General features: G+C 70.6%; 94 protein-coding genes, 1 tRNA gene and 6 pseudogenes (1 of these 101 running past the window's edge). 53 read left to right on the top strand and 48 right to left on the bottom strand.

Features of this window, described 5'->3' with window-relative positions; genetic code table 11:
- Window positions 1–382: 382 nt before the first annotated feature.
- On the top strand, window positions 383–856 hold the full coding sequence (locus tag AAW14_RS21860; RefSeq protein ID WP_416223353.1) for a hypothetical protein: 474 nt from the start codon (window positions 383–385) through the stop codon (window positions 854–856).
- Window positions 857–990: 134 nt separating this feature from the next.
- Window positions 991–1,464 (top strand): large conductance mechanosensitive channel protein MscL, encoded by a 474-nt coding sequence (gene mscL, locus AAW14_RS21865; protein WP_265565612.1) that lies wholly within the window; start codon window positions 991–993, stop codon window positions 1,462–1,464.
- Between the two features lie 96 nt (window positions 1,465–1,560).
- Here the strand turns inward: mscL and AAW14_RS21870 are convergent, their stop codons facing one another.
- The gene (locus AAW14_RS21870; RefSeq protein WP_265565613.1) at window positions 1,561–1,779 is read right to left on the bottom strand and encodes a hypothetical protein; all 219 of its coding nucleotides are present in this window, start codon (window positions 1,777–1,779) and stop codon (window positions 1,561–1,563) included.
- Window positions 1,780–1,932: 153 nt separating this feature from the next.
- Here AAW14_RS21870 and AAW14_RS21875 point away from each other — a divergent pair, with 153 nt between their 5' ends.
- The 3 genes from AAW14_RS21875 (at window position 1,933) to AAW14_RS21885 (ending at window position 5,226) form a co-directional block, all read left to right on the top strand.
- A complete protein-coding gene (locus tag AAW14_RS21875; RefSeq protein ID WP_265565614.1) occupies window positions 1,933–2,961 on the top strand; it encodes a P1 family peptidase in 1,029 nt (342 codons plus the stop codon).
- 137 nt (window positions 2,962–3,098) lie between these two features.
- Complete coding sequence (locus tag AAW14_RS21880) at window positions 3,099–4,319, top strand: L,D-transpeptidase (RefSeq protein ID WP_265565615.1); 1,221 nt, start codon at window positions 3,099–3,101, stop codon at window positions 4,317–4,319.
- A gap of 157 nt (window positions 4,320–4,476) precedes the next feature.
- Window positions 4,477–5,226, top strand: coding sequence for a DUF6227 family protein (locus AAW14_RS21885; protein ID WP_265565616.1), 750 nt, complete (start codon window positions 4,477–4,479; stop codon window positions 5,224–5,226).
- 18 nt (window positions 5,227–5,244) lie between these two features.
- Here AAW14_RS21885 and AAW14_RS21890 read toward each other — a convergent pair whose 3' ends face one another.
- From AAW14_RS21890 to AAW14_RS21910, 5 genes are all read right to left on the bottom strand, one after another.
- The gene (locus tag AAW14_RS21890) at window positions 5,245–5,502 is read right to left on the bottom strand and encodes a hypothetical protein (RefSeq protein ID WP_265565617.1); all 258 of its coding nucleotides are present in this window, start codon (window positions 5,500–5,502) and stop codon (window positions 5,245–5,247) included.
- A gap of 267 nt (window positions 5,503–5,769) precedes the next feature.
- Window positions 5,770–7,881 (bottom strand): PTS fructose transporter subunit IIABC, encoded by a 2,112-nt coding sequence (locus AAW14_RS21895; protein ID WP_265565618.1) that lies wholly within the window; start codon window positions 7,879–7,881, stop codon window positions 5,770–5,772.
- Between the two features lie 379 nt (window positions 7,882–8,260).
- On the bottom strand, window positions 8,261–9,214 hold the full coding sequence (gene pfkB, locus AAW14_RS21900; protein ID WP_265565619.1) for a 1-phosphofructokinase: 954 nt from the start codon (window positions 9,212–9,214) through the stop codon (window positions 8,261–8,263).
- Window positions 9,211–9,972, bottom strand: a complete 762-nt coding sequence (locus tag AAW14_RS21905; protein WP_265565620.1) for a DeoR/GlpR family DNA-binding transcription regulator — start codon at window positions 9,970–9,972, stop codon at window positions 9,211–9,213. The genes pfkB and AAW14_RS21905 overlap by 4 nt, the downstream gene beginning before the upstream one ends.
- A 200-nt stretch (window positions 9,973–10,172) precedes the next feature.
- Window positions 10,173–11,720: an MFS transporter gene (locus AAW14_RS21910; RefSeq protein ID WP_265565621.1), complete on the bottom strand. Its 1,548-nt coding sequence runs from the start codon at window positions 11,718–11,720 to the stop codon at window positions 10,173–10,175.
- A gap of 62 nt (window positions 11,721–11,782) precedes the next feature.
- Between AAW14_RS21910 and AAW14_RS21915 the strand changes: the two genes are divergently transcribed.
- Entirely contained in the window at window positions 11,783–12,757 is a 975-nt protein-coding gene (locus tag AAW14_RS21915; RefSeq protein WP_265565622.1) for a helix-turn-helix transcriptional regulator, read from the top strand.
- Window positions 12,758–12,840: 83 nt separating this feature from the next.
- Here AAW14_RS21915 and AAW14_RS21920 read toward each other — a convergent pair whose 3' ends face one another.
- Window positions 12,841–13,176: a hypothetical protein gene (locus AAW14_RS21920; protein ID WP_416223348.1), complete on the bottom strand. Its 336-nt coding sequence runs from the start codon at window positions 13,174–13,176 to the stop codon at window positions 12,841–12,843.
- Between the two features lie 387 nt (window positions 13,177–13,563).
- On the bottom strand, window positions 13,564–14,562 hold the full coding sequence (locus tag AAW14_RS21925) for a sigma-70 family RNA polymerase sigma factor (RefSeq protein WP_265565623.1): 999 nt from the start codon (window positions 14,560–14,562) through the stop codon (window positions 13,564–13,566).
- A gap of 171 nt (window positions 14,563–14,733) precedes the next feature.
- Between AAW14_RS21925 and AAW14_RS21930 the strand changes: the two genes are divergently transcribed.
- Complete coding sequence (locus AAW14_RS21930; protein WP_265565624.1) at window positions 14,734–15,267, top strand: GNAT family N-acetyltransferase; 534 nt, start codon at window positions 14,734–14,736, stop codon at window positions 15,265–15,267.
- 11 nt (window positions 15,268–15,278) lie between these two features.
- On the opposite strand, the gene AAW14_RS21935 is transcribed toward AAW14_RS21930, so the two are convergent.
- Window positions 15,279–16,046 (bottom strand): dioxygenase, encoded by a 768-nt coding sequence (locus tag AAW14_RS21935; RefSeq protein WP_416223354.1) that lies wholly within the window; start codon window positions 16,044–16,046, stop codon window positions 15,279–15,281.
- 147 nt (window positions 16,047–16,193) lie between these two features.
- On the opposite strand from AAW14_RS21935, the gene AAW14_RS21940 reads away from it, so the two are divergent.
- Entirely contained in the window at window positions 16,194–16,697 is a 504-nt protein-coding gene (locus AAW14_RS21940) for a MarR family winged helix-turn-helix transcriptional regulator (protein WP_265565626.1), read from the top strand.
- 343 nt (window positions 16,698–17,040) lie between these two features.
- Here the strand turns inward: AAW14_RS21940 and AAW14_RS21945 are convergent, their stop codons facing one another.
- Entirely contained in the window at window positions 17,041–18,603 is a 1,563-nt protein-coding gene (locus AAW14_RS21945) for an MFS transporter (protein ID WP_265565627.1), read from the bottom strand.
- 294 nt (window positions 18,604–18,897) lie between these two features.
- Window positions 18,898–19,542: a TetR/AcrR family transcriptional regulator gene (locus tag AAW14_RS21950; protein WP_265565628.1), complete on the bottom strand. Its 645-nt coding sequence runs from the start codon at window positions 19,540–19,542 to the stop codon at window positions 18,898–18,900.
- A 536-nt stretch (window positions 19,543–20,078) separates the two neighbouring features.
- On the opposite strand from AAW14_RS21950, the gene AAW14_RS21955 reads away from it, so the two are divergent.
- The 3 genes and pseudogenes from AAW14_RS21955 to AAW14_RS39505 form a co-directional block, all read left to right on the top strand.
- Complete coding sequence (locus AAW14_RS21955; RefSeq protein ID WP_265565629.1) at window positions 20,079–21,353, top strand: M6 family metalloprotease domain-containing protein; 1,275 nt, start codon at window positions 20,079–20,081, stop codon at window positions 21,351–21,353.
- An 89-nt stretch (window positions 21,354–21,442) separates the two neighbouring features.
- Window positions 21,443–21,865, top strand: a complete 423-nt coding sequence (locus AAW14_RS39500) for a hypothetical protein (RefSeq protein ID WP_322741092.1) — start codon at window positions 21,443–21,445, stop codon at window positions 21,863–21,865.
- 131 nt (window positions 21,866–21,996) lie between these two features.
- Window positions 21,997–22,044 (top strand): annotated as a pseudogene (locus AAW14_RS39505) (hypothetical protein); the annotation flags it as partial.
- Window positions 22,045–22,117: 73 nt separating this feature from the next.
- Here the strand turns inward: AAW14_RS39505 and AAW14_RS21965 are convergent.
- The 3 genes from AAW14_RS21965 to AAW14_RS21975 form a co-directional block, all read right to left on the bottom strand.
- Complete coding sequence (locus AAW14_RS21965) at window positions 22,118–22,750, bottom strand: ScbR family autoregulator-binding transcription factor (RefSeq protein WP_265565630.1); 633 nt, start codon at window positions 22,748–22,750, stop codon at window positions 22,118–22,120.
- A gap of 182 nt (window positions 22,751–22,932) precedes the next feature.
- The gene (locus AAW14_RS21970; RefSeq protein ID WP_265565631.1) at window positions 22,933–24,201 is read right to left on the bottom strand and encodes a cytochrome P450 family protein; all 1,269 of its coding nucleotides are present in this window, start codon (window positions 24,199–24,201) and stop codon (window positions 22,933–22,935) included.
- Between the two features lie 126 nt (window positions 24,202–24,327).
- Window positions 24,328–25,014 carry a ScbR family autoregulator-binding transcription factor gene (locus tag AAW14_RS21975; protein WP_265565632.1) on the bottom strand — a complete coding sequence of 229 codons (687 nt, stop codon included), beginning with the start codon at window positions 25,012–25,014 and terminating at the stop codon, window positions 24,328–24,330.
- Between the two features lie 263 nt (window positions 25,015–25,277).
- Here AAW14_RS21975 and AAW14_RS21980 point away from each other — a divergent pair, with 263 nt between their 5' ends.
- Together AAW14_RS21980 and AAW14_RS21985 are read left to right on the top strand one after the other, a co-directional pair.
- Complete coding sequence (locus tag AAW14_RS21980) at window positions 25,278–27,230, top strand: acyl-CoA dehydrogenase (RefSeq protein WP_265565633.1); 1,953 nt, start codon at window positions 25,278–25,280, stop codon at window positions 27,228–27,230.
- Window positions 27,231–27,705: 475 nt separating this feature from the next.
- Window positions 27,706–27,781 (top strand) — tRNA-Arg (locus tag AAW14_RS21985).
- A gap of 68 nt (window positions 27,782–27,849) precedes the next feature.
- On the opposite strand, the pseudogene AAW14_RS21990 reads toward AAW14_RS21985, so the two are convergent.
- Window positions 27,850–28,616, bottom strand: a pseudogene (locus tag AAW14_RS21990) (tyrosine-type recombinase/integrase); the annotation flags it as partial.
- A gap of 99 nt (window positions 28,617–28,715) precedes the next feature.
- Here AAW14_RS21990 and AAW14_RS21995 point away from each other — a divergent pair.
- Entirely contained in the window at window positions 28,716–28,997 is a 282-nt protein-coding gene (locus AAW14_RS21995; protein ID WP_265565705.1) for a peptide deformylase, read from the top strand.
- 172 nt (window positions 28,998–29,169) lie between these two features.
- Here the strand turns inward: AAW14_RS21995 and AAW14_RS22000 are convergent, their stop codons facing one another.
- Window positions 29,170–29,763: a TetR/AcrR family transcriptional regulator gene (locus AAW14_RS22000; RefSeq protein ID WP_265565706.1), complete on the bottom strand. Its 594-nt coding sequence runs from the start codon at window positions 29,761–29,763 to the stop codon at window positions 29,170–29,172.
- 259 nt (window positions 29,764–30,022) lie between these two features.
- On the opposite strand from AAW14_RS22000, the gene AAW14_RS22005 reads away from it, so the two are divergent.
- Window positions 30,023–31,186, top strand: coding sequence for an FAD-dependent oxidoreductase (locus AAW14_RS22005; protein ID WP_265565634.1), 1,164 nt, complete (start codon window positions 30,023–30,025; stop codon window positions 31,184–31,186).
- Here AAW14_RS22005 and AAW14_RS22010 read toward each other — a convergent pair.
- Window positions 31,178–32,050, bottom strand: a complete 873-nt coding sequence (locus AAW14_RS22010) for an IS5 family transposase (protein WP_265565635.1) — start codon at window positions 32,048–32,050, stop codon at window positions 31,178–31,180. The two genes, AAW14_RS22005 and AAW14_RS22010, sit on opposite strands and share 9 nt — an antisense overlap.
- 177 nt (window positions 32,051–32,227) lie before the next feature.
- Entirely contained in the window at window positions 32,228–32,647 is a 420-nt protein-coding gene (locus tag AAW14_RS22015) for a MarR family winged helix-turn-helix transcriptional regulator (protein ID WP_265565636.1), read from the bottom strand.
- A gap of 94 nt (window positions 32,648–32,741) precedes the next feature.
- Between AAW14_RS22015 and AAW14_RS22020 the strand changes: the two genes are divergently transcribed.
- The 3 genes from AAW14_RS22020 (at window position 32,742) to AAW14_RS22030 (ending at window position 35,676) form a co-directional block, all read left to right on the top strand.
- The gene (locus tag AAW14_RS22020; protein ID WP_265565637.1) at window positions 32,742–33,662 is read left to right on the top strand and encodes an alpha/beta hydrolase; all 921 of its coding nucleotides are present in this window, start codon (window positions 32,742–32,744) and stop codon (window positions 33,660–33,662) included.
- Window positions 33,659–34,477, top strand: a complete 819-nt coding sequence (locus tag AAW14_RS22025; RefSeq protein ID WP_265565638.1) for an SDR family NAD(P)-dependent oxidoreductase — start codon at window positions 33,659–33,661, stop codon at window positions 34,475–34,477. Before AAW14_RS22020 ends, AAW14_RS22025 begins: the two co-directional genes overlap by 4 nt.
- A 455-nt stretch (window positions 34,478–34,932) precedes the next feature.
- The gene (locus tag AAW14_RS22030; RefSeq protein WP_265565639.1) at window positions 34,933–35,676 is read left to right on the top strand and encodes an alpha/beta fold hydrolase; all 744 of its coding nucleotides are present in this window, start codon (window positions 34,933–34,935) and stop codon (window positions 35,674–35,676) included.
- Window positions 35,677–35,957: 281 nt separating this feature from the next.
- On the opposite strand, the pseudogene AAW14_RS22035 reads toward AAW14_RS22030, so the two are convergent.
- A pseudogene (locus AAW14_RS22035) lies at window positions 35,958–36,335 on the bottom strand (FCD domain-containing protein); the annotation flags it as partial.
- Between AAW14_RS22035 and AAW14_RS22040 the strand changes: the two are divergent.
- Together AAW14_RS22040 and AAW14_RS22045 are read left to right on the top strand one after the other, a co-directional pair.
- Window positions 36,332–36,586: pseudogene (locus AAW14_RS22040) on the top strand (YbhB/YbcL family Raf kinase inhibitor-like protein); the annotation flags it as partial. The pseudogenes AAW14_RS22035 and AAW14_RS22040 sit on opposite strands and share 4 nt — an antisense overlap.
- 527 nt (window positions 36,587–37,113) lie before the next feature.
- Window positions 37,114–37,746, top strand: coding sequence for a DUF4360 domain-containing protein (locus AAW14_RS22045; protein ID WP_265565640.1), 633 nt, complete (start codon window positions 37,114–37,116; stop codon window positions 37,744–37,746).
- A 670-nt stretch (window positions 37,747–38,416) separates the two neighbouring features.
- Here the strand turns inward: AAW14_RS22045 and AAW14_RS22050 are convergent.
- Window positions 38,417–39,823, bottom strand: a complete 1,407-nt coding sequence (locus AAW14_RS22050; RefSeq protein WP_265565641.1) for a hypothetical protein — start codon at window positions 39,821–39,823, stop codon at window positions 38,417–38,419.
- A gap of 957 nt (window positions 39,824–40,780) precedes the next feature.
- Here AAW14_RS22050 and AAW14_RS22055 point away from each other — a divergent pair.
- Complete coding sequence (locus AAW14_RS22055; RefSeq protein WP_265565642.1) at window positions 40,781–42,028, top strand: S53 family peptidase; 1,248 nt, start codon at window positions 40,781–40,783, stop codon at window positions 42,026–42,028.
- Window positions 42,029–42,580: 552 nt separating this feature from the next.
- Here AAW14_RS22055 and AAW14_RS22060 read toward each other — a convergent pair.
- A complete protein-coding gene (locus AAW14_RS22060) occupies window positions 42,581–43,822 on the bottom strand; it encodes a serine/threonine-protein kinase (RefSeq protein ID WP_265565643.1) in 1,242 nt (413 codons plus the stop codon).
- A gap of 1,000 nt (window positions 43,823–44,822) precedes the next feature.
- On the bottom strand, window positions 44,823–45,140 hold the full coding sequence (locus AAW14_RS22070) for a hypothetical protein (protein WP_265565711.1): 318 nt from the start codon (window positions 45,138–45,140) through the stop codon (window positions 44,823–44,825).
- A gap of 182 nt (window positions 45,141–45,322) precedes the next feature.
- Between AAW14_RS22070 and AAW14_RS22075 the strand changes: the two genes are divergently transcribed.
- The 3 genes from AAW14_RS22075 (at window position 45,323) to AAW14_RS22085 (ending at window position 48,606) form a co-directional block, all read left to right on the top strand.
- Complete coding sequence (locus AAW14_RS22075; RefSeq protein ID WP_265565644.1) at window positions 45,323–46,177, top strand: SCO2400 family protein; 855 nt, start codon at window positions 45,323–45,325, stop codon at window positions 46,175–46,177.
- Window positions 46,178–47,533: 1,356 nt separating this feature from the next.
- On the top strand, window positions 47,534–48,190 hold the full coding sequence (locus AAW14_RS22080; RefSeq protein ID WP_265565645.1) for a YeeE/YedE family protein: 657 nt from the start codon (window positions 47,534–47,536) through the stop codon (window positions 48,188–48,190).
- Window positions 48,190–48,606: a YeeE/YedE thiosulfate transporter family protein gene (locus tag AAW14_RS22085; protein ID WP_265565646.1), complete on the top strand. Its 417-nt coding sequence runs from the start codon at window positions 48,190–48,192 to the stop codon at window positions 48,604–48,606. Before AAW14_RS22080 ends, AAW14_RS22085 begins: the two co-directional genes overlap by 1 nt.
- Before the next feature lie 82 nt (window positions 48,607–48,688).
- On the opposite strand, the pseudogene AAW14_RS22090 reads toward AAW14_RS22085, so the two are convergent.
- From AAW14_RS22090 to AAW14_RS22105, 5 genes and pseudogenes are all read right to left on the bottom strand, one after another.
- Window positions 48,689–48,835, bottom strand: a pseudogene (locus AAW14_RS22090) (replication initiation protein); the annotation flags it as partial.
- A 102-nt stretch (window positions 48,836–48,937) separates the two neighbouring features.
- Complete coding sequence (locus AAW14_RS39800; RefSeq protein WP_416223349.1) at window positions 48,938–49,315, bottom strand: BTAD domain-containing putative transcriptional regulator; 378 nt, start codon at window positions 49,313–49,315, stop codon at window positions 48,938–48,940.
- Complete coding sequence (locus tag AAW14_RS22095; RefSeq protein WP_265565647.1) at window positions 49,216–49,626, bottom strand: hypothetical protein; 411 nt, start codon at window positions 49,624–49,626, stop codon at window positions 49,216–49,218. Before AAW14_RS22095 ends, AAW14_RS39800 begins: the two co-directional genes overlap by 100 nt.
- A 685-nt stretch (window positions 49,627–50,311) precedes the next feature.
- Entirely contained in the window at window positions 50,312–50,731 is a 420-nt protein-coding gene (locus tag AAW14_RS22100) for a roadblock/LC7 domain-containing protein (RefSeq protein ID WP_265565648.1), read from the bottom strand.
- Window positions 50,728–52,701 (bottom strand): nitrate- and nitrite sensing domain-containing protein, encoded by a 1,974-nt coding sequence (locus AAW14_RS22105; RefSeq protein WP_265565649.1) that lies wholly within the window; start codon window positions 52,699–52,701, stop codon window positions 50,728–50,730. Before AAW14_RS22105 ends, AAW14_RS22100 begins: the two co-directional genes overlap by 4 nt.
- Before the next feature lie 756 nt (window positions 52,702–53,457).
- Between AAW14_RS22105 and AAW14_RS22110 the strand changes: the two genes are divergently transcribed.
- A complete protein-coding gene (locus tag AAW14_RS22110) occupies window positions 53,458–54,315 on the top strand; it encodes a hypothetical protein (RefSeq protein ID WP_265565650.1) in 858 nt (285 codons plus the stop codon).
- Between the two features lie 324 nt (window positions 54,316–54,639).
- Here AAW14_RS22110 and AAW14_RS22115 read toward each other — a convergent pair whose 3' ends face one another.
- Together AAW14_RS22115 and AAW14_RS22120 are read right to left on the bottom strand one after the other, a co-directional pair.
- Window positions 54,640–54,870: an LPXTG cell wall anchor domain-containing protein gene (locus AAW14_RS22115; protein ID WP_416223350.1), complete on the bottom strand. Its 231-nt coding sequence runs from the start codon at window positions 54,868–54,870 to the stop codon at window positions 54,640–54,642.
- 343 nt (window positions 54,871–55,213) lie between these two features.
- Window positions 55,214–55,873 (bottom strand): DUF1707 domain-containing protein, encoded by a 660-nt coding sequence (locus AAW14_RS22120; protein WP_322741093.1) that lies wholly within the window; start codon window positions 55,871–55,873, stop codon window positions 55,214–55,216.
- A 490-nt stretch (window positions 55,874–56,363) separates the two neighbouring features.
- Here AAW14_RS22120 and AAW14_RS22125 point away from each other — a divergent pair, with 490 nt between their 5' ends.
- The gene (locus AAW14_RS22125) at window positions 56,364–56,552 is read left to right on the top strand and encodes a hypothetical protein (RefSeq protein WP_265565652.1); all 189 of its coding nucleotides are present in this window, start codon (window positions 56,364–56,366) and stop codon (window positions 56,550–56,552) included.
- Between the two features lie 397 nt (window positions 56,553–56,949).
- On the opposite strand, the gene AAW14_RS22130 is transcribed toward AAW14_RS22125, so the two are convergent.
- The 3 genes from AAW14_RS22130 to AAW14_RS22140 are packed head-to-tail and all read right to left on the bottom strand — an operon-like array spanning window position 56,950 to window position 62,459.
- Window positions 56,950–59,253, bottom strand: coding sequence for a transglycosylase domain-containing protein (locus AAW14_RS22130; protein ID WP_265565653.1), 2,304 nt, complete (start codon window positions 59,251–59,253; stop codon window positions 56,950–56,952).
- 19 nt (window positions 59,254–59,272) lie between these two features.
- Window positions 59,273–61,621 (bottom strand): bifunctional polysaccharide deacetylase/glycosyltransferase family 2 protein, encoded by a 2,349-nt coding sequence (locus tag AAW14_RS22135; RefSeq protein ID WP_265565654.1) that lies wholly within the window; start codon window positions 61,619–61,621, stop codon window positions 59,273–59,275.
- 16 nt (window positions 61,622–61,637) lie between these two features.
- Entirely contained in the window at window positions 61,638–62,459 is an 822-nt protein-coding gene (locus AAW14_RS22140) for a hypothetical protein (protein ID WP_265565655.1), read from the bottom strand.
- Window positions 62,460–62,616: 157 nt separating this feature from the next.
- Between AAW14_RS22140 and AAW14_RS22145 the strand changes: the two genes are divergently transcribed.
- Together AAW14_RS22145 and AAW14_RS22150 are read left to right on the top strand one after the other, a co-directional pair.
- A complete protein-coding gene (locus AAW14_RS22145; protein ID WP_416223351.1) occupies window positions 62,617–63,264 on the top strand; it encodes an RNA polymerase sigma factor in 648 nt (215 codons plus the stop codon).
- Window positions 63,261–64,028, top strand: a complete 768-nt coding sequence (locus tag AAW14_RS22150) for a hypothetical protein (RefSeq protein WP_265565657.1) — start codon at window positions 63,261–63,263, stop codon at window positions 64,026–64,028. The genes AAW14_RS22145 and AAW14_RS22150 overlap by 4 nt, the downstream gene beginning before the upstream one ends.
- Before the next feature lie 50 nt (window positions 64,029–64,078).
- Here AAW14_RS22150 and AAW14_RS22155 read toward each other — a convergent pair whose 3' ends face one another.
- Window positions 64,079–64,588: a hypothetical protein gene (locus tag AAW14_RS22155; protein WP_265565658.1), complete on the bottom strand. Its 510-nt coding sequence runs from the start codon at window positions 64,586–64,588 to the stop codon at window positions 64,079–64,081.
- 489 nt (window positions 64,589–65,077) lie between these two features.
- Between AAW14_RS22155 and AAW14_RS22160 the strand changes: the two genes are divergently transcribed.
- The 7 genes from AAW14_RS22160 (at window position 65,078) to AAW14_RS22190 (ending at window position 71,913) form a co-directional block, all read left to right on the top strand.
- A complete protein-coding gene (locus AAW14_RS22160; protein WP_265565659.1) occupies window positions 65,078–65,401 on the top strand; it encodes a hypothetical protein in 324 nt (107 codons plus the stop codon).
- A gap of 455 nt (window positions 65,402–65,856) precedes the next feature.
- Window positions 65,857–66,969: a hypothetical protein gene (locus AAW14_RS22165; protein WP_265565660.1), complete on the top strand. Its 1,113-nt coding sequence runs from the start codon at window positions 65,857–65,859 to the stop codon at window positions 66,967–66,969.
- A gap of 148 nt (window positions 66,970–67,117) precedes the next feature.
- The gene (locus AAW14_RS22170) at window positions 67,118–67,936 is read left to right on the top strand and encodes a class F sortase (RefSeq protein ID WP_265565661.1); all 819 of its coding nucleotides are present in this window, start codon (window positions 67,118–67,120) and stop codon (window positions 67,934–67,936) included.
- Window positions 67,937–68,550: 614 nt separating this feature from the next.
- Window positions 68,551–69,165: a DUF1326 domain-containing protein gene (locus AAW14_RS22175; protein WP_265565662.1), complete on the top strand. Its 615-nt coding sequence runs from the start codon at window positions 68,551–68,553 to the stop codon at window positions 69,163–69,165.
- Window positions 69,162–69,920, top strand: coding sequence for a DUF2182 domain-containing protein (locus tag AAW14_RS22180; RefSeq protein ID WP_265565663.1), 759 nt, complete (start codon window positions 69,162–69,164; stop codon window positions 69,918–69,920). The genes AAW14_RS22175 and AAW14_RS22180 overlap by 4 nt, the downstream gene beginning before the upstream one ends.
- Window positions 69,921–70,228: 308 nt before the next feature.
- Window positions 70,229–70,900 carry a nucleotidyl transferase AbiEii/AbiGii toxin family protein gene (locus tag AAW14_RS22185; RefSeq protein ID WP_265565664.1) on the top strand — a complete coding sequence of 224 codons (672 nt, stop codon included), beginning with the start codon at window positions 70,229–70,231 and terminating at the stop codon, window positions 70,898–70,900.
- Between the two features lie 113 nt (window positions 70,901–71,013).
- Window positions 71,014–71,913, top strand: coding sequence for a slipin family protein (locus AAW14_RS22190; RefSeq protein ID WP_265565665.1), 900 nt, complete (start codon window positions 71,014–71,016; stop codon window positions 71,911–71,913).
- Window positions 71,914–72,023: 110 nt separating this feature from the next.
- Here the strand turns inward: AAW14_RS22190 and AAW14_RS22195 are convergent, their stop codons facing one another.
- Window positions 72,024–73,331, bottom strand: a complete 1,308-nt coding sequence (locus AAW14_RS22195; RefSeq protein ID WP_265565666.1) for an MFS transporter — start codon at window positions 73,329–73,331, stop codon at window positions 72,024–72,026.
- Between the two features lie 75 nt (window positions 73,332–73,406).
- Here AAW14_RS22195 and AAW14_RS22200 point away from each other — a divergent pair, with 75 nt between their 5' ends.
- From AAW14_RS22200 to AAW14_RS22210, 3 genes are all read left to right on the top strand, one after another.
- On the top strand, window positions 73,407–74,411 hold the full coding sequence (locus AAW14_RS22200) for an ArsR/SmtB family transcription factor (RefSeq protein ID WP_265565667.1): 1,005 nt from the start codon (window positions 73,407–73,409) through the stop codon (window positions 74,409–74,411).
- Window positions 74,412–74,446: 35 nt separating this feature from the next.
- Window positions 74,447–74,956, top strand: coding sequence for a glutathione peroxidase (locus tag AAW14_RS22205; RefSeq protein ID WP_265565668.1), 510 nt, complete (start codon window positions 74,447–74,449; stop codon window positions 74,954–74,956).
- A gap of 110 nt (window positions 74,957–75,066) precedes the next feature.
- Window positions 75,067–75,978 (top strand): MerR family transcriptional regulator, encoded by a 912-nt coding sequence (locus AAW14_RS22210; RefSeq protein WP_265565669.1) that lies wholly within the window; start codon window positions 75,067–75,069, stop codon window positions 75,976–75,978.
- A 42-nt stretch (window positions 75,979–76,020) separates the two neighbouring features.
- Here AAW14_RS22210 and AAW14_RS22215 read toward each other — a convergent pair whose 3' ends face one another.
- Complete coding sequence (locus AAW14_RS22215; RefSeq protein WP_265565670.1) at window positions 76,021–77,976, bottom strand: MFS transporter; 1,956 nt, start codon at window positions 77,974–77,976, stop codon at window positions 76,021–76,023.
- Between the two features lie 250 nt (window positions 77,977–78,226).
- Window positions 78,227–80,920, bottom strand: a complete 2,694-nt coding sequence (locus AAW14_RS22220) for a serine hydrolase (RefSeq protein WP_265565671.1) — start codon at window positions 80,918–80,920, stop codon at window positions 78,227–78,229.
- A gap of 345 nt (window positions 80,921–81,265) precedes the next feature.
- Here AAW14_RS22220 and AAW14_RS22225 point away from each other — a divergent pair, with 345 nt between their 5' ends.
- From AAW14_RS22225 to AAW14_RS22235, 3 genes are all read left to right on the top strand, one after another.
- On the top strand, window positions 81,266–82,018 hold the full coding sequence (locus AAW14_RS22225) for a GOLPH3/VPS74 family protein (protein ID WP_265565672.1): 753 nt from the start codon (window positions 81,266–81,268) through the stop codon (window positions 82,016–82,018).
- 436 nt (window positions 82,019–82,454) lie between these two features.
- Window positions 82,455–83,312: a helix-turn-helix domain-containing protein gene (locus AAW14_RS22230; RefSeq protein ID WP_265565673.1), complete on the top strand. Its 858-nt coding sequence runs from the start codon at window positions 82,455–82,457 to the stop codon at window positions 83,310–83,312.
- A gap of 228 nt (window positions 83,313–83,540) precedes the next feature.
- Window positions 83,541–83,729, top strand: a complete 189-nt coding sequence (locus AAW14_RS22235; protein ID WP_265565674.1) for a DUF397 domain-containing protein — start codon at window positions 83,541–83,543, stop codon at window positions 83,727–83,729.
- 150 nt (window positions 83,730–83,879) lie between these two features.
- On the opposite strand, the gene AAW14_RS22240 is transcribed toward AAW14_RS22235, so the two are convergent.
- Entirely contained in the window at window positions 83,880–84,719 is an 840-nt protein-coding gene (locus AAW14_RS22240) for a hypothetical protein (protein WP_265565675.1), read from the bottom strand.
- Between the two features lie 96 nt (window positions 84,720–84,815).
- Here AAW14_RS22240 and AAW14_RS22245 point away from each other — a divergent pair, with 96 nt between their 5' ends.
- A complete protein-coding gene (locus AAW14_RS22245; protein WP_265565676.1) occupies window positions 84,816–85,601 on the top strand; it encodes an SDR family oxidoreductase in 786 nt (261 codons plus the stop codon).
- A gap of 374 nt (window positions 85,602–85,975) precedes the next feature.
- Entirely contained in the window at window positions 85,976–87,538 is a 1,563-nt protein-coding gene (locus AAW14_RS22250) for a sodium:solute symporter family protein (RefSeq protein WP_265565677.1), read from the top strand.
- Window positions 87,539–87,553: 15 nt separating this feature from the next.
- On the opposite strand, the gene AAW14_RS22255 is transcribed toward AAW14_RS22250, so the two are convergent.
- Window positions 87,554–88,669, bottom strand: coding sequence for an ADP-ribosylglycohydrolase family protein (locus AAW14_RS22255; RefSeq protein WP_265565678.1), 1,116 nt, complete (start codon window positions 88,667–88,669; stop codon window positions 87,554–87,556).
- A gap of 113 nt (window positions 88,670–88,782) precedes the next feature.
- Between AAW14_RS22255 and AAW14_RS22260 the strand changes: the two are divergent.
- Window positions 88,783–88,898: pseudogene (locus AAW14_RS22260) on the top strand (DUF2165 family protein); the annotation flags it as partial.
- A 10-nt stretch (window positions 88,899–88,908) separates the two neighbouring features.
- Here AAW14_RS22260 and AAW14_RS22265 read toward each other — a convergent pair.
- On the bottom strand, window positions 88,909–91,434 hold the full coding sequence (locus AAW14_RS22265) for a tetratricopeptide repeat protein (RefSeq protein ID WP_265565707.1): 2,526 nt from the start codon (window positions 91,432–91,434) through the stop codon (window positions 88,909–88,911).
- Window positions 91,435–91,547: 113 nt separating this feature from the next.
- Here AAW14_RS22265 and AAW14_RS22270 point away from each other — a divergent pair, with 113 nt between their 5' ends.
- A complete protein-coding gene (locus AAW14_RS22270; RefSeq protein WP_265565679.1) occupies window positions 91,548–92,045 on the top strand; it encodes a DUF2165 domain-containing protein in 498 nt (165 codons plus the stop codon).
- 7 nt (window positions 92,046–92,052) lie between these two features.
- Here the strand turns inward: AAW14_RS22270 and AAW14_RS22275 are convergent, their stop codons facing one another.
- Entirely contained in the window at window positions 92,053–94,641 is a 2,589-nt protein-coding gene (locus AAW14_RS22275) for a bifunctional FO biosynthesis protein CofGH (RefSeq protein WP_265565680.1), read from the bottom strand.
- Between the two features lie 223 nt (window positions 94,642–94,864).
- On the opposite strand from AAW14_RS22275, the gene AAW14_RS22280 reads away from it, so the two are divergent.
- Both AAW14_RS22280 and AAW14_RS22285 read left to right on the top strand, forming a co-directional pair.
- Window positions 94,865–96,385 carry a CehA/McbA family metallohydrolase gene (locus AAW14_RS22280; RefSeq protein ID WP_265565681.1) on the top strand — a complete coding sequence of 507 codons (1,521 nt, stop codon included), beginning with the start codon at window positions 94,865–94,867 and terminating at the stop codon, window positions 96,383–96,385.
- Between the two features lie 83 nt (window positions 96,386–96,468).
- Window positions 96,469–96,864, top strand: a complete 396-nt coding sequence (locus tag AAW14_RS22285) for a nitroreductase family deazaflavin-dependent oxidoreductase (RefSeq protein WP_265565682.1) — start codon at window positions 96,469–96,471, stop codon at window positions 96,862–96,864.
- A gap of 21 nt (window positions 96,865–96,885) precedes the next feature.
- Here AAW14_RS22285 and AAW14_RS22290 read toward each other — a convergent pair whose 3' ends face one another.
- The 6 genes from AAW14_RS22290 to AAW14_RS22315 form a co-directional block, all read right to left on the bottom strand.
- Complete coding sequence (locus tag AAW14_RS22290; protein ID WP_265565683.1) at window positions 96,886–98,337, bottom strand: aldehyde dehydrogenase family protein; 1,452 nt, start codon at window positions 98,335–98,337, stop codon at window positions 96,886–96,888.
- Window positions 98,334–100,064, bottom strand: a complete 1,731-nt coding sequence (locus tag AAW14_RS22295; RefSeq protein ID WP_265565684.1) for an N-acyl-D-amino-acid deacylase family protein — start codon at window positions 100,062–100,064, stop codon at window positions 98,334–98,336. The genes AAW14_RS22290 and AAW14_RS22295 overlap by 4 nt, the downstream gene beginning before the upstream one ends.
- Before the next feature lie 125 nt (window positions 100,065–100,189).
- Window positions 100,190–101,308 (bottom strand): LLM class flavin-dependent oxidoreductase, encoded by a 1,119-nt coding sequence (locus AAW14_RS22300; protein ID WP_416223352.1) that lies wholly within the window; start codon window positions 101,306–101,308, stop codon window positions 100,190–100,192.
- A gap of 103 nt (window positions 101,309–101,411) precedes the next feature.
- Window positions 101,412–102,188, bottom strand: coding sequence for an SDR family NAD(P)-dependent oxidoreductase (locus tag AAW14_RS22305; protein WP_265565685.1), 777 nt, complete (start codon window positions 102,186–102,188; stop codon window positions 101,412–101,414).
- A gap of 8 nt (window positions 102,189–102,196) precedes the next feature.
- Entirely contained in the window at window positions 102,197–103,102 is a 906-nt protein-coding gene (locus tag AAW14_RS22310; protein ID WP_265565709.1) for an LLM class F420-dependent oxidoreductase, read from the bottom strand.
- A 20-nt stretch (window positions 103,103–103,122) separates the two neighbouring features.
- Window positions 103,123–104,373 carry an amidohydrolase family protein gene (locus tag AAW14_RS22315; RefSeq protein WP_265565686.1) on the bottom strand — a complete coding sequence of 417 codons (1,251 nt, stop codon included), beginning with the start codon at window positions 104,371–104,373 and terminating at the stop codon, window positions 103,123–103,125.
- 207 nt (window positions 104,374–104,580) lie between these two features.
- On the opposite strand from AAW14_RS22315, the gene AAW14_RS22320 reads away from it, so the two are divergent.
- Together AAW14_RS22320 and AAW14_RS22325 are read left to right on the top strand one after the other, a co-directional pair.
- Complete coding sequence (locus AAW14_RS22320) at window positions 104,581–107,523, top strand: AfsR/SARP family transcriptional regulator (protein WP_265565687.1); 2,943 nt, start codon at window positions 104,581–104,583, stop codon at window positions 107,521–107,523.
- A 215-nt stretch (window positions 107,524–107,738) separates the two neighbouring features.
- Window positions 107,739–107,903 carry a hypothetical protein gene (locus AAW14_RS22325; RefSeq protein WP_265565688.1) on the top strand — a complete coding sequence of 55 codons (165 nt, stop codon included), beginning with the start codon at window positions 107,739–107,741 and terminating at the stop codon, window positions 107,901–107,903.
- 250 nt (window positions 107,904–108,153) lie between these two features.
- Here the strand turns inward: AAW14_RS22325 and AAW14_RS22330 are convergent, their stop codons facing one another.
- Window positions 108,154–109,758, bottom strand: coding sequence for a FadD3 family acyl-CoA ligase (locus tag AAW14_RS22330; RefSeq protein WP_265565689.1), 1,605 nt, complete (start codon window positions 109,756–109,758; stop codon window positions 108,154–108,156).
- Window positions 109,759–109,866: 108 nt separating this feature from the next.
- On the opposite strand from AAW14_RS22330, the gene AAW14_RS22335 reads away from it, so the two are divergent.
- The 3 genes from AAW14_RS22335 to AAW14_RS22345 are packed head-to-tail and all read left to right on the top strand — an operon-like array spanning window position 109,867 to window position 112,241.
- A complete protein-coding gene (locus AAW14_RS22335) occupies window positions 109,867–111,033 on the top strand; it encodes a lipid-transfer protein (RefSeq protein ID WP_265565690.1) in 1,167 nt (388 codons plus the stop codon).
- A 3-nt stretch (window positions 111,034–111,036) separates the two neighbouring features.
- Window positions 111,037–111,465 (top strand): Zn-ribbon domain-containing OB-fold protein, encoded by a 429-nt coding sequence (locus tag AAW14_RS22340; protein WP_265565691.1) that lies wholly within the window; start codon window positions 111,037–111,039, stop codon window positions 111,463–111,465.
- Window positions 111,462–112,241, top strand: a complete 780-nt coding sequence (locus AAW14_RS22345; protein WP_265565692.1) for an enoyl-CoA hydratase/isomerase family protein — start codon at window positions 111,462–111,464, stop codon at window positions 112,239–112,241. The genes AAW14_RS22340 and AAW14_RS22345 overlap by 4 nt, the downstream gene beginning before the upstream one ends.
- A 127-nt stretch (window positions 112,242–112,368) precedes the next feature.
- Here AAW14_RS22345 and AAW14_RS22350 read toward each other — a convergent pair whose 3' ends face one another.
- Window positions 112,369–114,708, bottom strand: coding sequence for a PQQ-binding-like beta-propeller repeat protein (locus AAW14_RS22350; RefSeq protein ID WP_265565693.1), 2,340 nt, complete (start codon window positions 114,706–114,708; stop codon window positions 112,369–112,371).
- Between the two features lie 327 nt (window positions 114,709–115,035).
- Between AAW14_RS22350 and AAW14_RS22355 the strand changes: the two genes are divergently transcribed.
- Window positions 115,036–115,343, top strand: the 5' end (the start) of a protein-coding gene (locus AAW14_RS22355; protein WP_265565694.1) for a TetR family transcriptional regulator. It continues 340 nt past the right edge of the window; the window shows 308 of its 648 coding nt (coding positions 1–308); it begins with the start codon at window positions 115,036–115,038; its stop codon lies beyond the right edge, outside the window.

Raw genomic sequence — 115,343 nt, forward strand, 5'->3', positions numbered from 1 at the left:
GTGGGGGTGGGCCGGGGGGCCTGAGCGGGGGCGTGGCCTGAGCGTGGGCGTGGGCGTGGGGGTGGGTGTGGCCTGGGGAGTGGTCGTGGGCGTGGGAGTGGGCGTGGGCGTGCGCGTGGGCGTGGGCGTGGGCGTGGGCGTGCGGAACATCCCGTTCGGGTGAGCGAGTTGTCCACAACCGGTCGGTAGTCCACGGGTCTCGGCGGACTTCGCCGCGAAGCCTCATCGTGGATCGCGTCCCGATCTCGCGATGCAGGTGGTGATCAGCATGGCCCAGTTCTCCCCCTCCCCAAGTCCGGCACACCCGACCGTCGGGAACGCCTGCTCGGGCCCACCGGAGGCGGACGTCCTCGTTCGCGCCCACACGCCTCCGACATGCGCGGTGCCGCATTTCGCGCCCGTCCGGGTGCGCGGCAGCCGGCATCGGCTGCGGCGTCTCGTGCGGCACCGCAAGCGAGCCGTGGCCATGGGCCTGGCGGTCACGGCGGCCGCGCTCGTGGTGGCGGGGCCGGGCCGCTCCGAGGGAGCCCGGGGGCATCCGGACGCCGACGCGCGCCCGAGGGCCGCAGCCGAGCCGGTGCCGGAGCGGCACCGCGTCGAGATGGTGACGGCACCGGTGCGGATCGCCGACGGAGCGACGGTGGGGCTGTTACGGCCGGGCGACCGCATCGACGTGATCGCAGCCGATGAGCACGGCGCGGCGCAGGTGGTCGCGGCCGGGGCCCGGGTGACACGCGTGCCGGAGACCGACCCCACTGCGAGCGGCGCACTGGTCGTGCTCTCCGTTCCACGCACCACGGCCGCACGCCTGGCCGGTGCGGGCATGACCTCACGGCTGGTGGTGACTCTGTGCTGAGCGGGCAGGAGGAACGGGTCGGCCGGGTATGGAGCCCCCTGCCCGCGACCAGGGAGTGGACAGCCGGGGCATGCCCTGACGTAGGTTGCGGAGCTGTTCATTCCACAACCACTGCAGTCGAAGAAAGGCCCACTGTGAGCGAGAAGAAGGTGCCGAACGTCTGGCAGGGCTTCAAGGCCTTCCTGATGCGGGGAAACGTCGTCGATCTGGCGGTCGCGGTGGTCATCGGTGCCGCCTTCACCAACATCGTCAACTCCGTGGTGAAGGGGGTCATAAACCCGGTGGTGGGTGCGCTCGGCACCAAGAGCCTGGACAACTACAGCTCGTGCCTGAAGGCCCCTTGCTCGGGCACCGGCGACAACGCGACGGGCGTCCGCGTCATGTGGGGCTCGGTCCTCGGCGCCACGCTCAACTTCGCGATCTCGGCAGCCGTCGTGTACTTCCTGATGGTCCTGCCCATGGCCAAGTACCTGGCCCGGCAGGAGGCCCGCCGCAAGGCGAAGGAGGGCACGCAGGAGGTCGTGGAGATGTCCGAGCTGGAGGTGCTCAAGGAGATACGCGACGCCCTCGTCGCTCAGCGCGGCGCGGGCAGCCGCAGCGAGTCGTAGCTCCCGCAGCGAGCGACAGCTCACCGACGAACGCCGACGAACGCCGACAGCGTGGTCGTGACCCACAGACCGTCGCGGCTCACAGACCGTCGCGGCTCACAGATGATGAGGCGGCTTCTCGTCGAGGAAGCGCGCCAGGTCGGCGGCGCTGTCACCGCTCGGGACGGGCCGCTCGCCCCATCCCCGGTCCGTGTCGTCCGAGGACTGCTGGCTCAGCGGGTCGTCGAAGACGAGGGCGTCCTTCGGATCGGGCTTGGGGTCGGGCTTGAGGTCGGGCTGGGGATCGCGCGGCTCTCGGGCGGGGGTGGTGCTCATGCCACCAGCGTACGTCCGCGGCGCCCTGGCCCGGGGCCGGAGTCTCGGGCGGCCCGGGCCGAAGGTGCGCCCGGTGACCACGGGGGTGAAACCGGCGGCACGGATCCTCGCCCAAGGGGTCACGACCGACGGATGGCCAAGGATCATGGGCGCATGACGGTTGACGCTCTGACAGATGTCCTGGGACTGCGCGTGGGACATGCCACACGGATCGGGGACGGCTGGCTCACCGGCACCACGGTGGTCCTCGCCCCTGAGGGCGGCGCGGTCGCGGCGGTGGACGTACGCGGCGGCGGTCCCGGTACGAAGGAGACCGACGCGCTCGATCCGCGAAACGTGGTGCAGAAGGTCGAGGCGGTCGTCCTGACGGGGGGCAGCGCCTACGGACTCGACTCGGCGTCGGGCGTGATGGCCTGGCTGGAGGAGCGGGGGCGCGGGGTGCGGGTCGGCCCGGAGCCGACGCATGTGGTGCCGGTCGTGCCTGCCGCCTGCATCTTCGACCTGGGACGCGGCGGCGACTTCGGGGCCCGGCCGGACGCGGCCCTCGGCCGGACCGCGGTCGAGGCGGCCGCCGCGAGCGAGCCCGGGGCGCCCGTGACGGAGGGCTGCGTGGGCGCGGGCACGGGGGCGACGGTCGGGACGGTCAAGGGCGGGGTGGGGACCGCGAGCACGGTGCTCGACTCGGGGATCACCGTGGGCGCGCTGGTCGTGTGCAACGCGGCGGGCTCAGCGGTCGATCCGGCGACCGGCGCCCTGTACGGGGAAATGTTCCAGGGCCGGGTCCACTACCCGGCGCGCGGGGTGCACGAGTCGGCGCAGCGGCAACTCGCCGAGGCGGCAGCCAAGAACGCGCATCCCACGCTGAACACGACGGTCGCGGTGGTGGCCACCGACGCCGATCTCACCAAGGCACAGGCGCAGAAGCTCGCGGGAGTGGCGCACGACGGCCTCGCGCGCGCCGTGCGGCCGGTGCATCTGCTCAACGACGGGGACACGGTGTTCGCACTGGCGACCGGTGCACGTCCGCTTGCCTCCACGAGCCCCCTCGCGCTCAACGAGGTGCTGGTGGCGGGCGCGGACCTCGTGACCCGCGCGATCGTACGGGCCGTGCGCGCCGCCGAGCCGGTGGCCGGGCCGGGTGGGGCGTGGCCGGCGTACGAGGAGTTGTACGGGGGCCATTAGGCCCGGGGCGGACGATTGTCCCGGTTCTGTCACATGGGGGCGTTTCACGGTGGTGGGCGGAACCCTTTCTCGCGACCTCCGCTCTTTCTCCACGTATTTGAAAGCGCATCACCCATCACAACGACCTGGAGAAGCCCGTGACAACGCCGGACATGCGAGCGCGGCGCGTAGTGGGGGCCTGTGCCGCCCTGCTGGTCGGCGCCCTGACTCTCACCGCCTGCGGCGGCAGCGCCAACGCCGACAACAACAAGGGCGGGAAGGACTCCGGCAAGGCAAAGACCTCCACCGCCAAGATCACCATCTCCGCGAAAGACGGTTCGACCGGCGCGTCGATCAACGCGACCGGGGTGAAGGTCAGCGACGGGAAGCTGACCGAGGTGAAGATGACGGTTGCGGGGACGGGCACGGCCGTCGCCGGGGAGGTCTCCGCGGACGGAACGTCCTGGAAGCCGAAGGAGCACCTGGAGCGCGGAACGAAGTACGAGATCTCGGCCACCGCCAAGGACGCGGACAACCGCGTGGCGGCCGCCAACTCCATCTTCACCACGGTCACCACGTCCAACAGCTTCATCGGGACGTACACGCCCGACGACGGAGCGACGGTCGGCGTCGGGATGCCGGTGTCCTTCACCTTCGACAAGGAGATCACCGACAAGAAGGCCGTGCAGTCGCACATCACGGTGACCTCCAGCAGCGGGCAGCAGGTCGTGGGGCACTGGTTCGATGCCCAGCGGCTGGACTTCAGGCCCGAGGAGTACTGGAAGGCCGGCTCCAAGGTCACGATGAAGATCGACCTTGACGGGGTCCAGGGCGCGAACGGCGTCTACGGCGTGCAGAAGAAGACCGTCACCTTCACCATCGGCCGCTCGCAGGTCTCCACGGTCGACGTCAACACGCAGACCATGACGGTCGTACGGGACGGCCAGACGCTCAGGACGGTCCCGATCTCGGCGGGCAGCCCGCAGCACACCACGTACAACGGGCAGATGGTGATCTCCGAGAAGTTCGAGCAGACCCGCATGAACAGCCAGACGGTCGGTCTGGGCGGCGAGTACGACATCCCGGACGTGCCGCACGCGATGCGGCTGACGACCTCCGGGACGTTCATCCACGGCAACTACTGGTACGACAAGGGCAACCCGCCCTTCGGCCACGAGGGCACCAGCCACGGCTGCGTCGGAATGGCGGACGTGCAGGGGGCCGAAGGTGACACGACCGCCAAGTGGTTCTACGACAACTCGCTCGTCGGCGACGTCGTGATCGTCAAGAACTCCCCCGACAGCACGGTCGCGCCGGACAACGGACTCAACGGCTGGAACATGTCCTGGAGCGCATGGACCACGGGAAGTGACGCCTGACCAGCCACTTCTGACGATCGATCGGGCCGCGCGGGAACCCCCCGCGCGGCCCGTCCGTTTTCCCACCGTACGTTTTCTCGGTTCCCGGACATGATGTCCGACCAAGGGGCTACGGTATGCACCCACAAGGTGACATGCAGCAACGCCGGGAGAAAACTTGAGCGTTCCGTACGAGACGGCAGCGTACGAGCCAGCCGAGTTGCCGGAGTCTCCGGAGGAGCATCTCGCGCGACTCCTCGGCCGCGCCCTGAACTCCTTCGAGCTGCCCGACGAGACGATCGGGCGACTCGACTGCGCGCTGGCACAGGACAGTTCGCTGCACTCCGCGCACCACAGCGCGGGGCTGTACCGGGAGACGTACCGGCACACCTGGCTCCTCGCCGACGGCACGGCGGTCACCCTGTGGGAGCTCGTCCACAACACGGGACCGGGCGGTCACCTCGCGTACGAGGTGTACGTGGACGAGGAGGAGCTGCGCGCCGCGACCGCCCGGCTTCCCCTGCCGGCGGACACACCCGACTTCGAACTGCCGGTGCTGGTTCAGCTGCCCCTCGTCCCCGAGCCCCGGCACGCATATGTGCCCGACGACTCCGCGGACCACGCGCGTCGACTGCTGCGCCGCGCGGAGAACCCGGACCGGCCGGGCGCGGACCTGGCGACGTTACTGCTGCGCTCGGCGTTCGCGCACGAGATCACCCAGGCCTTCGGGCGCCCGCGCCGGGCCGGGCAGCCGGGGCTGTGCTTCTCGCTCTACGAGCACGCGTTCCTGCTGCGCGACGGCCGGGAGCTGTCCCTGTGGGAGGTCGAGCACACGGCGACACCGGACGGGCGGCACATGTGCGAGGTGTACGCGACGGAGGACGCGGCGCGCGAGGCGATGGAGCGCCGGGCGGCGGCCCTCGGCTGACCAGGCGGAGCGCTCCCGTCAGTAAGGACGATCGCCGAACTGCCGTACCAGGCCTGCGAAGGCGTCGCGTTCGGCCGGTGTGAGTTCCACGGACTCCAGGTCAGGTCCCGTCTGCCGCTGATGGGGCAGGGCTCCGAGCAAGGTGCCGCGACGCCGAACCGCGTCCTCGAAGCGGCGCCGGCGCAGAATCCGGCCCACGCAGACGATCCAGACGGCGGCCCCCAGGGCGAGGACGGGCACACCCAACAGCTGGAAGGTCGACACATGCGCGTGCATAGCCCCAGTAGACACCACGATCCGGGCCTTAAGCATCGGACCGTGAGGTATCTCATCAAGTACGACTAGTACGGTGAAGGGGTCATGGAGGCCGTAATGGGGTCACTCGGACCGTTGTTGAGGCCCCGCTCGGGGTCGGCCCCTCCCTGAGCACGTTCGCAACCGGCCGACGGGCCACCCGCCCCGGACATGCGTCGGCCGCAACCCTCAAGGGAGTTGCGGCCGGCACCTGGAGTGGTGTGCTCCGCCGGGAGCGAGCGGCCGGGGTCAGGCGACGACCGGCTGCTTGGGGTCGTTCCGGGCCGCTATCGCCGCTCCCGCGGCCTCCTTCGCGGCGCCCTCGGGGCTCTGCTTCCGCATGCCCTTCAGGACGACCACCAGGGTCGTGGTCAGACACATACCGGCGGCGATGGCGACCAGGTAGAGGAGCGGGCTGCCGATGAGCGGAACCACGAAGATGCCGCCGTGCGGGGCGCGCAGGGTCGCGCCGAACGCCATCGACAGGGCCCCGGTGAGCGCGCCGCCGACCATCGACGCGGGGATGACGCGCAGCGGGTCGGCCGCGGCGAACGGGATCGCGCCCTCGGAGATGAAGGAGGCGCCCAGTACCCAGGCTGCCTTACCGTTCTCCCGCTCGGTCCGCGTGAACAGCCTGCCGCGGACCGTCGTGGCCAGGGCCATCGCCAGCGGCGGGACCATACCGGCGGCCATCACCGCGGCCATGATCTTCATCGCCGAGTCGCTCGGGGTGGAGACCGCGATGCCGGCGGTGGCGAAGGTGTACGCGACCTTGTTGACCGGGCCGCCGAGGTCGAAGCACATCATCAGGCCGAGCAGCGCGCCGAGCAGAACGGCGTTGGTGCCGGTCAAGCCGTTCAGCCAGTCGGTCAGGCCCTTCTGCGCGGACGCGATGGGCTTTCCGACGACCACGAACATCAGAAATCCGACGACCGCCGAGGAGATCAGCGGGATCACCACCACCGGCATGATGCCGCGCAGTGCAGCGGGGATGTTGACCTTCTGGATCGTCATCACCACACCACCGGCGAGAAGACCGGCGACCAGGCCGCCCAGGAAGCCCGCGTTGATGGTGAGGGCGATCGAGCCGCCGACGAAGCCGGGCACGAGGCCGGGGCGGTCCGCCATGCCGTAGGCGATGTAACCGGCCAGGACCGGAACGAGGAAGCCGAAGGACACCACGCCGATCTGGAAGAGCAGCGCGGCCCAGCTGTCCGCCTGCATCCACACGAAGTGGTCCATGACCGACGGCGCCTTGTTGATCTTGTAGCCGCCGATCGCGAAGCCGAGGGCGATGAGCAGACCGCCCGCGGCGACGAACGGGACCATGTAGCTCACGCCGGACATCAGCCACTTGCGCAGCTTGGTGGCGTAGCCCTCGCCGGAGTCACCGGCGCGCTCGAGGGGTGCGCCCGGGGAAGCGGCCGCCGCGGTCGCCTCGCCGCGCGCCGCCTTGTCACGCACCTCGGCGATCAGCTCGCCGGGGCGGTTGATGGCCGCCTTCACCCCGACGTCGACGGTCGGCTTGCCGGCGAAGCGGTCCTTGTCCCGTACGGGGATGTCATGGGCGAAGATCACGCCGTCCGCCGCCTCGACGACGGCCGGGTCGAGCCGGGCGAAGCCTGCCGAGCCCTGCGTCTCGACGGCGACTTCGACGCCCGCCTCGCGGCCCGCGTTCTCCAGCGACTCGGCGGCCATGTAGGTGTGCGCGATGCCGGTGGGGCAGGAGGTGACGGCGACGATACGGAACGGGCGTTCGGCGGAGGCACCGGTGGCGCCCGGCACCGGGGCGGCCGCGTCCTCGACGCGCGCGCCCGGCGCCGGGGCCGTGCCGTCCGCGGTGACATCGGAGGTGGCCGCTGCGGCCGATGCCTCCGCGGAGTCCTCGGAGCCGCCCGACGCGGCCGCGGCCGCCGGGGCCTCTTCCCCGCGGATGAGCGCGGCCGCGGCCGCCGCGTCGTCCGCGGACCGCAGCGCGGACGTGAACTCGGCGTTCATCAACTGGCGGGCGAGGGACGACAGGATCGTGAGGTGCGCGTCGTCCGCACCCGCCGGGGCGGCGATCAGGAAGATCAGGTCGGCCGGGCCGTCCGGGGCGCCGAAGTCGATGCCCCGTGCGCTGCGCCCGAAGGCGAGCGTCGGCACGGTGACATGCTCGCTGCGACAGTGCGGGATGCCGATGCCGCCGTCGAGGCCGGTCGGCATCTGCGCCTCGCGGGCCGCCACGTCGGCGAGGAAGCCCTCCAGGTCGGTCACCCGGCCTCGGGCCGCCATCCGCTCGGCGAGGGCGCGGGCCGCCGCTTCCTTGGTGTCGGCGGACAGGTCGAGATCGACCAGGTCCGCGGTGATCATCTCGCTCATCGCGGGCTCCTTAGCACGCGTATCGCCCGGGAGTTGGGGTGGGCGCGGGTGGGGACGGGGGTGCTGTGGGGGGAAGCGGGAGTGGCGGGGGCAGGGCCGGGGAAACCCCGCCCCCACCAGGTGGCGGGGCGGTCCGGACGGTCCTTCCGCCCGGCTGCGGCGAGTAAGGGGGAGTGCCGAGACTTCAGCGCCGTGTCCGCGGCCGGCCCCGTGTCCGCGGCCGGCCCCGTGCCCGCGGCCGTGACCCGTGCGGTGGCAGTCACCGTCTCCCTCGCCGATGCTGTGACCGGTGCCGGTGCCGGTGCCGTCGCCATCACCGTCACCGGTGTGACCGTGACCGGTGCCCTGGCCGCGGCTGTGGCCGTGGCCGTGAGAACGTTCATGACACGGGCTCCGTCAGCGGGCGGTCCACGGGAACCGCCGATGTGACCGTCACGGCGGCGAGGTCCAGGTCCGCCGGGGTCGGCATCACGCTGCCGGGCAGCTGGACCGCCGCGGCGCCGTGCGCGACGGCCGAGACCAGGGCCTCCGGGCCGCGGCCTCCCGCGATCAGGAACCCGGCGAGGGAGGAGTCGCCGGCGCCCACATTGCTGCGTACGACGTCGACGCGCGCGCTGCCGAACCAGATGCCCGCATCGTCCACGAGCAACTGCCCGTCCGCACCGAGGCTCGCGAGCACGGCGCCCGCGCCCATCCCGCGCAGCGCCTCGGCCGCCTTGGCTGCGTCGCCCACGGTCGCCAGGGGCCGCCCGACGGCCTCCGCGAGTTCCGCGGCGTTCGGCTTCACCACGTCGGGACGCTCGCGCAGCGCCGCGAGGAGTGCGGGCCCCGAGGCGTCGAGCGCGATCCGCGCGCCCGCGGCATGGGCGCGGGCCACAAGCTCGGCGTACCAGGACGGGCCGAGCCCGCGCGGAAGGCTGCCGCAGCAGGTGATCCAGGTGATGTCAGCCGCGCGGTACTGCGCTCGTACCGTCTCCAGAAGGAGTTCGGCCTCGACGGCGGAGAGTTCGGGGCCAGGGGCGTTGATCTTGGTGAGGGTTCCGTCGGGTTCCGCGACCGCGATGTTGGAGCGGGTGGCCCCGGCGAGCGGGACCGGCGCGACCTCGATGCCCTGCGCATGGAGCAGATCGGCCACGAGTGCGCCCGGCGCACCACCCAGAGGCAGCACGGCGACCGTGCGCCGCCCGGCGGCAGCGACCGCGCGCGAAACGTTCACCCCCTTGCCGCCCGGGTCCATCCGTTCGCCGGTGGCCCGGATGACCTCGCCGCGGTCGAGGCACGGGACCTCGTACGTACGGTCGAGGGACGGGTTCGGGGTGACGGTGAGAATCATGCGCGCACTACTTCCGTGCCGCCGCGCTCGATCGCGGTGGCGTCCTCGGGGCTCAACCCGCTGTCGGTGATCAGCAGGTCCACGTCGCCGAGTTCACCGAAGCGGGCGAAGTGCTCCTGTCCGTGCTTGGAGGAGTCGGCGAGCAGCACCACGCGACGGGCGGCGCGGATCGCGGCCCGCTTGACCGCCGCCTCGGCGAGGTCGGGCGTGGTCAGTCCGTGGTCGGCCGAGAAGCCGTTGGCGGCGATGAACACGACGTCGGCGCGGATCTCGCCGTACGCGCGCAGCGCCCATGCGTCCACGGCGGCGCGCGTACGGTGCCGTACGCGCCCCCCGACCAGATGGAGCTGGATGCCGGGGTGGTCCGCGAGACGGGCCGCGATGGGCAGGCTGTGCGTGACCACGGTGAGCACGGCGTCCAGGGGGATGCCGCCCGCCAGCCGAGCGACTGTCGAACCGGCGTCGAGGATCATCGTGCCCTCGCTCGGCAGCTCCGCGAGGGCCGCCTTGGCGATCCGGTCCTTCTCGTCGGCCGCGGTCGACTCCCGCTCCGCGAGGTCCGGCTCGAAGTCCAGGCGTCCGGCGGGTATCGCGCCGCCGTGCACCCGTCGCACGAGGCCGGCGCGGTCCAGGGCCCGCAGGTCGCGGCGGATCGTCTCTGCCGTGACCTGGAACTCCTCGGCCAGCGAGACCACGTCCACCCGCCCGCCGTCACGCGCGAGCCGGAGAATCTCCTGCTGCCGCTCCGGTGCGTACATGCCCGTTCGCCTCCGACTCATGCCCGAACATGTGGTTTCACTCGGAGGCTACGTCTGTATTTCCGAAAAGTAAACAGGCTCGGCCCGTGGAGCGGACACAAACGGGCGCTGAGCCGGGACAGGGCCCTGCACGGCGGCGCCCGGCGGCCTCACGGAATGTGAGCCCGCCGGGCGCCGCCGACCACCGTTGGTTGGACGACTCAGGGAACGAGCACCCGATCCCGCTCCTCGGCAGCCGCCGGCTCCGCCTCCGTGTCCGCGCCCTCCACGTGCTGCGCGGGCCGCTTCGGCAGAGCGAACATCAGCAGGAAGATCACCGCCATCACCGCCGCGACCCAGCCCAGCGCGTGCTGGAAGGCGCGTACGAAGGCCGGACCCGTCTGCGCCGGGGTGAGCCGGTCGCCGATCTCGCCGAAGAAGACCACCGACACCAGCCCGAGGCCCAGGGCGTTGCCCATCTGCTGGACCGTGCTGATCAGGCCCGACGCCGAGCCGGAGTGCTCCCGCGGCACCTCGGAGAGCACCGCGTCCGTCAGCGGGGCGACGATCAGGCCCATGCCGGCGCCCATGACCACCAGCGGCAGCGCCATCTGCCAGGCGGCGATGGAGGAGCCGTACCGGTGGGCCTCCGCAATGTAGAGGAGCACGCCCGCCGCCATCACCAGCGCGCCCGCCTGCAGCACCTTGCGGCCGAAGCGCGGGACGAGCTTCTGCACGGACATCCCGGCCGCCGTGGAGACCGCGAGTGAGAACGGCACGCCCGTCAGCCCGGCCCGCAGCGCGCTCCAGCCAAGTCCGACCTGCATGTACAGCGTCCAGACCAGGAAGAAGACACCGAGGCCGACCCCGAACACCGTCTGCACCGCGATGCCCGCCGCGAAGCTCTTGACGCGGAACAGGGACAGTTCGACGAGCGGGGAACCGTCGAGTGCGGCCTTCCGCTTCTCGTACGCCACCAACGCCGCGAAGACCAGGAGCGCGCCCGCCATCGACGCGAATCCCCACAGCGGCCAGCCCAGCTCGCGGCCCCGCGTGAGCGGATAGAGCAGCATCAGCAGGCCGAGGGTGACCAGCGCGACGCCGACGAGATCGAGACGCAGGGCTCGCGGTGCCTTCGACTCCTTGATGTACCGACGGCCGAGGAGAAGCGCCCCGACGCCGACCGGCAGGTTGATCAGGAAGATGGGCCGCCACTCCAGCCCGAACAGGTTCCACTCGGTCAGCAGCGCACCGAGCAGCGGCCCGGAGACGGCACCCAGCCCGACGACCGCGCCGAAGAGACCGAAGACCTTGCCCCGCTCCTTCGCCGGGAAGGTGGCGTGCACGATCGACAGCACCTGCGGCACCATCATCGCGGCCATCGCGCCCTGCAGGATCCGCGAGGCGACCAGCATGTCGGGGTTCGCGGCGAAGCCGCACAGCGCCGAGGCGAGCGTGAAACCGCCCACGCCGATCAGGAAGAGGCGTTTGCGGCCGTGGATGTCCCCGAGCCGGCCGCCGGTGATGAGCCCGGCGGCGAAGGCGAGCGCGTACCCCGCGGTGATCCACTGGATCTGGCTGAACGACGCGCCCTCGTCCCGTTGGATCGACGGGATCGCAATGTTGACGATCGTGACGTCGACCAGGTCCATGAAGGCCGCCGTCATCACGATGGCGAGCGCGAACCAGCGACGGCGGTCCCCGGCCGGGGTGGCCCGCCCGTCCGCGTCAGCCGTGCTGCTGCTGAGTGTGCTCTCGGTGGAGGTCATACTGCGAAGCTAGGACCGCATTAGGTCAGATCATGTCCTAATACTGCGGCATCCTCGATTTCATGACGACCGACACACCGGCCCGGCTCCTCCAGCTGCTCTCCCTCCTCCAGACCCCGCGCGAGTGGCCCGGTGGCGAGCTCGCCGAGCGGCTAGGGGTGTCGCGGCGCACCGTGCGACGGGACATCGACCGGCTGCGTGAACTGGGCTACCCGGTCCAGGCCACCAAGGGCGCCGACGGCGGGTACCGGCTGGTCGCGGGCAAGGCCATGCCGCCGCTCGTCCTCGACGACGAGGAAGCCGTGGCGATTGCGGTCGGGCTGCGCGCCGGTGCCGGGCACGCGGTCGAGGGCCTGGAGGAGGCGTCGGTGCGGGCCCTGGCCAAGCTGGAACAGGTGCTGCCGAGCCGGCTGCGCCACCGTGTCACCACGCTCCAGGCCGCGACCACGCCCCTGACCAGCGGCGACGGGGCGAGCATCGCACCCGAGACACTGACCGTGATGGCCTCGACGATCGCCGGCCGTGAGCGGCTGCGGTTCGCCTACCGCTCCGGCGACGGAACACCGTCCAAGCGCCTGACCGAGCCGTACCGCCTGGTGTCCACGGGCCGCCGCTGGTATCTCGTCGCCTACGACCTCGAGCGCGACGACTGGCGTACGTTCCGGGTCGACCGGGTCACCGAACCCTTCGCGACTGGCGCCCGGTTCGTCCCGCGGGAGCTGCCGACGGGGGGCGCGGCGGAGTATCTGCGGCAGTCGATGTACCGGCGGCAGGAGACATACGAGTTCGAAGCGACCTTCGCGGCACCCGCGGACTTCGTCGCGGCGCGCCTGCCCCGCTGGTTCGCCCCGCCCGAACCGCTCGACGACCACAGCTGCCGGCTGCGGAGCACGGTGAGCGACTCCGTGGAGTGGCTGGCGGTACGGCTGGCGTTGGTGGACTGCGAGTTCACCGTCCGGCGGCCGTCCGAACTCGCCGCGTGCGTACGGGACATGGGGGCGCGGCTGAGCAGGGCGGCGGACGGACGGAGGGGGTGAGGGTGCCGACTCAGCCGCTCCGCCGCGTCCGGCTCAGCCGCTCTCCCAGCCGACCGGCTCAGCCGCTCGCCCAGCCGACCGACTCAGCCGCTCGCCCAGCCGACCGACTCAGCCGCTCGCCCAGCCGGCCGACTCAGCCGCTCTCCCTTCGGAAGTCCCCAGGGCTGCCAGGTTGCGTACGGCGGGTGGATGGGGCGCGGTGCGACCCCGGCGGCGCGGGCGATGCTCTCGGCCCGGGTGGCGCGGAGGCCGTTCGCCACGAAGAGTCCGGGGGCGGCCCGGGCATTCCCGATACGGGAACGGGTCGCCGCCTTGTGCCGCTCACCGAGGGACGCGTCGCGCCCGCCCGCGGACGCACTCCCGGTGGCCTGCTCCGTGCGACCGGACGACGTCCTGGTCACACACTTGGTACCGGTCACTCACGGCAGGTTATGGCCTGTGGCAAAATCTGCCATCCGGGCCGCCCCGGTGTTCAGGTCCGGGGCGCTCCGGCCAGTCTGCACTGCCCGGAACAGTCTCCGGGATGCCCGGAACCGCCTACGGAAACGGGAGGAGCCGGGCCCCGGCACCAGGGGGGAGCGGCGCCTGAGCCCGGCTCGGGAAGAGTCCCGGCGCCGGGGGGAGTGCGTCGGGACTCGGCTGTGAGGGCGCGAGGCCGTACGGCCCGGCCCGTGCCTGTGGAGGGCCCGGAGGTCTTGATGCCCCGGACCCGGGGGGTTGAAGCGACGGAACGCGCCAACTAGTGCACCAGAGGCACCGGCCGCGACGGTGACGTCGGGTCGGCGTCACCGCCGGCCCGACCCACGTCATGCCGCCGCGTCGAACCCCGTCTGCCGCGCCAGCTTCTTCAGCTCCAGCAGCGCGTGCTTCTCGATCTGCCGGATCCGCTCGCGCGTCAGGCCGTGCTCCTTGCCGACCTCCGTGAGCGTGCGCTCCCGGCCGTCCTCGATGCCGTACCGCATCTTGATGATCGAGGCCGTGCGCTGGTCGAGCCGGCCGATCAGGTCGTCCAGCTCCTCGCTGCGCAGCAGCGTGAGCACCGACTGCTCCGGCGACACCGCCGACGTGTCCTCCAGCAGGTCGCCGAACTGCGTCTCGCCCTCGTCGTCCACCGACATGTTCAGCGAGACCGGGTCACGGGCCCAGTCGAGGACGTCGCCGACGCGCTCCGCCGTCGAGTCCAGCTCGGCCGCGATCTCGGTCGGCTCCGGCTCCCGCCCGTGCTCACGGTTGAACTCCCGCTGCACCCGTCGGATCCGGCCCAGCTCCTCGACCAGATGGACGGGCAGCCGGATGGTGCGGGACTGGTCGGCGATCGACCGGGTGATGGCCTGGCGGATCCACCAGGTCGCGTATGTAGAGAACTTGAAGCCCTTGCGGTAGTCGAACTTCTCGACCGCGCGCACCAGGCCTGCGTTGCCCTCCTGGATCAGGTCGAGCAACGGGAGACCACTGCGCGGATAGCGGCGCGCCACGGCGACGACCAGCCGCAGGTTCGACCGGATGAAGATGTCCTTCGCCCGCTCGCCCTGCGCGACAAGGGCCTCCAGCTCCTCGCGGGTGGCATCCGCCTTGGCCTGCTCCTCGCCGTCGAGGATCTGCCTGGCGAACACACCCGCCTCGATGATCTCGGACAGCTCGACCTCCCTGGCGGCGTCGAGCAGCGGTGTACGCGCGATCTCATCGAGGTACATGCCGACCAGGTCGCGATCGGCGAGCTCGCCGCCATGGGCGCGAACACTGTTTGCCGCGTCGCGGGCCCCGCCTTCGGCGGCCTTACGACGGGCGACGGCACGGGTTGCCATGCGTGCTCCCTTGCGATGGTGGGCTGGCGGATGGTCCTCTGACACTTCGGACACCCTTCCGGGTGCCCGGCATCTGAAGGAAACAACGACTGGAATCAGGACAGAATTCCCAACCTGCCCCTCGTTTTTTCTGATCATGCAGTACCCTGTCCCGCCACAGGGGGAGGCCGGATGCCGTCGGAACGTACAGAGGTGCAGGTCAGGCCGGGAGTCGAGGGCGACCTCGAAGCTCTCACGGACATCTACAACCACTATGTGCGTGAGACGTCCATCACATTCGACACAGCGATCTTCACACCGGAAGAGCGACGTCCTTGGCTGCTCTCCCACCCTGAAGACGGCCCGCACCGGCTGATGGTTGCCGTGGCCCCGGACCCACAGGAGATTCTGGGGTACGCCACTTCCAGCGCCTTTCGCGCCAAGCCGGCGTACGCGACCTCGGTGGAGGTCACGATCTACCTCGCCCCGCACGCGACGGGACGCGGCGTCGGCACCCACCTCTACAGGGCCCTCTTCGAGTGCCTGGCCGACGAGGACCTGCACCGCGCCTACGCGGGGATCGCCCAGCCCAACGAAGCGTCGGTGCTGCTGCACGAACGCTTCGGATTCCGGCACGTGGGCACCTACCGGGAGGTGGGCCGAAAGTTCGGCCGCTACTGGGACGTCGCCTGGTACGAGAAGGAACTCCAGGCGGTCGGCGTCTGAGCTCGGCAAGCTCAGCCGAACTGCACCGACCTCTTCGCCAGCCCCATCCAGAACCCGTCGATCACCGACTGCTGCGCGTCCAGTTCCCCCATGGCGTCCGCCGCACCCATCGCGACGAACAGCGGGGCGAAGTGCTCCGTACGGGGGTGCGCCAGGCGTCCGGCCGGGGACTTGCGGGTGAAGTCGAGGAGGGCGTCGATGTCGCCGGCGTCCAGGGCGCGGTGACCCCAGTCGTCGAACTCCGCCGACCAGGCCGGCACCCCTGCGCCCACATGACGCAGGGCGGCCAGGTTGTGGGTGAAGAAGCCGGAGCCGACGATCAGGGCGCCCTCGTCACGCAGCGGGGCCAGCTTGCGGCCCACATCCATGAGCTTCACCGGGTCCAGGGTCGGCAGGGAGATCTGCAGGACCGGGATGTCGGCGTCGGGGAACATCTCGACCAGTGGGACGTACGCGCCGTGGTCCAGGCCGCGGTCCGGGAAGTCCTGTACGGGGATGCCGGGGGCACGCAGCAGCTTCCGTACGGCGTCGGCGAGCTGCGGGGCGCCCGGGGCCTTGTACGTCACCCGGTAGTAGTGCTCGGGGAAGCCCCAGAAGTCGTAGACCAGCGGCACCGTCTCCACCGCGCCGAGGGCCAGCGGGGCCTCCTCCCAGTGGGCGGAGACCATCAGGATCGCCTTGGGGCGCGGCAGGCCGGCGGACCAGGCGGCGAGCTGGCCGGGCCAGACCGGGTCGTCGGCCAGCGGAGGCGCCCCATGGCTCAGATAGAGGGCGGGCATGCGCTCGGGTGCGGTGCGCTCCTCGATGGCGGCGGACATGGCGGCGACTCCTTCCGAGGCAACTGTTTGAAGTCTCAAGCTCCCTCGAAGAAAAGAGTAGCGCTTACTTGTTTAATCTTCAAGAAGAGGCCTCGTAGAGTGGGGTTCATGAAGACGGCACCCGCTGAAGGCACTCGTTGGCTCACCGACGAGGAGCAGCACACCTGGCGTGCGTACATGCACGCCGTCACCCTTCTCGAGGACCACCTGGACCGTCAGCTCCAGCGCGATGCGGGCATGCCGCACGTCTACTACGGGCTGCTCGTCCAGCTCGCCGATGCGCCACGCCGGCGGCTGCGGATGACGGAGCTGGCCATGCGGGCGAAGATCACCCGCTCCCGGCTCTCGCACGCCGTCGCCCGCCTGGAGAAGAACGGCTGGGTGCGGCGCGAGGACTGTCCCTCCGACAAGCGCGGACAGCTCGCGGTCCTCACGGAGGAGGGGTACGAGGTGCTGTCGCGCACCGCACCCGGACATGTGGCGGCCGTGCGCCAGGCACTCTTCGACCGGCTCACCCCTCAGCAGCAGCAGTCCCTCGGCGAGATCATGGAGACCATCGCGGAGGGACTGCAGCCCAAGGAGGCAGGGGCGGACCTGCCCTGGCTCCGCTGACCCCGAGTGGAACGTTCCGGCGGAATGAATCCGCCCCGGCCCCGCCGGACAGCGGGGCCGGGGCGGATCCCCGGAGGCGTACGGACGGGGCGATCCCCCTTCGCTCGCCCGTACGCGAAGGCCCGTACACGAAGGCCGGTAGCGAAGGCCCCTGGGCGAAGACCCGTAGGCGAACGCCCGTGCGGGAAGGTCCGAAATCCGGCCGCCAAGGCTCAGGCCCGTGACCGAAGACCTGCCGGACAAAGACCTGCCGGACAAAGACCTGCCGGACAAAGACCTGCCGGACGAAGACCGAACGGACGAAGACCGAACGGACGAAGATCCTCGCTCTGCACGGCCGTGGTCAGTGGGCGACCACCGGCACGTGCACCTCGTCCTCGACGCCCTCGTCCTCGATGCCCTCGCCGTCGCCCGTGCCCTGGCCGGAGACCCGCCCGGCACCCGGGCGTCCGGCGTTGACGAGGGTCAGAGCGGCGGTCGCGGCGACCACAAGGATCCCGACGGCGAACCAGATCGCGTTCGCGTAGCCGTGCACCATGCCCTGCAGCTGGACCAGCTGCCGCTGCGGCTTGGAGGCGGCGGTGGCGATGTGGTCCTTGATGTAGGAGGCCGTCGCCGAGGAGGCGACCGTGTTCAGCAGCGCCGTACCGATCGCGCCGCCTACCTGCTGCGAGGTGTTGACCATCGCGGAGGCGACACCGGCGTCCCGCGGCTGCACCCCGTGCGTGGCCAGGGACATGGCCGGCATGAACGCCGTACCCATGCCGAGGCCGAGCAGCAGCATGGCCGGCAGCACCAGCGAGGCGTACGACGACCCGATCTCCAGCCGGGCCAGCAGGAACATGCCGGTGGCGGCGACCAGGAAGCCGGGGCCCATCAGCAGCCGTGCCGGGACCCGGGTCATCAACCGGGCGCCGATCTGGGTGGAGCCCGTGATCATGCCGGCGATCATCGGCAGGAAGGCGAAGCCCGTCTTGACCGGCGAGTAGCCCTTCACGACCTGCAGGTAGTAGGTCAGGAAGAGGAAGGTGCCGAACATCGCGATGACCGCGAGACCCAGGGAGAGATAGACGCCGCCGCGATTGCGGTCGGTGACCACGCGCAGCGGCAGCAGCGGGGCCTTGATCCTGGACTCGGTGACCACGAAAGCCAGGAGCAGGACCGCCGACGCGACGAACAGGCCGACCGTCAGGGAGTCGCCCCAGCCGTCGGACTCGGCGCGCGTGAAGCCGTAGACGAGGGAGACCAGTCCCAGGGTGGAGAGGATCACGCCGGGGATGTCGAGCGGCGAGCGGTTGCGACCGCCCTCCGGCTCACGGATGACGAAGTACGCGCCGGCCGCCGCGACGAGCGCGAACGGAATGTTGACGAAGAACGTCCAGCGCCAGTCCAGGTACTCGGTGAGGAAGCCGCCGAGGATGAAGCCCACGGCACCGCCGCCACCGGCGATCGCACCGTAGATGCCGAAGGCCTTGGCGCGCTCCTTGGCGTCGGTGAACATCACGGCCAGCAGGGACAGCGCGGCAGGCGCGAGAAGCGCGCCGAAGACGCCCTGCAGGGCGCGGGCGCCGAACATCATCGCCCCGCTCTGCGCTGCGCCGCCGAGCGCGGAGGCCGCCGCGAAGCCGGCCAGGCCGATGACGAAGGCACGCTTGCGGCCCCACAGGTCGGCAATGCGGCCACCGAAGAGCAGGAGACCGCCGAACGCCAGGGCATAGGCCGTCACGACCCACTGTCGGTTGCCGTCCGATATCCCCAGGTCCTGCTGGGCGGAGGGAAGCGCGATGTTCACGATGGTCGCGTCGAGGACGACCATCAGCTGCGCGAGGGCGATGAAGACGAGCGCACGCCAGCGGCGGGCGTCGGGAGCGGAAACGTCGGGGACGCTTCGGGCTGTTTGCGACATGGGGGTACCCACTTCGGAGCTTCGTGACGGAAATGTCGGGTCGGACGACGAAAGATCAGGTGACGAAATCGGGTGACGAGATCGGGTGACGAAATCGGGTGACGGAAATCGGGTGGCGTGAAAGGGCGCAGGAAGTCAGGGCCCGGCGAGGGCGACGGCGATGGCCGGAAGGCCTGTCGTCGGCCCCGGACGACATCGATACGGACTTGGTCGATACGGGCTGGACGAACGTCGGTGTGGATACGGGCTCGGCGGACGTCGGTACAGACGGGTGAAGCGCGCGGAACTAATCGCTCAGGACTGGCGCAGTTCCTCCATGGTGACGGCGGTACCCGGAAGCTCGGAACGAGCCGGGGCCCGCAACCCGTCCAGGAAGAGCTGCAGATGACGGTGTACGAAGCGGTCGGCGCTAAGGCACGCCGTACCGGCCGGGGGCCGGCTGAGCTGGGCCACGGCGACCATCACATCGCCCACGCCCACGTCGGGGCGGAGCCGGCCGGCCACCCTGGCGCGGTCCATGATCTCCGCGACGAGCCGCTCGACCCGTTCGCGCGCCGCCACCAGGTCCGGGTGGTGCTGGTCGAAAGTGCTGGAGATCATCGGGCACAGGGCGCTGACCCGCTCGTCGGCGGCGGCGTGCACGAAGTGCTCCAGCGCCTCGAAGGCGTCGCCGGACTCGGCGAGCGCCCGCTCGGCCACCTCGGACGTGCGGTCGAGGACGGAGCAGACGACCTCGCGGACGAGTGCGTCGCGGTCGGGGAAGTTGCGGTACACCGTGGCGTTTCCGACGCCGGCCCGGCGGGCGATCTCGTCGAACGGCACATCGGGGCCGAACTCGACGAACATCTCCCGGGCGGCGGCGACGATCCGCTCCCGGTTGCGCAGGGCATCGGCACGCGGCCGGGTCGCTCGGCGCTGCACGGGGCTCGCGGTCTGCACGGCGTACTCCTCGGACGAGTGGAGTGCGATCCGGGGATTCAGTCCCCGTTTCGCTCGGACACAGGTCCAAACGGGGAATCCATCCCCGGTTATTTCCCGACCCGGAGGCCAATTCCATGTGACCTGAGTCACATACCTGAGCCCTCGGCTCCCATGAAGCCCTCGGCTCCAGCTCCAGCCCGACTCCGGCTCCAGCCCCAGCTCCAGTCCGACTCCCGCCCCAGCCCCAGCTCCCGTCCGACTCCCGCCCCAGCCCCAGCTCCAGTCCGACTCCCGCCCCAGCCCCAGCTCCCGTCCGACTCCCGCCCCAGCCGGACTCCAGCTCCAGCCGGACTCCAGCCCCAGCCCCCTCGAAGCGGACGCCCCCACAAGCGCATCGCTCCAACGACACCTCCCCATCCACCGCTTCACCCCTTCCGCGCCCGGGAACCCCTCGTTCGGCCCGTTCCAGCGCGCGCCCGCACCCCCCTCGACACAGGGTGATCGCAAGGGCGCAGCCGGTGACGGGCGGCTGCCCGGGAGCGAAGGGGCACCGCATGCAGCCGAGTCGCCGCCGGATAGGCCCGCGCCGCGTCGCCTCGCTCGCCTCGGTCACCGTTCTCACACTGGCGATATCCACCTCCGCCACGGCCGGACGCCTGATGGCGGGCTCCGCAACGGCGGGCCCCATAGCACCCGTCCGCCCCTCGACGCTTCGGCCCTGCATGATCCGCGGCCATCTGGGCGTCCAGATGCCGGAGGGCATTCCGACCCCCACCGGCTACGCCCACTCCACCGGCACGGTCCACGCCCTGAACCTGATGATCGACTTCTCCGACGCGCCCGGCCAGGGCAGCGCGCTCGACCGGTTCGCGGAGTTCTTCCCACAGACCCAGGAGTGGTTCACCACCAGCTCCTACGGGCGCCTCGACTACCGCCCGGAAGCCCCGATAGGCCGCTGGCTGCGGATGCCCAAGCCGTTCAAGGCTTACGGGATAGAGCGCGGCGCCCCCTTCGACCCCGGATACCGCACCCTGATCAAGGACATCGTCACCGCCGCCGGCACCCGGGTGGACTTCCGCCACTACGACCTGCTGAACGTGCTCGTCACCCCGAACGCCGGCCCCTCCGCCCTGGACACCGTCCTGTCGGTGACCTTCGCGGGCAACGGCGAGGCCCCGGCGGCCGACGGAGTACCCATCTCCAACGCGTCCTTCATCTACAGCCGTCAGGACGACGGCTCCGGCTCGTACTCCCGGACCGGCTACCGGGTCCTGCCCCATGAGAACGGCCATGTCTTCGGCCTGCCCGACCTCTACACCCAGGAGGGCGGGTCCACGGTCGGCCACTGGGACATCATGAGTGAGGACTGGGGCGCCGACAACGACATGCTCGGCTGGCACAAGTGGAAGCTCGGCTGGCTCGACGACTCCCAGATCGGCTGCGCAACCGCGCGCGGCACCACCGACTACACGCTGACCCCGCTGGCCCGCGCCGGGGGCCGCAAACTCGTCTTCATCCCGGTCAGCCCCAAATCCGGGTACGCCCTCGAAGTGCGCACCCGCGAGGGCAACGACACGGCGGTGTGCCGGCCCGGTGTCCTCGTCTACCGGGTCGACGCGGACATCGACACCGGCAACGGGCCCATCACGGTCTACGACTCCCGGCGCAACAGCGGCGGCTGCACCCACAGTCCGAACGTCCAGGCCGAACTGTCCGACGCACCCTTCGTCCCCGGGGAGACCTTCAAGGACCCGAAGAGAGGGATCGACGTCTCCGTCCTGGGGACGGACCCGTCCGGGAACCACCGGGTACGGGTGACGCGCCGATGAGGGGCCCCGCCGCAGGCATACGGAGTCCAGGGCGGCGCACGGCGCGGACGAACCCGGCGGGCGCGGCCGGCCCGGATCACGGTGACCCCATGCTCGCGAACGGCACGCAGGCCCCGGACACGGCCGTACCCGACGAAGCGATCACTCCCCTCATGCGCGGGCTCACCGTGTTGCGGAGGCTCACCGAGGCCGACAGCAGCCGGGCGACGGCACGCCGGGCGCTGATCACGCTGGAGCACCTCGGTTGCGTCACCGAGCACGACCGTGTCTTCCGGCTCGCCCCGCGCTTCCTGAGCCTGAGTTGTCCGCCGCTGTCCCGGTCGACGCTGCGGGAGATCGCCACCCCGCATCCGAGCACCCTGTCCCAACTCCCGCACGCGTCGACCTCGTTGGCGGTGCTGACGGGCGACGACACCCAGCACACGGCCCGGGTGGCCGCCAACCGCCTCATGAGCGTCAACATCACGGTCGGCACCCGGCTGCCGCGTACGCAACCTCGCTGGGCCGGGTGATGCCGGCGGACCTGACGGACACGCTGCCCGCGGCGGCTGCGCCGACACCGCGGGCGGTCACGGATCCGGCCGGGCTCGGGGCGGTGCTCTAGCAGGTACGACGCGAGGGATTCGCCTTGGTCGACGGCGAGTTGGAGGAGGGGCTGCGATCGATCGCCGTACCGGTGTGGTGGCCCGGGCGCCGGGTGATGGCGGTGAACGTCGCCATGCACAGCAGCCGCCGCACAGCCGCCGCGCTTCCCCGCGCCCCCGTCAGCTCGCCTGCGCGAGTCTCCCCGCGGCCACCACTCCCCGAAGCGCCGGCGCCGAGGCGATGCGCGGCAGGAGCAGCAACCAGAATCGGGTCAGCGTGGTGCGGGACAGCCAGCGCACGTCGTGCCCGCCGAGCGCGGCGAAACCCACCGTCGCACCGACCACCGTGGCCACCAGGTCCCGGGGCGGGACGTCCGAGAGCAGCCCCTCCCGCGCCGACCGGATGACGGCGTCCTCCACCCACGCGTGCCACCGCTCGTACAGGTCCTCACCCTGGCGGGCCCCCTCACCACCGTCGCAGAGGTCGAATCCGGCGCGCAGAACGACGTCGTTCCCCAGTCCCTGCAGGAGGGCATGGCTCGCGTCGACCAGTGCCTGGAGCGAACCCCCGAGCTGCGGCGGCGGCCGCTCTCCCGAGGTGATCCGCCGGAACCGCTGGGCCGCCGCGTCCCGCACCGCCGCGGCGAGGGCGGACTTGCTGGGGAAGTGGAAGTGCAGAGCGCCGTTGCTGACCCCGGCTCTGGCGCTGATCGTCGACAGCGTGACCACCTCGAAGCCGTCCCGGCTGAAGAGCTCGGCGGCGGACTGGATCAGAGCATTGCGCGTGCGCACCGCGCGTTCCTGCTTGGCCATCAGACGCTCCGTTACTGCCGGGATTCGGAGCATAACAAACCGCACGTGCGGTTTTCTATTGTTCGTGCAACGATTTCCCCGGGACGAGCCTCACGCCCCTGACCGCCCGGAAGACCCGTTCGAGACGGCTGAGACGTTTGGGACGTTTGGGACGGTTGGGACCTTCGGGACAGCTGAGACGGCTAAGACGGCTGAGCCGGTCGAGATGGCCGCGACGGTCGAGACGGCCGCAGCACGACCGGCAACGTCGCGTATCCGTTGACGATGAAGGACCGCACCGGCTCGACCTCGGCCGGCGGCACAACGGGTTCCAGATCCGGGAACCGGGTGAAGAGCGCCGCGAGCGCGGAGGTCGCCTCCAGCCGGGCCAGCGACGCCCCCAGACACCGGTGCACCCCGAAGCCGAAGCCCAGGTCGTCCCGCCGCCCGGCGCGCAGCACGTCGAAGACGCCGACGTCTTCCCCGTACGCCGCCGGATCCGAGGCCGCACCCGCGAAGGAGACCAGGATCGGGTCACCCTTCCTGATGTGTACGCCGTCGAGTTCGATGTCCTCCACCGCGAAGCGCATCGGCGAGTACGCGGCGGGCGCGTGCGTACGCAATGTCTCGGCGACCACGTCGGCCCAGTCGGCGCGGCCCTCCACCACATGCGCGCGCTGTTCCGGATGGGCGCACAGCGCGCCGATGGCATTGGTGACGAGCGTGCAGGTGGTCTCCTGCCCGGCGGCGATCATCAGATAGAGCGTCCCGAGGAGTTCCTGCTCGGTCAGGCGGCCGTCGTCGGCGTCGTGCACCTCGATCAGCGCGGTCGCCAGATCGTCGCCGGGCCTGGCCCGCTTTCCGGCGGCCAGCTCCGCCAGCCTCCCGTAGACCCTCACCCGGGCCGCGGCCATCTCGTCGCCGGGAACCGCCGTGCCGAACACGACCTCCAGGTCCGTGCAGATGGGCTCGCGCGCCTCCTCGGCGACGCCGAACAACTCGCAGATCACCCGCATGGGCAGCACCTTGGCGAACCGCTCGCGCAGATCGACCGGTTCGCCGTCCGGCAACGCGGCCAGCTCGTCGAGCAGTTCACTCGCGAGCTCCTCGATGCGGGGTCGCAGGGCCTCCGTACGCCGGGCGGTGAAGGCGGCGGCGACGAGCCGGCGCAGCCGTGCGTGACCGTCCCCGTAGGCGAAGAGCATGTTCTCGTTCGCCACCCACGGATACAGCGGCCACTCCTCACCGATACGGCCCGCGACGAACTCGGGCCAGTGCTGCCGGGCGTCCTTCGACACCCGCCGGTCAATGAGGAGTTGTTTGACGTACTTCTGCCGTACGACGGCCCAGGCGCGCACTCCACCCGGCAGTTCCACCTCGACGGCCGGACCCCGGGACCGTAACCTCGCGGTCTCGCCCGCCAGGTCACGCCCGGTCACGTCGAGGGCATACGGGCACCCGGTCATGTCCATCCGTGCACTCCGTTCGGTCGGTCCGTCCTTTCGGCATGCGGTGCGGCGCCCCGCACCGGCACACCACGGCGGAACGCATGCGCATGCGGCCTCCACCCGTCACCCGGCAGACCGCACCGGGCGTGCTCACTCCGCCGCCTTCGCCGCCTCCGACTCACGCTGTCTCAGGGCGGCTTCGTACACCCGCGGGCCCCGCTCCGGGGAGAAGTCCAGTCGCACCAGGACCCCCGGCGAGGCGACGGAAGGCATCAGGTACCGGTAGAGGTCGGCCACCCGCTCGGCCAGGTCCGCCCGCTCGGTCATGATCCTCGACAGAACCTGGACCCCGGTGAACGCGCCGACGAACAGCCGGGCGAGCGCGGCGACATCGACGTGCGGGAGGATCTCCCCCTTCGCCTTGGCCTCTTCGAAGACGGACTGAGTGTGGTCGGTCCAGGCCTGCATGGGCACCCGCCGGTTGAGATGGTCCTTGGGCGACCCCTGGTCCACGGTCAGGCGCACGCTGCCCTGGACGATCGCGTCCCCTGTGTCCTTCCTGAGCAGATACGCCAGCAACAACGCCTCGTCCAGGGATTCCTGGAGTTTCAGCTCCTGCTCCGGGACACGTGGAAGCGAGGAGACCTGCGCGGCCAGGACCTCCTGGGCCAGCTCCTCCTTCGACGAGAAGTGGAAGTAGAGCGCACCCTTGGTGACCCCCGACCGATTGAGCACGTCGGAGATCGTCGCCGCCTCGTACCCGACCTCGTCGAACACCTCGGCCGCGGCGACCAGGATCGCCTGCCGCGTCCGAATGGCTCGCTCCTGCCGTGCCACAGCATCCTCCGTACCCACCGTGCGCGCCGGACGCGATCCCCCGATCCCCCTGCCAATACCCAAGGGACAATAAAACCAGCCGAACGGTTTTTCAACCCTGAAGCTTCCGCAGCACAAACCACCCTTCACCCCTTCAAAAGGGGTCATCAAGAGCCTCTACCGACGGGAGACGGGCTCAGAAGGGTCTTGAATACAAAACCGGATGGTACGTATCTTCGGTCTGTGCTCCACACCTGACCGTACCCACACCAGGGGCAAGCTCGATGACTGTCACCACACCCGAGGGCTTAGGGACGGAAGTGCCGGACCCGACCCATCCGTCGAACCCGGTCCCCTCCCCGTCGAACCCGGTCCCCTCACTGTCGGCCTCTTCCGTGTCGGCCCCGGAACACCCGGTCGCCGCCGCACTGGCCCACCTGCTTCTCGAGGGTGCGGAGCGCGACCGCAGGCACGGCACCTGGCGCGAGATGATCTCCCGCCCCGCGTTCTCGTACCGGTCCGGCCTCTCCCTCGCCGGCCGGGCCGCACTCTCGTACGACCGCCTGCGCCTCCTGAACGGCGTCCTCGACGACCCGGTGCGGTTCGCCGCCGACCCGCACCGGCTGGCCGCGCTGCACGAGTGGATCGGTCCGGTCGACGGAGGGCTGACGACCCTCGCGAGCATCCACTACAACCTCTTCCTCGGCAGCCTCGTCGACCACGACCACGCGGGCCGGGACCTGTCCGCCTTCACCTCCCTCCAGCGCACGGGAACGTTCCTGTGCACGGAAGTGGAGCACGGCAACGACGTGGCAGCCATGGAGACCGTCGCGGTTCTCGACCGTACGAGCGGCGGGTTCCGTCTGCACACGCCGACGCCCGGCGCGCAGAAGTTCATGCCCAACACCAGCCTGACCGGCGGGCCCAAGACCGCGGTCGTCGCGGCCCGGCTCATCGTGGACGACGAGGACCAGGGCGTCTTCCTCTTCCTCACCCCGCTCAGCGACCACACCGGACACCTGCCCGGAGTGACGGTCCGCCCGCTGCCGGAGCGCACCGGCACCCCCGTCGACCACGCCCTCACCTCCTTCGACCACCTGTGGTTGCCGCACGAGGCGCTCCTGCAGGCCGAGCACGGCCGTCTCGCCCGGGACGGCGCCCTGGCCAGCAGCCTCGGCAACAAGCGCAAGCGGCTCCTGCGCTCCATCAACCGCGTCACCATGGGCAAGCTCTGCATGAGCGCCGGCACCCTGGGCATGGCACGCGCCGCGCTCGCGATAGCGGTCCGCTATTCCCACAGCCGCCTCATCGCAGGTCCCAGGGCCGGCGAGCGCATCCCGGTCGCCGCGCACCGCAGCCACCACAGCCGGCTGCTCGACGCGCTGGCGACGGCGTACGCGATGACGTTCCTGCACCGCACAGTGGTGGACCGGTTCGCCGCGCACACCGAGGAGGACCGCGAGGAGGTGGAGCGGCTCGCGGCGATCGCCAAGGGCTGGATCACCTGGCAGGCACGGGACATCACCGCCGAATGCCGGGAACGCTGTGGCGCGCAGGGCCTGTTCCCCGCCAACGGCATCTCGGACCTGTCGGCCAACATCGAGGGCGGTATCACCGCCGAGGGCGACAACCTGGTGATCTGGGTGAAGGCGGCCTCCGAGATGGTCTTCGGCCACCGGGCGGCACCCCCGGACACCGTGCCGCACGCCGACCTGACGCACCTTCCCTTTCTGCGGGGCCTGCTCGCCCAGGTCGAGGTCATCTGGCAGGCACGGGCCCGCGCGGCCCTGCGCGAGGGCCCGTCCGGCGACCCGGTCGGCCGCTGGAACGTCACCTCCTCGGCAGCCCTGGAGATGGTCTCCGCGCACGCCCGCCTGCAGGCCGCGGACGCCTTCGCCGCCGCGGCCGAGCGCGCGGCAGACCCGAGGGCCCGCCGACTGCTCCGCTCCCTGTGCCGCCTGTTCCTGCTCCGCCAGATCGACGGCCACACCGGAGACCTGCTCGCGGAGGGCCATATGACCCCGGATCAGGTGAAGGCTCTGCCGAAGACACTGGACACGGTCGTCGCCGACCTCGCACCGCACATGATGACCCTGGTCGACGCGTTCGACTTCCCGGCGGAAATGCTGTCGGCGATCCCGATCGCCAGCGGGGGGTCGATCGTGCGGACGATGACGATGACGGAGGCGGACTCGGAGACGACCGCGGGGTCGGTGTCCGTACCGGGCCGGCGCTGAGGCGAGCAGGCCACGCGGACGGACGAATCACGACCCGGGCTGGTGCCAGTGCCGGTGCTGGCGCTGGCACTGGTGCTGGTGGTTGTGCCGGTGCGGATGATCTCCCCGTTGCGTTTCCGACGGCCTTCGGGAGGACCCAACGAACAACGGCATCGGGGTCCGGCCGGACGCGGGCTCGGGACCCCACCCCGTGCACCGCGAGCAGCCCCTGTTCGGGGCTTCACCCCAGGTCAGCTGGATGAGGACCGCCGAGGACCTCACCCCTCCGGCCGAAGACGAGGTGCCCGAGGCAGCCGTACGAGACCGCCATGCCGGACCAGACGGTGACGGCGGTCGTCACAAACGTAACGGCCGGGCCACCAGCGAGGATGCCGCGCAGCCGAGCCTGGATCGGGTACCCGACGGCCCCGAAACACGACTCCGCCGGAACAGGGGCGACCACCGCGGAACGCATCCGCTAGGCTGTCACCGATCCGCCTTCGTAGCTCAGGGGATAGAGCACCGCTCTCCTAAAGCGGGTGTCGCAGGTTCGAATCCTGCCGGGGGCACCAGACAAAAGGCCCCGGACCGATCATGGTCCGGGGCCTTTGACATCCAGCTTTGACATCAACGCGGGCAGTCACTGACGACCGGGGCGCCTCCGCAGCAGCCGGTCCATGTGGCCCATGGCCTCGCGCTGGGTGTCCTGCACGACGTGTGTGTACACGTCACGACGCGGGGCGCGACTCCGGCCGCGGTGAGAAGGGTCGCGGTGCCGTGCCGGGCGTCGTGCAGCCGGATGACGCGGAGGCCGGCGGACTGGGCGATGCGGGTGAAGGAGCGGTACAGGTTGCGCGGCTCGACCGGGCGGCCGGTGCGGGTGGTGAAGACATAGGCCGACTCCTGCCACTTCTCCCCCGCCTTCGCGCGGGCAGCTGCCTGCCGCAACCGGTGTCAGCGCAGGGGCGCGATGCAGAGCGCAGAGAGCGGGACGGCCACGGCGACGGCGGCTCTTGGGGTCGTCGTCATAGAGGACGCCACGGCGGCGCTGCGTCTGCTGCCGGACGTAGAGGACGCGGTCGTCGAGGTCGAGGTCAGACCACCGAAGGCCGACGATCTCTCCTCGGCGGAGGCCCATGGCGATAACGAGGACGAAGGCCGCGTAGAGCGGGTCTTTGCGGGAGGCCGCGAGGAAGTCGAGCGTCTCCTCGAGGTCCAGGGCTTCAGCTCGCGGCTGTCGGTGCGGGGTGGCTCGACGGGCTTGGCGACGTTGCGGGTGATCAGTTCCTCGCGGCAGGCGGAGGAGAGGGCCGAGCGCAGAACTCGGTGCGATTCCTTTGCCGTTGCCGCCGTGGTCTCCTACTCCAGGCGGACGAGGAAGCGGCGTACGTCGGCGACGCCGAGGGAGCATGGGCATCGCCGCCCCGCAGATCGGCATCGCCCGAGCCACCGCCGTCGTCATGCCGGCCGACGACGCCCCCTGCCGTCATCCTGCTCAACCCCCGCATCACCGACCGCTCCGAGGAGACGGACCAGCAGTACGAGGGATGCCTCAGCTTCTTCGACGTCCGCGGTTTGGTCCCCCGTCAACTGAAGATCACGGTGGAGGCCACCTCCCTGACCGGCGAGACCACGACGACCGAGTACGAACGCGGACTCGCCCGTCTCATCCACCACGAAATCGACCACCTCGGCGGACTTCTCTACACGGCACACATGCTGCCCGGGGTCGATCCGATCCCCGTGGAGGAGTACCGGCAGACCGGGCGAGCTTGGGCATACGAGTAGGACCGATATCAGCAACGCCGGCGCCTGCCGTGATGCCGGCTCAGGACTGGGATCAGAATGAGGTGCGCTCGCCGCTCGTCAATGACGGGCTGCCAGTTCTCGTTGCCAGGCAGGGGTGGGTGCGGCCAAGACGCGCGGTGGGGGCGGGCGGGCTCAGGAAACAGCCCAGGCGCTACGGCGCGGGCGGCTTGCTTGGCGGTTCCCAGCCCTGGGTGAGGATGTCGAAGATTTCCTCGACGGCGGCCCGGCGGTCCTGCCGCCCGCGAGCGATAACCGGGATCTGGAGTACGAATCGAGCAAGAGCCACACATGCGAGGTTGTCGTGGTCCACGCCGATCTCGTCGGCGATGGCTGCACTGAGGCCGTCGGTGTGCCGGGTCCACATGCGTTCGGCGTACTCGCGTAGCGCCGGCGTTGAGTCGACCAGGTTGGTGAACTCGGTCATCTGTGGATGCGCCGCGATCGGCAGCCAGGTGTCGAGGACGTGCTGTCGGAGGGCATCGAGGATGCTCTGGCCGGATGCCCGCTGCCGCACCGCGGCGGTCAGTTCTGACTCCCGGTCCTCGTCCTCGTCGAATACCAGCGCTTCCTTGCCGCTGAAGTGCTTGAACACCGTAGCGGTCGACACGTCGGCGGCGTCGGCGATGTCACGGATGCCCACCTGGTCGTAACCGCGCTCCAGAAAGAGCTGCAGCGCGGCGTCGGCGATCGCCTGTCGGGTGGCCGCCTTCTTGCGTTCGCGGCGGCCGACGGGGGGAACGGTCATGACTTGAGCGTATCCGATAGTCGAACCCTTGGAAAAGTTGACTCGTTGCACTTTTGCATTTGATCTGCTTTTGTAGGCGTGGCAGTTAGTCGAGCGGCACATCCTCGCCGGCATGCAGATCGCCTGCACCGCACAGCTGGTCGCCGTCACGTTCATCGAGGGAACCCCGCTGCGGGGCCCGTCCGAGACCGAGGTCGCCCCCGGAACGCCCTGGCCCGCTCGCCCGATGCCCCCTCTTCGTCGACCGAAAGGAACAACCATGAACTCCCCAGAACCCGCCCGCGCCGGCATCAGCATCATCGGCGCCGGACCCGGCGGCCTGACCTGCGCCCGCATCCTCCAGCAGCGCGGCATCGCGGTCACCGTCTACGACCGTGACCCGAGCCCCGACGCACGCAACCAGGGCGGAACCCTCGACCTGCACGCCGACAACGGTCAAATCGCCCTGCGCGAAGCCGGCCTGCTCGACGAGTTCTTCCAGCTGGCCCGCCCCGAAGGGCAAGAAATGCGGCAGATGGACCCCACCGGCCAGATCACGTCCCACAAAGTCCCCGAGACCGACGAGCTCTTCAAACCGGAAATCGACCGCGGCCAGCTGCGCAGCCTGCTCCTCGACTCCCTGCACCCGGGAACCGTGCACTGGGGCCGCGCCCTCGACACGATCAGCGGGCCCACCGACGGGCCGCGGCAGTTGCGCTTCGCCGACGGCACGACCATCGAGACCGATCTGGTCATCGGCGCCGACGGCGCCTTCTCCCGGGTACGCCCGGCCGTGTCCCCCGCCGTCCCCCAGTACACCGGGGTGAGCTTCCTGGAGGCATGGTTCTCCGACGTCGACAACCGGCACCCCGATATTGCCGAGCTGGTCGGTTGGGGCAGCGCCCACGCAGCCGACGGCAAGCGTGGCCTGTTCGCCCAGCGCAACGGCGGAGACCACATCCGCGTCTACATCATCCAACGAGTCCCGGTCGACTGGATCAGCACGAGCGGCCTGACGACCGACGACACCCACGGCATCCGCACCGTGCTCTGCGACGAGTACGCCCACTGGTCGCCCCGCATGCGCCAGATGATCACCGAAAACGACGGCCCCTACGTCGACCGCCCCCTCTTCGCCCTCCCGGTCCCGCACACCTGGGAACACAACCCGACGGTGACCCTGCTCGGCGACGCCGCCCACCTCATGCCCCCGCTCGGCGTCGGCGTCAACCTCGCCATGCTCGACGCCAGCGAACTCGCCCTCGCCCTAGCCAACGCCGCCACCGTCGACGACGCCATCCGCACCTACGAGAAGACCATGCTCCCCCGCTCCACCGAGACGGCCAAGGTCCTCGAACACGGCGCCGAGCACCTGCTGTCCACTGACGTACCCGACTTCGACAGCGACAGCGACGCCCCGCCCCAAGGAGCGGGATCACAGTGAGGTCTTCAGCCGACGCCAGCAGATGCTGGCGCAGCCCAGGCTGACGAAGGCTTGGTGGATGTCGTCGCGAATCTCCCAGCGGATACGCAGGCGCCGGAACCAGTGCAGCAACGCGAGGGCGCCCTCCACGACCCAGCGGTGGATTCCGAGACCGGAGCCGTGCCCGGTGCCGCGTCGAGCGATGATTGGGGTGATTTCCAACCGGCGGACGCGGTCACGGTACACGTCATGGTCGTAGCCGCGGTCGGCGTAGAGGCGTCGGGGACGACACAGCGGTTGGCCGCACCTGCCGCGGATCGGTGGAACGGCCTGGATTAGCGGGATCAGCTGGGTGACGTCGTTACGGTTTCCGCCGGTCAGGGTCACCGCCAGAGGGATGCCATGCGCCTCGACAATCACGTGGTGCCTGCTGCCGGTCCTGACCTGGTCCACCGGGGAGCGTCCGGTGGCCGGCCCGCCCTTCAGTGCGCGTACGTGCGAAGAGCCGACGGCGGCCCGGGAGAAGTCCAGCATCCCGGCCGAACGTAGTTCGGCGAGCAGCAACTCGTGCAGGCGCTGCCACACCCCGGCCTCGTTCCAGTCCCGCAGCCGCCGCCAGCAGCTCATTCCCGAGCCGAAGTCGAACTCCCGCGGCAGGTGCCGCCACGGGATGCCGGTGTACAGCACGAACAGGATCCCGAACAGCACCCGGCGGTCATCGATCCGCCGCCGCCCCGGATACCGGAAACGCCGCTCGGCCACCGGCAGCAGCGGCTCGATTCGCTCCCACAGCCCGTCCTCGACCAGCCACGGCTTGCTCCCGCCACGCGTCTCGGCCGCACCCGCCCCCTGCCTGGCACGCACAACGAACTGACAGACCGTCATTTCCCGGCGGCGAACACCTCGTTCTGATCCCAGCCCTTGGTCGAGTCTGCATGGCTGCAAGCACCTCCGCTCGTCCAGACAACTCCTGCCGATCAAACGGCGAGTCCGGTGCCTGCGAGGCTTCCGCCGACGAGATCGGGTCGGTACCGGACCTGGCGCGGGATCCGTGGGGTCACTTCATCGGTGTTCGGTGAGCAGCGCGGTGAGGCTGTCGGTGATCTGGTTGCGGGCGGCCGGCGGCAGTGAGGCCAGGCGGTGTTCGATCTCCTGGTCGAGCGTTGTGGCGGCGGCATCCAGGAGCGCGCGTCCCTGTGCGGTGAGCTCCACGATGGAGGAGCGCCGGTTGGTGGGGTGAGGCTGGCGCTGGACGTGGCCGGCCTTTTCGATCCGGTCCACGGCTTGGCTGGCGCCGCCGCTGGTGATGGCGAGTTGGTCGGCGATGTCCTGGACACGGCAGTGGGGGGTCTGGGCGATGACGCGCATCGGCAGGTAGTGGGCGAGCGGCAGGTCATGGGTCGTGCGCAGGGCGGTGTCTGCTTCGTTCCACAGGTGGATCTGGGCGCGCACCACAAGCCGCAGGAAGTCCTCGTTGTTCACCGATCCGCTCCTCAATACCTTGCCACCATGGTTCATAGTGCTTAACATCTTATCTCTAATGAACTATGGCTTCCAACACTGAGGACGTACAGCCATGAGCACCACCCAGATGGACAATGTCACCGCCCTGCTGCGCGGCTCTCAGCTCGACCTGGCACAGGATCCACTGACGATGCGTCCGGTGTACCGCGCAATGCTCACCGCCGCTCCGGTACCCGCCGACGTGCAAACCGAACCGACCGCACTCGGCAGGGTCCCCGCCCTGCGGGTGCGCATCGAGGGGACGGTCCCTACCGCCACCATCGTGCACTTCCACGGCGGCTGCTACGCCGTGGGCGCCCCGGAGACCAGCCTCACCGTGGTCGCCAACCTCGCTCGCCGCACCGGCGCCGAGGTGGTCTCCGTCGACTACCGGCTCACCCCCGAACACCGCTATCCGGCCGCCGTCGACGACGCCCTCACGGCCTACCGTGCACTGCTGGACGCCGGAGGCGACCCGTTGCGGATCGCGGTCGCGGGGGAGTCGGCCGGGGCCGGTCTGGCGATGGCAACCCTGCTGGCCGCCCGGCGCGCAGGGCTGCCGCAACCCGCCGCGGCACTCCTGCTGTCACCGTGGGTGGATCTGACCCAGTCCGGCCGCAGCCTGGAGTCCAAGGCCGAGGTCGACCCGTCGATGACCGCCACCGCCCTGCGCGTGCGGGCCGCGGACTACCTGGGCGACGCCGACCCGCGCGGCGAGCTGGCCAGCCCTGCCCTCGCCGACCTGCGCGGCCTGCCGCCGATACTCGTCCAGGCCGGCAGCCACGAGGTCCTGCTCGACGACGCGGTGCGCCTGGCCGCGCGTGCCGCCGAAGGCGACGTCGACGTCACCCTCGACGTCGTGGCCGGGGCACCGCACGTCTTCCAGGCTTTCGCCGCCGTCCTGGACGAGGCCGCCGCGGCGCTCGACCGCGCCGCGGCCTTCCTGCGCGACCGTCTGCACCCGGCCGCCTCGCCGACGCAGGTCGTGGCATGACCGGCCGGCCCACGGCGCTGGTCACCGGAGCCGGCAGCGGCATCGGCGCCGCCACAGCCCGGCTGCTCGCAGCACAGGGCTACGACCTGATCCTGGTGGCCCGCCGCGAGGACAAACTGGCCGCCGAGGCCGAGTCCTTGCGCCAGGCGGGAAGCCGAGTCGAAACCCTTTCCGCTGACCTGGCCGACCACCAGGGCCTGCGCACCGTGGTGGACCGCGCCCAGGCCGGCCCGGTGGACCTGCTGGTCTCCAACGCCGGTACCGGCGGCTACACACCGCTGACCGACCTCACCCCCGACGACGTCGACCACCTGTGGAGGCTCAACGCCACAGCGCACATCACCCTCACCCGGGCGGTACTCCCGGCGATGCTGCACGCAGGCTCCGGCGGCATCGTTACCGTCGCCTCCCTGCCGGCCTTCAGCGCCGGCCTCGACATGGGCTTCCCGCGCACCCTCTACGTGGCCGCGAAGTCCGCCGTCGTGGGTTTCACCCGAAGCCTCGCAGGCGAACTGCGCGGGACCGGGGTGAAAGCCACCGTCGTGTGCCCGGGCCTGGTCGACACCGAATGGTCCGGCGGCGCCAACCACGGCGACCCGCGGGCCATGCCCGCCCCTGACGTCGCCCAATCCCTGCTCACAGCCCACCGGCAGGGCGAGGTGCTGTGCGTTCCCGGCATCGAGGACCGCGACGTGATCCGACGCTGGACAGACACCGAACCCACCCTGCTGCTCCAGGGCAACCATGCCGAACTCGCCCCCAGATACCGGCGCCCAGCCCGGAGGGCACCCAGGTCAAGGCCGTTCAAACGCTGATACTCGCCGGCCGACATGAGGTTGCAAAAGCCTCAGTGGGTGAACGTTCTCCGTGGGCACCTACCGAGCCTTCTGCCAAATGCGCAGCCCGTCTCTCGGGGTGGGGCTGTCCCCCCTCCGTTCTCGGGGGCGTGCACCGTCGCGGTCGTCTCTGCGGACGACGAGGCTTGGGACGTCGAAATCCTTCGACACATCGAGGTCGCCGACGGTCGGCCTGAACCTCCTCCTCCACTCTCGCGGAAGGAACCCCCATGCCCAGCCCCACCGCACGGCGTCGGCGACGACGGCACGCGACGCTCACCCTGGCCTCCATCGCAGTCGCCGCCTGTGGCCTCACCGCCTGCGACGCAGCCACTGCAAGGAACGCGCAACCGGCTACAACCGCGTCCCGGACCAGTGCAACGGCATCCTCGGTGCCCCCGACGGCAACGACCGTCGCCCAGCCGTCACTTCACATGATCACCAACAACGGTCACAAGCTGGCGTTCTACGTGACGCCTGGCCATGGCCCGGCCATCGTCCTCGACGCCGGCGGAGGTCTCGACGCGTCGTACTGGAAGAAGATCGTGCCCGTGCTCGCGAAGAAGACCGGGTCCGAGATCATCACCTACGACCGCGCCGGCGAAGGAAGGAGCAGCGACGTACCCGGGCCGTGGAGGGCACAGAACGCCGCCTCCGACCTCGAGGCCGGCCTGACGCAGCTGGGAGCCACAAAGGACGTGCTCCTGGTCTCCCACTCCCTCGCCGGGGAGATCGCCACGTACTTCGTCAGGCAGCACCCGCACTGGCTCACCGGCGCCGTCCTCGTGGACGCCAGCCTCCCCGAGTTCTACACCGACGGCGAGACCGCCAAGCTCGTGGCCGCGAACGAGCAGCAGATCGCAGCGCTCAAGAAGAAGCCACAGACCCGGGCGACCCGCCAACTCCTCGCCGAGGCCGACCACTACGGCCCCGTACACCGCGCCTACCACAAGCTGTCCTGGCCCCAGAACGTTCCGGCCACCGCGATCGTGTCCTCAAAGACCCCCTTCCCGACGGCCGACGACGCGCTGCTGTGGCGGCAGGCCCAGCAGGAGTTCGCCAATGCCGCACCCAACCGGCACCTCGTAGTGGCGCAGCACAGCTCACATGACATCCCGAGCGACCGGCCGGACGTGGTCATCGACGCGGTGCAGGACATGGTGAGCCGACTCCGCTAGAGCTTCAACCACACGCCATGGACCGTCCGGACCGGCAGGCTTGGCCGATCCGGAGCACCTGGCCGCGGCACATGGCGAGCACCGTGCAGAGTTCGGCCGAAGGTTTCCACAGCCGTGCCGCCTGCGCGGGATCCGTCGCACAGGCGCGTACCGCGCTGATGAGTTCGCCTGCGCTCCAGGACGCCACGGTGTCGCAGTGCTCGCAGCAGACCCCGCCATGTCCGCGAGCTGCCGGCTTGTGGCCGCCCACACCTGGGTGGCGGCACCCTGCGCCGGGGTCTTCAGGTCGGGATCTGCCGGATTGCCATCCGCGTCGATCCACCCGGCGGCAATCTTTCGCGGTGAGTACAGCCGGTCAGTCCGGCCGCGGTCAGGGTGAGGTGCTGGGCCAGTACCCCGGCCGCGGTGTCGGCGTCCCGGGCCAGTGCGGCCTCCTCCAGCCGGCGGTGCTCGCCAACGTGGTCCCGGTCGGGAACGCGGTGCGCCGACCAGCGGCGAGCCAGCTCGCTCGCGGTCCACGTCAGGTCGAAGGTCTCCAGCAGGACGGGGTCGCCACAGCCCTCCAGCAGGGTGCGGTGGAAGACCCGGTGGGCTTCGGACCATGCGCCGCTGTAGTACTCGCCCTCCTCCAGCCCGTACGCCGGGGTGCGGGCCAGACGGCCTGCCCGAGGGCGCCTTCCAGCTGCCCAACGACGCCCGCGCCGCCCGCTTCATCGGCGCGGCCCCATCGGCCGGGCACGGCCCGCACCGCTAAGTCATCGTGGTGCACGCCCTAGACGTCGAGTCCATCGACGTTGCGGCCGACGCCCCCCCGGCTGTCCTCGGCTTCACCATGGCCGGCCACATCCTCGGCCGCGCGGTCCTGACCCGCGCGGAGTGCGCCACGCCCTGGCCGCCGTGCTCGCGCTGAGCGCGTGAGCCGTACTGACCGGAGCGACCTCACTGCCAACCGCCGCCCGAAGGCGGCCGGTGCCACTGGGCTGCGCGGAGGGTCGGTGGATGGCAGGAGCCTGCGCGGCGCCGCCAAGGCAACCGGCCGCAAAACCCGCCGCCGCACTGACCGCAAGACCGGCAACGATGGACGGCAGCGGTACCCGGCAGCCCTGGGCGGCAGGGGCGTCAGGGCCGCCCACCACGGCGTGCCCGCATCTTCCAAGCACTTGGTCCGGGCCCTCGAACCCGTACACCACTTCCCTGGACGCAACCCGGCTTTTGTCACCCTCGGCGCGCCCCCCGGGGGTGATGTAGCGGCTCGCGCGCCGCTCCGTCCCCGTGCGTGGGTGAATGAGCTCTCCACCGTGAAGGCCGTTTGAGTGACTGGAGCGTCACCTTCTGCACGCGGACACGCAACGTGTGGTGCGATGCCCACGTGAATCCGGGGGTCGGGCTCGGAAAGCGACGCCCGCCCTGGATCCGTGGACGATCGAAGGGAAGCCCATGGTGCTCCGCGCGCTGGCCGCGACTGGTGTCGCCACATCACTGTTCGGCTCGTCGGCCTTCGGCGGCAACCCGTCCCCGCCGCCGGACCGGATCGTCATCGACACCGTGGCGGTCAACGGTTCCGGCTGCCCGGCGGGGACGGCCGCCGTGACCGTGTCCCCTGACAACACCGCCTTCACCGTCACCTACAGTAACTACCTCGCCCAGGTGGGGCCCGGGTCGGCGCCGACCGATCGGAAGAAGAACTGTCAGCTCAACCTGCGAGTGCACGTCCCCGGTGGCTACACCTACGCGATCGTGTCCGCCGGCTACCGCGGCTTCGCGTCACTGGCGCCGGGTGCGTCCGGGACCCAGCGGGCCAGCTACCACTTCCAGGGCAACGCCCACACCACCAACTCGACCCATCGCTTCAACGGCGGGTTCAACGGCAACTGGCAGACGACCGACACCGTGGACGTCGCCGCCCGGGTCTTCGCCCCCTGCGGGGAGGAGCGCAACCTCAACATCAACACTGAACTGCGGGTCGAACCCGGCACCTCGAGCCCGAGCGCCACCAGCTTCATGGAGATGGACTCGACGGACGGCGGGATCAAAACCGTGTACCACCTGGCCTGGAAGCAGTGTCAGTGATCTCCTGGCGCTGCGATCGACGGGTGCGTCCAGGCCAACGGCTCTCGTAATCGGTGGTAGCACTGTGTGGTGATCACTGGAGGAGAATGCGCCGGCGGAGCAGGGGTAACTCGGCTCGCCCGTGCATCTGCCTCTTGCGGCACGCGAGCCGCCGAGTGACATCAAAAGTCATTAACGTTGATCGGAGCTTCACGAAGTCCCGGACCGACGTGGCTCGGGGAACCTCTTCTGAGCCACCCCCCTTGATCGCGCTTTCGCCTTGGAGCGACAGCAGACGACCCAACGCTCCGCGGCATACGGGCGAGCACTGACAAACGCGGGCTGCACCACAGGTGCACCGGATCGAGTGGGGAACAGCGGGGAATCCCGGTGAAAGCTGCCGCCGACGACGAGGCCGGCAAGGTCACAGTCGGAGTGCCAAGCGGCAAGCCCCTGTACCACCACGGGTCACCCGGGACCGTCGTCACCATGGGCACCAAACGGGTCCACGTGAGGATGGGCAAGGCCGCGTTCGAGGGCCACGACGCAGAGGTGGCGAACTTCCTCCCCGGCGACCTGGACCCTGGCCTGGGCAGCGCGGTCGGCCACGGGACGGGCATGGAGCCGCTGCCTCGGCCGGACAGAGGATGGGACGTGTCCTGCCCGGCTACGGCGGTGCAGGGGCCGCCGTCTAAGCGTGCCGCGGAGGAGCGCCTGTGGTTCCTGCACGCCTGTTGCGGATCCGCCGCAGGCAGATGGCGACAACGGCCATGAGCAGCAGCGCCTGCAGATAGGGCATGGCTCGGTAACCGGTCTGGCGGACGACGTAGTTGAGCCAGTCCGGGTGCATCGGGTAGGGCAGACCGGGGTCGAACGGCAACGTCATGCAGGTGGTGTGCGCGATCAGCACGAGGTCGAACCAGGAGCGGGGCAGCATCGCCACGAGGATCCAGGCGACCGCGTCGTACCACGGCCGGACGTAGGCGGTGCCGAGCAGGTAACCGGCGGCGAGTGCCAGTGCCGGGCGGGCCGTCGCCTGGACGATGGCGCCGTCCTCGACCGGTGGCAGCGCCACCAGAAGCAGAGCAGCGATGCCGAGGACCATCAGGATTTCCACGACCGGCACGAGGTGCACGGCTGCGGAACCGAACACGGGTGTCAGCAGTCTGCGCTGAAGCAGCGGCCACGGGGAACCGACCACTGGCTGGTTGCTGACGGCCGCGGCATTGCGGATGGCCCGCGGCACGAAGCCGTATCCGAGTGCCAGCAGCAGTACACCGGCCGACGCGGCGGCGGCCAGGCGGCGTCGGTCGTGCCGCATGCCCCATGCGAAGGGCAGCACGAAGATCCCCAGTGTGAGCTTGACCGCGGTCGCCGCCGCGAGCGCGAGGCCGACGGCGAGACCGGAACGCCGCAGCGCCCAGAAGGCGACGACCACACAGAATGCACCGAGCACATCGACGTGGGGTCCCACCACCAGGTTCCACAGCAACACCGGATTGAGGGTCCACATCAACTGCGAGCGCACCTGTCGTTGCGGATCCGGTCCGGCCAGACGCAGCAGGAGCGCCCCGGTGGCAACGAACGCGGCACCACTGAGCAGGGACAGCACCCACACGGTGAGCAGCATCGAGGTGCCGCCGACCAGCGAGGCGGCCCATTCGGTCGCGGTGACCAGAGGCCCGTAGACCGACGGATTGTGCAGCCATGGTTCTGCGATCGACAGTTGCCCGATCGGGTCGCCGTTCCGGGCCAGTCCAAAAGGCGTCACCCGGTACGGGTCGAGCCCGAGGGCGGCCATCCGGCCGTAAGCGGCATAGTTGAGCGGATCCGTGGTTCCCAAGGGGGGCACGCACACCAGGCCGAGGACGGCGAGCGTGCCGGCAGTGAGTAACGTGCGGGGGCGGGGAGACCATCCGCGGCGCGTCGCGGCGAGCCCGGCGATCACAGCGGCAGTGCCGACGAGCAGCACCACGGCGACGAGCACCCAGATGAGGAGGTCCGGCGGACGAACGTTCCAGAACCACGGCGGAAGGTATCCGGCGGGCCCGAACAGCGGCTCGACGGCGGACGGCCCCATCAGCCCCAGAAGGACCATCAGGAGAACACAGCCGGCGTATGCCAACAGGGCACCGTTGCCGAGAGCCCTGCCACCGTCGGATCCGCCCGAACCCTCCGCGACAGGCGGACGGGATTCGGAATTCCCCCTTGAGGCCGAAGAAGACAACAGATTGCCTGACACGCCTATGGCCTCGGCCTTCGTGATCAGTGAGCCCAAACAAAACCGCTCTGGTCACTCGGGTTCCAGAACGCCGCTCAATCATCGGCCCAATGAGCGCCGTACGAGACACGGTTAGGTGAAACATGGGTTACTTCGCGGCGTCCAATGAGCACCACACGGTCGGTCGGGCGGGGAACCTCGCGAGAACTGAGGTTCACGTGCCCCGACGGTCGGCTCACCGGCGTCCAGCTCACCGAGCGACTCGGTGACGGCTGGACCAAGTCCCGGTCAGCAAGTTGGAGAACGGCCGGCAGACCGCCACGGCCGACGTGCAGCCGGCCCCGGGCTGCGGCGAAGCCGAACCGGCAGGTGCCGGTGTGGCATGAGGCTCTGCCCTGGTCGGTGCTGTCAGTGGACTACCGGCCCTTCCCCAAGGCGCTCGTGGAGCGGTCCCGGCTCGGGGCGGGTCCGATGTTCCGTCAGGCAAATCATCCCCACAGGTGGCGCAGAAGTTTTCGTGGCCCCGTAGTGAGTACTGGCGCGGACACACCAGCGTTACCGGCGGTTCACTCGTTTACCGCGGCAGCCTCACAAGACCTGCATTGGCATGGCCTTGACCAGCGCAAGAGGCTGGCCGCATGGTGAAACCATCTGGCCCGCAACTGACCTGACATGCCGTCTGTCAACGCTGATTTTGGTCATGTGGCCCTTCCGAACCGCCTGAAACCGCACGGAGGCTTGATGCACGGCAGCGAGATACCCTCCGGACCACCGGCAATCCACCGCCACCAACCAAGACGCCGGGTGCGGGGGATCGCAGCTGCCCTCACCGCGATGCTGACACTGGTCGTCACTGCCCTCACCATCGGCCTGGCCACCGATGTCCAGGCCGCCGCTCACTCGCCCGCCCCGCGCGCGTCCGCCTCCGCGAGTACGACGGACTTCGGCTGCGTCCATCCCTCGCAAAGCGGGCAAGCCCGTTGTTTCGGGGTCATGAAAGCCCACCGTACCGCCTCGGGCCGTATGTCACCGTTCACCACCGGATCCCCGACCACGAGGGGGTACGTGCCGTCCGATCTGCGTTCCGCCTACAAACTGGGCGGTACCTCGGGATCCGGTCGAACGGTGGCGATCGTCGACGCCATGGACGATCCGAACGCCGAGTCGGACCTGGCCGCTTACCGCAGCGCCTACGGCCTGCCGTCGTGCACCACCGCCAACGGCTGCTTCCGCAAGGTGAATGAGAGCGGCCAGACAGCGCCGCTGCCCTCCGGTGACTACGGATGGGCCGAGGAGATCAGCCTCGACCTCGACATGGTCTCGGCGACATGCCCTGGCTGCCACATCCTCTTGGTCGAGGCAAACTCGGCGAACGTCCCGGATCTCACGACGGCCGAGGACACCGCCGCCACCACTTCGGGCGTCGTCTCTGTCTCCAACAGCTGGGGCGGGGCCGAGGACAACACCGTCACCTCCGTCGACTCGCACTTCAACCACCCCGGCATCGCGATCACAGCGAGCTCGGGTGACTCCGGTTACGGCGTCTCCTGGCCGGCCTCCTCCCCGTACGTCACCGCCGTGGGCGGCACCTCGCTGAGCAAGGCGTCCAACTCGCGCGGCTGGACCGAGACCGCCTGGAGCGGCGCGGGCTCCGGCTGCTCGCCGTACGAGGCCAAGCCGTCCTGGCAGCACGACTCCGGATGCGCCAAGCGTGCCGTCGCCGATGTGTCTGCGGTCGCCGACCCCAACACCGGGGTGGCGGTCCATGACACGTACAACAGCTGCGGCGGCGCGTTGTTGTGCGACACCGAGCTTCAACTCGGTCTCGCACAGGGTGCCGACGGATGGGTCGAAGTCGGAGGGACCAGCGTCTCGTCGCCGATCATCGCGAGCGTCTACGCACTGGCCGGAAACACCTCTCAGGTCGTTGGCGGCTCGTATCCGTACAGCCACACGTCGGCGCTCAACGACGTCACCGCGGGCAGCAACGGCTTCTGCGGAGGCAGTTACCTGTGCACCGCGGGTCCCGGATACGACGGGCCGACCGGTCTCGGCACGCCCAACGGCACCGGCGCCTTTTGACGGCGCCGCTCTCTGACCGACGAGGGCTGGGCTCGCATCGCACCACTGCGGCGCGAGCCCAGCCCTTGCCTCGTCTCAGCCCTCCGGCCGGCCGAAGATCGCACGCTCCATGCCGTGCCTGGCCGGCCGGATACCGAACCTGCTCAGGACGCCGGCGTCGAAGCCGTGTCCGTCGGCTGCGCCGACGGGCCGCTGTCGAGCCGTTCACCGCACCGAGCGGTCACGCGCACCACGGATCCACAGCCCGAGGTGATCGCGACGGACGCGAGGTGGTGGGTCTCCGTGGCGAACCTCTCAGCAGGCCGCCCGGCGCACGTCGTGGCCACAAGGACCTGTAGAAGCACCCGCATGCACGCGGACCTCAGAGGATCTGGCGGCCGACCACTGCCCGGCCGGGATCATCGGCCGACACAACGGTCGCGGTGATCCGCTTGTCCGAAGCGCCACTGGTTGCGCACCCGACTACCCTCGAAACCTCACCGCAGTCCTCACGCAGGCAAACCTGGGGCCCTCTGTCTGCCCTCACGGCTGTGCACGGCATCTCCCAGCGGCTCAGCCGCCGGAGTGCCGTTGCCGTCCTTTTCCTCCTTTCCCGTCGTCGTGCTTGCCTGGCCGCTCGCCGCCCTTGTCGCCACCGTGCTCCGGCCCGGGTGACGTCCTGGCGGACGGAGGGGCAGGCGATGGCGTCGTGGCCGGGGACAGACCGGCGGGTGTCGATGCGATGCGAGTGGGTGAGGGAGAGGCCGGAGACGTAGGCGCCGCGGCGCCGGAATTCAGCGAGGCTCCGAGGGCCGCAGCCCCGGCGAACAGCGCGAGGCCGGCGCCGGCGAGAACGGCTTTGGAGGCCGGCGTGCGGCGACCGCTGGGGCGGGAGTGCGTGCCGGCGCGGGATTCACCGGCGTGCAGGGCCGAAGACGATGGAATTGCCGGGGCGGACATGAGGCTGGTGCCGTCGTGCTCGGCCGGTCGTGGTGTCCCGTTCTGCGCGGCCAGCCAGGCGGCTGCCTGCTCGGCGGTGGGCCGGCGAGCCGGGTCCTTCGCGAGCATGTGCAGCACGTAGTCGGAGAGCGGCTGCGGTATGCCCGGGCGCAGGTGGTCGGGCGATGCTGGTGTGGCACTGACGTGCTGCTGGACCACGGCCCGTGACGTGGCTCCGCTGAACGGAGGCCGCCCGGTGAGCAGTTCGTACAGGACGCAGCCGAGGGAGTAGACGTCGGACGCGGGCTGCGCGGGACGGCCCAACGCGCGTTCCGGAGGCAGGTAGTCGGCGGTGCCGATGATCTTTCCCGTGGCGGACGGGCTGCTGGCGGCCTCCTCGGCGAAGCGTGCGATGCCGAAGTCGGTGATCTTCACGGTGCGGTCGGTGGTCAGCATGACGTTGGCGGGTTTGACGTCCCGGTGGACCACTCCCTGTTGGTGTGCCGCGGAGAGGCCGGTGGCCGCCTGGGCCGTAATGGCTGCCGCCTCGGCCGGGGGCAGTGCACCGCGCAGGGAGCGTTCTTGGGCCAGGTTCCAGCCGTCGACGAGTTCCATGACCAGGTGGGGCTGGTCATGGTGCGAGCCGAAGTCGTACATGCCCACGACGTTGGGGTGGTTGAGCCGGGCGGCGATCTGCGCCTCCAGGCGGAATCGGTCGGCGTCCGCCGCCTCCTCGGCATGCAGCAGTTTGACGGCCACGGGCCGCCCGAGGAGTTGGTCGCGGGCTCGCCACACCTCGCCCATCGCGCCGCGTCCCAGCAGCTCCTGCAACTCATAGCGGTCCGCCAGCAGACCCTGCACACCCACCCCGATCATCGCGTTGCTCGTGGTTCCCCCCAGGCCCGACGGTTCGGTTTGCGGGCGTTCGGGTCCCGGTTGCCCAGGCCGACGCACACTCCCTCCCGGACCCGGCGCCGGGGTGCGCATGGGCAGGCAGACGACGGGGGATTCACCAGCCTGCCCCTCATTGCGCGACCACCTGCTCGGAAAAGGGGGCGAGCAGGTGCAACGAGGCCCCTGGGTCCCTGGGCCCACTCCTGCAGCGCACCGGAGTGCCGGGCCGTCACACCCCCGGGGCGCCCAACGCCACACGGCTCTCCGAGTTGGGAGAGCAGGGGCAGGCCCGGCACGGGGGGAACCGAACCTGCCCCAGCATGTCGGCGCCTCCAAACACTCCCCCCGGAGGATGGGCGCCATGACCCCGCCCGGGGTCACTTCCAACAGCGCGCCGCAGGTCAGGAGTGTCACGGGGGAACGGGAATGGTTGCGAGACCGACAACCCTGTGAAGGAACACCCTGACCTCCTTCATGGCATGGTCACGAATTACGCAGACACCGTCGGCCGAGGACTGCGGAGGCACCCGAATCACACTCCTCCATTCAGTCCGGAAAACTTCCCTGACGTGTGAACATGCAGGTAAGTTCCTGTATAGGCAGCCATATTCGGGACATCACAGACGTCGCTGTAACGCTGCAGTGCGTGCGGAACGCAGAAGTAGGGAGAAGCGGGGTACCGACCGGATGAATCTGGGTGCCCTGGCGCGAGCGCGCACACACGGCACTACGTCAGATCGGATATCCCCGTGAGAAACATCGACCCGAATCCCGGATACCAGGCATACGGCGAGCCGCCGGGCCCGGACCGCTCCCTGCACCGTCAGGCCACCACACGGCGTACGGCCGGCACCACCTGCACGATCGCCGGCATGCGGCGGGTCTGCTGGGCCTGTGGATCCTGTTGTTCCTGCTCGACGCGAACCGCTCGAATGTGTTCGTCGAATTCGTGCGGGGCACAGCGGGCCGGCCGTCCTGGTGATCACAGGATATTTTCACGATGGACACCGAGGAGACACGCGTGGTCCTCAATTACGGTCTTCCGGCCGTCATCTATTTGTTGACCGGCCACGGGATCGCTGCCCGGCTCGACCGAGCCCGACAGTGGACCGGCCTCTTTATCGATCGCCATGAAAGTGGGCCGACCATGACACACAGCTCCGCTGGAAACGATCGCTTGCCGATCTATGAGGACCTGATACGCGAGCGGGGTGACGTCGTCGCGGAAGCTCAACGTGCCGCGGAACACACGCAGCACCAGGCAGCGGAATTGCTGACCGGACGGGATGCGGGTCAGCAAGCTCGTCGTTGGGACGGCAGCACCGGGGTCGCTGCGGCTGGTCAGCCACAGTGGCGCGGGTCGCCGCGCTAGGGGTGGGCCTCGGCGCGGGTACGTCCGCGTGTCCCGTCCTCACCCAAGGACCAAGCCATGGCCCAGGCGGGCCGACGGCACGTCGAACCAGGAAGACCGGAAAACCGCAGATGGATTACTGCTCCTCATGCCGTCGGCACCTCAACGGCGCACTGGTGTGCCCCGGGTGCGGCGCCTACGCCCCGGACATCGCCCCGCACGCCGCCGACGGCCACAGCGGCTCGGCCCCGGCGATGACGAGCGCCGGACCAGCCACAACGGCCCATCGGGGCCCCGCGGCCTCCGTCACATGGCACGACAGCCTCCCGGACGGCGAGGCGGAGTCCAACACTGCCATGGACGTGGCCCCGCACGTCGCCGCCGACGCCGAGGACCTGCCGCCCGCACGGCAGGGGCGTGCGGCACGCCGTCGCCGACTGGCCCGCTGGAGGAAGAACAAGCGCCGGGCAGCGGTCGCGGGCGCTGTCTCACTCGTCGGAGGCGGCCTGGGTATCGCCATGATGGACCGGCACTCCACCGACCGGGCGCAGGCAGCAGTGGCACCGGACGACCCGAGGACGAGCGCCATCCAGGAGCAGACGCCCCAGCAGAACCATCCGGCCGCCGCACCAGCGACCGCTCAACCCTCCCACCGGCCGTCACACGTCCCTTCCCAGCCGCAGCCGCCGACGACCAACGCACCGCGGCAGCAGTACCTCGCGGCACCGCCCCGCAGGACGTCATCGATCGCCCGGCCGGACACCGTAGCTCCTGTCCGCCCGGCCGCGACGGCGCCCCCGCAGCCGCAGACCACCGCCCCGGCCGCCGGCGACACGACCTCCGACCGCTCCGGTACGACGGCGCAACAGCCGTCGGCGCCCGCGACGGGCGACGGCACGAAGCCGGGTACGTCCCAGACCACCGGCCCCTCATGGGTCTCAACGTCGCCGACGGAGGTCTGCCTGCTCGGGTTGTGCCTCGGCTGACCACGCCCGCACCCGGACGTTCCCGGCGGGACGAGGGGGCGGAGTTCGCGAGCCGTGTGTCAGCCCGTGAGCGTGCCCATGGCTTCACCCGTCCAGCGAGCGCACTGTTCTGCCTCCACTTACTTCATGCTGGACTTTTCATCCACGCGATGAGTCGGGTCCACCAGCCAACCTTCGATCGGCTCGGTGGACCGTCCATGCGTCGAGGAACGTGTGTGCGTCGCACCGTCCCGTCCGGTCGGCCCGGCTCCGGGCCCGTTCGAGTCATCGGCTCCCCTGTGCCTACAGGCTCGCGCTCCGCCGACTCACACATGCACCGCTGAGGTGTTGGCACGCCGGCGAGCACTTGCTCCACGTGTCTCCCGCAGCCCTCATAGGTCGCCTTCCGGCATGACTGGCAGACAGCACGTCGGCACATGATTCCCCTTCATTGGCGCCCTCATTAACGACCAGTAATATCAACAGTTTCGTCACAGTCGAATTCACATTTTCGCCACAAACAACCCCCATGCGTGCACCGTCTCCACGAACAACTGACTCCCGCCGAGCGGAGATACGGCCATGAGGGTGCATCACGCCCCCATATCGCGTGGCACACCTCACTCGGCGATGGCAAGCGGTCACGGCCGAAATTCCCCTGGGGTTGCTCGGGACACCAAATCAATGGTTCCATCTCGCCCGGTCGAGAAAGGAAGGCACTGCTCCGCATCGTGACAGGCCATCACCGCGCCTTTTCAGATCGTCGACCCGGGCGCGGCGAGGGCAAGAGACCGAGAACGGCAACCGCCCTGACGGAACGGGTGGTGTGCGCCGGTCAGAAGGGAGCAACGTGAGTTGCTCGCACGCCGCAGGATGCCCCCTTTTCCCCTTGCTCAGGGCGAGCTTGCAAGGTTGGCGAGACTACTACTGCGACAGCGAGGATCAGTGGCTCGGCTGTGCGCGCTACCAGGTGTCACTCACCGGCGAGCGTGTGCCGATCAGCCTGCTGCCCAACGGAGCCCGCGCACGACACCTTGAAGACGCCGCCACCGGCCAGGACCGGTCCGGTGCCACCGGCCCGGAGCAGGGACCCCGGCAGGCCCCTCCACAACACAATCCCTGGCCTCCGGAGAACGCGTCCTGGCCGCAGCCGGCACCGGCGCGGCCACCGGAGCCGTCAGCACCTGTGACCGCGGCACCGGAGACCATGGCTCAGTTCGGCGCGGTATCTCCGACGATACCGGTCTCGCATTACCGACCGTCACCACCCCCACCGTTTCCCCAGCCTCCGGACCGCCCATCTCGACACGCGGAGCAGGGGCCCAGCCAGAAGCGCGGCTGGTGGGCTCGATTCACCGAATGGATGGGAGGCCCGGCATGAGTGGCTACTGGCCCTGGTGGGCCGGCGCTGCCGGGCTCGCTCTGATCACCATCAACTACGCCCTCACCACAGACCGGTCTTTCGGGGTGTCGTCCGCATGGGATCGCGTGTTGCACTGGCGCAGGGAGCGCCGCCTGGAGCGGATGGACGAGGAGTTCACCGACGAGCGTGCTCTCGCTGAAGCTCTCGCCGCAGCTACGGCGGAGCACTTCGGCACCGGCCCCGCCGCGCCCACCGTGCCGCCGGTTGGGTACGGGACGTCACAACTGCTCGAAACGGACGCCGAACCGTCGGCGAGTGAGGACACCTCGGTCACGAGCCCGGGCCCCGCCCCGCTGGTCACCCAGGCTGCCCTGTTGGTCTCAATTTTCTTCGGGGGATTGATCGCCGCGGTCACCTCCGGGCGGTTCCACCTCCGCTTCGACATGGGCCCGGGATTCCGGAACGTGGTCACCGCAAATCCGACCACCATGACCGTTCTGCTGTTCGTCGGAGGCGTGTTGGTGGGCTTCGGCACTCGGCTGGCCGGTGGGTGCAGCTCCGGCCACGGACTCAACGGCTGCGGCCGTCTCCGCCTGGTCAGCCTCGTCGCGACCGCCGTGTTCTTCGGCACCGCCGTCGCGGTGTCGTTCCTGCTGTGGAAGGTGATCTGATGCGAACTCGGGGCGCGATTCTGCTGGCAAACATCATCACCGGCCTCACTCTCGGCTATACCGTCTCCAACATCGGCTTCGGCGACTACACCGAGCTGAACCGCATGTTCACCTTCCAGGACCTGCGCATGCTCCTCTCCTTTGCCGGTGCCGTCGTGATCATCATCTGCGCGTTCGCTCTGCTGCGGGTCCGCCGCACCCCGGGACGCATCCACGCCGGCGTGATCCCCGGCGCAGTGCTGTTCGGTACGGGCTGGGCGATCTCCGGAGGGTGCCCGGCAATCCCGATTGTCCAGGTCGCCAGCGGATACCTGCCCGCCTTGATCACCATCGTCGGCGTCACCGTCGGTATCCGGCTGTGTCGCTGGGCCAACGCCCGCTACTTCCACCTCGACCGCGGCTCCTGCGGGCTGTGACACCAGAGGGTCCGGCAGCAAAGGCCGGCCGCCCTGTCATGCGTGCGCGATGCGTGAGCGGATGTTCCGGCACGAGATGTCATGAAACGAGGTGGTGGAGGACGCGGCCGATCTCGCCGGTCGCGGCGTCGAGGTCGTATTCGGTGCGGTGGCCGTCGAGGCGGATGGGGTGGGTGCAGCCGCCGGGGCCGGAGAGCTGACGGAGGCTACCGGGCAGGGTGCCGCCCATGGCCAGGTTCGCGAGTTCCGGCAGGGGCGGCGGCGGTGGTCCATTGGCTGGCGGCAGAGAGAAACCCCAGGTCGTTGGCCTGGGGTTTGTTTGTTGTCCAGGTCAGTTTGGGGGGTGACGTGCCCTCTGTGTGCCGCAAGTCGAGTTCGAGCGGCCACCCCGGGCGCCTGGGGCCTTTGGCGCCAAATCAGGCATGACCACGCCGGGGCCACCAAGCCTTGTCGGGCGGCCCCGCTGATGCCCCAGGCGGTGCCGGATCTCGGAATCGGCCGGGAGGGCATCGGCCAGTCGTCCGGCGCCGTCCAGCGCGAGCATGAGCTGAGCCCGGATCGACTCGCGCAGCGCCTCCTCGGCGATCAGCGCAGGCCACTCGGCGCAACTTAGGTTCTGCGGCGCGAACTCCGTACGAAGAGCGGCACCGACAACAGGAACAGGGCTCCTTCGACGGCCAGGCTGACCAGTCCGAGCGGCTCCGTCCAATTGCCGACGTCGTCGCTGGCGTCGGGCAGCCCAGGACCCCTGGAGAGGATGTAGCCCAGCAGGGGGCCGAGGGCAACCCCGGCTGCCAGCAGCCATCCCGGTCGGACGAAGCCGAGGAGGAGCAGTACGGCGGCGATCACGGCCGCGATCTCCAGGACGTGGTAGGCGACGCCGATGTAAAAGGGGTCCCTCGTTGCCGTGATGCCGCCTTGGTCCACGACATGGATGGCAGCCACCGCGAGGCACAGCAGAGCTCCCGCCCACCTGGCCACCCACGTGGCCTCCGGCGCAATCGCGACGCGGTGTGACATGCGGAGGTACCTTCTCCCTCTCTTCAGCAGCGCGTGCCTGCCGCGCCGCGAACCCATGCACCTGGTTGGCTCCTGAACGGGCAGCGCGCCGCACCTGTGTCAGGTACCAGCCTCAGCGGACAACTGCTCGCCGTCGCCCCCGACGGTGCAGACGAGTGATGTGAAAGGGTGCCGGACGGCGCTCCTCCACATTCGGGACGAAGAAGTTGTGCCGGACGCGTGCCAGGTTGGGTGGGGAAGAAGACACGAGCTTACTCCCGCGCAGGTCAAGAGGGGTGCGAGGCTCGATCGGCGCAATCACTCCGGAGCCATGTGCCTGTGTTCGAATCCTGCCCGGGCACGGCGTGGCGCGGGGCCCCGTTCGCTCGGGCTGGCCACCCGCCGGCCTTCGGCGCCGGGCCGGCCTGGCGGCGGGCCACGCCATCAGCAGGGCAGACCAGCCGTGGCTGGGGCGGTCGCCCGTCGGCGGTGGGCCGTACCGGTTGATCGGTCCCTTCCATTCGGGGGAGCATCGCTGCCGCTGCCCACGGCGACACAGGCCCTGACGGCAATGGTGGCGGCATTGGTGGCGGCATACTCAACGACGGCACGTTGACGCTGGACCATTGCACAGTGAAGGACAACGCCTCGGGCGGCGGCGGTATCGCGTGGTGGCGGCGATGCCTCCCGACGGAGGGCGCCGCAACTATCCCGCGGCCAGGGGAGCGGTGTGGAGCTCGCGTACCAGCTGCGGGGTCAGCAGCTCTCCGGCGCGGTCGGCGAGGATGGCCATTTCATAGCCGACCAGGCCGACGTCGCAGCCCTCGGCGGCGAGGACGCCGAGGCAGCTGCCGTCACGGATGCGACCCACCATGAGGAAGCCCCCGAACATTTCGATCATGACCAACTTCATGCCGCGGAAGCCGTGTGCCGTGGCGGCATTCTGGGCGAGGCTGGTGATGCCGGAGACGACGGCGGCGAGGTGGTCGGCGCGATCTCGGCCGAGGCTGTCCGAGGCGGCCATGAGCAGACCGTCGGAGGAGACGGCGACGGCATCGGTGACGCCGTCGGCGGTGCGTACGAACTCCGAGATGAGCCAGCCGAAATTCTGGATGGCGGTGGTCACGATGACGCTCCTTGTGTGCTTCGGGCTTCGCCACGGGCGACACCTGCTCGGAAGCCGTTGAGCAGGGAGGACACCGCGGGCCCGGCGGGCGGGGGTGAGGAGGAGGGGCTCTCCACGGGGGCGAGCAGGCGCCCGGGGAGGGCAAGGAGTGCGGACAGGCCGCCGCCGGTGGTGTCGAAGAGGTGGACCTGGGCACCTTCGCCGAGGCGGTGGGCGAGTCGGCCGACGACGAGGTGGCCGAGGAACCGAGTGGGCGCGGCGAGGAAAGCCTCCTCGCCGGCGTCGGAGAGGTGGGCGTTGGCACGTTCCCTGTCGGCTTCGGACATGCCGACGCCGTGGTCGACGACAGCGAAGCAGTAGGTGTCGTCCTCGGTGTCGTACCAGCCGTGTACCTCGACCGGTTCGGTCGGTGGCGAGAAAGTGAGCCCGTTCTCGATGAGTTCGGCGAGGAGGTGGGCGACATCGGCGACGGCGTGCCCGCGCACCCGTACCGGCTCCACGGTGGCGATCAGGACCCGCCGGTACTGCTCCACCTCGGCGATGGCGGACTGGACGACTTCCAGGCCGTCGGCGGGTGCTGCCGTGGGCCGCGGCGGATTCTGCCCGGCCAGGACCAGAAGGCTTTCGGCGTTGCGCCGCATACGGGTGGCGAGGTGATCGAGCTCGAAGAGCTCGGCGAGGGCGTCGGGGTCAAGTTCCTGCCGTTCCAGGCGGGTGATGAGACCGAGCTGACGACGCACGAGGTTCTGGTTGCGGCGGCCCAGATTGGCGAGCGATTCGGTGGTGTTACGGCGCAGGCGGGCCTGCTGGGCGGCCAGGTGGAGGGCGGTGTGTTCCACCTGGTTCAGGGACGCTGCCACTTCGGCGATCTCCGCCGCGCCGCCCAGCAGCCGTGAGTCGGGCTTGTCCGGCGCATCCGTCGGCGGGAGAAGCTCACCATGGTGCTGCGGTGACTGCTGGATACGGGTGACAGCTGCGGGCAGCCGGTGCCGCGCCACGTCGTGGGCGGCCTCGGCGAGCGCGCCGAGCGGACGTGTGAGGGACCGGGAGGCAAAGGCGGCGAGGCCCGCGACGAGGGCTGCCATGACCGCTCCAGCGACGAGTTGGACGGCGAGGCCGATCTCGGCGTCGTGGCTGAGCCGGTCGGCCCGTTCCCTTGCGTAGTCACCGACCGACTGCTGGACGGCGTACAGATCGTCGACGAGTACGGTCATCGCGTCCCACCAGCCGCCGGCGTCGGCGTGCAGCGCGGAGCCGTCGGCGGCGCCTTCCGCCCGGTTCTCGTAGACGGTGACGCGTTCGGCGTCCTCGGTGCCGAAGGCGTGCTTCAGGGCCGCGCGCTGGGGTGCGGTGGCGATCTGCCGGAAACGGGCGAGGGCGGCGACGCGCGTGGCACGTACCTCGGTGAACGTGAGGTACTCACGGCCGTGAAAGCCGCCTTCCGCGAACACGCCGTTGAGGAAGCCGCGTTCGAGAGCGACAGACTCCTTGGCCGCGGCCAGTTCCCGCAACGCCGCCAGCCCGTCGCGAAGTTGAGGGTCGGCACCAGTCGCGGTCTCGGCTACCGGGTCGACGGCGTTGAGGGCTTCGACGGCGGTGGTGTAGAAGGTCAGGGTCGCGGCCCGGTCTGCGGTGTCCCTGTCGGTAGCGGCCCGGATGTCGGCGAGGCGCTGCAAGTGCCTCCGGACGACATCCTCGACGGCGTTTTCGCCGCGCATTCCGCGCAGCGCCGTGTCAACGCTCTTACGAGTGGCGGCGAGCGGTGGACGGAACTGCTCTTCACCTCCCAACAGGCCGTTGGTCAGCCCGCGTTCGCGTTGCAGCTGGTGTACCAGGGCCTGGATTCGCAGGCTGAGGCCAACCTCGGAGCGGGTCGTCCGGGCGTCGTCGAGGGCCAGGGCGCGGCCGTGCACGGCGAGACCCGCCATCGCCAGCAGCAGGCAGATCGGGACCGCGATGACCACCGCCACACGGCCCCTGATGCTGCGCCAGCCGGGGATCGGCCGACGGCCGGGAGAACTTCGGCCACTACGGTTGCGCCCCGAACTGCCCTTGCCTAAGCCGTTCTTGCCCAATGCGCCGAGCCTGTCGAGCGCCGGCCGTACTGGCGTCCACACCCTCATAGTCACGAAGCTAGTCCGACCGCCGTAGCCGCCGGTTTCCGACCTGTTAGGCCGCGTGGGACATTCGGTTGCGCCGCCCTCACACCGCGGGCCAAGAGCCTGTGACCGCGGATGACAAGACATGTGGTGTCCGGCACCGGCCGCCGCCCAGTGCATCAGGGGCGAGCCACCCGGGCGATGCAGCTCAAGTCCGACCGCTTCCGCCCGGTGGTGTCCTGGTCGGTCATTCCCTTGTACTGGACCGCGGCCTGGTGTCCAACACGCGGCCGGGCCCATCTCTGAGCTGAGTAACTGCTCGTCTGCACCATCGTGTCCTCAGGTCACGCCGCACCGCGTGAACACGGCGCGCCCGGCCGCCGTAAGTCGTAGAACCGGAAGCCATCCGGTGCGCCGACGGCTCCTTGGTCCTCCGCCACTTCCTTGTGCGGGCGTTCGAGCCGGAGCGGCGGCTGCCGCTGTGCGAGGTGCAGACGATGCGAAGACTCACAACGAGAGAACTGCGGGCGCGGTACGGAAAGACCCCTGACACGCACGCTCAGGGTGCGTTGACCTTGCCAGGGTCCAACGGAGATCGAATCCCCCACACACCACAGGAGCACCCTTTTGACGTCGACGAAATCCGTGATGAAGAAGCTGCCCGAGGTCACTCTGGCGTTCTGGATCATGAAGATCGCCGCGACGACCCTGGGTGAGACGGCGGGCGACCTGTTCGCCCAGACCCTCAAGCTCGGCTACTTCGTGACCACGATCGCCCTGTTCCTGATCTTTGTGGTGACGCTGGTCGTCCAGCTCAGGTCCCGTCACTACAACCCGTTCTTCTACTGGACCGTGATCCTGTCGACCAGCATGGCCGGCACCACGGTGTCCGACTTCATGAACCGCGACGCCAGCGCCAAATACCTCTCGGGCGGCGCCAAGTCGCTCGGCTGGGGCCCGCAGGGCCTCGGTCTGGGCTACCCCGAAGGTGCCGCCATCCTGATCTCGATTCTTCTTGCGATCTTCCTCGCCTGGAAACTGAGCGGGATGACGTTCCAGATCCGCGACATCGTCACCTTCCGCGGTGAGGCTCTGTTCTGGTCGGCGATCCTCGTCTCCAACACGCTCGGCACCTCGATGGGCGACTTCCTCTCCGACAGCTCCGGCCTCGGCTACCTGGGCGGAGCGCTGCTCGTCACCGGGCTGCTGGCGGTGCTCGTCGCGCTGATGAAGGTTCCAGCGGTGCCGAACGTCCTGCTGTTCTGGATCGGCTTCGTCCTCACCCGACCGCTCGGCGCCACCGCCGGAGACTTCCTCACCAAGCCGCTCGCCAAGGGCGGACTCGACCTCGGCACCGCGGGCTCGTCGGCCGTGCTGCTCGCTGTCCTGTTCGGCCTCATGGCCCACGCCCACATGCAGGAACGCCGCACATCCGAGCCAGGCCCGGAGGCCGAAGCGGCCCGCCAGGAAGCCGGCCGTCGGTGAGCCCGAACCTGTGCATGCGTCCACAGCCCGGGTGATGGTGTCGGCGCCGTCGGAGACCGGTCCGACAGCACCACCGGACCGCCCTCCTCATAGCGGCGCACCCAGGCATGCCCCGACGGGCGCCATACCCCGTGCTGGGCCGCGACCTCCGTCTTCGACGCCCCCTTGCCCGCCTCGATGCCCGTCAGTCCCCGCTGTTTCCCGTTGGGCTCCCGTTGGCTCGGGCACGGCTGGGGCACGGCTCCTGTTGGGGTGTTGAGACGGACGGTGCCCCCGTACTCGTCACCCGGACGAGCGCGGGGGCACACGTCATGCCTGCGGACGTCAGCCCCGGGAGGCCCTGCGACGCCGCAGCACCAGGTACCCGCCCGCGGCCACCAGCGCCGCCGCGACGCCCGACAGCAGGCCCACCGGGGCGCTGCTACCGGTCTCGGCCAGGTCGCCGCCGCCCTGCGCGGACGGGGAGGCGGTGGCCGACGGGGCCGCCCCGCCCTCGCCGGAGGAGGCACTCGGCGCGGCGGTCGCACCGGCCGAACCCGAAGGCGAGGACGACACGGAGGCGAGGACGACACGGAGGCGAGGACGACACGGAGGCGAGGACGACACGGAGGCGAGGACGACACGGAGGCGAGGACGACACGGAGGCGAGGACGACACGGAGGCGAGGACGACGCCGATGAGGAGGGCGACACGGAGGCGAGGACGACGCCGATGAGGAGGGCGACACGGAGGCGGACGGCGTCGCACCGCCACCACCGCCCTCGGAACCCTTGCAGTCCTGGTCAGCGCGCCGGCGCGGATGAGAGTACGCGGCAGCGACGGATTGGCGAGCGGATCCGGTACGAGGCGGGCGAACGGTTTGCTCGCGGCCTGAAGAAAACGAGCGGTCGCTGCTTGCTCAGGGCTTGCGTCGAAGCAACTGCCAAGGCGTGCGCCGCGGCAGCCGAGCCACGATGTCGCCACCAGTCGACCGGCCGGTCAGCACCACGCGCAGTCGTACCGGAGCCTCCGGGCCGGTGACCGGGCGGACCTTGATGTCGCCGCGGCTATAGGTGACGTCGTCGGCATCGACCACGATCCCAGGTCCGGTCACCAGAGTCAGATTTCCGCCGATACGGAGGTCGACCTCGATGTGCAGGGTGTCGTGGGCGATCACGGCCTCGGTGAAGTCGAGTTTCAGATCGCTGAACATCAGCCGGATCTCCATCCGACGTGGAACCAGCCAGCGACCGGTGCGCTTGCCTTCGCCAAAGCGCTGGTCGATCCGGATCACCTCGCGAGCCTGCGGCGGCATCCCTTCAAGCGGTAGATCAGCGGTCAGGACTGCGAGGTCGGAGGCGGTTCGCGCCGTCATCGCTGCTTCGACGCGCTCGTCCAACTCGGCGGCTGTCAGCCGGCCGTCACCGGCCGCGACCCGAAGGATCTCCACGGCCTGATCCCGGTCTCGATGAGATACCCGCTGCTCAGACATCGGGCGACGGGGCGAAGAATCATCTGCTCTGGAGAGATCGCCTGACATGGATTCAGTGTGCTGGCGGGTTCGGCGGACCGGCAACATCCGATCGAGGAAATGGGGGATCACCCCGACAGATCTCAGGGGCTGAAGGCCACATCGGGACGGGAACGGGGCAGGCGGCGATCGGTGCCGTTTCGGTTCGATGTCCACGCTCTGATCCCGCCCGATCCGGCAAGTGCCAACCGGCGGGTCGTGCGAGCCGCCGGTTGGCTCAAGTACGCCCGTGTCCGCGCACCGCACGGCCCCACCTCACGAGCCCACCGGGTCGTGGGGTGAGGCGTTGGCCCAGGTCGTCCTTGGGAGAGACCTAGGTGTGTGCTCCCGGGACGTTCGTGACATGAATGCCGGGTGCCTGGACGGGTGAGGGCATTTCCTCGTCCGTGGACGAGGGAATGCCCGGGATGGCCCTGTTCCCTGCGCCCATACGGTGGCCGTGGGACTCGGTCGGCGTTGGTTTGGCGACAGCGTTCTGCCCGTCCTTCCCGTTCGTGCCGTTCGTCCCGTCCTTGCCGTCCTTTCCTTCCCTCCCGTCATGCCCGTCCTGCCCGTCCTTCCCGTCCTTCCCGTCCTTGCCTTCCAGGCCGCGGGGGCCGGGCGGACCGGGCGGGCCAGAGGGGCCGGGCGGACCGGAGGGGCAGGGCTTGATGTGCTGCGCCTGCAGATCGATGTGCTGTACGTGCAGATCGTCGATCTGCATTTGCTGTTCGATGAGCGCAGCTGACTGCGCAACGAGCGCGACGAGTAGTGCTCCGCCGAGCACGAGGTGGCGCCGCGGTCTGCGTGGTGATTCGTTTACGCCGTTCACATAACCCCTCACGGTGTGTGACGGGCGCCAGTGTAAGTGATGAGGAGTCAGAGGAGGCGGATCTCCTTCGTTGACAGTCCGCTCCGGGGCGGCAGCTCGAAATGACCCGAGTTCGTCGAGCACTCCACGAGTCGCTGACGCATGTCGTCGAGTCGAAGCACGAGCGAGTACGGGAGCCGCCCAAGGCCCCCGAGCCGGAAGCAGTGTTCTCCGGCCCTGGTCGCATCCAACCTGGGTCGACGATGGCGGAGTTCGGGGTGTTGCAGCGGCCCATGCTTCGGAGCCGGGCGGCCGTGCCCGGTCCCGCCATTGGTCAGCGGCACTTGTGATGGTGGCACGTGGGGCTGGTTGTCGGGGCGTGCCGGGTGGTGGTGGTCCTCTTCTTGCCGGTGCTGCCGTCCCGCTTGCGGGGGGACGGAGAGGGGGACGGAGAGGGAGCGCCGAGTTCGTCGGCGCCGTGGCCGAGGGGGGCCGGTGCGAGGAAGGGGACGTCGGGCAGTCCGGCAAGGGCGTCGTCCATGTACCGGGTCCATATTTCGGTGGGGATGTCGCCGCCGAACACCTTCTGCAGGCCGCCGACACCCACCAGCGATTGCAGCTGCGGGTGTTTCGGGTCCTCACGGAACAGGACGACCGAGGTGGAGAGTTGCGGGGTGTAGCCGATGAACCAGGCCGACCGGTAGTCGTCGGTGGTTCCGGTCTTGCCTGCCGCGGTCCTGCCGAGGGCCTGGGCCTTCGTACCGGTGCCCCGCGCGATGACGCCCCGGAGCACGTCGGTCACATTGCCGGCGACCGCCGCCGGCAGGGCCCGTACGGGGGCGGGGGCGGTGAAGCCGGTCAGCACCGAGCCGTTGTGGGTCACCTTGGTCACCGAGTACGGGGTGGTCTGCATCCCGTCGGCGGCGAAGGTCGCGTAGGCACCCGCCATCCGGATGGCACTCGGCGTCGAGGTGCCGATGTAGAAGCCGGCGCTGGGGGCGGCGAGGCTGCTGGAGCGCAGGCCGAGGGCTTCCGCCGTCTTCGCCACGTTCCCGTAGCCCACGTCCTCTCCCAGTTGCACGTACGGCGTGTTGACCGACTGCTCCATCGCCTTGCGCAGATCGATGTAACCCCAGCGCTGGTTGGTGTCGTTGTGCTGGTGGAGGAGTCCGGTGGGGTCCTTGGTGTCGGTGACGTAGTTGCCCTGCTGGTCCTTGATCTGGATGCCGTCGTCACCGTTGAACTTGCTGGCGGGGGTGATCGGCTCCGGGGACCTGCCGGGTTGCAGTACGGCCCCGTACTGGAGCGCGGAGGCGAGGACGACCGGCTTGAAGGTCGATCCCACAGGGACGCCGGCGGTGTCGGCGTTGTCCGAGTAGTGGGCCTGGTCGAAGCCGGGACCACCGAAGACGGCCAGGATCCTGCCCGTGCTGGGATCCACCGAGGCGGCTCCGACCTGGACGTCCCGGTCGACCGACCGGTGGGCGGGGTCGAGGCGTTGTGCGCGTACCCGTGCGACGGCCCGGGCCAGGTCCGCCGTTTTCTTCCTGTCGAAGGTGGTGTGGATCTGATAGCCACCCCGGCTCAGGCTGCCGTCGGTGATGGTGCTGTCGTGCCCCTGGAGATACGACCTGGCCAGTTGGACCAGGTAGCCGACCTGGCCAGTGAACCCCGACCCGGGGGACCACTTCCTGGGCGCCGGGAAGCCGGCTGCCGCGTACCGGGCCCGCTGCTGAGGCGTCAGCTTGCCGGTCGCCACCATCCGGTCGAGCACCCAGGACCAGCGCGCTTCCGCCTGCGCCTTGGCCGCGGGGTCGGAGTCCGCGTACTGGAACAGGCTCGGCTCATTGACCGCAGCGGCGAGGAAGGCTCCCTGGCTCACATTGAGCTTCTCCACCGGGAGGTTGTAGTACATGCGGGCCGCGGCCTGAACACCGTTGGCCTGCCGGCCGAAGAAACAGGTGTTCAGATACCCCTGGAGGATTTGCTGCTTGCTCATGACGGCGCCGATCTTGGATGAGATCAGCAGTTCCTTGAACTTGCGTGAGATCGTCTGCGACTGATCGAGGTAGGCGTTCTTGACGAACTGCTGGGTGATCGTCGATCCCGACTGGACGGAGCCGCCCTCGGCCATGTGGATGACGGCGCGGAAGATGCCTTGCGGGTCGATGCCCGGGTCGGTGTAGAAGGACGAGTTCTCCGCGGCGATGAAGTCCCACTGCACGTCCGCGGGCACCTGTGCGAGCGAGACGTTCTGCCGGTTGACGCTGCCGTCGGTCGCCAGCACGGATCCGTCGGACCAGTAGTAGACGTTGTTCTGCAGCAGGGTCGTGGGGTTGGGGTCGGGGATGGTGACCGTGGCGTAGGCATAACCGACGGCTGCTGCTGTGGCGCCGAGGCAGAGCAGGAAGCCCGCGAGCAGTTGACGCACCGACGGCAGCCAGCGGCGCGGACCCGTCCTGCCCTGGCGCGGGTAGTCGATCCAACGTTTTTTCTGGGGCGCAGTTCTCCGGGCCCGGCGTGCCGCGCCCTGGCCGGGTGCCTGGTGCCCGGAGGCCCTGCGCCGCATGGCGCGGTCACCCGCGGCAGGGCTGCCGACGGTGGAGTGCTGGGGCGGTTGGCGCCGGTGTCCGCTCATGGCTCGGATCACTGTCCTCTCAGTACCACTGCGTTGTTTCGTGCGGTGCGGGCTGTCGGAAGCCGTCGTGGGGTGCGGGCCCTCGGAAGCCGTCGTACGGTGCCGACTGTGGAAGTCCGTCGTACGGTGCCGACTGTGGAAGTCCGTCGTACGGTGCGGGCTGCGGGAAGCCGGGTTCCTGCGGGGTGAGGTCGTTCCGGCGGGACCCCGACTCCGCGCCGACCGGGGCCTGCAGGCTGCCGTACCGCTCCATGCGCTGCCACCGAAGCCGTGAGCCCGACACGGCGGTGAAGACGGACTGGATCACCACGAGGTACATCAGCTGCCGGTACACGAACTGCTGCAGCGGCAGGCTCCACAGCGGGCCGGGCCGTTCTCCGTCCAAACGGAACGCGTACAGGCCCATCATGAGTTGCAGCAGCAGGAAGGCGAGCCACAGCCCGGTGATCCGGACCGGGTCGAGGAAGACCAGTCCGTACAGGGCGAAGACGTCCACGACGGGTGCGAGCAGGGGCAGCAGTACCTGGAAGAGCAGGAGGTAGCCCAGGCCGCGTCGGCCCAGTTTCCCGGCGGGACCGCGCTGCACCAGCGCGCCGCGGTGCTTCCACATCGCCTGCAGAGTGCCGTAGCACCAGCGGTAGCGCTGCCGCCACAGGGCGTTCAGGGACTCGGGCGCCTCGGTCCAGGCCCTCGCGCCCTCCTCGTACACCACGCGCCAGCCCTCGCGGCACAGCGCCATGGTGAGGTCGGTGTCCTCGGCGAGGGTGACGTCACTGACGCCGCCGAGGTCCAGCAGCGCCCGGCGGCGGAACGCGCCGACCGCGCCGGGTACGGTCGGCATGCATTCGGCGAGGTCGAACAGGCGGCGGTCGAGGTTGAAGCCGACCACGTACTCGATGTGCTGCCAGCGGCCGAGCAGGCCACCGCGGTTGACGACCTTGGCGTTGCCCGAGACGGCGCCCACGCGGGGGTCGGCGAAGGGCTGCACGATCGTGCGGACGGTGTCGGGTTCGAAGACCGTGTCGCCGTCGACCAGGACCACAAGATCGCAGGTGGCGGCGGCGAGTCCGGTGTTGAGTGCGGCGGGCTTTCCCGCGTTCTGCTGCCGGATCACCCGCACCGGAAGGCGGAGCGACTCCACCAGGTCGGCGGTGCCGTCGGTGGAACCGTCGTCCACCACGATGATCTCGACCGGATGGTCCGAGGCGAGCAGCGAGCGCACGGCCGCCTCGATCCCGGCACTCTCGTTGTACGCGGGGACGATCACACTGACCGGCTCGGTCACCGGCTGCCCCCAGGAGCGGCCCCGGCCCTGAGTCGTCCGCAGGCGCCGGTGCCGCCGGGCGGCGATCAGCACGATGACCGCGCGCAGCACGCTGAGCGCTCCGGCCGCGTACATCAGCAGGTCAAGCAGCCGCACGGCCCAGTCGCCGCCCTGCAGCACCCGGATGAGGGCCATCCCCTGCAGATGGTCGGTGAACCCGGCGGACTGGACAGGTGCGGCCATGCCGACCGCGTCGCTGACCGTCGCCAGCCGGAAGCCCTGTGCCTTGAGCCTGGGCACCAGGGCACCCAGTGCGGCGACGGTCTGCGACCGGTCGCCGCCGGCGTCGTGCATCAGCACGATCTGCCCGCCGTTGCCGTGCGGTGTCACGTTGGCGACGATGCGGTCCACTCCGGGACGCTGCCAGTCCTCGGCATCCCGGGTGGTGAGCACCGTCACATAGCCTGCCGCGTCGGCCTGCTTGAGGACCGACCAGTCGGCGTCGCCCAGCGCCTCGTTTTCCGAGGAGTACGGCGGCCTGAACAGTGCGGTGGTGACCCCCGCGGCGCCGGCCACCGCCAGCTGCGTCTCGCGCAGCTCCAGTGAACGCTGCCATGGGGCGAGGCGGGCCAGGTCGGGATGGGTGAAGGTGTGGATGCCGATCTGGTTGCCGTCGGCGAGGATCCGGCGGAGCAGCTCCGGGTGGGCGACGACCTGGGTTCCGACGACGAAGAAGGTGGCGTGCACATGGTTGCGGCGCAGCACGTCGAGGATCCGTGGTGTCCAGACGGGGTCCGGGCCGTCGTCGAAGGTCAGCGCGATGGTGCGCGCCTTCGCCCGGGCGGTGTGCGGGGTGGTGGCGGCGTTCGCGATCACGGGGCCGCCATGGACCACCTGGCCGGGCACCGTGCCGTTCCGGCCACGGGCGCCGGTCACGTCGTCCGATGCGATGCCGAACATGTGGTGGGTGTAACCCTGCAACAGCAGGGCCGCCGACAGGGTCACCGCGAGCACGCTCAGCAGCAGCCAATGGGTGCGGGGTGTGATCTGACGGGTGCGGCTGTGGCGACGCGGAGCAGCGTTGCGGCGACGGCGGTTGGTCACGTCAGAGGGCCTTGGATCACTTCAGGGGCTTGTGGGACGAGCCGAGCGCGCGGCCCCTGGGGGTGGGGGCGGTGCGGGTCGGGGCCGGGGACGTCTTGCTGGTGGGCGCCACGGCGGGCACGGGTGCCGCGGCGGTGGCGGAGGCCGTCGTCCGGGTGGGGTGGGAGGTCTTCTGCGCCGCGGTGGGGGTTGCGCTCCCTGCGGAGTGGCCGGGGTGGGGGGAGGAGTCGGGCGCGGCCGCGTGGGGCGTGGTCGGGTGCGTGGACCCGGGCTGCGGGACGAACGGGGAGCTGAGGCTGGGGCCGCCCAGCACGGTGCTGATCAGCAGGGCGACGTAGCCGCCGGCGGGGATCACCAGCAGCCGGGCGGCGCGCAGCACGCGCCGCTGGCGTCGCCCCGAGGAATCGACGAAGACGTGCCGAACCGAGTCACTCTCCGACACATCAGGATCTGGCACTGGATGGACAGTTGTGTCAGGTTCTGGGGGCGGCACGGTGAGGGCGTCGGCACGGGGTGCGCCCCACGACGTCGCGGTGTGCGGATCCCGCCCGACCGCGTAGGAATGCATCCCGGTGGCGTAAGGACCCGTCCCCGGCGCACGGGTGTCACCACTCGGGTGCGTCCACTGCGCGAGTTGTACCTGGCCCCAGGGCATCGTGGCCGTGTCGGCGGTGGCGCTGCCGCTGTGGTCGTACCCATGGGCATACGGGTACGCGACACCGTCGTACCCATGGGCATACGGGTACGCGACACCGTCGTACCCATGGGCATACGGGTACGCGACACCGTCGTACGGATCCTCGCCGTACGCTCTGCCGCTTTCGTCCGTCCACTGCACGAGGCGTGCTCCTGTCCTGGCCGGCCAACTCGGTCGACCGCAATGAGAGAGCCAACTCGGCCGGAAGTGTTACACCTCGACCCGGCGGCACGGCACATAACCGAACAAGAGGTGAGCATTCGGACTGGCTTCGTACCGCGTTCCGGCGTGCGGCAGGATGGCCACCGTGCGCGAGGCAAGGAGAGACCCTGCGGTCCAGGAGCGGCAGCTGCATGCTGCCGCCCTCACCGATGCCGTACATGCCGCGCAGAACGGTGACGAGGACGGGTTCCGCCGCGTCTACCGGACGGTGCACCCGATGCTGCTGCGCTATGTCCACACGCTGGTGGGCGGGGCCGACGCCGAGGACGTGATGTCCGAGGCATGGCTCCACATCGCACGTGACCTCGGCTCGTTCCGAGGGAACGGTGACGGGTTCCGGGGCTGGGCCGCCAAGGTGGCCCGCAACCGGGCGCTCGACCATCTGCGGCGCTCCGGCCGACGACCCCTGATCGGGGGCGACGAGAACGACCTGCTGGAACTGCCGTCGGCCTCCGACACGGCGAACGAGGCGCTCGAATCGGTGTCCACGGACCGCGCCCTGGCACTCATCGCGAGTCTCCCCCGCGAACAGGCGGAGGCTGTCCTGCTGCGCGTCGTGCTGGGGCTGGACGCCAAGCAGGCCGGACGGGTGCTGGGGAAGCGGCCGGGCACCGTGCGCGTCTGCGCCTACCGGGGCTTGAGGAAACTGGCCGAGATGCTGCGCACCGGTCAGCCGCCACGAACGGCCGTCCTCCGACCGGCGCTACTGGAGGACACCGCATGAAGAAGCGCATGAAGAAAGGACAGCGGAACCGGCTGGACGGCAGCACGGCCGAGCAGTTGCTGCAGCGTGTACCGGATGCTGCCGAGGGCGAGGAGTTCGGCACGTTGCCGGCGCTGCTGCGGGCGGCGGCCGCCGTGCCGGCCGTTCCCGACGACCCTTCGCCGACGGGTGGCGAGGAGGCGGCGGTGGCGGCCTTCCGGGCCGCCTCGGCCGGCATGCCCCGGCAGCGACGCCGTTGGACGCCGGGATTGGTCAAGGCCGGGATCGGCGCGGTGGCGGCGGCGCTGACATTCGGCGGGATGGCGGTGGCCGTCCAGACCGAGGCCTTCCATCTGCCGTTCCCGGGAGGATCGAAACGAGGCCCAGGCGGGGCGCAGGTCTCCGCCTCCGCGTCGGCGCGGCCTTCGACGACACCCGCGCCCGGTGAACTGCCCGACGGCAGCGGCGCCGGCACGGCTTCCGCGGGCGGGCGCACCGGTGCACCCGCCTCCGGCGCGGCCGACCTGCCGGCGACGGACCGGTCGCTGCGCAGCCTGTGCACCGCTTACCGGGCGGCCCGGCGGGCGCACGGCGACTCGCATCCGCCGGGTGGACCCCGCCGTCTGGTCCAGGCCACGGGAAGCGAGGCGGCTGTCGCCGACTACTGCGCCCGCCTGCTTGCGTCGGGCGGGACCCGCGACACCGGGCACAGCGGCGACAGCACACCGGACAGCGGCGCCGCCGGAAGGACGCCGGCCGCCTCTTCCGACAAGAAGGCGAAGTGACGACGCCCAGGTGCCGGGCCTGTTGCCGCGCCGCTGCCCTCCCACCAGGCCTACGAAGCCGAGGTCCGCGCTCTCGCCTCGGACCAGGTGTGGCCTATCGTCAGATCCGAACGTGCCGCCCCGTGCAGGCCGTTGAGCTCATCGATGACCAGCATGCTCAGCTCCAGCCGTCGCGCGGACGCGTCGCCGACAGGATGCCGGGCGCACTCCAGCAAGTCCCACACTCGCTGATTGACGGTCTTGGCCGCCTCGGCGGCGGCGTCGTCGCTCAGCAGAACCAGGCCCTCGAAGAGCACTGAGCGCCTGGCTTCCGCCGCCTCCATCTCCGACAGAGGTGCGGAGTTGTCCTCCCCGCGCTCCCACGCTTCGACAGCTTGCCTCGCAGTCCGCACCGCTTCTTTTACGCAGGAGATGTACTCGATATAGGTATCGAGCTTCCGCTCGTCCCACCGCGTGGCCAAGGTCCTTCGAAACCTGGCTCGTTCGGCCATGGTGGTGGCGAAGAACGACGTGAGGGCTCCGACAAGGACGCCCACGAGGGTGATGATCTGACCGGCCATGCCGGTCAAGCTACCCTCACGTACTCCGCGGACGGGGTCGCCGGACATCGACGAGGTTGCCTGTACCGGCCGTTGACGCGGGTGGGCATGCCACGACCGGCCTGCCTCCGCAGGGACGGCGCGGACGCAGGAAGGCGCAGCAGGCGGCGTCCCGCTGCCCGGCCCGGTGGGCGACCGTCACATTCCGGCAACGGGCCTCCGCGTTCCACCACGGCCCTGCCACGCTGATGGCATTCAACCACCGCACTCGGGGGTCCTGTGCGCCGTATCGTCCCAGCTGTCGTCCTGCTCGCCGGCTGCCTGCCGCTCACGGCCTCCTGCTCCGGCATCGCGGCTGCGTCCCGGCCCGGGCCGACCGTGACCGTGACGCGTTCCGCACCCGTCTCGGCATCCACCGGATCGCAGCCCGCGTCCACCGCCCCGGCCGCGGCTTCTCCGGCGGCCGCATCTCCCGTTGCCGCGTCTCCGGCTGCCGCGTCTCCGGCTGCCGTGCCCCCTGCGGCGCCCCGGCCCCGTCTCACCAACGCCTCGGCCGTGGTCTCGCAGTACTACCAGGACATCACCGACCACGACTACCCGGCCGCCTGGGCGCTCGGCGGGTCCAACATCGCGGGGACGAGCTACGGCCGGTGGGTAGCGGGCTTCGGCACCACCCGGAGCGTCACCCTGGGCACCATGAGCGAGTTCGGCGCGGCCCAGGTGGACGCAGTGCTGTACGCGACCCAGACCGACGGCACTGTGCAGGTGTACGAGGGCACGTACACCGTGTCCGACGGCATCCTGATCCACGCGTCGATCCGCAGGGCGGGGTGACCACGGGGCAGCCGTCGCAGCTGTTCCGCCGCCGGGCCGGAGGACCAGCCGGTTTGCGGTTTGCGGTTGCGGAGGCTGCCCCGGAGTTCGAAGCTTTCGCGGTCACGCCTCGGTGGCGGGTCTGGGCGGGACCGTCCATGTCCTGGCGCCGCGGGTCCGTGGACGGAACCTGAGTCGTCGTCACGTCGGCGCGGCCGGGGTCGCTCGCCCATGGGCCCGGTCTTCGGCCGGGGCCCGGTTCCCTTGGGCATCGGCGGGTTGCCTGCGAACTGATTCTGCGTCATCGAACCGGTGATTGAGGCCGGTCGATGCCGGGCGGCGGGCTCGCATCGCAGCCGTTCGCGTGGTGGGGGTTGCTGCTGATGGGGGTGCTGCCGACTGGGTTACTTTTAGGCCTGGAGGCACTCGGAGGGAGTACGGGTTGGCTCGTTTTCCGTGTCCTGCGGTGGTGGGGCGTGGTGATCGGGTTGAAGGTGATCACGGTGCTGCTGCGATTCCGCTGTGCCGGCGTGGTGCCGGCCTTCGTGGTGGCGGCGAAAGGACTACCTCTTATGCGAGTGACCCGGACCGTGTTCGCCTCCGCGGCAGTTGCCGCGGCCGTTGCGCTTTCCGCTCCCGCCGTGCATGCCGTGTCGGTGACCGAGCTTAGGGCATCGGACGGCGGTACCTCCTACGGCGGCGAGAGACACGACACGTCCAAGGACGACGAGGGCAAGGAGGAGCACGGCGGCTCGAAGGACGAGTCGCGCGGTGACGAGAACGCCGGTGGCGGCGACATGGCCATGACCGAGAACGAGGACGGCGGCCGGAACAACGAGAAGGCGGGCGGGTGGTCGAAGGGGAAGGAGGGCTCGTCCAAGGAAGGCTCGTCCAAGGAAGGCTCGGCAAAGGAAGGCTACTCCAAGGAAGGCTCGTCACAGGCGCCACGTGGTTCGGTGAAGGCCGGTGGCGGTGCGCTGGCCCTGCGGTCGGACGACGACGACCACGGAGGAGAGCACTGGCGTCCGGGCAAGGAGCACGGTGATGCGCAGGCCGGTGGCGGCGCACAGGCCATGCGTTCCGGTGGGGCCGGTGGTCCCTCGAGCCGGCGGGCCGACTCGTCGATCAAGCCGCGCGGTGGCGTGAAGGCCGGTGGCGGCGCGCTGGCCCTGCGGAAGATCGACGACGACGGCGGTCGGCCGGACGAGAACGGCGGTCGCCCGGACGAGAAGGGCGACAAGGGCGACTCGTCGGAGGGCAGGCCGGAGAGTGGGGCGCAGGCCGAAAACGGCGACCCGTCGTCCATGGCGGGCGGCGAGGAGGGCGGCCAGAGCGAGGAACACGGCGGCCAGAACAACCAGCAGGGCGGCGGCGAGGACGAGCAGGGCGCCCGGAACAGCGCGCGCGGCGGCCAGAGCGGTGAGAACGAGCGTTCTAGCAAGCCGACTGGCGGAGTGAAGGCCGGTGGCGGCGGGCTGGCGCAGTCCAGCAACGGTCTGGCCGCGGGTTCGGCGCTGCTGCTCGGCGGCCTCGGAGCGGGCGTGTACATGCTGCGGCGCCGCGGCGCGTCGAATGCTGCCGGTGCCTGATCAACCGGTGCTCGCCCGGTTGCTGTGTGGCCGCGGCCGCTGTCGCCCTGGGAAGGGCGCCAGCGGCCGCCGCTGCGACTTCGATGCCGGCTGCTGCCCGGCCTGCTGATGTCTGACCGTCGCCCCCGCTGATGAAAGGCATTGTCCGATGGCCCTCTCGCAGCCGCCCCCGCCGGATCAGCCGCAGAACGGACCCGCTTCCCGTGCTTTCGGCCGTGCTCTGCTGTGGCCGGCCACGGCGGTGGTCCTGGGCGTTCTGCTCATCCACAACTCACTGACAAGTCCGGCGGATCCCAAGCCGCCGGCCCCGCCCACGGCCGTCGCCGAGCCCACCGGCGTCGCCGAGCCCACAGCCGTGGCCGAACCCGCGCCCGCCACCCCGCCCGCGGTCGCTCCTCCCACCACGGCGGTCCCCCCGCCCGCGGCACTCGCCCCACCCGCGGCCGGCGCCCCGGGAGAGCCGGGTCCGAGAGCGACGGCGAGCCCGTCGGGGCAGGGATTGCCACGGTCGGTACCGAAGCGGATCGTGATTCCGCAGATCGGGGTCGACGCGCCGTTCACCGGTCTGTCCCTGAGCACCTCGGGGCAGTTGAACCCGCCGCCCTCGAACAACAAGAATCTGGTGGGCTGGTTCAAGGACGGGGCCTCGCCGGGTGAGCGGGGGGCGTCGATCGTGGTGGGGCACCTCGACACCAAGACCGGGCCGGCGGTGTTCGTGCTGTTGCGCACCCTGAAGCCGGGCAACATGGTGGACATCACCCGCGCGGACGGCAACGTCGCCAGCTTCAAGGTCGATTCCGTCGACACCTTCAGCAAGGCCCACTTCCCCAACAACCGGGTCTACGCCGACGCTCCGACCCCTCAGCTGCGGTTGATCACCTGCGGCGGAAACTACAACCACCGCGTCCACGACTACGAGGACAACGTGGTCGTATTCGCCCATCTCGACTCGGTCAGGCGTCCGTGAGACATCACCGCGCAGGGGCCGGGCCGGGTGGTCGGGGCCGTTGGGTTCGTTGAGGTCGTCGAGTTCGTTCAGCAGAGCCGGCGGGCGCGTCCCGTGCCCGTCGGCCCGGCCGTGGAAGCCGCAGGTCACCGGCGAGGTGCCCGCCGCTGCCCACCCTTCCGTACGGACCCGTACCAGGGCCTCCCCGGGATCGGCCCGTCACCTCGCGTGATGCGTCACGGCTGACGGCTCACGGCTACGGCTCACTGCTCGCGGCGGACTGCTCATCGCGCATCGCTCAACGGGGCAAAAAAGCTCACGGCGTACAGCGCATGGCGCACAGCGCACGGCGCACGGCGCACAGCGCACAGCGCACGGCGCGGCTTGCGACGACATGGTCCGGTGCGGGGGCGCGGACTAGCCTGGGAAGTGCTCGGGCGACCGTTCAGGCCAGGGGCTCTCCCGACGTCGAACTTCAGACGGGCGCGCGCTATGCGCCCACGGCCCGTTGCCCCGTTGATGTCAGGGGCGCCTTGCAAGGCCGATGCCCATACCCGTACCGGGCTTTTCGTTCTGCCGCCGGGACACCGCTTCGCATGGCCGACCGGCGTGCGAAGCAGGCAGGAGAAAGAGAGATGGCTTGGAATCTGAGCGGCACATATGTGGAGAGCTGCAACTGCGACGTCGTGTGTCCGTGCACCACCTCGGGCCTCACCGCACCCGCCGACCAGGAGCGCTGCCAGGTGACTCTGGCGTTCAACGTCGCATCCGGCGAGATCGACGGCGTGGACGTGGCGGGCCTCAGCGTCGTCGTCTTCGCCGACACGCCCCGCGTGATGGCCGAGGGCGGCTGGCAGGTGGTCCTGTACGTCGACGGTTCGGCCGACGACAGCCAGGCGGAGGCGCTGGGCAAGGTCTTCTCGGGGCAGGTCGGCGGGCCGATGGCGGCGGTCACCCCCCTCATCGGTGAGGTCCTCGGCGTCGAACGCGTCCCCATCGACCACCTCGACGAGGGCCGCCGCCACACCGTGCGCGTGGCGGACGCCATCGACATCGAGATCGAGGACCAGGTGGCTCCGCAGTTCGGCGAGGACGGCCCGGTGATGGGGCTGACAGGCATGTTCCATCCGGCGAACAGCACGCTGACGGTCGCGCGGTCCACCCGGGCGGTCGGCAACGACGTGCACGGCCGCTCGTGGGACTTCACCGGCCGCAACGGACACTCGGCGTCCTTCTCATGGTCGGCGTGACCAGAACAACGCTGATCGTCCGCCGCGGAGCCGGCTGCACCTGGCTCGTGCTGCTCGCTGCGGCCGCCTGGACATGGTGGGTGCTGCGCTGGGGCGGTACGGGGAACCCGGCGATGGTCGGGGGTCTGCTCGCCTTCGTAGGCATGTGGACGGTGATGACGGCCGCGATGATGCTGCCTGCCACGGCGCCCATCGCCTCTTTGTACGCGCGGACGGCCGCGGTTCACCGGGCGCCGCGCATGATCGCGTTCACCGCCGGCTACGTACTGGTGTGGGCGGCCGCCGGGCTGCCTGCCTACGCCCTGGCCGCCGGCGCGGCTCAGGCGGGGACGGCGCGCACGGCGACGGGGACGGCGGTGGCCGCCGCTGTTTTCGCCGTCAACGGCGTCTACCAGCTCACCCCGCTCAAGGATCGCTGCCTCGCCAAGTGCCGATCGCCGATCGGGCTGATGCTGCGCTACGCGTCGTACAGGGGGGCGTCCCGCCATCTGCGGGCCGGTGCGCATCACGGCGCCTCCTGCCTGGGGTGCTGCTGGTCCTTGATGCTGCTGTTCGCCGCGTTCGGTGTGATGAACCTGTGGGCCATGGTGGGCCTGGCCGCCGCCGTCACCGCGGAGAAGCGCCTGCCGGAGGGGTACCTGGTCGCCCGGGTCGTCGGCATCACCTCGCTGGGCCTCGCCGTCGCCGTCTTCTGGGTACCCGCGCTGGCCCCCAACCTCACCCACGGCGGCATGGGCGGGATGCGCACCGCGTGAGCAGGAGGCGCTACCTTGCCAGGGGTGTGCCGGGCGGCTGCAGGATCCGGGGGTGGCCTTTTTGCGCACCGTCAGCCGGTGATGCCGGATCTCCGCGCGTTCATGGCGACGACCGCGGCGTGCCTGGGACAGGCGACCGCCCGGTTGCCGTAGCCCGCGCGACACCCGGTCCGGTGTTCCGGTCGCGCTCGGAGCGCTGGTGATAATCGGGGCATGGCCCTCCCGCTCTCCGTCTCCGAGTTCCGCCGATCCAGGCTTGCCCGCCGGGGGCCTGCCCTGCGCGTGTCCCCGGACGCACGGGCCGTTGCGTGAAGTCCGCCGAATCGCACTGGCGTCTGCTGGCCGACGTCCTCGCCGTGGGCGCGCCGTTCGCGCTGGCGGTAAGCGGCGGCGACGCCGTCCGGGCGCACGGCCTGGTGGACCGGCTCAGCCGGGAGGTGGACGTCGCCACGGAGAACCCCGCTCCGATGGCGGACATCGCCTCCGCGGTACGGAGCGGGCTGGAGGAACGAGGGTGGGCCGTACTCTCGTTCGATACCGACCCGCTCTCCGCGCGACTGGTCGTCATCGACCCGGCCACGGACGAGGAGCGTGAGCTCAACGTACTCAAGGAAGTCCTCTGGCGCCCGCCGGTCCCCACGGACCTCGGCCCGACGCTCTCCCTCGAGGACGTCGTCGGAACCAGGGTGCGGGCTCTGGCCGACCGTGGTTTCGCCCGTGACCTCGTCGACGTGCACGCGGCCTCCGACCGCTGGAGCCACCCGGAACTCGAGGAGCTCGGCCGACGCCACGCCCGTGACGCCTTCGACCTCACCGACCTCCAGGCCCGTCTGACCGGCGTGGAATGGATCGAGGACACGGCGTTCGCGGCCTGCGGACTCGGCGAGGACGCCGTCGCAGAACTGCGGCGGTGGGCCCAGGAATGGGCGGACGACATCGCGGAACGACTCGTCGAGTCCGGGACGCCCGAGGACGAGTGAGCCTCGCGTCGTTTCTTGACGAACTCCTGACGCGCAGGGCGCATCCGAAGATCCGTACGGCGGTGTCCACTTGGGTGTCATTCTTCGACACCCTGTGAGGGAAGTGAAGTGCCATGGAAGGCACCGTCGTCGCGGTCGTGCTCGTGGCCGTGCTGACTCTGCTCGTGCTGCGCGGCGGGATGCGCGTGGTCAACCAGGTCGAGCGCGGGGTCGTGTTCCGCTTCGGGAAGGCGCTGCCGGGCCACCGGGAGCCGGGCATCACGTTCCTGATCCCCTTCGCCGACCGGATGCGCAAGGTGAACGTGCAGGTGGTGACCCTGCCCATCCCGACGCAGGAAGGCATCACCAGGGACAACGTCTCGGTCAAGGTCGACGCCGTCGTCTACTTCCGGGTGACCGATCCGCTGCGGGCCGCCATCGAGGTCCAGGACTACGTCTTCGCGGTCGGGCAGGTCGCCCAGTCCTCGCTCCGGTCCATCATCGGCAAGAGCGATCTCGACGATCTCCTCTCCGACCGGGAGCGGCTGCACGAAGGGCTCGCCCTGATGATCGACAGCCCGGCCGCAGGGTGGGGCGTGCACATCGACCGGGTGGAGATCAAGGACGTGCAGCTGCCGGAGTCGCTGAAGCGGTCCATGTCCCGGCAGGCCGAGGCCGAGCGGGAGCGGCGGGCGCGCGTCATCACGGCGGACGGTGAGTTCCAGGCCGCGCAGCAGCTCGCCAACGCCTCCCGCATCATGTCGGACACGCCGGAGGCGATGCAGCTGCGGCTCCTCCAGACGGTCGTGGAGGTGGCGGCCGAGAAGAACTCGACGCTCGTGATGCCCTTCCCGGTGGAACTGCTGCGGTACTTCGACCGCGCCGCCCGCCAGTTCGGCCACGAGGACGGCGGCGCGGCGGTCACGAAGGCCGGTGACGCCGCCGACGGTGACCGGCCGGCGGCCACCCCGCGCGACCCCCGCATCGCCGAGGTCCCGGCCCCCGCGCCCGGGCCGCACACCGGCGAGGCGTAGGGGACCGGCAGGGAACGGGCGACGCCCGCCGGACGCCGGTCGCTGAACGACGCGTCCGGCGGGCACCGTCCCTCCGCACCCGGGCAGCCGCCGCCAGGCTTGCCTCGCGCTCAGCAGCCGGGCCGCGCGTTCGTCCGGTTGCCTTGGTTGGTCGGCGGCGCGTCCGACCGGGACATCCGGTACTTCGCCGGTCGGACCACCGGGCGACGGACTCGGCCCACACGGCCCTCCGCGGCCCCGGAACCTTCGGCGGAACCCCGCCGCCCGCGCCCGCCCGCGGCCGCGAGCGTCAGCGTCACAGCGACCGACCCGGCCGCCATCATCGTCATCGCCGCTGCCGGCGCGGTGAGTTGCGCCGCCGCGCCCGCCAGTGCCGCGCTCACGCCCTGCATCGTGAGCATGCCGGCCGAGTGCAGGCCGAGGGCGTGGCCGCTCAGTTCCTCCGGGATCAGGGCCATCAGGCGCTCCTGCTGGACGAGGCTCGCACTGAAACCGGCCGAGGCCAGGGCCACACAGACCGCCGCCACCGGCGGGGCGGGACGCAGAGCGAACAGCAGGTACGGGGCCGCCAGGAGCAGCAGGAGCGGGGTGCCGAGGCGGCGGCGCAGGGCAGGCGGGAGCAGGCGGCCCGTGGTGAAGTCACCGACGAACATGCCGAACGCCGCGCACGCGAACAGGGCGCCCGCCCGGTCGGGTGTGTAGGACACGTACAGCGACTCGCAGCCGACGACGAGGCCGTTCGGGACCCACAGGAGGAGGTAGACGATCCGGCGTTCCGGGGACGACCACAGCAGCGCGTTGGTGCGCCAGGTCCCTGCGACCGAGGGGCGGCCCGCGGTGCGGGGGGCGCGGCGCGTCAGGCCGAACCGGATCGCCAGGGCCGCGGCCAGGTACAGCGCCGCTGCCGTCAGGAGCGTCCGGTGCGGGGAGAGCAGGGCCACCAGGACGCCACCGGTCGCGTACCCGGTGATCTGCATGATCCCGTTCATCATGTTGAAGACCGAACGGCCCAGCAGATAGCCGTCCTTGGGCAGGATCTCGGTCAGCAGGCCCCAGCGGACACCGCCGCCGAGCGACTGGACCAGGCCGAGGACCAGCACCAGGGCGAAAACCGCCGCAACCGGCAGGCCCGGCGCCGCCATCAGCGCCGTACCGGCCGCGAACGCGGACGCGATGCCCGCCATCGTCGCCCGCGGCGGCAGCCGGTCGGCCCCCGACAGAAGCGTCGTCGCGCCCACGACCTGCGCCAGCTGCGGGCCGAACATGCTCACCGCGGACAGCAGCGGCGATGCGGTGGCGCGGTACACCAACGTGCCCAGGGCCAGGCCGCCCACGGTCGAGGCCGCCGTCTGGAGGGAGGAGGACAGGAAGAGCGGGGTGAACTCCCGCGAACGGAAGAGGTCGGAGTAGCTGCGCATGCGCGGAGTCTGAGCGGGTGTCGAAGGCGGCCGTTAATGTTTCGCGCACACGCGAAAGGAGGAGGCGGACGGGCCATGGGCCTCTGGTACGTCAATGCCGACACCCTCGCCGGAAGCCGGTTCGTGCTGTCCCCGCTCGCCGAGGTCTTCGCGAGTCTGAGGCTGCTGCACACGGGCACCGCCTCCCACCCCGGCGAACGCGCCTGGCTGGACACGCACCTGCCCGGCTACCGCCGGCGGCTGGCCGACGACCCCGTCACCGCACTGCTCGTCCGCAGCGGGCTGGGCGGGACGGGGGTCCCCCCTGCTCGGGGGGAGCCGAGGGCTCGAGGGTGGATCGCGGACTTCCTCACCCCCGTCCCGAGGGACGAGGAGACCTTCGAGGAGGGCGTCGCCCGGGTCCGCGCCGCCCCGCCGGACAAGGCCCGCGCCGACCTCGGCGTCTCGCTCGGCGGCCCGCTCCCCGCCCGACTGGACCGCGACGACCTGCCCGAACGCGCGGCCGGTCTGCTGGCCTACGTATGGGAGCGCACTGTACGGCCGTACTGGGACCGGCGGCGGCGTGTCCTGGAGGCCGACGTGGTCGCGCGGACCGCACAGTTCGGCCGGGACGGCTGGGCGGCCACGGTGGACACCCTGCGGCCGGGCCGCACGCGCTGGCTGGGCGGGAACCGGCTCCAGGTCAACCTCCACGAGTACCCGCCGCGCGAGATATCCGGCGCACAGCTCGTCTTCGTCCCCGTCACCCCGCAGCGGACCGGCTGGGTGTCCTGGGAGTCCGACCGGTACGCCATCGTCTACCCGTGCGCGGGCGTGCTGGCCCAGGGGCCGCGCAAGACGGTGCCGACGAGCCTCGGCGCCCTGCTCGGACCGGCCCGGGCCGGGGTCCTCGTCCTCCTCGACTCCCCCATGAGCACCAGCCAGTTGGTGGCCGTGACGGGGCAGGGGCTCGGCTCGGTCGGCCGCCACCTCAAGGTGCTGCTGGACGCGCGGCTGGTGGAGCGGCGGCGGGCGGGGCGGTCGGTGCTCTACTCGCGCACGGCCGAAGGTGAGGTACTGGTCACAGCACAGCGGGAGTGAGGGGCCCGTCATGAACCGGAGTTAGCATCCGCTCCATGACGACTACTGAAAACACCGCCGGATCCGTCCTCGACGTCGAGATCGGCGCCCTTCAGGGCGGCCCCGCCGACCTGTCCCGGTACACGGGCAAGGCCGTCCTCGTGGTGAACGTGGCCTCCAAGTGCGGGCTGACACCGCAGTACGCGGGCCTGGAGCGGTTGCACGAGCGGTACGCGCCGCTGGGCTTCACCGTGCTCGGGGTGCCCTGCAACCAGTTCCTCGGGCAGGAGCCCGGGAGCTCCGAGGAGATCGCGGAGTTCTGCTCGGCGACGTACGGCGTGACCTTCCCGATGACCGAGAAGATCGAGGTGAACGGCGAGGGCCGGCACACGCTGTACGACCGGCTCGTGGGTTTCGCGGACGCCGAGGGGCACAGCGGGGACATCCGCTGGAACTTCGAGAAGTTCCTGATCGGCAAGGACGGCCGGGTCGTCGCCCGCTTCTCACCGCAGACGGAGCCGGAGGCGGCCGAGGTCGTGGCGGCGGTGGAGAAGGCCCTCGCATGACGTCCGCCGGAGGCGATTGACCTTGCCCCTGGGGCAAGGTGGAGAGTCCTGGTCACCGGGCGGCAGGAGCCCGGTGACGGAGGACGGACGGGCCCACGGGAACGCCGGAGGTGAACCGGGCCGATGGGGAGAAGGCCGGCAGGGTGACCGACGATCTGCTCACCATCGGCGCGTTCGCCGCCCGGGCGCGGCTGTCGCCGAAGGCACTGCGGCTGTACGACCGGCTGGGGCTGCTGGCGCCCGCGCACGTCGACGAGACCAGCGGCTACCGCTACTACCGCGCCGACCAGGTCGAACGTGCCCGCACGGTCGCCCTGCTGCGCCGGCTCGACATGCCGCTCGCCCGGGTCGCCGAGGTGGTGGCGGCGGGCGAGTCGGACGGCGTCCGGGCGTCCGCGCTGCTCGGGGAGTACTGGGCCCGTGTGGAGGAACGGATCGCCGCGCAGCGGACCCTCGCCGAGTACCTCCGTGGACGACTGTCGGGGAGGAGTTCCGAGATGTACGGGAAGTTCGTGGTCGAGACGGTGGACGTGCCGGAGCAGGTGCTGATCACCGAGAAGCGGCACACGCTGGCGGACGAGCTGCCGGCCTGGATCGGGGCGTCGCTGGGACGGCTGGAGGCCGCCGCGCGGGAGTGCGGCGGAGTGACCGGGGCGCCGTTCGTCGTCTACCACGCAGAGGTGTCGCAGGAGAGCGACGGGCCGGCGGAGTCCTGCGTGCCCGTGGCCGACCAGACCGCGGCACGGGCGTGGGCGGAGGAACAGGGGCGGGCGTGTCAGACCCGGGTGCGGGTCGAGCCGGCGCAGCGGCTTGCGTACACCCGTGTCACCAAGGCGCAGGTGGCCCATCCGCAGATTTTGGCGGCGTTCGAGGCAGTGGAGACGTGGATCGCGGAACAGGGGCTGGAGTACGCGGGTCCCTGCCGGGAGGTGTACTTCACCGACTGGGATGCCGCGGGGCCCCAGGACGTGGTGTGTGACGTCGCGTTTCCGGTGCGCGTCCGCGGCTGCGCCGGCTCGTAGGACACGGCCGGCCGGGGTTGCCCGCGGCGGGGCGGGCAGCCCTCACCGCAGCTCCTGCGGGCACGGTGTTCCCCGGGGGAGCTGGTACGGGGCCGCCAGGTGGTACGTGCCCGCGTGCGGGGCCACGAGTTCCGTCCACTTGTCGCCCGCCGCGTCCTGCGGCGTATCCATCAGGCAGCCGTTGGTGTTGACGTACGCCTTGGGCGCGCCCGCCGGGCGGTGCTTCGACTCCTCGGTCTCCTGCGGCGGCTTGACGCCCTTGCCCTTCGCGTCCACCAGGCCCAGCCACGGCGAGTAGGGGACGCGGATGAGCACGCGGCCCGCCTTCTTCACCTCGATCGTCAGCTCTCCCTGATCCGCCCGGTCGACGACGGCCGGCGGGTCCGCCAGCGGTACGGGGTCGGTCACCGCGAACAGCTGCCAGTTCGCGTCGCCCCAGATCTGCTTCAGATAGGGCATGCCCCGCTGGACGAGTGCGCGTTCGCGCTCGCCGCCGACGCCGTCGGGCTCGCCCTTCGGCAGCACCACGTAGTGCACCGCCCAGCGCTGGAGCCACTCGTGGTAGTTCGCCGAGTTGAGCGTGTCGTCGTAGAAGAGCGGGTTGCGCTCCATGTCGGCCTGCCGGTTCCAGCCGCGCGCCAGGTTCACATAGGGGGCCAGCGCCGACGCCTCGCGGTGCGAGCGTGCCGGGACGACCTCCACGCGGCCCTTCTCCGCGCTCACCACCTGCAGCTGATTGACGAGCGGCGCCAGCTCGCGCGCCCAGGATGCCGCCGGGGTGGTGTGGACGATGTCGTCGACCGTCTTGAAGCCGATCCAGACGGTGAAGCCGACGAACGCGACAACGATGGCGTACCACTTCCGGCTGCGCGGCACAGCGAACGGCAGCGCCGCGATCAGCGCCACCCCCGCGAAGAGCATCGCCAGCCGCGTGATGTTCGAGCCGATCTGAGAACTGATCAGCCACACCAGGAGCACCGAGAGCCCGTAGACCGCCGCCGTGATCCGTACCGTCCTCCAGTCCTTGGGGACCAGGACGTAGACCAGGACCGCGTAGAGGAAGGGCAGGATCGCCGACGCCCATGTCATCGGCTGCGTGCCGGAGAACGGGAACAGCCAGGCCGACAGCGCGACCACCACGGTCGGCGCCAGGCCCAGCGCCCAGGCGCCCGGGCGGCGCTTCTGCAGGAACAGCGCCACCGCGACCAGACCGACGAACAGGCCCGCCACCGGGGACGAGGCCGTCGCCAGCGCCGCGAGCGGCGCGGCACACAGCGCCTTGGCCCAGCGCTTGTGGCGCCAGCGGTAGGGCCAGCAGAAGACGGCGGCCGTCGCGCCCAGCGCGAACATGGTGCCCAGGCCGAACGTCACGCGCCCCGAGATGGCGTTGCACAGCAGCGCGAACACCCCGGCCAGGGCAGGCCGCCACGGCTCGCGGACCGCACGGCTGCGGACGAGGATCAGCATCAGCAGCCCGGCCGAGATCGTGCCCGCGATCATCATCGTCGTACGGACGCCGAGCACCGACATCAGATACGGCGACACCACGCTGTACGACACCGGGTGCATGCCCCCGTACCAGGCGAGGTTGTACGCCGAGTCCGGGTGCCGTCCCACGAACTCCGCCCAGGCGTCCTGTGCGGCGAGGTCGCCGCCGCTGTTCGCGAACGTGAAGAACCAGACGAGGTGCAGCACCCCGGCGAGGACGGTGACGGACAGCGCCGGGTGTCTGCGGGCCAGGTCCGCGCCCCGCGAGGATCTGAGCCGGGCGAGCAAAGCATGGAGACGGGGGGCCGTCGCCGTGTCCTCGGCGGGGGGCTCGGGGTCACCGCCGGCAGCGGCCGACGGGCGGGTGGTGCCGTCCGGTGCCGGGGCCTCGGCCGGGGATCGCGTCGCGTCGGCGCCGGAAGCGCCCAGCGGTATTCGCGAGGCCTTGGTCCGGCCCGGATGACCGCCCGGATCGGCGTCGTCGGCGTGTGTCGGCTCCGCTGTGGCCACCTGAAGGCACTCCCCGTGTCCCGTTCGTGTTCTCGCCCCGTGTCCGGTTCCGTTCTCCCCCCGTGTCCGGACATCCGCAAGAGTTCCGCCACCGTTCCGCCGGGGGTCTCTCGAGCGTCCGCACCGGGTCAGGTTCCGCTGCCGGCGGCCTGTCCCGGTTTCGCGACGCTAGCACGCACCCCGGCGGCGGGGTCCCGGGTGGGCCCCGCCGCCGGGGTGCCGTGCCGTGCCGGACATCCGGTACGGCGGTTCAGGCCAGTCGGGTGAACTTCGCGGCGTAGCCCGGTTCCGTGAGGTCGTTCTGCAGGGCGACCGGGATCTTCACCGCGTGGCTGGAACCGTCGCCGACCGTCAGCTCCCCGACGACCGTGCCGGCCTTCGCCTCGTGCGGGACCGTCTTGCCGCCGGCATCGATCGTGATCCTGGTCTGCAGTCCCGGCCAGCCGACCGCCTTCATGTCCTTGGTGGCGACAACCGGGGTCCTGCCGCCGAGCTGGTCGTCCACGTACCCGACGACCTGGCCCTTCTTCACCACCGTCGCGGTGGTCAGGCTCTGCTGGATCTTGTTGATCAGCTTCTGGCTGTTGGTCAGCGCCAGCTGGAGGCTGTCCCAGACACGGCCGGTGCGGGCGTCCTGGTTGAGGACCGCGCCGTAGATCGTCTGCGTCCTGCCGTCGACCACCTTCGTGGCCGCCCACACCAGGTTGCCGCCGGCCGGGGTCGACGAACCGGTCTTCAGACCGATCACGCCGACCTGCTTCACCAGCAGGTCGTTGTTGTTGTAGATCGGCTTGGACAGACCGGGGATGTTCGCCTGGCCCATGCCGACGATGCCGCGGAACACCTGGTTCTGCATGACCGCCTTCGCCAGCTTCAGCTGGTCGACGGCCGTGCTCACGGTCGTCTTGGTCAGACCGCTCGGGTCCGTGTACGTCGTCCCCGTCATACCGAGACTCTTCGCTGCGGCGTTCATCTTCCCGACGAAGGTCTGACTGTCGGAGTCCCAGCGGGCGAGCAGCCGTGCCGCGTTGTTCCCGGAGGGGATCATCAGCATCTGCAGCATCTGCCGCTCGGTGAACTTCTGGCCCTTGGAGATGGCCGCCGTCGATTCGTCCGCTTTCTTCGACTCGTCAGCGGCCTGCTGGTCCACGGTGATCTGCGGACCGCCGTCGTTCCCCTTGAGCGGATGCTCCTGGAGGATGACGTACGCCGTCATGATCTTGGCGACGCTCGCGATGGGCCGCGGCGTCTGGTCGCCCTCGGTACCGATCGTGCCGACACCGTCGACCTCGATCGCCGACTGGCCCTGACCCGGCCACGGCACGTCGAGCTTGCCGCCGTCGAAGGTGTACGTGGCGTCGGCGGTCAGCCCGAGGGCCGCGGTCGGCAGCGGACGGACCGCCTGCACGATCGCAAAGACGATGACCAGCAGTACGACGAGCGGCGTCCAGATCTTGATCCGCCGCACGACGGTGCGGACCGGGGTCTCCGGGGGCGGCGGGGTGTTCGTCAGTTCGGCGAGCAGGTCCAGCGGCGGCTTCGGGGGAAGCGGCTGCTGGGCAGTGCGCTCGGGGCCGACCTGGGGCAGCGCGGTGGTCGCTTCGGCGGGGCCGACGGCGGCCTTCGGTTGCGCGGGCTTCAGCTCGTCCAACCGCTTCAACGCAACGAACTTGCTGGTGCGCTCGGCGTCGGACTCGTCGGTCGGCCGGCCGACGGGCTTGGCGTCGGCGGACTTCGCGTCGGCGACGGGGGTCTTGGAGTCGGCCTTGTCCGCGGTACCGGACGCGGACTTGTCCCCTGCGGAGGCGCCCGCCTTGTCACCGGCCGCCCAGCTCGGCCTGGGGGCGGGCTTGTCGGACGGCTTGGCGGCGGCCTTGTCCGGCGACTTGGTGCCGCCGAGCTTGAGCATGGTGGTGGGCTGATCGACGGCCGACTTATCCGCCTTGCCCGATTCACCACCATCTGCGGACTTGTCCGCGGGCTTTTCGGGGGACTTGGCGGCAGCATCCCCCGCCGACTTGACGGCAGCCTTGCCCGACGGCTTCACGTCACCGAGCTTCAGCATCGTCGTGGGCTGGTCGACACCCGACTTCCCCGACCTGCCGCCGCCGCCCGACTCACCCTCACCCTCGGACTTGGCCTCGGACTTGGCCTCGGACTTGGCCTCGGACTTGGCCTCGGACTTGGCCTCGGACTTGGCCTCGGGCGCCTCGGGCGCCTCGGGCGCAGCATCCCCCGCCGACTTGACGGCAGCCTTGCCCGACGGCTTCACGTCACCGAGCTTCAGCATCGTCGTGGGCTGGTCCACGCCCGGCTTATCGGCATCCGATTTACCAGATTTATCCACATTGCCCGATTCACCCTCATCCGCAGACTCGCCCGCGGACTTGTCCGCGGGCTCCTCGGGCGCCTCGGGCGCCTCGGGCGCCTCGGCGGCAGCATCCCCCGCCGACTTGACGGCAGCCTTGCCCGACGGCTTCACGTCACCGAGCTTCAGCATCGTCGTGGGCTGGTCCACGGCCGGCTTGGCGGCGGCCGCCTGGCCGGACTCGGCCGCCGTCGGACCCTTCCCGGCCGGGGACTTGGGGGCATCCTCGCTCTTGGGCTCGGAGACAGCGGGCTCCTCAACCTTCGCGGCCTCCCCGGCGTCCTTCTCCGTGGACTCCGGCGCATCCTTCCCCGCGGGCGCCTCCTCCCGGTCGCCGGAAGCCGACTCGCCGGAACCACCCTCCGGCGCGCCCGAATTGGCCCCGTCACCAGTGCCGGAACCACCGTTCACGCCCCGCGAGGCACCGCTCCCGCCCGTCTCCTCGGAAGCCCCGGCATCCGCGGCCCCCTCGGACGCGCCGGTTCCGTCCACGGCCGTACCGGCGGCGGAGCCACCCGGCGCCCGCTTGGAGACCGCCGCCGTCACCTGGTCGGCCCGCACCTTCTCTCCGGCCATCACGAGACGAGGATCGCGGTCGCCCACGGCCGGCGCCGGAACCGGGGCCCCGCTCCCCGACGTCGGTTCCACCGACGACTCATGCTGCTTCGACCTGTCGGGGGACTCGCCCGCCACCGATGCCTCCTCCTCGCGCCACGCACCCGCTCGCGCGCCTTGCCGAACCGTGAACCGCCGCCCGGACAATGCTGTCCGAACCATGTACCAGTGTCCTGTGTGAGGGATTCACCCCTGCGCTAGACGAGAACGACATACCTACCGGTTCCACTACATTCCGGTCACGCACCCTCGACAGACCATTGTGAGAGGGGTCACCCTGTCATTCATCCACGCGGGGAGGCATGGATGGGCAGGAGCCGCAGAACACTTCCGGAGGAGCTTCTGCTGCTGGCACTGGACCCGGCCACGGGTACCACTGCGCAGCCGCAGTCGCTCGACCTTGGTCTGGCCGGAGCACAGCTAGTGGAGCTGGCGCTGGCCGGACGGATAGCCCCAGACGGGGATCGTATCGCCGTGGTGGTGCCACGGCCGACTGGAGATCCAACTCTGGACAGCGCGTTGGAGTTGCTGCGCAGGCGCGGCGCTCCGGTACGGGCCGTCCACTGGATCGGCGGGCCACGTCTCGGGCTCCGCCAGATCTACCTCTCGCATCTGGAACGGTGCGGCATGGTCCAGGCCGTGGCCGGCCAGATGTGCGGGGTGCTGCCTACGACCCGTTACCAGGCCACGGACACGGCGATCAGCCGGGAGATCAGGTCCCGGCTGGATTCCGCGATCCGTACCGGCGTTCCGCCGGACCCGCGGACCGCAGCGCTCGCCGCGCTGGCCCACGCGGTCGGTCTGGGCAAGCATCTGTATCCGGGCAACGAGGGTCGCTCGTCCCGATCCCGGCTACGGGATCTGATCAGGCACGACCCCATGGGCGGCCTCGTGGCGCACGCCGTGATGGACGTCCAGAACGGCGCGGCCGCACAGCCTCGCCGCAGCCCGGCAACGGCCGGCCGCCCGGCCGCCGCGGCCAGGTCCGCGGCGGAACCCGCGCGCGGTGTACCGATGCAGCCGCGCCGCGGATCCATGGCGCGTGTCGTGGCCCACTGAGCCCCGGTCCCACGGCCCGCCAGGACCACAGCACGCCCCATCGGCCGAATCATCAGGACCGGCCGAGCAGGTACCGCACGACCCGGCACGCGCAACCGAACGAGCCGCACACCCAGTCCCGGTTCGGGAGCCGCAGCGGCCGCGCGGGGCGACGAGACCGTATGTCCGCACGTCCGGGCGAGGCCACGGTCCTGCCGCCCCGCGTGGCAGCATGCGCGCGCCGCAGGACTGCCGTCGGCGTACGGCACTTCGTACGAGCGGGCGCACGGCCGTACGGCGATCCGCGATGCCCCGGGGCCAACTCCGGCCAGGGAACGGTCGAGCGGCGCGCGGCCACGGCACATCCGCTGTTTCCCAGCGGTAGGAAGCACCTTGGTGGCAATCTGCTCAACAGCAGATACGCAAAGTAGAGGCACGCAGCCGGAGGTGCACGTCCGTGGCGTCGAATGTCAATCCCACCGTCCGGCGACGTCGGCTCGGCCAGGAGCTGCGCCGGCTCCGCGAACTGAAGGGCATGACGGCCGAAGAGGTTGCCGAGCGACTGCTCGTCTCACAGTCGAAAATCAGCCGTCTGGAGAACGGCCGCCGCAGCATCAGCCAGCGGGACGTCCGCGATCTGTGCGGTGTGTACGAGGTCGAGGACCAGCGAGTCGTCGAGTCACTGATGGAGATGGCCCGGGATTCGCGCCAGCAGGGCTGGTGGCACGCGTTCGGAGACATCCCGTACAGCGTCTACATCGGCCTGGAGACCGATGCGGAATCGCTGCGGGTGTACGAACCCCAGATCATCACCGGCCTGCTGCAGACCCGTTCCTATGCCGAGGCCCTCATCCTGGGGGCGCTGCCCGAGACGTCGCCGGCCGACATCGACAAGCGCGTCCAGGTCCGGATGCGCCGCCAGGAACGTATCGCCGCCGAGAACAACCCGCTCCGCCTGTGGGTGGTCCTGGACGAGGCGGCGCTGCGCCGGGTCGTGGGCAACAACCACGTGATGCGGGAGCAGTTGGACCACCTCGCCGAGATGTCCCGGCTGCCGCACGTCACCGTGCAGGTGCTGCCCTTCGAGGTGGGGGCACATCCGGGTCTCAACGGGCAGTACGCGATCCTGGAGTTCGCCGACGCGGCCGACTCGAGTGTGGTGTACCTCGAGGGCGTCACCAGTGACCTGTATCTGGAAAAGGCTCATGACGTGCAGAAGTACGCGGTGATGTACGAGCATCTGCGGGCCCAGGCCCTCAATGTCGAGCAGTCCCGTCGGTTCATCTCGGACAGGGCGAAGGAGTACGCCAGCTGAGAGCCGGGCACGAGGGGCGGCGCATAGTACACCAGAGAAACCTTTGAGCGTAAGTCTCAACTGGAATATGCCATCCGAACGAGTGAACGAGCCCTCCGAGCAGAGAGGTTGACGAGTAGCTTCGATCACGCCATCAGTCAGAACAAGTTGGCGTGAATCGCACCGCGGACAACGTTTGGAACCCGAGGCGCGATGACAGCAACTCAGCAACTCGCTACCGGAGTGAACATGGCAGTTCTTCAGGGGGCCACGGCAACGTGGACCAAGTCGTCGTACTCGGCCGGCAACGGCGCCTGCGTCGAGGTGAAGTCGCCCACCACGGCGACGCTCGCCGTACGCGACTCCAAGGTTCCCGAGGGGCCCGTCCTGGCTTTCCCCCCCGCCGCCTGGAACGCCTTCGTGGCGTCGATCAAGTAGCACCGAGCAAAAACGTCACACGACAGAGCCCTCTCGACTGGCCCGCCGTCCCGGCCGAGGGGGCTTCGCTCACCCCTCTTTCTGGCTCGGTTCCCGTCCGGGGTGCTCGAGTCGGTGTCGAGAGGACGACCGTGCTCAGCCCTTCATTCGTCAGCGGAGCCGGTCAACGTAGCGGTCCGTCCCCGGCACCGTCGGGATGAACGGTGCCACCAGCTCCACCCTCCCCGGCCCACCTTCCGCCACCGCCCGGTCCAGCCCCGTGAAGTGCTCCTCCCAGCACTCCCCCGGGTCCGTGTCCAGGAACCACAGCAGGGTCAGGCGCGTGTCCACGCCCTCCACCTGCTTCACATATGTCATACGGTCGCCGGGCAGCGGAGTCGGCCGGAAGACCGTGACCATGGCCGCCGGGGAGCCCGCCAGGCGGCCGGGCAGATGACGGGTGCGCAGCCACTCCAGCAGCTCGGCCCGCTCCCGCGGCCCCTCCGCGTCGACGACCTCCAGGACCAGCCCCGCATACGGGTGGTCCAGCGCATGGGTGTCGCGCGGACCCGCCGTGCCGTCCCGGTAGACGGTCGCCTCGTGGTCCTGGAATGCCGTGAAGACGTGGGTGCGCTCCTGGTGGACGCGCGCGTCGCGGTTGAGGCGCTTGTTGATGGCCACCGTCCAGCGCATGTGGTCGTCGTAGCGGCCGTCCGTGATCCAGTACGTCGAGAGGTAGCATCCCGCCGTCACCGGCTGCGCGACCGCCGACTTCTCCGGGTAGCGCAGAAGTTGCAGCTCCCGGGTGGCGACCCAGCGGCGACCCGCGAACATCCACGGCATGGCCATCGCGCCCGCGTAGTAGTGGTCGTCCTCGTACCAGCGGTTGTACGCGTACTCGTGGCCCGGGTGCGGTTCCACCATGGTGATCAGCGCGTGCCCCGGGTGGACGCCGTAGGGACCCACGGCGGCCAACTCCGCGTACACCTCGCTGCGCGTGTCCTCACCCATTGCGGTTCCCCTTCCTTCCTCCGCCGGACGCCCATACTCTGACGGTCTGTCAGTTATTTGGCCAGAGTCACGACGGCCGTCGGAAGAGGGGGCTCGATGTCACTGCTCCAGGGCAAGACCGTCGTCGTCTCGGGCGTCGGCGCCGGGCTCGGCCACCAGGTCTCGGCGGCCGTGGTGCGCGACGGCGGCAACGCGGTGCTCGGCGCGCGCACGGAGGCGCATCTCGCCAAGTCCGCGGCCGAGCTCGATCCGGACGGCGCACACACGGCGTACCGGGCGACGGACATCACCGACGAGGCGCAGTGCGAGGCGCTCGCGGCGCTGGCCCTCGAACGCTTCGGACGGATCGACGCGGTGGTCCATGTGGCCGCCTGGGACAGCTACTTCGGCGGCCTGGAAGACGCGGACTTCGCCACCTGGCACTCGGTCATCGACGTGAACCTGCTGGGCACCCTGCGGATGACACGGGCGTGCTTGCCGGCCCTCAGGACGTGCGGCGGCTCGGTCGTCTTCATCGGCACGCAGTCGTCCGTGGCCGCTCCCTCCCAGGTGCGACAGGCAGCCTACGCGGCGTCCAAAGGGGCGCTGACCAGCGCGATGTACTCACTGGCCCGGGAACTCGGACCGCACCGGATCCGGGTCAACACCGTACTGCCCGGCTGGATGTGGGGCCCGCCCGTCGAGGCGTATGTGCAGTTCACCGCGCACACCGAGGGCGTGCCGGAGGCGGAGGTGAAACAGCGCCTCACGGACCGGATGGCGCTGCCCGAACTGGCCACGGACGGCGATGTGGCGGACGCCGCGGTGTTCCTGGCCTCCGACCGGGCACGGGCGATCACGGGGCAGTCCCTGCTCGTGAACGCCGGAGAACTCATGCGGTGACCCGGTGAACTCCCGGGCAGGGCGGGAATGTCGGTGCGGCCGTCACATTCCGCGGCTCCCCTCCGGACCTCACGGGACCCGCATCCCGTGAGCCCGATCCATCGGATGTCTCCCACTGGCGAAGTGCCCGCTCATGGTGTGTTCGGTGTCACGAGCGCGACAACCGGCCAACGGGTCAAGAGAACGTAAATTGGTTCTGATTGCTGATCTGTGTTCATATCCATGATCTAGAAAGGTCTTGACCGCCCGCCTGCCCGGCGGTTCAATCCCCCCAAGTCCCCACTCCCGCACGGGGGCGCCGCCCGAGTGCGCGTACTGGCCGAAGTGCCGTCCGGTATCTGCAGGTTCACAAGGCGGACCCCTGGAGGGGGCACATGAACGGTCTCGACTGGGCCGTCCTGGTCGCGTACTTCGGCGTGATGACCGCGATCGGCGTCTGGTCCCACAAACGCGTCGACAACGTCAGCGACTTCTTCACCGCAGGCGGCAAGATGCCGTGGTGGCTGTCCGGCATCTCGCACCACATGTCGGGCTACAGCGCGGTGATGTTCACCGGGTACGCCGGCATCGCCTACACGTACGGCGTCACGTCCTACGTCACCTGGGCGCTGCCCATCGCCATCGGCGTGCTGATCGGCGCAAGGCTGTTCGCGCCCCGCCTGAACCGGCTGCGCTCACGTCTGCAGGTGGCGTCGCCGCTGGAGTACCTGAAGGACCGCTACAACGTGCCCACACAGCAGGCACTGGCCTGGTCCGGCATCCTGCTGAAGATCGTGGACGTGGGCGCGAAGTGGTCCGCGATCGCGACGCTGCTGAGCGTCTTCACCGGGGTCACGCTCACCCAGGGCATCGTCATCACCGGCGGCATCACGGCGGTGTACTGCACGATCGGCGGCCTGTGGGCGGACGCGCTGACCGAACTGGGGCAGTTCGTCATCCAGTTGCTGGCGGGGCTGGCCATGCTGGTCATCGCACTGAACAAGATCTCCGGTCAGGGCGGTCTGTCCAAGGCGCTGGACTCGCCGAAGCTGGACGGTCACGGGCACGGTTTCGCGGGCCCCTACCTGACGGTCTTCTTCCTCGCGTACCTGTTCATCAAGCTGTTCGAGTACAACGGCGGCATGTGGAACCAGGCCCAGCGCTACATGGCCACGGGCAGCGCACAGCAGGCGACACGATCCGCGCTGCTGTCGGCGGGCCTGTGGTTCGTCTGGCCGGTCGTCCTCTTCATTCCGATGTGGCTGTCACCGCTCCTGGTCACGGCGAAGAAGCCGGACGGCTCCGACGCGTACGGCCTGATGAGCGAACAGCTGCTGCCGCACGGTCTGCTGGGGCTGGTGGTCGTGGGCTTCTTCTCCCACACGATGGCCATGTGCTCCTCCGACGCCAACGCGATCGCTGCGGTCTTCACCCGGGACGTGGCGCCGGTGCTCTCGAAGGCGGCACGGGCGTGGAACACCCGGACGGGCCTGATCGCGGGCCGGGTGTCCACGGTCGCCTTCCTCGGCCTGTCGATGGCGGTGGCCACCCAGGTCAACTCCCCCACCTTCAAGGACATCATCACCGTGGTGATCAAGTGGGTGGCCGGTCTGATGGGCCCGATCGCGATCCCGTTCATCCTGGGGCTGCTGCGCCCGTTCCACAGGTCGGGCCCGACGGCGGCGCTCGGCAGCTGGGCGGCCGGTCTGGTGGCGTTCTTCCTCGTCAACTACCACCTCGACTTCTCCCAGCGCACCGATGTGAGGCTGGAGTACCAGGTGGCGCTTCCGATGGTGATCTCGCTGGTCCTGTACATCCTGATCGGCCTGGTGAAGCCGGAGGACACACCGCAGAGGGACGGGATCATCGAGAAGGTGAACACGGACGACGACGGGGCATGGGCGGCGGTGCCGACGCCGGATCCCGTTCAGCCCGGTCCAGGCACAACCAGCCCGTAGTGGCAGGTGCGGCCCCTACGCCCGGGGGTACCGGGCGAGCCACCCCGGCGACGACCCACTCGGCCCGTGCAGCGCAGCTCCTTGCGTCATCTCCATGGCGAAGTCGTCCGCCAGCACCAGGAGCGTGGGACGCCCCTCCAGCTCGGCCAGCCACGCCGGCGGGAGGGCCGTCTCCCCGTGCAGCGCGCCGAGCAGCCCGCCGGTCAGTGCCCCCGCCGCCCCCGAGGGCCCCCCGTGGTTCACCGCCAGGCACAGCCCGTGCCGGACGTCCTCCCCCACCAGCGCGCAGTACACGGCGACGGCCAGCGCCCCCTCCGCCGTACCGCCCCCGTACAGTTCCTCGATCCGCCCGGGCGTGGGCATCCCCTGCCGCACCGCTCCCAGCGCGTGCTGCAGCGCGTCTGCGACCGGCTGCTGTCCCGGCCGCGGGGCGATCAGCGCGAGGGCGCGCTGCACGGCCGCGTCCAGGCTCTCGCCGCGGGCCAGCGCATGCACGATCACGGCGTACGCGCCCGCCGCCAGATACCCCGTGGGATGCCCGTGCGTCTGCGCGGCGCACTCGATCGCGAGCTGCAGCACGAGCTGCGGCTCCCAGCCGACGAGCAGCCCGAACGGCGCGGAGCGCGCGGCCGCGTCGGGGCCCGGTTCGCCGGGGTTCTTGGGGGCGTCCAGCGTGCCCATGGTGTCGTCGCCGAAACCGAGCAGACAGGCCCGGGCGGGAGAGCGGCGGGCGTACAGCCACTCCTCGCGGGCCAGCCATCCGTCGTCCTTGCGGCGCTCGTCCGGGCCCCAGTCGCGCTGGGTGGCCGCCCAGCGCAGATACGCCCGGTGCAGATCGGTCGGCGGATGCCAGGCCCCCGTGTCACGGCGGACCTGCGCGCGGATGAGCCCATCGACGGAGAACAGGGTGAGCTGCGTGAGATGGGTGATCGCGCCGCGCCGACCGTGCCCGAAGGCGAGGTCGCGAAGCCCCTCATGGCCGTGCGCCTCGCGGATCTCCTCCAGGGTGAGCCCGTCGAGCGGCGCGCCCAGGGCATCGCCGACGGCCACGCCGAGCAGCGTCCCGCGCACACGACTGCGAAAGTCCTGCTGCTCGGTGCGGCCCCAGACAGCACCGGCTGTCGCACCCACCCAGGCCTCCTCACCGCACCGCCCGCACCTCCGACGCGCAGCACTGTAATCGACGGGGAACGGTCGGTTCAGATCGCCGGGACGTCACGCACGCCACACTTCGGCCACCGCCCGCGATGTGGCAGTCCACGAACTGGAACGGCCTGGACGCGGCCACCCGCGTCGTCATCCTGACCGGGCGGTCCTGCTGGTGACGCATCTGCCGGGGGCGGTCAGGGAGGACAGCTGATCACCTTCGTTCACGAAGGGCTCGTGGTCGGATCTCCTGGCGTACGCGGCGGGGCGCTGAACCGAACCGCCGACTCTTCCAGCACCCTGTCGCGGCTCGTCCGAATCCACTCGTCGTCGGGCGACAGAGCCCTCGCCCTGTCCAGATCGGCCAGAGCCGCATCGTAGGCGCCCAGTCGCGCGTGGACGGTCCCACGTTGGCACACCGCCCAGGCGTAGTCCGGCCGCAGCTCGACGGCCCGGTCCAGGGCGGCCAGCGCCTCCGTGTGACGGCCGAGGTTGGACAGCGACACTCCCCGGCTCGCGTACGCCGACGCGTACTCCGGGTCGATGACGAGCGCGCGGTCGTAGTCGGCGAGGGCCTCCTCGTCACGGCCTGCCCCGCGCAGGGCGTCACCGCGCTCGCAGTGGCCCCATCCCCAGTCGGGCCACAGGACGAGGGCCCGGTCGAGGTCGGCCAGCTGCCGGGCGTGGTCGCCGAGTCCGCGCCAGACCCGCGCCCGGCGGCCGAGCGCCCAGGCGTAGTCCGGCTTGAGTTCCAGGGCCCGGTCCAGGTCCGCGAGCGCCGCCTCCAGGTCGCCGTGGCGTTCGTAGGCGGCGCCGCGTGAGGCCCGGGCGAAGTCGCTCGTGGAGTCGAGCCGGATACCCTCGGTGAGGTCCCGGACCGCCTCGTCGTGGTGGCGCAGGATCCGGTGGTACTCGCCGCGCAGGATGACGTTGTAGGGGTTGTCGGGCTCCAGCGCGAGCACGCGGTCGAGGTCGTCGAGCGCGGCCTCGTGATCGCCCGTTCCACCGCGCGTCAGGGCCCTGCCCCGGTGGGCCCGCACCAGATCCGGGTCGAGGGCGAGGGCCCGGTCGTACTGCTCCAGCGCCCGTTCGTACTCGCCGCCGCGCGCAAGGGCATCGCCGCGCGATGCGCAGGCCGTCGCACGCCAGGGCTCGTCGCCCCGGGCGCGGCTCAGCAGCAGCCGCAGTGCCTCGGCCACCCCGCCCTCCGCAAGCGCCTCCGACAGTTCGCTGCCCCACACCCGGACGGATTCGACGTCCGCGTCCCCGCCCGCCTCGACGAGGAGCCGCGCCCACCGCCGCGCCACGTCGTCACCGTAGTCGCAGACGGTGACGACATCTGCCAGCACTGTGGACAGCGCGGCGCGGGGCACCGCGCACAAGGAGTGGTACGACTCGGCGAGCCGCACCTCGCGCCAGCCGTCCTCCGCCCAGAACTCGCGGGGCTCCAAACCCGCTTCGGCCTCCTCGCGCCACCGGGCAAAGGCCTCCGCGAGCCGCCCGTGCAGCTCCGCCCATCCACGGGGCGACCGCATCCGCAGCAACCGCAGCATCGGTGCCCGTACGACATCGTGGTAGCGCACCCGGGCCCCGCGCTCATCGGTGAACGGCATCCCCCTCAACCATCCGTACAGGCCGTCGAGTTCGTCCTCGGCGCACTCGGCCGCGACCCGGAACACGTCCACATCCAGCCATCGGGGCAGCGCACACGCCAGTGCGACCCCGCGGCGCACCGGATCCTGCTCCCACTTCAGGAACCGCTCCACGGCCGTGGCACTCGGGTCCCCGACGCCGTGGGGGTCCGCGGGCCTCGCCTCGGCGAGGGTCGACACGAGCACCGGCAGTCCGCCCGTGAGGCGCAGGACCTCCTCGACCACGGGCTCGGCCACGACCCCCTTGTCCGCGAGCAGCCCCCGCGTCTCGGCCTCCGTGAACGGCCCGAGCGGCACATCCACGACGAAGTCGGCGAAACCGCCCCAACGGGCGGTGTCGAAGGCGCGCTGGCCTGCCGTCACCACGACGACCGTGGCGGGAAGTGCGCCGTGCCGGTCTGTTGTCATCACCTCGTGCAGCCAGCCGTCCAGGAACGGGCCGGTTCGCTCGTAGGTGTCGAAGACGAGAACGATCCACGGCACCGTCGAAGCGGCGTCCGAAAGCTCGCCGAGCAGCACCGGCGTCAGCACCCGCTCCGGCGACAGCACCAGCTGCACGTCCTCCTGGTTGCGGAAGCGCGCGCTGAGGCCGGCCCTCAACCGGTCGGCTCCCTGGGCGAGCCGGTCCGCGTCAAGGGCGCCCGCGAACGCGCCCACGCCCGGGACCATCCCCAGCCCCACCAACCCGGCCCGCGCCACCGCCAGGCTGCCCGCCGACGGCCCCTCCTCCTCGGTTTCGAGCGTCGCGACCGCCGCCTCCGCCTCGTGTCGCCGCTCCCGGTGCGCGGCCAGCAACCGGTCCAGTTCCTTGAACCGGTGTCCCTGCCCTGCGAACTGATGGCTGATCGTCGCCATCGTCTCCGGCACGCTGCCCGCGCTCTCGTCGACGTAGGCGGTCATGGCGCCCTTCTCGCGCGCGAGCTGCTCCAACTCCCGTACCAGGAAGGTCTTTCCCACGCCTGCATTACCGTGCACATGGAACAGGAACCGGTGCCGCTCGTCCTCGGGCGCGAGCTCGAAGTTCGCCCGGAACGCGGCCCGTTCGGCTCCCCGGCCCACGAACCCGGCCCGCCTGCGCTGGCGGATCAGCTCCTGCATCGACGGCCGCGACTGCGCCACGACGTCCCCCTCCAGCCGTTCCGAAGCCCGTCCGGGACCATTCTGGCTCAATGTGCATGGGCCGCACCCGGCCACAAGAGAAGATCAATGTCATGAACACCACCTCACGCACCCTCTCCCTGACGGCCACCCTCCTCACGGGCACCGTCGCCCTCTACATCACGCTCGTCGCGTTCGGGAACATCACCGACTTCGGTACCAACCAGCAGTTCGTCCGGCATGTCCTCGCGATGGACACGACGTTCAAGGACCACGACCTGATGTGGCGGGCCATCACCTCGCAAGCCCTGCAGGACGCGGCCTACGTCGCGATCATCGTCTGGGAGACGGCCGCCGCGCTGGCCCTGATCGCCGCGACCTGGCTGTGGGCCCGCCGCCACCCGCGCGCCCGGCAGTTCTCCACGCTCGGGCTGCTGATGCTCCTGCTGCTGTTCGGCGCCGGGTTCATCGCGATAGGCGGGGAATGGTTCGCGATGTGGCAGTCCAAGACGTGGAACGGCCTGGACGCGGCCACCCGCGTGATCGTCCTGACCGGCGTCGTCCTCCTGGTGACGCATCTGCCGGGTGCGGCCCCGGCAGATGAACGGTAGAGCCCCCTCAGTCGCCCAAAACCGGCAGCAGCTGCGGCAGATGCCCGTCCGATGCCGCCGCCGCTCGCTGTCGTTCCTCCGGGACCTCGCCGTACAGCGTCGTGCGGGGCTTGGCGGGGCGGCCGGCCGCCTCCGCCACCGCGACGAGCTCCTCGACCGATTTGTAGGAGCCGTACGACGAGCCCGCCATACGGGAGATGGTCTCCTCCATCAGGGTGCCGCCCAGGTCGTTGGCGCCGGAGCGGAGCATCTCCGCCGCGCCCTCCGTGCCCAGTTTCACCCAGCTGGTCTGGATATTGGGGATGTGGGGGTGCAACAGCAGACGCGCCATCGCCGTCACCGCCCGGTTGTCGCGCATCGTCGGGCCCGGGCGTGCGATGCCCGCCAGGTACACCGGCGCGTTCGTATGGACGAACGGCAGCGTCACGAACTCCGTGAAGCCACCCGTCTGCCGCTGGATCGCGGCGAGGGTGCGGAAGTGGCCCAGCCAGTGGCGGGGCTGGTCCACATGCCCGTACATCATGGTGGACGACGAGCGGATGCCCAGTTCGTGCGCCGTCGTCACGACCTCGATCCAGGTCGCCGTCGGCAGCTTGCCCTTCGTCAGGACCCAGCGGACCTCGTCGTCCAGGATCTCGGCCGCCGTACCGGGGATCGTGTCGAGTCCCGCCTCCTTCGCCGCCGTCAGCCACTCGCGGATCGACATCCCGGTGCGTGTGGCGCCGTTGGCCACCTCCATGGGGGAGAAGGCGTGGACGTGCATGCCGGGGACCCGTGACTTGACCGCCTTCGCGATGTCGAAGTAAGCCGTCCCGGGCAGGTCCGGATGGATGCCGCCCTGCATGCACACCTCCACCGCGCCCACGTCCCACGCCTGCTGGGCGCGGTCCGCGACCTGTTCCAGGGAGAGGGTGTACGCGTCGGCGTCCGTGCGGCGCTGCGCGAAGGCGCAGAAGCGGCAGCCGGTGTAGCAGACGTTCGTGAAGTTGATGTTCCGGGTGACGATGTACGTGACGTCGTCGCCGACCGCCGACCTGCGCACGTCGTCCGCCACCCGGCACAGCGCGTCCAGCGCGGGGCCGTCCGCGTGCAGCAGGGCCAGCGCCTCGTCGTCGGTCAGGCGGGTCGGGTCGTCGGCGGCCGTGTGCAGCGCCGACCGTACGTCCGTGTCGATGCGCTCCGGCGCCATTCCCCGGGCAGCCGCCTCGCGCAGCGCCTCCCAGTCGCCGTACACCTCGTCGAAGTCGTTCCGGCGGTCGCCGGTGCGTCCCTCGGTGTCGATCGAGCGGTGCAGGTCCGTACGGCCCCGGTCGGCGAAGACCTCCTCCGGCTCCTGCCAGGGGTGCCCCTCGACGACCGCGTCCTCGCGGGCGAGGCCCGTCTCCGGGTCCGCCAGGGCCCGGAGGTGCGGCAGCAGCCGCGGATCCAGCCACGGCTCACCGCGCCGCACGAACTCCGGGTAGACGCACAGCCGTTCACGCAGCTCGAAGCCCGCCGCGGCGGAGCGCTCGCGCAGCAGCTCGATCTGCGGCCAGGGACGCTCGGGGTTCACATGGTCGATGGTCAGCGGCGAGACGCCGCCCCAGTCGTCGATGCCGGCGCCGATGAGCCGCTCGTACTCGTCGTCGACCAGGTTCGGCGGCGCCTGGAGACAGGCGCTCGGGCCCATGATGTGCCGGGCCACGGCGATCGTGGCGACCAGCTCGTCCAGTTCCGCGTCCGGCATGCCGCGCATCACCGTGTCCGGCTTGGCGCGGAAGTTCTGGATGATCAGCTCCTGGATGCCGTGGTACGCCCGCGCCACCTTCCGCAACGCGAACAGGGACTCCGCGCGCTCCTCGTACGTCTCGCCGATGCCGATCAGCAGCCCGCTGGTGAAGGGCACGGAGGAACGGCCGGCGTCCTCCAGGACACGCAACCGCACGGCCGGTTCCTTGTCGGGGGAGCCGTGGTGGGGGCCGCCCGGCTCGGACCAGAGCCGTTCCGCGGTCGTCTCGAGCATCATGCCCATGCTCGGCGCGACGGGCTTGAGCCGCTGGAAGTCCGTCCAGGACATCACTCCGGGGTTGAGGTGGGGCAGCAGGCCCGTCTCCTCCAGGATCCGGATCGACACGGCCCGTACGTACGCGATCGTGTCGTCGTATCCGTGCGCGTCCAGCCACTCGCGGGCCTCGGGCCAGCGGTCCTCCGGCTTGTCGCCCAGAGTGATCAGGGCTTCCTTGCAGCCCAGGGCCGCGCCCTTGCGGGCGACGTCGAGGACCTCGTCCGGGGACATGAACATCCCGTGCCCGGCCCGGCGCAGCTTCCCCGGGACCGTGACGAAGGTGCAGTAGTGGCACTTGTCGCGGCACAGGCGGGTGAGGGGGATGAAGACGCTCTTGGAGTACGTGATGACCCCGGGCCGGCCGGCGGCCCCGAGGCCCGCGTCACGCACCCTGGCGGCGGACGCGGCGAGGTCGTCGAGGTCGGCGCCGCGGGCCTGGAGGAGCACCGCGGCTTCGGCGGCGTCGAGCGCGACACCGTCACGGGCACGTTTGAGAGCGCGACGCATGGAGTTCTCGGTGGGGCCGGTTCCGGAGGTCGCGGAAGTCGTCATCCCCCGAGCATACGTTTGTGGTGATCAGGTCATACAGGGCGGACATGTGCCGCCGGGACCGGCCGGCCGTTACAGGGTGTCACTGGCCGCGGGGGCCACCTGGTGTTCCGCCGGACGTGGCTCCCGGTCGGCTGGGTGTGGAGAAGAGTTCACGGGTCGGCACCACAGTGGTACGCACCACCACTGCACCACTCCTGTCATCCGACACGCTGGGAGCAGCAGCATGTGCGAGGACGACCACGGCATCGGCAGACGCGCACTGTTCGTGACGGGTGCGGCCGCCGCGCTTACGTTGGGAACCGTGAGCTTCCCCAACGGGCCCGCCGCCGAGGCGGCGGGCAACCAGGAGACGAGGACGGTGCGCGGCACACTGCCCACCGGCTCTCCCGACTTCGTCTATCTCCCCGTCGACGTCCCCGAGGGCGTCCGGGAGATCAAGGTCGCCTACACCTACGACAAGCCGTCCGTCCCGGCCGGCACCGCGGGCAACGCCCTCGACATCGGCATCTTCGACGAGCGCGGCACCGCGCTGGGCGGCAAGGGCTTCCGCGGCTGGTCCGGCGGTGCGCGCAGCGAGTTCTTCGTCCGCGCGGACGACGCGACCCCCGGCTACATCCCGGGCCCGGTGCGCCCCGGCACCTGGCACATCGCTCTGGGCCCGTACACGGTGGCGCCGCAGGGCCTCGCCTACGAGGTCACGATCACGCTCACCTACGGCGAACAGGGCAGGACCCCGGCACCCGTGTACCCGCCGTCCCGGGCGAAGGGCCGAGGCCGCGCTTGGTACCGCGGCGACTGCCATATGCACTCCTGGTACTCGGACGGCCGCCGTACGCCCGCCGAGATCGCGGCGCTGGCGCGGGCCGCGGGCCTCGACTTCATCAACACCTCGGAGCACAACACCCACTCCTCGCACGCCCACTGGGCCGACCAGGCGGGCGACGACCTGCTGATCCTGCTGGGCGAGGAGGTGACGACACGCAACGGCCACGTGGTGGCGCTGGGGACCGAACCCGGCACGTTCGTCGACTGGCGCTACCGGGCGCGCGACAACCGCTGGGCCCGGTACGCCCGGGACATCCGCAGGGCGGGCGGCCTGGTCGTCCCGGCCCATCCGCACGCCACCTGCGTCGGCTGCGGCTGGAAGTTCGGCTTCGCCGAGGCGGACGCGGTCGAGGTGTGGAACGGCCCCTTCACACCGGACGACGAGGCGACGCTGGCGGAGTGGGACAACACGCTGGTGGCGTCGGTCCGGGAGGGCCGCGCGAAGTGGCTGCCGGCGATGGGCAACAGCGACGCGCACCGCGACCCCGACGCGATCGGCAGCCCGCAGACGGTGGTTCTCGCCGAGGACCTGACCCGGGAGGCCGTCCAGGAGGGCATCCGCGCGGGCCGCTCGTACGTGGCCGAGTCGAAGAACGTCTCGCTGACCTTCACGGCGTCGGGCAGCCGCGGCGAACACGCGGGCATCGGCGAGCGGTTGCGGGTGGGCCGTGACACCCCGGTCACGGTCCGTCTGGAGGCGCAGGGGGCACCGCGCTGCACGATCCGTTTCGTCACCGACCAGGGCGTGCTTTTCACCAGCGATCCGCTGCCGGTGTCCGGGACGGGCTCGGCCGAGTGGCACACCACGGCGGCGTACGCGGCGTACGTACGGGCGGAGCTGCGCCACGAGGCGGCGGTGGGACCGGTGCCGGGGGTGCCGGCCGCGTTCACGAACCCGATCTTCCTGGGCGAGGGGTGAGGCAGGCGCCCACGGGGCCCGGCGGAGGGTTTGCGACACTGCGTGCATGACCTCGCCACGGGCCCCGAGAGGAGCAAGGGACCATGTCAGGTGACTCCGACCTCAAGTACCGAGCCGTCACTGCGTTCCAGCGCCGCGTCGTCAATCCGGTGCTGCGCCGTCTGCCGTTCCAGACGGCCCTGGAGACGACGGGCCGCGTCTCCGGCCTGCCCCGCCGGACCCCCGTGGGCGGGCGCCGCGTCGGGGACTCGTTCTGGCTGGTCTCCGAACACGGCGAAAGGTCCCAGTACATCCGCAACATCCGGGCGAATCCGCGCGTCCGGGTGCGCCTCGGAGGACGCTGGCACACCGGCACGGCCCACCTGCTCGCGGACGACGACCCCCGGGCCCGGCTGGGGACGCTGCCCCGTCTGAACAGCGCAGCCGTACGGGCGCTGGGAACGAGGCTGCTCACGGTGCGGGTGGACCTGGACGGCTGAGCCCGTGCCGGTCCGTCGCCCTCACCCCGGCCAGACGATCGCCTGGAGCTCGCTGTACGCGTGCAGGGCGTACGAGCCGACGTCCCGGCCGACGCCGCTCTTCTTGAAACCGCCGAACGGGGCCTCCATGTTGCGGCCTACGGTGTTCACGCCGACGCCGCCCGCCCGCAGCCGGCCGGCCACCCGGAAGGCGCGGGCCACGTCCCCGGACCAGACGTAGTCGATCAGGCCGTAGTCGGTGTCGTTGGCGAGGGCGACGCCTTCCTCCTCGGAGTCGAAGGGGACGACCACGACTACGGGACCGAAGATCTCCTCTCGGACCACCCGCATGTCGGGGGTGCAGTCCGCGAGGAGGGCGGGGGCGACGTAGAAGCCGCGGTCGTACGGCGGGCGTTCGCCGCCGGCTGCCAGCCGCGCGCCCTCCTTGCGGCCCAGTTCGACATAAGCCTCCACGCGGTCCCGGTGGGCCGCCGAGATCACCGGGCCCACCACCGTGCCCCGCTCACGCGGATCCCCGACCGGCAGGCGGCGGGCGTATGCCGCCAGTTGGGACACCAGACGGTCGTACACGCCCCGTTGCGCGATCACCCGGGTCGGCGCGGTACAGATCTGCCCGCTGTAGAAGGAGAACGTCGTGCCGATCCCGGCCACCGCCGCGTCCAGGTCGGCGTCGTCGAAGACGAGGGCCGCGCCCTTGCCGCCCAGCTCCATCAACTGCCGTTTCATGGACCGGCCGCATGCCTCGGCGATGCGCTGCCCGACCGCCGTGGAGCCGGTGAAGCTCACCATGTCGACGTCCGGCGAGTCGACGGCCGCCTCGCCGGTCTCCGGGCGCGATCCGCTCACCACGTTCACGACGCCCGGCGGCGCGCCGGCCGCCTCGAGCGCCTCCGCCATGCGGTAGACCGACAGCGGGTCCTGGGGCGCGGGCTTCACCACCACCGTGTTGCCCATGGCCAGCGCGGGCGCGACCTTGCCGGCCGGGTTCGCCCACGGATTGTTGTACGAGGTGATGCAGGTGACCACGCCGACCGGCCGGCGGACCGCGAGCGCACCCATGACGGCGGCCGGGCCGAACGGCCCCGCCTCGTTCACCTGCGGCGGCAGCGGCTGCTCCACCGGCTCCACGCGCGCGTACCGCCGGAACCGGGCCACGGCGACCCCGACCTGCATCCCGCGCGCAGTGCCGGTGGTGGCGCCGCTCTCCGCCTGCGCCAAGTCGGCGTACGGCACGAGATTGTGCTGCATCAGGTCCGCCGCGCGGGCGAGGACGGCCGCCCGTTCCTCCGGTGTCGTCCGCGACCAGGGCCCGAAGGCCTCTCGGGCGGCGGCGGCCGCCGCGCGCACCTGGTCCGTCGAGGCCTCCGGCGCCCATCCGACGGCCTGTTCGGTCGCCGGGTCGACGACCTCGTAGTGGCCCCCGTCGGGATCGACCCATGCGCCGCCGACGAACAGCCGCTGCCGCTCGCTCATGTGGTGCTCACCGACCTGGTGTCCCGCCCGGAGCGCAGCACCCGGCCCGGCACGGCGCCGGTCACCACATCGTCCCGCAGGGCCTCGACACCGTTGACCCACACGGCCCGCACCCCGATCGCCCGGGAATCCAGCCGGGGGCTCTCCCCCGGCAGGTCGTGCACCAGGGTGGCCCGCCCGGCGTCGATCCGCTCCGGGTCGAACAGGACCAGGTCCGCGTGGAAGCCCTCCCGCACCCGGCCGCGCTCCCGCAGCCCGAACAGCTGCGCGGGGTCGTCGGTCAGCATCTTCACGGCCCGCTCCAGCGGCACCAGCTTCCGGCCGCGCAGACAGTCCCCGAGGAACCGGGTCGTGTAAGGGGCCCCGCACATGCGGTCCAGATGGGCGCCCGCGTCCGAGCCGCCGAGGAGCACGTCCTCGTGGCGCCAGGTCTCTGCCCGCAGAGCCCAGGATTCCGGGTCGTTGTCGGTGGGCATGGGCCACAGGACCGTCCGCAGGTCGTCGTCGGCGCAGATCTCGACCAGGCACTGGAAGGCGTCCTGGCCGCGTTCGGCCGCGATGTCCCGCACCACCCGCCCGGTCAGGCCCTCGTTCGCGGGGCTGTAGGTGTCCCCGATGACGTACCGGCCGAAGTTCGCCAGGCGCCGGAAGACACCCGCCTCCCTGGATCCGGCGTGCCGCAGCATCTCGGCGCGGACCTGTGGATCGCGCAGTTTCGCGATCCGCTCGGGCACCGGCAGTGCGAGGACCGGGCCCCATCCGGGGATCAGGTTCAGCGCGCAGAAGGTGCCGAGCGACATGTTCATCGGCGTCAGGATCGGCATGGTGAGGGCCACCACACGTCCGCCCGCCTTCCGGGCGCGCTCGCTCGCGGCCAGCTGGCGCGGCACACGCTCCGGGACGGCCGCGTCGATCGTCAGGACGTTCCAGTTCAGCGGCCGTCCCGCTGCCGCGCTCATCTCCACGAGCAGGTCGATCTCGGCGTCGCTGAACTGGTCCAGGCAGCCCGCGACGATCGCCTCGATCTGCGTACCCTCGTGCTCGCCCACGGCCCGGGCGAGCGCCAGCAGTTCCGCCGGCCGCGCGTGCCGGGAGGCGACCGGGTTCCCGTCGCCGTCGGAATGCGTGGACGACTGGGTGGTGGACAGACCCCAGGCGCCCGCGTCCATGGCCTCGTGGAGGAGCCGGAGCATGGTGTCCAGCTGCTCGCCCGTCGGCTGCCCACCGATCGCGGCGGGACCCATCACATGGCGCCGCACCGCGCAGTGCCCCACCATGAACCCGGCGTTGACGGCGATCCGGCCCTCCAGGGCGTCCAGGTACTCCCCGAAGGTGTGCCAGTTCCAGGGCGCCCCCTCCTCCAGGGCGACCAGGGACATCCCCTCCACCTTGGACATCATGCGCCGGGTGTAGTCGGCGTCCTCGGGGCGCGCGGGGTTGAGCGGCGCGAGCGTGAACCCGCAGTTGCCGGCTGCGACCGTGGTGACCCCGTGGTTCAGGGAGGGGGTCGCGTACGGGTCCCAGAACAGCTGGGCGTCGTAGTGGGTGTGCGGGTCGACGAAGCCGGGGGCGAGGACGAGGCCGGTCGCGTCCTCGCGCGTACGGGAGTCCTCGGTGACCGAGCCGATCGTGGCGATCCGGCCGTCCCGCAGGCCGACGTCCGCCGTGTACGCGGGGGCTCCCGTCCCGTCCACAACGGTCGCACCCTTGAAGACGTGATCAAGCATGGTGCTTGCCTCCTTGAGCTCCGGCGCGATGGACGTACCTAAGGGGCGCGGGGAACTGCGCGGGGAACTGCGCGGTCGACCACGACGGCGTCGCAGTCGCCACACAGCCCACGCCCCGTCGCCGATCAGGCACCCTGGCGGAACCGCGAGGTACGGTGCACCGGGTCCGTGTCGATCTTCGGGATCACGTGCTCGCCGATGAGCCGGATCGTCTGCAGCGTCTCCTCCTTGGGGATCCCCACCGGCAGCCCGAAGCTGAGCTGGTCGGCCCCCGCCTGCTCCCACCGCTTGCACTGGGTGAGCACCTCGTCGGGGTCGCCGCAGATGAGCAGCTCCTCCTCGATGAGCAGTTCCAGGAATTCCTCGGTGTACCGGGGGAGCGTCTCGGGCCAGACTGGGAAGCCCTCGGGGCGCGGGAAGGTGTCGTGGTAGCGGAAGACGAGGGACGGCAGATAGTGCAGCCCGCCGTTCACCGCAATCCGTATCGCCTCCTCGTGGGTGGGCGCGCAGACGGCGGTGGTCGTCACCATCACGTTGTCGTTGACGAAGTCCCCGATGGGTTCGGCATCCACGATCGCCGTCTTGTACTGCTCCAGGACCCACTCCATGTCGGAGACCTTCTGCACGCTGAAGCCGAGCACCCCGAGGCCCTTCCTGGCGGCCATGGCGTACGAGGGCGGGGACCCCGCGGCGTACCACATGGCGGGGTGCGAGGCCCCGTACGGCTTGGGGAGCACCTTGCGCGGCGGCAGCGACCAGTGCTTGCCCTGGAAGCCGGGGTACTCGTCCTGGAGCCACATCTTCGGGAACTCGGCGATGGTCTCCTCCCAGATCTCCTTGGTGTGGTTCATGTCGGTGATGCCGGGCAGGAAGCCGAGGATCTCGTGGGAGCCGGCCCCGCGTCCGCTGCCGAACTCGAAGCGGTTCCCGGTGAGGTGGTCGAGCATGGCGACCTTCTCGGCGACCTTCACCGGGTGGTTGACCTGGGCCAGCGGGTTGAAGATCCCGGAGCCGAGGTGGATGCGCTCGGTGGCGTGGGCGAGATAGCCGAGGAAGACGTCGTTGGCGGAGAGGTGCGAGTACTCCTCCAGGAAGTGGTGCTCGGACGCCCAGGCGTACTTGAAGCCGGACTTGTCCGCCTGGATGACGTACTCGGTCTCCTCCATCAGCGCCTTGTGTTCCGCGAGCGGGTCGGTCTCGGCCCGCTTGCCCACGTATCCCTGTACAAAGAGCCCGAATTCCAAGGAGGTTCACCGTCCCCACGACCTCTGATCTGACGCAACGTCAGATTTATTTTGCCGCCGACTGTGGCACCGGCCGGTTGCACCGTCAATAGCTGACGTACCGTCAGATGACGCTGACACCCGCCAGCCATCCGCCGTCGATCACGAACGGCTGCCCGGTGATGTAGGAGGAGTCCTCCGAGGTCAGGAAGAGGGCGAGCCGCGCCACTTCCTCCGGCCGCCCGATCCGGCCGAGCGGCACGAGCCCGCGGTACAGCTCGTCCAGGGCTCCCGCGGTCTCCTGGAGGTCCGCGTCCGGGTCCAGCCGGGCCGGGTTGGACATCGGGGTGTCGATGGCGCCGGGGCACATGGCGTTGACACGGACGCGCTGCCGCGCCAGCTCGATCGCGGCCACCCGGGTGAGCCCGAGGATGGCGTGCTTGGTCGCCGCGTACGTCCCCACGGCCGCCATCCCGGTCATCGCCGTGTACGAGGCGGTGTTGACGATGGTGCCCCCGCCCGCGGCCGCGATCTGCGGTGCCACGGCCCTGATCCCGAGGAAGCAACCGACCTGATTGACGCGCACGACGTGCATGAACTCATCGAGAGGCGTGTCGACCAGGGAGTTGAACCGCAGGATCCCGGCGTTGTTGACCAGCCCGTCGATCCGCCCGTGGGCTCCCTGCGCGGCGGTCACGGCCGCGGCCCAGTCGGTCTCGCACGCCACGTCGAGGTGGACGTATCTCTGGCCCAGTTCCTTGGCCAGCGCCTCCCCCTGCTCGTCGAGCACGTCCGCGAGGACGACCCGGGCGCCCTCCGCCGTGAACAGCCGGGCCTCCTGCTCGCCCTGTCCGCGCGCCGCGCCGGTGACGATGACGACGCGCCCGTCCAGCTTGCCCATGGGTCTCCTCAGTCCAGCAGGGGGGCGACCTCCGCCCCGAACGCCGTTATCTGGTCGATGAGTTCGCTGCGGCTGCGGCTGCGGAACCGCACCTGGATCTGGTGGACGCCCATCGCGCGGTACGCCCGCAGCGACTCGGCGACCGCCTCCGGAGTACCCCTGACCGTGCGCCGCCCGACGTCCCAGCCCGGCTCGCCGACGTACAGCGGCTCGGTGATGGCGCCGACGGTGAAGGGGGCCCCGATGCCCGCCTGGGCCCTCAGCTCCCGGAGCCGGGCGATCTGGGCGGGCAGCCGGTCCCGGGGATCGCCCTGGGGCAGCCAGCCGTCGCCCTTCAGCGCCGCCCGGCGCACGGCGGCAGGTGAGGAGCCGCCCACCCAGAGCGGCACGCGGGGCTGGGCGGGCCGGGGCCGCTGCCCGAGTCCGGCGAAGTCGTACAGCTTCCCGTGGTGCTCGGGGAACTCCTCCGGCCCGAGTGCCGCCCGCAGGGCCTCGATCGTCTCGTCGAGCACCGCGCCCCGCTGCCGGAAGTCCACCCCCAGCGCCTCGAACTCCTCCCGCACATGCCCGGCGCCCACCCCGAGGACGAGTCGGCCGCCGGAGAGATGGTCCAGGGTCGCGTACTGCTTGGCCGTGGCCAGCGGATGGCGCAGGCCCACTATCGCGACATGGCTGAGCAGCCGAATGCGTGCGGTGACGGCCGCGAGGTGGGCGAGGGTGGCGACGGGGTCGTACCAGACCGTGCTCATGGCGGGCGCGAGGCGGGTGGGGACGGCGACGTGGTCGCAGCACGCGATGTAGTCGAACCCGCCGCGCTCGGCGGCCCGCGCGACCGCGACGAGGTCCTCCGGCCCCGCCCCGGCCTCCCAGCCCTCGGCGTAGATCGTGCTCTGGGACTGCACGGGCAGCTGCATCCCGTACCGCAGGGACCCGCTCAACGGGCACCACCCGGCCCGGCCCACAGGCCGCCCTCCGTCAGCCCCAGCAGTTCGATGGCGTTGCGGCGGACGATCCGCTCCACCACGTCGGCCTCCAGATGCCCCATCTGCGCCTCGCCGACCTCCCGCGACCTCGGCCAGGTGGAGTCGGAGTGGGGGTAGTCGGTCTCGTAGAGCACGTTGTGGACCCCGATGGCGTCCAGGTTCCGCAGGCCGAAGGCGTCGTCGAAGAAGCAGCCGTAGACATGGCGGGCGAAGAGCTCGGACGGCGGGCGGTGGACCTTGTCGGCGACCTGGCCCCAGGCGCGGTTCTCCTTCCAGACGACGTCCGCGCGCTCGAGGATGTAGGGGATCCACCCGATCTGGCCCTCGGCGTACATCACCCTGAGGTTGGGGAAGCGCTCGAACTTGCCGCTCATCAGCCAGTCGACCATCGAGAAACAGCAGTTGGCGAAGGTGATGGTGGAGCCGACGGCCGGCGGGGCGTCCGCGGACGTGGAAGGCATCCTGCTGCTGGAGCCGATGTGCATCGCGATGACGGTGCCGGTCTCGTCGCAGGCGGCCAGGAAGGGGTCCCAGTCGTCGGTGTGGATCGACGGCAGCCCCAGGCGCGGCGGGATCTCGGAGAACGCCACGGCGCGGACACCGCGTTCCGCGTTGCGCCGCACCTCGGCGGCGGCGAGCCGGGCGTCCCACAGGGGAACGAGGGTGAGGGGTATGAGACGGCCCTGCGCCGGCGGCCCGCACCATTCCTCCACCATCCAGTCGTTGTACGCCTGGACGCACAGCAGCCCGAGCTCGCGGTCCTTGGCCTCCGTGAAGGTCTGGCCGCAGAAGCGCGGGAAGGTGGGGAAACAGAGGGCGGACTGGACGTGGTTGACGTCCATGTCGGCGAGCCGCTGCGGGACGTCGTACGAGCCCGGGCGCATCTGCCCGTAGGTGATGATCTCCAGCTTGATCTCGTCCCTGCTGCAGCCGACGGCGGTGTCCAGGCGGGTCAGCGGCCGGTGCAGGTCCTCGTACACCCACCAGTCGCCGAGCGGGCCCTCGTCGCCGGGAGCGCCCATGACAGGGGCGAACCTGCCGCCGAGGAACGTCATTTCCTTCAGGGGCGCCCGGACGATGCGCGGACCGACGTCCCGGTACTTCCTCGGGAGCCGGTCCTGCCAGACGTCAGGGGGCTCCACCGTGTGGTCGTCGACCGAGATGATCCGCGGGAGGGCGCCGTTGGTCCGTGAGGTCTCCATGCCGGTCACGGTAGCGCTGATCTGACGGATCGTCAGCTAACCTGCGGCCCTACCGGCCCGGAGCGGTTGGGGAGAGCATGTGTGGGCCTTGTGATGCACCGTACGGCTGCCTGTGATCGGTGTCTCCCACGGCTGACGCATCCGCCATGAACAAGGCAAACTGGCCTCTTGGTTGTGGACGGTTCGGCAGGGGGCCAGGGGGCAGCGATGGACGGTGTACCGCGAGTACCGGAGCAGCGGGGTCCCGAGGAATCGGCGGCGCTGCGCTTCGGTGTGCTCGGCCCGGTGCGCGCCTGGCGCGGGGAGGAGCTGCTGGCCACGGGGTCGCCGCAGCAACGCGCCCTGCTGGCCGCTTTGCTGCTGCGGGAGGGCCGTACGGCGACGGCGTCCGAGCTGATCGACGCGCTGTGGGGCGACGAGCCGCCGCCGCGGGCGCTGGCGGCCGTGCGCACCTACGCCTCCCGGCTGCGGAAGGTCCTCTCCGCCGGGACGCTGGTCAGCGAGTCGGGCGGATACGCGGTGCGGCTGCGGAACGCCCGCACCCTGGACCTCGCCGCGGCGCAGGAGATGGCCGCGGAGGCGGAGAAGGCCCGGAACTCCGGAGATCTCTACCACGCCCGGCAGGTGCTGAACGAGACGCTGGCGCTGTGGGACGGCGAGACGCTGGCGAGCGTGCCCGGCCCGTACGCGGAGACGCAGCGCACCCGCCTGGAGGAGTGGCGCCAGCAACTCCTGGAGTCCCGACTCGACATGGACCTGGAGCAGGGCTGCCACGCGGAGGCGGTCTCGGAGCTGACCGCGCTGACGGCGGCGCACCCGCTGCGCGAGCGGCTGCGGGAGCTGCTGATGCTGGCGCTGTACCGGTCCGGCCGCCAGGCCGAGGCGCTGGCGGTGTTCGCGGACACGCGCCGTCTGCTCCTCGATGAGCTCGGGGTCGATCCCGGCCCGACCCTCCAGGAGCTCCAGCAGCGGATCCTGCGGGCGGACCCGGCGCTCGCGGAACCGTCGGCTCCGGCGCCGGAGCCGACGTCCGTGCCGGTCCGTCCCGCCCAACTTCCCGCCACCGTGCCCGACTTCACGGGCCGGACGGCCTTCGTCGCCGAACTGAGCGAGGTGCTGGCATCGGCCGAGGGCCGGGTGATGGCGGTCTCGGCCCTCGCGGGCATCGGGGGCGTCGGCAAGACGACCCTCGCCGTACACGTGGCCCATCAGGCCCGCAGTGCGTTCCCCGACGGCCAGCTGTATGTGGACCTCCAGGGCGCGGGCCAGCGGGCGGCGGAGCCGGAGACGGTCCTCGGGTCGTTCCTGCGGGCCCTGGGCACGGCCGACTCGGCGATCCCGGACACGCTGGAGGAGCGGGCGGCGCTGTATCGCTCGGTCCTGGACGGCCGGCGCGTCCTGGTCCTGCTGGACAACGCGAAGGACGCGGCCCAGGTGCGCCCGCTGCTACCGGGCACGGAGGGCTGCGCGGCCCTCGTCACCTCCCGGGTGCGCATGGTGGACCTGGCGGGCGCCCATCTGGTGGACCTGGACGTGATGTCCCCGGAGGAGGCCTTGCAGCTCTTCACGAAGATCGTGGGCGAGGAGCGGGTCGCCTCGGAGCGCGAGGCCGCCCTGGACGTCGTGGCGGCGTGCGGCTTCCTGCCGCTGGCGATCCGCATCGCCGCGTCCCGGCTGGCGGCCCGCCGCACCTGGACGGTCTCCGTCCTGGCGGCGAAGCTGGCCGACGAGCGCCGCCGGCTGGACGAACTGCAGGCCGGGGACCTGGCGGTGAAGGCCACCTTCGAGCTGGGCTACGGCCAGCTGGAGCCTGCCCAGGCTCGCGCGTTCCGCCTCCTCGGTCTGGCCGACGGCCCGGACATCTCCCTGGCCGCGGCGGCGGCGGTCCTCGACCTCCCCCTGGAGGACACGGAGGACCTGCTGGAGTCCCTGGTCGACACGTCCCTGCTGGAGTCGGCGGCACCGGGCCGTTACCGCTACCACGACCTGGTCCGGCTCTACGCGCGCGCCTGCGCGGAGCGGGACGAGCTCCCGCCGAGCGAGCGGGACGCGGCGATGTCGCGGCTGCTGGACTTCTACCTGGCCACGGCGGCGGAGGGCTATGCGATCGAGCGGCCCGGGGACCGGCTCGTGGACCACCTGGAGCCGACGAACACACCGGGTCTGAAGTTCGCGAACCGTCAGGCCGCCCGGGACTGGCTGTACTCGGAGGCCGTACGGCTGCTCGCCTGCGTTCGGCAGTCGGCCGAGGCGAAAACGCTGCGGCGGGCCATCGACCTGCTGTGGGCATCCGTCGACCTGGCCGAGTCCGGCGCCAACGCCAAGGAGTACGAGGCGGCGGCCATGACCCTGCGGGACGCCGCACGGGCGACCGGTGACCTGCGCTCCGAGGGACGGGCCTCCGTCGTGCTGAGCAACGCGCGACTGTTTTCTGGAGACTTCGACCGGGCGTACAGCGAGGCGAGGGAGGCACTGCAGCTGGCCGAGGCCGCCGACGATCCGCTGCCTTCCTGCTGGGCGGCGAACATCCTGGGAAGCATCGCGTTCTACCAGAACCGTTACACGGACGCCGAGGGGTATTTCAGCCAGGCCATCGAGCGGTTCCGCGGCTGCGGTGACCTCGCCGGGTCCGCGAGCCCGCTGTGCAACCTCTCACGCATCCATCTCGCCACCGGGCGTGCGGACAGTGCCGTCGTGCTCGCCCGCCAAGGCACGGACATCTACCAGACGTTGGGACACACCCTCCGGGGAGCCAACGGGCGCTACGCCCTGGGTATGGCGCTCGGCAAGACGGGGCAGAGCACGGCCGCCACCTCGCAGCTGGAAGAGGCGCTGCGGGTCTTCCGCGACAGCCGACAGCGGCTGTGGGAGGGAATGACCCTCTGCCGCCTCGCGGAGGTCGACCTGGACGCTCTCAAGCCGGCGCGGGCCGCGGGCCACGCCGAGATGGCGCTCACGGTGCTGCGCGGCATCGGAGGCGAGTGGCGTCGTGGTCATGTCCTCACCGTGCTGGGCAAGGCGTTGAACGGCATAGGCCACTCCGGGCGAGCGCAGGTCTGCTGGCGCGAGGCACTCGAGATCTACGAGCAGCTGGACTCGCCGGAGGCCCTGGAGGTGCGCAAACTCCTCAGGCCGATCGTGGCCGCCTGAAGGCAGGCCGCGGCGTTCATCGTTCGTTTATCGCGGCACGGCAGTCTCTCTCTTGTCGATCCGTCGCGTCGGGGGGCAGACGGACCGCCGGTGAAGGTCGCCTGCGCTGAACGGTTTAAGGTGGGCGACCCAAGTGGCCCACCCGGACACCACGGGGGAGTGACCGGGTGGGCCCTCGACAGTTCCGCACGGTTCCACCTAGGGGAGGAAGCGCCATGAGCAGCACCGAGAACGACCCGATCGTCAAGCCGGACAACACCCACGTCACCGACGCTCCGGCGGGCGACGACGTCAAGCCGCTGAACACGCACGTCACCGACGTGAACGGCGGCACCGAGACCACTCCGGACAACACCCATGTGACGTCCGAGCCCAACTAGACCTTCCTCCCGAACGGGGATCGGCCGCGACGGCGCGGAGGGGAGCCGTCGCGGCCGAGGTGCGTCCGGGGGTGCCCCTTCACTCCGGCAACGGCAGAAGGGCGAGGCCATCGGGAGTCGCTCACCCGTGAGCAACCGGCGCCGGGAGTACGACCCGGACGAAACCCATGTTGTCGGCCGGCCTGACCGTGCCCGGGCACGAGTACGTGTACGTCCTCCAGGTCACCGCCTGGCCTCGGGGACCTGGCCGCTAGCGCGAGCACCCCCGCAGTTCCCCCTTCACCACCTTGCCGCTCGCGTTCCGCGGCAGCTCGGCCACGAACTCCACCACTCGCGGCACCTTGTAGTTCGCCATCTCCCGGCGGGACCAGGCGATCAGATCGTCGGAGGTCAGGACCGCACCCGGGCGGCGCACCACATACGCCTTCCCCACCTCGCCCAGACGGGCGTCGGGTACGCCGATCACCGCGACCTCCGCCACCTCCGGGTGCAGGCCGAGGAGTTGCTCTATCTCCGCCGGGTACGCGTTGAAGCCGCCCACGATGAACATGTCCTTGATCCGGTCCGTGATGCGGAGGTTGCCCGCCGCGTCCAGTACGCCCACGTCACCGGTGCGCAGCCAGCCGTCCGGAGTCAGGACCTCCGCCGTGGCCGTCTCGTCCTCGAAGTAGCCCCGCATGACGTTGAAGCCGCGCACCAGCACCTCTCCCGGGACACCCGGACCCAGTGGTTCGCCCTGCGCGCCGGCCACCCGTACCTCCGTCCCCGGGATCGCCCGGCCCGACGTGGTGGCGATCACCGAGGGCTCGTCCCCCCTGCGGCACATCGTGACGAAACCGCTCGCCTCGGACAGGCCGTACGCCGTCAGGACGGTCTCCACGCCGAGTTCGCCGCGCAGACGCTCCACCAGCCGGAGCGGGATAACCGCCGCGCCCGTCACCACCAGGCGCAGCGCGGAGAGATCGTGGGCGTCCCGGGACGGGTGGTCGAGCAGGGACTGGTGCAGCGTCGGCGGGCCCGGGAGGACCGAGACCCGCTCCGCCGCGATGTTGGCGAGCGCCGTCTCCACGCCGAACACCGGCTGCGGGATCATCGTCGCGCCCCGCATCAGACAGGCCAGGACTCCCGCCTTGTAGCCGAACGTGTGGAAGAAGGGGTTGACGATGAGGTAGCGGTCGCCGCGCCTCAGACCCGCCAGGTCCGTCCAGATCCCGTATGCCCTCAGTGTCTGGCCGTGCGTGATCACCGCACCCTTGGGGCGGCCCGTCGTGCCCGAGGTGAAGATGATGTCGCAGGGGTGCGCACCGGTCAGGGTCGCCGCGCGCGCCCGCACTTCCGGCTCCCCGACGCCCTCCCCGCTCGCCAGGAAGTCCTTCCAGGTCCGGAAGTCGGCCGGGGCGTCGTCCGCGAGGACCACCACCTGCTCCAGGTGCGAAAGGCCCGGCAGGGGCCCGTCCCCGGCCCCCTGCCCCGCCGCCCGGCGCAGCGACGCCACGTACGAGGTCCCCAGGAAGGTGCCCGTCACGAACAGCAGCTTCGCCCGGCTCCGTTCCAGGACGTACGCGGCCTCCGTGCCCTTGAAGCGTGTGTTGAGCGGGACCAGGACCGCGCCCGCCGACACCGCGCCCAGCGCCGAGACGATCCAGTCCAGGGTGTTCGGCGCCCAGATCGCCACCCGGTCGCCGACGCCCAGGCCGTTCGCGAGGCAGGCCGCCGCCGCGCGTTCCACACGGGCGCCCAGTTCGGCGTACGAGACCCGGGTGCGGCCCTCGACGACCGCTTCGACGTCGCCGTAGCGACGGGCCGCGCTCCGCACCAGCCCCGGAATGCTGCCCCACTCCACGTCACCGCGCACAGAGACCTCCCCGAACCTACCCCCGCCACCACGTAGCTGACTGTCCGTCAGATTAGCTGTAGCCTGACGACCTGTCAGCCGCCGGACGTCCACGCGGAGGGGTGCACCATGGCAACGGCAGGGGCAACGGCGGGGCTCAAGGACGCCACCGCCATCGTCGGCATCGGACAGACCGCCTTCGCCAGACACCTCCCCGAGCCGGAGAAGACACTGGCCTGCCGGGCCGTTCTCGCCGCCCTCGACGACGCCGGGATCGCGCCGGGCGAGGTCGACGCGCTCGCCTCGTACACCATGGAGGAGACCGACGAGGTCGAGGTCGCCAAGGCCCTGGGCCTCGGTGACCTCACCTTCTTCAGCAAGGTCGGCTACGGGGGCGGAGGCTCGTGCGCCACCGTCGCGCACCTCGCGGCCGCCATCGCCACCGGACAGGCGACCGTCGGCGTCGCCTGGCGGTCGCGCAAACGCGGCAGCGGGCCCCGGCCCTGGCGGAACACGGCCGCCCAACTGCCCACTCCCGCCCAGTGGACCCGCCCCTTCGGGCTGCTCAGGCCGGTCGACGAGATCGGCATGCTGGCCCGCCGCTACATGCACGAGTACGGGGCGTCCAGGGACCATCTGTTCAATGTCGCCCTGGCCTGCCGGAACCGGGCCAACCAGAACCCCGCCGCGATCATGTACGAGCGGCCCCTGACCCGGGACATGTATATGACCTCCCGCTGGATCAGCGAGCCCCTCTGCCTCTTCGACAACTGCCTCGAGACGGACGGGGCGCTCGCCTGCGTGGTCGTCTCCGCCGAACGCGCCCGCGACTGCCGGCACCGGCCCGTGTACGTCCACTCCGCCGCCCAGGGGCTCCCCTCCCAGCACCACGGCATGGTCAACTACTGGAACGACGACCCGCTCACCGGCCCGGCCTGGACGGCTGCCCGGCACCTGTGGAAGCACGCCGATCTCACACCGGACGACATCGACGTCGCCCAGATCTACGACGCGTTCACCGCCCTCATACCACTGTCCCTGGAGGGATACGGCTTCTGCGGCAGGGGCGAGGGCGGGCCGTTCACCGAGGGCGGCGCGCTGGAGATCGGTGGCCGGCTGCCCATCAACACCGGGGGCGGCGGTCTGTCCGAGGCGTACGTCCACGGCTTCAACCTCGTCAACGAGGGCGTGAAGCAGCTGCGAGGGACCAGTACCGCCCAAGTCCCGGGCGCCGCCGCCTGTCTGGTCACCGCCGGCGAAGGAGTCCCCACCTCCGCACTCCTGCTGAGGAGCTGAGCCATGTCCGACACCCTCCTGACCCCCGTCCACGACGAGGACGGCGCCCCCTTCTGGGCCTACGCGGCCCGGGGCGAGCTGCGCGTCCAGGTCTGCGCCGACTGCGGCGAACCGCGCTTCCCCCCGCGCCCCTGCTGCCCGCGCTGCCGGTCGTTTGCGAACGCGTGGCGGCGGATGAGCGGCAAGGGGCGGATCTGGTCGTATGTCGTCCCGCATCCCCCGCTGCTGCCCGCGTACGCGGCGCAGGCGCCGTACAACGTGATCGTGGTGGTGCTGGCGGAGGCGCCGCGCATCCGGATGGTCGGGAACCTCGTCACCGGCCCGGACGCACCCCTGGACTCGGTGCCCCCCGACCGGATCCGCATCGGTACGAAGGTGCAGGTCGTCTTCGGCGGGGACGGAATGCCCCGGTGGGTTGCGGAGCGGTCGTGAGCGGCGGGCTGCGCATCGCCGCCGACCAGGACACCGGCGTCGCGGTCGTCACCCTGGACCGGCCGGCGAGACTCAACGCCATCGACCTGGAGACCGCCTCCGAACTCTCCGCTTACTGGCGCGCGTTGCGCTTCGACGACTCCGTACGGGCCGTCGTCCTCACCGGCGCGGGCGAGCGGGCCTTCTGCACCGGCCTCGACCGGACGGCCCACGTGCGGCAGCCCAACTCGCCGTACATGGTGGACGATCCGCTGCTCCGGATCGGCCCCAAGGCGAACGACCTGTGGAAGCCGGTGATCGCCGCCGTGCGAGGAATGGCCTGCGGCGGGGCGTTCTACCTGCTCGGCGAGAGCGAGTTCATCGTCGCGGACACCACGGCGACCTTCTTCGACCCGCACACCGCGTACGGAATGGTCAGCGCGTACGAGTCCGTCTACATGGCGCACCGGATGCCCCACGGGGAGGCGGCCCGTATGGCGCTCATGGGCACCGACGAGCGGATCTCCGCGCGGCGGGCGTACGAGATCGGCCTGGTGTCCGAACTCACCGAACCGGGCGACGCGTTGGAGGCCGCCGTACGCTGCGCCGCCGTCATCGCCTCCTGTCCGCCGGAGGGCGTCCAGGGCACCGTGCGGGCACTGTGGGCGGCGAAGGAGGCGGCCCGCTCGGCGGCCTTCGCGCAGGCACCCCCGCTCATCGCGCTCGGGAACCTGCCGGCCGAGCGGCAGGCGGAGCTGTTCGCCGGGCGGCGCAGGGGCGGGTTCCGGGTGCGGTAGCCGAAGACCGGGACCTCGGCCACCGTATGGCACGGAACGACCACGGGGCGTAGCGTCTGGGGTGACGGCCGTCGTCCGGCGCCCCTTCCGTTCGGCCCGGCGCGACGGCCGTCCTGGCTCTTGAGGCTCAGGCCGTCCGCGCCGTTCCCGTGCCCTTCTCCGCGTCGAGGGCGTACACACAGCGGTCCTTGCTGCACGCGTACACCACGCCGTCCTTCACCACCGGGGCGCCGGTGATCTCGCCACCGGTCGCCAGTTTCCAGCGCAGCCGGCCGTCGTCCGCCTTCAGCGTGTACAGCAGATGGTCCGTGGAGCCGAAGTGGATGCGGCCCTCCGACACCGCCGGGGAGCCCACGATGTCGCCGCCCGCCTGGAAGCGCCACTTCGGGGTGCCGGTGACCGCGTCCAGGGTGTACAGCCCCTTGCCGCTGCCGACGTGGACGTGCCCCGCGGCCACCAGGACCGGGTCGATCGCCGCCCGCGCCTCCGTCGCGATGCGCCAGCGGTCGCGGCCGTCGGTGGCGTCCAGGGCGTACACCGTGCCCAGGTAGTCCGCCAGGTAGATGCCGCCGCCCGTCACCGCGGGACCCGGCACGAAGGCCGGCGGGCACAGGAACACCGCGGGCGCCTCGAAGTGCCAGCGCACCATGCCGCTCGCCACCTCGATGGCCAGGACCCGGGCGCCCGCCGAGACGTACACGTAGCCGTCGGGCGCCTGCGTCAGGCGCACGGGCACACCGCCGCAGGACGCCGCGTCCCCGATCGGGTACGACCAGCGCTCGTCGCCCGTACGCGCCTCCAGGGCCCGCAGCCGGGCGTCCTTCCACACGTACACCGTGCCGTCCTGGACCAGCGGTCCGGCCTCCGGCGCCTCGAAGTCCGTCTGGGCCCCGGTGATCTCCCACAGCTTCTGGCCGTTCGACGCCTCCCAGGCCTGGACGCCGCCGCCGCGGGTGCCGGTGACGACCGTGCCTCGGTCGGCCTTGAGGGAGTACACCCAGCCGTCCATGGACAGCCGCCACAGGTCGCCGCCCTCGCGGGCGTCCAGGGCGAGGAGCGTGGGGCCGTCGGAGGCGTGGATACGGCCGTCCGCGACAGCCATGGACCAGGCCACGTCCCGCGTCTTGAAGCGGCGGCGGCCCGTCGCCACGTCCAGGGCGTGCACCTCGAAGGAGGTGACGTAGACGAGGTCGTCGGCGACCGTCGGAGTGCCCCAGACGTCGTTCGACATGCGAAAACGCCAGGGGCGCCAGCCGGAGGCCGCCTCCGGGGGCACGGACGGCGGCGGGACCGCGGGCACGGCTGCGGCCGCGCCGTTGGCCCCGGCGCCCGGCCGGGACCAGGACGCCACGAGGCCCGCCTCCGGGGGCGGCGCCTTCACCGCCGCGGCCCGGGCGTCGGCGACACGCGGCCCGGGACCGATCGGCACGGACGCGCCCGCGAGCCGCACCGGACCGGAGTCGGGCCCGCCGACCGGCACCGGCACCGGGTCGTGCGACGGCGGAGGAGGCACCGGGGGGCGCCCGCCCCCGCCACTGCGGCCGCCGGAGGAGGGCGGCTTCGCCGGGGGCCGCCCGCCTCGGCGCGCCTCGATCAGGCCGACCGCCTTCTCCGGCAGCCAGGCCGACGCCGTACCGCTGTCGTCGGAGCCCGAGCCGAAGAGGTGGGGCGCGAGCTGGGCCTGAAGGTCGGCCGGATTGGGGCGGGAGGTGGCCTCCATCTGCATGCAGGACTCGATGAGCGGGCGCAGCTCGTCCGGCAGCCCGGACAGGTCCGGGCCCTCCCGCAGCAGCATGAAGACGGTCTCGACGGGGTTGGCGCCGTGGAAGGGCGGATGTCCGGTGGCCGCGAAGACGAGCATCGAGCCGAGCGAGAAGACATCGCTCGCGCCGGTCACGCTGCGCGAGTCCTTCGCCTGCTCGGGGGACATGTAGGCGGGCGTGCCGACGGCGACGTTGGTCATCGTCAGACGTGTGTTCGATACACCGGAGGCGATGCCGAAGTCGATCACCCGGGGGCCGTCCTCGACGACGAGGACGTTGGAGGGCTTGAGGTCCCGGTGGACCAGGCCCGCCCCGTGAATGGACTGCAGCGCCTCCGCAACGCCCGCGGCCAGCCAGCGCACCGCCTGGGCCGGCAGCGGCCCGCACTCGGTCACTATTTCCTCGAGGGAGGGCGCGGGCACGTACGCGGTGGCCAGCCACGGCACGGCCGCCCGCGGGTCGGCGTCGACCACGGCAGCCGTGTAGAAGCCGGAGACCGCCCGCGCGGCCTCGACCTCACGCGTGAAGCGCACCCGGAACAGCTGGTCCTCGGCCAGCTCCGTGCGCACCGTCTTGATCGCCACGCGCCGGCCCGACGCCGAGCGCGCGAGATAGACCAGCCCCATGCCGCCGGCTCCGAGCCGTCCCAGCACCTCGAACGGCCCGATCCGCCGCGGATCGTGCTGCGTCAGCTGATCCACCACTTGCCTGCCACCTCCCCGTACGGGTCGCGTCGTGCGCCTTGTGCACGCGACCCCGTGCAGCGTCTCACCACCGCACCGCCGCGGCGGCACGCAACCCCGATTCTTCCTGTCCGGGCGCGCTGAGGCTAACCCGGGGGCGGAACGGGGTGTCTTTGGACAAAACCATGCCAGACGGGGGTACGGGAAACGGACGCCCGCATGATGGAACGCCGGCGGCGCCCCGGAAGCGGCTGGCGGCGGTGACCCCACGCGCCTCTCCCGTGGGCAGCACTCCCCATTTGCAGTCGGCCGAATCGCGCTTCGATCACCCCTCGGTAAGCTGACGGCATGACAGGACAAGTGCGTACCGTCGACGGCCGCGTGGCCGGTCGACGCGGGCAGGCAACCCGGCAGAAGCTGCTGGACTGCCTCAGCGAGATGCTCAGCTCCTCGCCTTACCGGGACGTCAAAGTCATTGATGTCGCCCGGAAGGCGGGGACGTCACCGGCGACCTTCTACCAGTACTTTCCGGACGTCGAAGGCGCCGTACTGGAAGTCGCCGAGGAAATGGCCACGCACGGCGCCGCGTTGACCGAGTTGCTCGAGGGCCGCTCGTGGGTCGGCAAGGCGGGCTGGCAGACGGCGCAGGAACTCGT

The sequence above is a fragment of the Streptomyces hygroscopicus genome (genome assembly GCF_026168105.1).
GTDB lineage: Bacteria > Actinomycetota > Actinomycetes > Streptomycetales > Streptomycetaceae > Streptomyces > Streptomyces hygroscopicus_D.

What these genes read in the sequence shown, in the direction of transcription:
- AAW14_RS22190 (WP_265565665.1), top strand. Translation starts at nt 71,014, where the DNA reads ATGGAAGGCACCGTCGTCGCGGTCGTGCTCGTGGCCGTGCTGACTCTG.
- AAW14_RS22125 (WP_265565652.1), top strand. Translation starts at nt 56,364, where the DNA reads ATGCCCGTCCTGCCCGTCCTTCCCGTCCTTCCCGTCCTTGCCTTCCAG.
- AAW14_RS21980 (WP_265565633.1), top strand. Translation starts at nt 25,278, where the DNA reads ATGACTGTCACCACACCCGAGGGCTTAGGGACGGAAGTGCCGGACCCG.
- AAW14_RS22095 (WP_265565647.1), bottom strand. Translation starts at nt 49,626, where the DNA reads ATGTCACACCGCGTCGCGATTGCGCCGGAGGCCACGTGGGTGGCCAGG.
- AAW14_RS22220 (WP_265565671.1), bottom strand. Translation starts at nt 80,920, where the DNA reads ATGGCCGGAGAGAAGGTGCGGGCCGACCAGGTGACGGCGGCGGTCTCC.
- AAW14_RS21955 (WP_265565629.1), top strand. Translation starts at nt 20,079, where the DNA reads ATGCAGCCGAGTCGCCGCCGGATAGGCCCGCGCCGCGTCGCCTCGCTC.
- AAW14_RS22030 (WP_265565639.1), top strand. Translation starts at nt 34,933, where the DNA reads ATGATCACCAACAACGGTCACAAGCTGGCGTTCTACGTGACGCCTGGC.
- AAW14_RS22150 (WP_265565657.1), top strand. Translation starts at nt 63,261, where the DNA reads ATGAAGAAGCGCATGAAGAAAGGACAGCGGAACCGGCTGGACGGCAGC.
- AAW14_RS22250 (WP_265565677.1), top strand. Translation starts at nt 85,976, where the DNA reads ATGAACGGTCTCGACTGGGCCGTCCTGGTCGCGTACTTCGGCGTGATG.
- AAW14_RS21910 (WP_265565621.1), bottom strand. Translation starts at nt 11,720, where the DNA reads ATGACCTCCACCGAGAGCACACTCAGCAGCAGCACGGCTGACGCGGAC.
- AAW14_RS21875 (WP_265565614.1), top strand. Translation starts at nt 1,933, where the DNA reads ATGACGGTTGACGCTCTGACAGATGTCCTGGGACTGCGCGTGGGACAT.
- AAW14_RS22310 (WP_265565709.1), bottom strand. Translation starts at nt 103,102, where the DNA reads ATGCAGCTGCCCGTGCAGTCCCAGAGCACGATCTACGCCGAGGGCTGG.
- AAW14_RS22055 (WP_265565642.1), top strand. Translation starts at nt 40,781, where the DNA reads ATGCTGACACTGGTCGTCACTGCCCTCACCATCGGCCTGGCCACCGAT.
- AAW14_RS22085 (WP_265565646.1), top strand. Translation starts at nt 48,190, where the DNA reads ATGCGAACTCGGGGCGCGATTCTGCTGGCAAACATCATCACCGGCCTC.
- AAW14_RS39500 (WP_322741092.1), top strand. Translation starts at nt 21,443, where the DNA reads ATGCTCGCGAACGGCACGCAGGCCCCGGACACGGCCGTACCCGACGAA.
- AAW14_RS22020 (WP_265565637.1), top strand. Translation starts at nt 32,742, where the DNA reads ATGAGCACCACCCAGATGGACAATGTCACCGCCCTGCTGCGCGGCTCT.
- AAW14_RS22005 (WP_265565634.1), top strand. Translation starts at nt 30,023, where the DNA reads ATGAACTCCCCAGAACCCGCCCGCGCCGGCATCAGCATCATCGGCGCC.
- AAW14_RS22175 (WP_265565662.1), top strand. Translation starts at nt 68,551, where the DNA reads ATGGCTTGGAATCTGAGCGGCACATATGTGGAGAGCTGCAACTGCGAC.
- AAW14_RS21925 (WP_265565623.1), bottom strand. Translation starts at nt 14,562, where the DNA reads ATGGCAACCCGTGCCGTCGCCCGTCGTAAGGCCGCCGAAGGCGGGGCC.
- AAW14_RS22225 (WP_265565672.1), top strand. Translation starts at nt 81,266, where the DNA reads ATGGGCAGGAGCCGCAGAACACTTCCGGAGGAGCTTCTGCTGCTGGCA.
- AAW14_RS21935 (WP_416223354.1), bottom strand. Translation starts at nt 16,046, where the DNA reads ATGCCCGCCCTCTATCTGAGCCATGGGGCGCCTCCGCTGGCCGACGAC.
- AAW14_RS21890 (WP_265565617.1), bottom strand. Translation starts at nt 5,502, where the DNA reads ATGCACGCGCATGTGTCGACCTTCCAGCTGTTGGGTGTGCCCGTCCTC.
- AAW14_RS22280 (WP_265565681.1), top strand. Translation starts at nt 94,865, where the DNA reads ATGTGCGAGGACGACCACGGCATCGGCAGACGCGCACTGTTCGTGACG.
- AAW14_RS22050 (WP_265565641.1), bottom strand. Translation starts at nt 39,823, where the DNA reads ATGGTCCTTCTGGGGCTGATGGGGCCGTCCGCCGTCGAGCCGCTGTTC.
- AAW14_RS22270 (WP_265565679.1), top strand. Translation starts at nt 91,548, where the DNA reads ATGAACACCACCTCACGCACCCTCTCCCTGACGGCCACCCTCCTCACG.
- AAW14_RS22290 (WP_265565683.1), bottom strand. Translation starts at nt 98,337, where the DNA reads ATGAGCGAGCGGCAGCGGCTGTTCGTCGGCGGCGCATGGGTCGATCCC.
- AAW14_RS22305 (WP_265565685.1), bottom strand. Translation starts at nt 102,188, where the DNA reads ATGGGCAAGCTGGACGGGCGCGTCGTCATCGTCACCGGCGCGGCGCGC.
- AAW14_RS21895 (WP_265565618.1), bottom strand. Translation starts at nt 7,881, where the DNA reads ATGAGCGAGATGATCACCGCGGACCTGGTCGATCTCGACCTGTCCGCC.
- AAW14_RS22205 (WP_265565668.1), top strand. Translation starts at nt 74,447, where the DNA reads ATGACGACTACTGAAAACACCGCCGGATCCGTCCTCGACGTCGAGATC.
- AAW14_RS22200 (WP_265565667.1), top strand. Translation starts at nt 73,407, where the DNA reads ATGGGCCTCTGGTACGTCAATGCCGACACCCTCGCCGGAAGCCGGTTC.
- AAW14_RS22315 (WP_265565686.1), bottom strand. Translation starts at nt 104,373, where the DNA reads ATGGAGACCTCACGGACCAACGGCGCCCTCCCGCGGATCATCTCGGTC.
- AAW14_RS22045 (WP_265565640.1), top strand. Translation starts at nt 37,114, where the DNA reads ATGGTGCTCCGCGCGCTGGCCGCGACTGGTGTCGCCACATCACTGTTC.
- AAW14_RS22285 (WP_265565682.1), top strand. Translation starts at nt 96,469, where the DNA reads ATGTCAGGTGACTCCGACCTCAAGTACCGAGCCGTCACTGCGTTCCAG.
- AAW14_RS22120 (WP_322741093.1), bottom strand. Translation starts at nt 55,873, where the DNA reads ATGTTGCCGGTCCGCCGAACCCGCCAGCACACTGAATCCATGTCAGGC.
- AAW14_RS22335 (WP_265565690.1), top strand. Translation starts at nt 109,867, where the DNA reads ATGGCAACGGCAGGGGCAACGGCGGGGCTCAAGGACGCCACCGCCATC.
- AAW14_RS22155 (WP_265565658.1), bottom strand. Translation starts at nt 64,588, where the DNA reads ATGGCCGGTCAGATCATCACCCTCGTGGGCGTCCTTGTCGGAGCCCTC.
- AAW14_RS21945 (WP_265565627.1), bottom strand. Translation starts at nt 18,603, where the DNA reads ATGTCGCAAACAGCCCGAAGCGTCCCCGACGTTTCCGCTCCCGACGCC.
- AAW14_RS22275 (WP_265565680.1), bottom strand. Translation starts at nt 94,641, where the DNA reads ATGACGACTTCCGCGACCTCCGGAACCGGCCCCACCGAGAACTCCATG.
- AAW14_RS22240 (WP_265565675.1), bottom strand. Translation starts at nt 84,719, where the DNA reads ATGGGTGAGGACACGCGCAGCGAGGTGTACGCGGAGTTGGCCGCCGTG.
- AAW14_RS22235 (WP_265565674.1), top strand. Translation starts at nt 83,541, where the DNA reads ATGGCAGTTCTTCAGGGGGCCACGGCAACGTGGACCAAGTCGTCGTAC.
- AAW14_RS22080 (WP_265565645.1), top strand. Translation starts at nt 47,534, where the DNA reads ATGAGTGGCTACTGGCCCTGGTGGGCCGGCGCTGCCGGGCTCGCTCTG.
- AAW14_RS22000 (WP_265565706.1), bottom strand. Translation starts at nt 29,763, where the DNA reads ATGACCGTTCCCCCCGTCGGCCGCCGCGAACGCAAGAAGGCGGCCACC.
- AAW14_RS21970 (WP_265565631.1), bottom strand. Translation starts at nt 24,201, where the DNA reads ATGGACATGACCGGGTGCCCGTATGCCCTCGACGTGACCGGGCGTGAC.
- AAW14_RS22265 (WP_265565707.1), bottom strand. Translation starts at nt 91,434, where the DNA reads ATGCAGGAGCTGATCCGCCAGCGCAGGCGGGCCGGGTTCGTGGGCCGG.
- pfkB (WP_265565619.1), bottom strand. Translation starts at nt 9,214, where the DNA reads ATGATTCTCACCGTCACCCCGAACCCGTCCCTCGACCGTACGTACGAG.
- AAW14_RS22025 (WP_265565638.1), top strand. Translation starts at nt 33,659, where the DNA reads ATGACCGGCCGGCCCACGGCGCTGGTCACCGGAGCCGGCAGCGGCATC.
- AAW14_RS22320 (WP_265565687.1), top strand. Translation starts at nt 104,581, where the DNA reads ATGGACGGTGTACCGCGAGTACCGGAGCAGCGGGGTCCCGAGGAATCG.
- AAW14_RS21870 (WP_265565613.1), bottom strand. Translation starts at nt 1,779, where the DNA reads ATGAGCACCACCCCCGCCCGAGAGCCGCGCGATCCCCAGCCCGACCTC.
- AAW14_RS22130 (WP_265565653.1), bottom strand. Translation starts at nt 59,253, where the DNA reads ATGAGCGGACACCGGCGCCAACCGCCCCAGCACTCCACCGTCGGCAGC.
- AAW14_RS22170 (WP_265565661.1), top strand. Translation starts at nt 67,118, where the DNA reads ATGGCCCTCTCGCAGCCGCCCCCGCCGGATCAGCCGCAGAACGGACCC.
- AAW14_RS22295 (WP_265565684.1), bottom strand. Translation starts at nt 100,064, where the DNA reads ATGCTTGATCACGTCTTCAAGGGTGCGACCGTTGTGGACGGGACGGGA.
- AAW14_RS21915 (WP_265565622.1), top strand. Translation starts at nt 11,783, where the DNA reads ATGACGACCGACACACCGGCCCGGCTCCTCCAGCTGCTCTCCCTCCTC.
- AAW14_RS21965 (WP_265565630.1), bottom strand. Translation starts at nt 22,750, where the DNA reads ATGGCCAAGCAGGAACGCGCGGTGCGCACGCGCAATGCTCTGATCCAG.
- AAW14_RS22060 (WP_265565643.1), bottom strand. Translation starts at nt 43,822, where the DNA reads ATGATCGGGGTGGGTGTGCAGGGTCTGCTGGCGGACCGCTATGAGTTG.
- AAW14_RS22145 (WP_416223351.1), top strand. Translation starts at nt 62,617, where the DNA reads ATGGCCACCGTGCGCGAGGCAAGGAGAGACCCTGCGGTCCAGGAGCGG.
- AAW14_RS22195 (WP_265565666.1), bottom strand. Translation starts at nt 73,331, where the DNA reads ATGCGCAGCTACTCCGACCTCTTCCGTTCGCGGGAGTTCACCCCGCTC.
- AAW14_RS22340 (WP_265565691.1), top strand. Translation starts at nt 111,037, where the DNA reads ATGTCCGACACCCTCCTGACCCCCGTCCACGACGAGGACGGCGCCCCC.
- AAW14_RS21905 (WP_265565620.1), bottom strand. Translation starts at nt 9,972, where the DNA reads ATGTACGCACCGGAGCGGCAGCAGGAGATTCTCCGGCTCGCGCGTGAC.
- AAW14_RS22325 (WP_265565688.1), top strand. Translation starts at nt 107,739, where the DNA reads ATGAGCAGCACCGAGAACGACCCGATCGTCAAGCCGGACAACACCCAC.
- AAW14_RS22075 (WP_265565644.1), top strand. Translation starts at nt 45,323, where the DNA reads ATGGATTACTGCTCCTCATGCCGTCGGCACCTCAACGGCGCACTGGTG.
- AAW14_RS22010 (WP_265565635.1), bottom strand. Translation starts at nt 32,050, where the DNA reads ATGACGGTCTGTCAGTTCGTTGTGCGTGCCAGGCAGGGGGCGGGTGCG.
- AAW14_RS21940 (WP_265565626.1), top strand. Translation starts at nt 16,194, where the DNA reads ATGAAGACGGCACCCGCTGAAGGCACTCGTTGGCTCACCGACGAGGAG.
- AAW14_RS22245 (WP_265565676.1), top strand. Translation starts at nt 84,816, where the DNA reads ATGTCACTGCTCCAGGGCAAGACCGTCGTCGTCTCGGGCGTCGGCGCC.
- AAW14_RS21930 (WP_265565624.1), top strand. Translation starts at nt 14,734, where the DNA reads ATGCCGTCGGAACGTACAGAGGTGCAGGTCAGGCCGGGAGTCGAGGGC.